Consider the following 96,492-nt stretch of genomic DNA (forward strand, 5'->3'; position numbering starts at 1 on the left):
GTCCTCACAGGGGAGGACACCGGGCCGACGGCTTACGGCTTACGGCTGGGCCGTCAGGCCTTCACCAGCACCCAGGCGCCGATGCCGTGGCAACCGGAGGCCTGGAAGGCCGCCGCCCGGAAGCCGGCCGGGACCGGCGACCCCGGGCAGGTCCACAGACCGGCGCGCGCGGTGTTGTGCCGCCAGGCACCGATGCCACCGCAGCCGGACTGCAGGTGGTCGGTGATGACGTACCCCTGGACGACGGGCGAACCGGAACACGTCCAGATCCCGTCGCGCGCCACGTTGTGCCGCCACGCGCCGATCCCGCCGCAACCGCTCTGCTGGTGGTCGGTGATGACGTACCCCTGGACCACCGGGGAGCCGGAACACGTCCAGATCCCGTCGTGGACGAGGCCGTGCCGCCAGGAACCGATCCCGTTGCAGCCGCGCTGGTCGTGCGCGATGATCACGTAGCCGGGGACGACCGGGGACCCGGAACACGTCCAGATCCCGTCCGAGACCGGCTGCTGGTACCACGAGCCCGCGAAGTTGCAGCCCTTGCTGTCGTAGCCCGTGATGACCCAGCCGGCCGGCACCGGCGCACCGGAACACGACCAACGGCCGTTGCCCCAGCCCCACGCGGGCTTGGCCTCGGCACTGGTCGCGCCGCTCATCGTGCTGCCCACGATGACCGCCGCGACGAGTGCGAACGCCGACAGCACGCGCGTCCATAACCGACGATTCTTCATATCCATACCACTCCGTCCGAGTTGTCCCCCGATGGCCGTCCGCACCGATCGTGCGGAACGGAGGCTCACCCTACGGGCAGGGACCGACAGGCGACAGACGGGAACGCGTCAGCCGGGTGCCGGGGCCCGCGGCGGCAACCGCCCGCGGGCCCCTGAGCTTTGGGGACCGCTCAGAGCCAGGGAATCTCCTCCGGCGCGTACCGGTAGGCTCGGAACACCGCGTTCTGGGCCCCGCGGGAGGACTCCAGGCCGACGCCCGCCCCGAAGGAGCCGAACTCGGGCACGACGAACTCCCACACCACGTCGCCCTCGGGGGTGACTTCGAAGAGCCGGCCGAAGGAGCCCTCCGCAATGAAGGTGTTGCCGTTGGCGAGGCGCTGGGCACTGGACATGTACGGGCTGTAGAAGTTCTGCGGCGGGTTGTCCTCGTACGTCCAGACCGTCCGGCCGGTGACGGGCTCGATTTCGAGCACCCGGGAGTACGGCACCGAGGTGGTGTCGCGGTAGGTGCCGTTGTCGAACACCAGGACGTTGCCGTCGGCGAGTTCGTGCGGGTAGTGCTGCTGGGCGAGCACGTCGGGGCCGATCCGCCAGCGCACGGACCCGTCCGCGCGGTCCACGGCGACGGCGGTGGAGGCGCTGCGGAAGCCCACCAGGACGCCGCCGTCGCGCAGTTCGTTGACGGTGTTGGCCATCGGCCAGTGCTCGCGGGCGAAGTGCGGGTCCAGCGGCGTGGCCTCCGGGTCGAGGTGGTCGATCGCCGCCCATCGCCACACCACCTCGCCGTCCCAGGTGAGTTCGTAGACGACGTCGCCGAAGACGACGCCGCCGGGGGCCTCCGAGCCGGGGATGCCGCCGCGGATGCGCCTCGCGTCGGCCGGGGTGAGCCGCTCGACCGCGAGGATCAGCAGGTTGCCGTTGCGCAGCACGGAGGCGTCGTGGTGGTGGAACGGGTGGCGGACCTCGCGCAGCACCGTGCCGTCGGGGGCGATCTCCTGGAGGATGCCGCCGTGGTAGACGTCCCAGATCGGGAAGAGGCCGGGACCGGAGGTGTCCTTGGCCTGGTGGAAGAGCGTGCCGCCGGGGAGCAGCCGGGCGTGCCGCCCCGGCGGGTGCGGGAGGCGCCAGGTGTGGGCGGTGCGGCCCTCGATGTCGACGAGGTGGACGTCGCCGGGGCCGGCGATCGGGGTGTAGAGGGTGTAGCCGCCGAAGCTGCGGGCGGGATCGTGGGCGCGCAGGCCGACGCCGCGGCGGCGGAGGGTGTTCTGGTCGACGGGGGTGGTCATGGCGGGGCCTCCGTGGTGGTGGGTGAGGGGGGTCAGTGTGCGGTGACCGCGGCCGGGTCGGCCGTGGCGAGCGGTGCGGTGTGCAGCCGGCGCAGCAGGGTGTCGCGGTCGGCGGGTGCGGGCAGGCCCTGGGCGGTGGCGGCCCAGACGGCCTCGTCCCGGAGGTGCTGGAGGAGTTCGGCGGAGAGCGTCGGCCGGTACTCGTAGGCGGGCTGGAAGGCGTCGACGTAGGCGGCGTCGAGCGTGCCGCCGGCCTGGGCGAGCACGGCGCGGCGGGCGCCCGGCGGGTCGGCGGTGAGGTCGGACTGCGCGCGGAGCAGGGCGCGCAGGACGGCGGTGGTGGCCTGGTCGGTGGCGCCGGGGCCGGCGACGAGCAGGGTGTGGGCGGTGTAGTCGGTGAAGCGCAGCTCGGCGTAGCGGTCACCGAGGGCGGTGCGAGCGGCGTCGTAGGAGCTGGGGAAGGTGACCCCGGCGTCGATGTCGCCGTGGGCGAGCGCGGCGGGGATCTGGTTGGGGGCGAGGTTGACCGTCCGGACGTCCGCGGCGGTGTGACCGGCGGGGGCGAGCATCCGGGCGAGCGCGTACTCCGCGTTGGTGCCCTGGGGCACGCCGATCCGGTGGCCGGGCAGCTGGTCGAGGCGGGTGATGCCGCGGTCGGTGCGGGTGAGCAGCCGCCAGTCGGAGAAGCGGGAGAGGTCGGCGACGATCCGCAGGTCGCGGCCGGTGAGCGCGGCGGTCACGGCGGGCAGGTCGCCGACGACGCCGAGCTGCGCCTGGCCGCCGAGGACGGCGTTGAGCGCGTCCCGCCCGGTGGGGAACGACTGCAGGCGCGCCTGGACGTCCTCGCCGGCCCACAGCCGTCGCTCCTGCGCGACGTACACCTGGGCGCCGCCGAGGTAGTCGCTGCCAGCGATGGTGACCGCCGGCGCGCCGTTCGACGCGGTGGGAGCGGAGGAGCAGGCGGTGGCCGTGAGGGCGAGGAGGAGGCCGAGCAGGAGTCCCGCGAGGGCGCGGGGTCTGGGCAGCATGGGAGGGTTCCTTCCGTACGGTTTCAGGCGTGGCCGAGGTGACCGGCGATCAGGTCGTGCAGGTCCGGGTCGTCCTGGGGCACGGTGTGGTCGGCGACGACCCGGCCGGGCCGGCCGCCGAGGACCACGACGCGTTCGGCGACGGCCAGCGCCTCGCCGATGTCGTGGGTGACGAAGAGCATGGTCGTGCCGGTGCGCCGCCACAGCCGGGTGAGGAGCTCCTGCATCCGCGCCCGGGTGAGCGCGTCCAGCGCGCCGAACGGCTCGTCCAGCAGCAGGACTTCGGGCTCGGCGGCGAGCGCCCGTGCGAGTGCGACCCGCTGCTGCATGCCTCCGGACAGCTGCGCCGGGTACGTGGCGGCGCTGTCGGCGAGGCCCACCTCGTCGAGGGCAATGAGCGCCCGGCGCCGGCGTTCGGCGCGCGGGAGTCCGAGGCGCTTGAGCGCGAACTCGACGTTCCCGCGTGCGGTGAGCCACGGGAAGAGCGCGTAGTGCTGGAACACGACACCGCGGTCCGGCCCGGGCCCGGTGACGGGTTCGCCGCCGACGACCACCCGCCCGGCCGTCGGGCGGACGAAGCCCGCGACCGCGCCGAGGACGGTCGACTTCCCGCAGCCGCTCGGGCCGAGCAGCGCGGTGAACGAGCCCGCGGGCAGCCGCAGATCGGTGGCGTCGAGCACCGGCGCGGCGCGGCGGCGCGAGCCGTACGCGACGGTCAGGCCGTCCAGGTGCACGTCCCTGCTCATGACGCGTCCCAGTGGACGAGGCGGCGCCCGAGCACGGCGAGGGCGAGGTCGACCGCGACGCCGAGCAGGCCGAGCACCAGCAGCCCGGCGAACATCCGGTCGGTGCGCAGGAACTGGCCGTCCACCTGCAGCCGGTAGGCCAACCCGCTCTGGGCACCGCCGAGTTCGGCGGCCACCAGGGCCAGCAGCGCCACCGACGCGCCGTAGCGCAGGGCGGCGAGCAGGGCGGGCGCGGCGGCGGGCAGCAGCACGGCGGCGAACCGGCGGTGCAGCGGCGCGCCCAGGGAGCGCGCGGCCCGCAGGTGCGTGGCGGGCACCCGGGACACCCCGTCGTGGACGTAGAGCCAGACGGCGAGCAGCACGGCGTAGGCGATCAGCAGCCGTTTGGCCGTCTCGCCGACGCCGAACCAGGCGGTGGCGAGCGGGACGAGCGCGACGGCGGGGATCGGGCGCAGGAAGGAGACGACCGGGGTGACGGCGGCGGACAGGCGCGGCAGGTAGCCGGTGGCGAAACCGAGCGCGGCGCCGAGGGAGGCGCCGAGCGCGAAGCCCTGTCCGGCCCGGCCGAGGCTGGCGGCGAGGTCGGTGCCCAGGGTGCCGGTGCGGGCGCTCTCGACGAGGGCGCGCCAGGTGGCGGCGGGCGTGGGCAGCAGGCCGGGCGCGACGGCCCCGGAGGCGGCGAGCGCGGACCATCCGGCGAGGACGACGGCGGCCGTCACGAGCGCCGGGGCGAGGGCGGTCAGGGATCTCCGGGGCGGGGATTCGGTGGGGTGCAACGCGCTCGTCTCCTCACCGGCCGCCGGGTGTGCGCCGGGGCCGGGACACGGTCCGATATAAGTGACATCAATAATTGACGACGCTTATAAACGGCATGTTGCAGCCGTGCGAAACCTTCCGGGGAGCGCCCGGGAACCCTTCGGGCGGCCTCGGCCCGCCCGGCACCGATGAGGTACGTTCACGAGCGTGTCCCGCCCCGAACCCTCGCCCGAGGCCCTCGCCGTCGGCCGCCTCGTCCGCAGCCGCCGCAAGGAGCTCGGCGTCCCCATGGCCGAACTCGCCGCCCGCTCCGGCCTCTCCCAGCCCTTCCTGAGCCAGCTCGAACGCGGACTCACCACCCCGAGCCTGACGTCGATCTACCGGATCGCGGACGCCCTGGACGTGCCGCCCGGCACCTTCCTGCGCCCGCCGGCCCGCAGCGGCGCGGTGAGCCATGAGGACGACCCCCAGGTGATCCGGGTGACCGAGTCCGCCGGCCAGATCGCCCGCGTCCTCATCCCGGGTGGCCGCAGCTCCCTGATGGAGGCTTACGAGCACCGCTTCGAGCCCGGCCAGGGCGAACGAGGCTGGTTCGAGCACCCCGGCGAGGACTTCCTCTACGTCCTGGAGGGCGAGGTGGTCCTGGAGATCGAGGGCGAGCCCCCCGTCGTCCTCCGGGCCGGCCAGAGCGCCCACTACCGCGGCGACGTCCCCCACCGCTGCCGCCTCTCCGGCGCCGCCGGGGCACGGACGCTCCTGGTGATCGCGACGCCGTAGCACGTGGGTCCAGAGGGGCCGCCGGCTCCGGCGGTGCCGGCGTGGAGACGACCCCTCGCCCACAGGGGCGAACTGTCCCTGACAAGTACTGTGCCGGGGCCCGGAGACCCGCTAGGAAGGACTGCGGACAGCCCGGGTGGGACGGCTCATCCTTTCCCGGTCTTCACATCTGACGGGAGAGAACCCATGACCAGGCCCAGGAAGCTCATGGTGGGCACGACGGCCTTCGCGCTCGCGACCGGCGGCGCCTTCGCCGTCTTCTCGGCCGACACGCTGTTCGTCCGCACCGCCACTCCCCCGGGCGTCGACGACGACCGTCCGTTCTCCGTGACGATCACCTGCTGATCACCGCCGCACGCGGGGTGGTCGGAGCGTGGCGGCGCTCCGACCACGCCGCGCCTCAGCGGATCAGGGGCACGTCTTCCAGGCGAGGTGGTACACGGTGTTGATGCTCCCGTCGGTCGAGTCCATCGTCATGAAGCTCGTCGTGGTGGTCGGGTCCGAGGAGCCCGCAGCGACCCGGAGTTCGGTGTTGATGTTGAAGTTGCGCTCCTCCCCGCAGGGGGCCCAGACCAGGGCGGCGACGTCGACGGTGTCGGTCGCCTGCCAGTTGTCGTCGCGCGGGCCGTTGAAGCGGTGGGTCCCGTAGGCGGTCTGCGGGTCGCCCTGGAAGTAGTAGCCGGCCCGCTGGACGCCGGTCGCCCCGTTCTCCAGGTGGGCGTAGCCGCGGTAGTCGGTGGAGGCGATCGCGTAGGTGAAGCCCTGCGGGACGTGCACGCGGAGGTCGAGCTGACAGTTCTTCCGGAAGTCGGTGGGCTTCGATCCGACGCCGACCTGGGCGAGGTACTGGCTGTAGGTGACGGTGAAGGCGGTGTTGTCCGGGGAGACGGCGACGGCGGCCGTCCCGGCCGGGCAGCCGGAGCCGTTGACCGTCGCGACGTCGATGACGATCCGGTCGGGCGGTGTCGGGAGCGAGTCGCCACCGGAGGCGGGTGCGCCGAAGAGCGAGGCGACGACACCGGTCGCGGCCAGCACGCGGAGCAGCATGGGGTTCCCCTTTCGATCGTCCACGGGTCCGGGGCGGGCGGGCACGGCCGGCCCGGGCCTGCCCCACCCCGGCTTTGACGCGAACATGTCACCACGGGGTGGCCGTCCGCGTACAGGGGGTGAACACGACGGAGTGGCGACGCGCGGCAGCAGCCGGCAAGTGGATCACGCCAAGGGAGGCCATTGATTCGAGCCAAGTCGACGGACGGGACGGGCCCCTCGTGGCGGACCCCGGCGAGTCCTGACCAGCGGCGGCGCCGACCGGGCAGCCGGAGGGCCGAACACGGATCCCCCAACTGCGCTCCCGGGACGTCGACTTGCTGTCCTACGATGCGCCCCAAGCGAAGACGATCACCTGACCGCTCACTCCGGGGGAAGTCATGCCGTTCACAAGCAGATTGACGAGGCATCAGCGCCGCTGGCCGGTCGCCGCAGCCGCCGCCGCGCTCGCCGCGACCACGATGTTCACCGCCGCCGGTGGCGCCGCCGAGGCCGCCGCCACCCCGCCCGGCGGCCTGCCGGGCTTCAAGGACGGCTACGCCGTCAGCGACGGCCTGCGGATCCACTACGCGATCGCCGGGCACGGCCCCGCGCTCGTGCTGCTGCACGGGTGGCCGGAAACCCTCCGGGCCTGGGACCGGGTCGCGCCCGCGCTCACCCAGGACCACACCGTGATCGCCGTCGACCTGCGCGGACTCGGCCGCTCGCAGCCCGCCCGCGGCGACGAGTACGGCACGTACACCGCCCTCACCCTGGCCTCCGACGTGCGTGCCGTCGTCGAGCAGCTGGGCTTCGGCGACGCCAGGATCGCGGTGGCCGGCCACGACGTGGGCGGCGGGGTGGCGCTCGCCTACGCGGCCCGGTACCGGGACCGGGTGGACCACCTCGCGATCCTGGAGGCGCCGCCGACCACCTGGTACCTGCAGCTCGTCGCCTCGAAGCCGAACCTGCTCTGGTGGGACTCCTTCGTCAACGGCCAGGCGAACGGCGTCGCCGAGCAGCTGGTCGCGGGCCGGGAGAAGGTCTTCTACGGCTCCGTCTACAACCGCGACGGCCGCGCGCCGAGCGCGGGCAACCAGCGCGAGTACGTCGCCGCATACGGCCGCCCGGGCAGCACGCACGCGGGCTTCGAGTTCTTCCGCCAGCAGGACCAGGGCGAGCGCGACGTGCAGGCGCTGCTGGACGACAACCCGCTGACGATGCCGGTGCTGGGTGTCGGCGGTCAGAACAGCATGCGCGAGTCGGTCGGGGGCGATCTCGGGCACGTGGCCTCGCACGTGACCACCGCCGTCGTGCCGAACGCCAATCACTGGGTGCTGGAGGAGGAACCGCAGTTCATCGTCGACCAGTTGCGGCAGCTGCTGGCGCGCTGAGCCACTGACGCGCTGAGCACGGCACCGAGTGTGACGCCCCGTCGGCCCGCCGATTGGCCCACTTCCCTGCCGCCGGATTGGCCTGGGGATCCGGTCCATTCACCTCTTAGCTTGATCGTATGAGAGAGCGGTGATCGAGGGCCTGCACGGAACGGCCCCCGGCGCCGAACGGGAGGGAAAGGGTGGACCCCATGCACGTCTTCCTCGCCGGTGCGACCGGTGCCGTCGGACGGCAGCTCGTGCCGCTCCTGCACCGGGCGGGGCACCGCGTCACGGCCGCCTCCCGGTCCGAGGGCGGCGTCGCGTGGCTGCGCGAGCACGGGGCCGACGCGGTCCGGCTGGACGTCCTCGACCGCGGGGCCACGGCGGAGGCCGTCGCCGCGGCGGCGCCGGACGCGATCGTCCACCAGCTCACGGCCCTCGCGGACGGCAGCCTGGCCGAGAACGCCCGGATCCGCCGCGAGGGCACCCGCAGCCTGGTGGACGCCGCCCGCCGGGCCGGGGTGCCGCGGATCGTCGCCCAGTCGATCTGCTGGGCGTACGGCCCGGGCGAGGAGCCGGCCGACGAGACGGAGGCCCTGGACACCGGCGCGCCCGAACCGCGCGCCACGACCGTCGACGGCGTGCTCGCACTGGAGCTCGCGGCGGCCGAGCTGCCGGAGGCCGTCGTCCTGCGGTACGGCATGCTGCACGGGCCCGGCACCTGGTACGAGCCGGGCGGCCTGATCGAGCAGCGGCTACGGCGGGGCGAGCTCGCCGCGGACGGCGCCGTCACGTCGTTCCTGCACGTCACGGACGCGGCGCGGGCGGCGGTCGCAGCGCTGTACTGGCCGAGCGGCGCGGTCAACGTCGTGGACGACGAGCCGGCCCCGGCGCGAAAGTGGGTCCCCGTCCTCGCCCGCGCGCTCGGCGTGGCCGCACCCGAGCCGAGCACCGACCGGCCCCGCTGGGCACGCGGCGCGGACGGCGGGCTCGCGCGGACCGCGTACGGCTGGCGGCCGGTGGAGGGGTCGTGGCGGACGTCCTTCGAGCGGCTGGGCGGCCCGCAGGCGGGCTCCTAGCGGACCCGCGTGCCGACCTCGCGCGTTTTCCGGCAGGGCCGGAATCGCGGCGGCACGCGTTTCACGCGGCGCCGGGCGGTCGGTCACGGTGTGGAGGCACCCACCCACCGAGCGCCCGGATCAGAGAGGCCTCCCATGATCTTCATCACCGTGAAGTTCCCCGTCCGCCCCGAGTACAGCGAGCAGTGGCTCGACATCGTCCACGACTTCACCGAGGCCACCCGCGCCGAGCCGGGCAACCTGTTCTACGAGTGGTCCCGCAGCGTGGCGGACCCCGACGAGTACGTCCTCGTCGAGGGCTTCCGCGACGGCGAGGCGGGCCGGGCCCACGTCGAGTCCGCGCACTTCCGGGAGGCCATGGAGAAGCTGTCCCACGCGATCGCCGCCCGGCCGAAGATCATCAGCGTCGACCTCCCCGACCGCGACGGCTGGGACCTCATGGGCGAACTCGCGCCCAGCGAGGCCTGAGGCCTCCGGCCGGGACGCCCGAACCAGGGGGCCGGGAGGCCGGGGGGCTTGGACCAGGGGCCGGTGATCGCGCCGATCGGATCACCGGCACACTGGAGTGACCACGGAGGACGAGCAGGAGGAGCAGCACCCCATGGCCGGTCAGACCGGGCCGCGCGCCGCGGACCGCACCCTGGAGGTGCTGGAACTCGTCGCCGGGGCGCCCACGCCCGTCTCCGCCAAGGCCCTCGCCCGCAGCCTCGGCTGCGCCCTCTCGACGGCCTACACGCTCCTCGCGCCGCTCACCGAGCGCGGCTACCTCGTGCGCACCGACGGCGGCTACACCCTCGGCTACCGGGTCTCCGCGCTCCACCGCGCGTTCCAGCGGCAGATGGGCCTGACCGACGGCGGCGACGGGATCGACGGCGTCCTCGCCCGGATGCGTCACGCCACCCGCGCGTCCGCCAACTACGTGGCCTACCAGGGCGACGGCCTGGTCATCGCGGACGTGCGCACCTTCGCGGCCGACGGCGACGAGCAGGCCGACCTCGCCGTCGGCGTCGACCCCCGCTCGCACGCCTACGCGCACGGCAAGATCGCGCTGGCCGCCGCCGGGGCCGCCGCACGCCGCCGCTACGTCGAACAGCCCGGCCTGCGCCGGTTCACCCCCAACACCATCGCCTCCGCCGAGCGCCTCGACGAGGAGCTCCGGCGGATCCGCCGCACCGGCGTCGCCCTGGACGTCGAGGAGGCCCGCACCGGCCTGGCCTGCCTGGCCGCGCCCGTCCTCGGCACGGACGGCGCCGTGATCGGGAGCGTCTCCCTCGCCGTCCGCCACGCGGACCTGCGCACCCGCCGCCACCAGCTGATCGCCGCCGTCAAGCAGGCCGCCCGCGAGGCCTCGCCGGCGCGGTGAGGCCGAGCCCGGCTCACCGCGCGCTCGGCTCACCCGAGCCCGGCTCACCGCGCGCTCGACTCCCCCGGGCTCGACTCCGGAGAGCCGCTGCCCGGGCGCGCGGCCTCGGCCACCGGGCACGCGCGGGCCCCGGAGCGCCGCCGACACGTACGAGTTGCGACGCCGACGAACCGACCCTTCCGCATAATGCAGAAGCCGCGCTCCCCTCGCGGCTCTTGACGCCTGGTCCCGTCCCAGGAAGGCGCTCGACTTGGAAGGTTCCACCCCATCCGCGACGGTACTGGCCGACATCGCGGCCGTCCTGCTGATCGGCCTCCTCCTCACCCCGCTGCGCACCCGGCTGCGCCAGCCCGTCGTCGTCGGCGAGATCGCGGTCGGCGTCATCCTCGGGCCCAGTGTGCTCGGGCTCCTCCCCGGCCACCTGACCGACGCGCTCTTCCCGCCGGACGTGCGCCCGCACCTGGCGGTCGTCGCCCAACTCGGCATCGTCCTCTTCATGTTCGCCGCCGGCTGGGAACTCGACCTGCGGCTGCTGAGCGGCCGGGTCAGGGCGGTGCTCGCCGTCACCGCCGCGTCCGTCCTGATCCCGTTCGCGCTGGCCCTCGTCCTGGCGGCCGTCGTCGCCACCCGCTTCCCGTGGCTGCTCGGCGCCACCGCCTCACCGTGGCTGTTCGCCGCGTTCCTCGGAATCGCCCTCTCCGCGAGCGCCCTGTCGGTCATGGCCCGCATCGTGGGCGAGAACCGGCTCCAGGCCTCCGGCACGGGCGCCATGGCCACCGCGTGCGGGGCGCTCACCGAGATCACGGCGTGGTGCGCCGTCGTCTGCCTGGCCGCCGCGGCCCGCGGTCCCGGGTCCGCCGGGTCGTCCGGGTCCGGTCACGCGCTCCTGAGGCTCGGCCAAGTCGCCTGCTACGCCGTCGCAATGGCGTTCGTCGTCCGCCCGCTGCTGCGCCGGATGCTCCGCCTGCCCGTCGGCGCCGGCGGCCACCCGTTCCTCGCGCTGCTGATCGTCGGCAGCGGGCTCCTGCTCTCCGCCTGGGTCACGTCCCGCCTCGGCGTCCACGCCGTCATCGGCGCCTTCGCATTCGGTCTCGCCATGCCGCGCGACGCCGCCGAGGAGCTGCGGCACACGATCGAGCTCCCGATGCGGCACGCGGGCGCGCTCCTCGTACCGGTCTTCTTCGCGCTCACCGGCCTGTCCGTCGACCTCACCGGCCTCGGCCCGCGCGGCCTGCTCGCCGTCGCCGTCTTCCTCGCCGTCTCGTGGGGCGGCAAGTACGCCGGCGCGCGGCTCGGCGCCCGGCTCACCGGCGTTCCGCGCGGCGAGGCGACGACGCTGGCCGTCCTCGTGAACACCAAGGGGCTCAGCGAGGTCCTCATCCTGACGCTCGGCCGCGACCTCGGCATCATCGGCGACCGGCTCTTCACCGTCCTCCTGCTGACCGCCCTCGCGGCGACGCTCCCCGTCAACCCGCTGGTCCGCCGCCTGACCCGCCTCCCGGGCGGGGCCGCAGGCGTGCCCCGCCGGCCATTGGTGGCCACGACCGCCGAGGAGGCCCAGGGCGCGTAGGGCGGGAGTAGGAAGTCGAGCAGGCCGACTTCCTACGCACCCGCCCATCAACCCCCACCAACTCCCAGGCACAGCCCAACGCACGCCCCACCAACCACCCACGAAACCCAGAACCCGCAAGGCACAAGCAGAAAGTCGAGCGGGCCGACTTCCTGCTCAGCGGCCGCGGGCGAGCCAATCGGTCCAGGTTCGACGGGAGTTGGCGAGCTCGGGGTGCTCAAGCAGGTGGAGGACGTAGCCCGCATGGGTCCGGGCCCACGGGTCGGCGGACCCGGAGGCATGGGCGAGGCGCTCGCGCAGGTCGGGGGAATCGACGGCGCGGGCGATCCGGACGTACTCGCGGTCCTTGCAGCGGTACCGGCGCCGGACGGCGAGTTCGACTAAGTCGGCGAGTTTGGCACGGCCCGGGCCGTCCAGCTCGGCACGGGCCAGCTCCCGGATGACGGACTCCTTCGTGCCCCAGGCCTTCGCGTGGCACGTCCACGCCTGGGGGTGGCGCAGCTCCCACTCCAGGAAGAGCAGGGCGTACGGCAGCCCCGGCCACGTCGCGTACGCGTCGGGCGTGACGCCCTGCCACAGGGCCTCCGGCAGCGAACGGCTTCGGGCCTCCCGCCACCGCGTGAGTGCTTCCCGAACGGCCGGCTCCCGGTACGGCTCCGGCGCACCCGAGCGGTTCGCTTGCGACAGCGCCCCGTTGAACTCCGTGATCGCGGACCCGACCGCCTGCCGGGCCGCGGCGAGGCGGACGAGCGCGGCCACCCGCACGGCCGGGTCCTCGGCGATCAGGCCGTGGGCCCAGCCGAGTCGTTCGTGCCACGCCTCATCGGTCATGCGGACGATCATCGCTGACGGCGGAGCAGCGGGCGGAGGCGGGGTCCGATCATCGGAGAAGGCGTCAGCGCCGCAGCCACTCGTCGAGGAGTGCGGCCTCGGCGCCGCTGAGGTTGGGCAGTTCGGGCAGGAGGGTGCGGAAGGCGGCGACGACGGCCGCCGGGTCGCGGTCGGGGACGGCGGGTTCGTCGGCGAGGATCGCGCGGGCGGCCGCCTCGAAGGCGGCGTCGGCCAGGTGCGGGTCGCGTTGCTCCGGGGGCAGGGTCAGCAGCGTGTGGACGGTGCCGACGCCGGCCGCGCGGATGAGGTTGACGGCGCGTTCCTCGCTGACCCGCAGCCGCCCGGCGGCGGCCACCCGGTGCACGCGTTCGGCGAGAATCCGCACGCCCCGCGCCTGGGCCGGGGTCTCGCGGGCGCGGGCCGGGTCGATCAGCAGGCCGAAGACGTAGGGGTTGGCGAGTCCGAAGCCGACCTGGGTGTCCCAGCCGGCGCGGAGGTCCGCCACCGGGTCGTCCGACCGGGCGGCGGTCTCCTTGCCGGCCACGTGCTCCGCGAAGACGTACTCGGCGGCGGCGTCGAGCAGAGCCTCCTTGTCCTCGAAGAGCCGGTAGAGCGCGGGCGGCTGCAGCCCGGCCTCCTGGGCGACGCGGCGGGTGGTCACCGCGGCGGGCCCGTGCTCGCCCAGGAGGCCGGCCGCGGCCTTCACGATGCGCTCGCGGGTGAGGTCTCGCCGCTCGGTGTTCGGTGCCATGGCAGCGATGGTACCGCTGATACCAGTTCTCTTCGGCTTCCCTTCGGCTTGAAGCGAGCCCTTGCATTCACTGGAAGTATCAGTGTTAACGTTATTTTCGTTCCACTGGAAACAAGGGAGGGAGTCAGCCGTGCTGATCGTCACAGGAGCCACCGGCCGCCTCGGCGCACTGATCGTCGACCGCCTGCTGGAGCGGGTGCCGGCCGACCGGATCGGCGTCAGCGTGCGCGACGCGAGCCGGGCGGCAGGGCTCGCGGAGCGCGGAGTCCGGGTGCGCGAGGGGGACTTCACCGAGCCCGACGGCCTGACGCACGCCTTCGAGGGCGCGGAGCGCGTCCTCGTCGTCTCGGCGGCCATCCGCGGCGGCGGCGCACTCGCCGCCAACACGGCCGCCGTCGACGCGGCCCGGGCGGCGGGCGCCCGACGCGTCCTGTACACGAGTCACCAGGCCGCGTCCCCCACGTCGCTGTTCCCGCCGCAGCCGGTGCACGCGGCCACCGAGGAGCACCTGAAGCGGCAAGGGGTCCCGTACACCGCTCTGCGGAACGGCTTCTACGCCTCCACCCTGAGCCTCTACCTCCGCACGGCGCTGGAGAGCGGCACGCTCGCCCTGCCGCAGGACGGCCCGGTCTCCTGGACGGCACACGAGGACCTGGCGGAGGCTGCCGCCGTCGCACTGACGGAGGACGGCGTACTCGACGGCATCACGCCGCCGCTGACGGCCCGCCGGACGCTGGACTTCGCCGGCGTCGCAGCGATCCTGAGCCGCATCACCGGCCGGACGATCACCCGGGTCGTCCTGGACGACGACGCGTGGGTCTCGGCGGCCGTCGCCGGCAGGATGCCACGGCCGGCCGCAGAGTTCGCGCTGGCGATGTTCGCGGCAGCGCGCAACGGCGAATTCGACGTCACCGGCCCCGCACTGGAGAACGTCATCGGGCGCCGTGCGAAGAGCGTCGAGGAGGTCCTGGAGGAAGCCGTGTCTGACAATTCCTGCCGGGCGCGACGCCAATAGTCAGACATACCCTGCCCCACCTGCTCAGAGCTCCCAGGACCGCGGCCGCTCCAGCGCCTCCCACTCCGGGCGGAGCAGGGAGAGCATCGCGATGTCGTGCCGCCGCCCCCGGTGGAGGCAGGCGGCGCGCCGGACGCCCTCGTGGGTGAAGCCGGCGTGGGCGAGGACGGCGAGCGCCGAGGCGTTGCCGGTATGGGGGAACGCTTCGATGCGGTGCAGCGGGAGTTCGCCGAACGCGAGGTCGGTCAGAGCGTCCAGGGCGGCGCGCCCGTAGCCGCGGCCGCGGTGGTCCGGATCGACGAGGAGACGGACGGTGGCCGTGCCGTCGGACATGTTCTGCTCGGCCAGGGCTGCCGCGCCGACCGGCGTGCCGTCCGGGAGCAGGATGAGGAAGCCGTCGTGGTCGGCGTCGTCGATGTCGCGTTCGATCTGCTCGCGTACCGCCGAGAGCGGGCGCGGCCAGTGGCCCAGTTCGTGCGCGGCCACCGGCTCGGACCGCCATGTGTGCAGGAGCTCGGTATCGTCCACGTCGAGCGGGGCAAGGGCGACCGCCGGGGAGGCGTTCTCGGTGATCATGGGCGGATGCTAGGCCATGACTCGCAATTGATCACGTTTGGGCTGGTCATCGCTCCTCGGCTCGTAGCCATAGGACAGCACCCGGTTCACCGCCTGGCGGTGATCACGCCAGGGACGCCCGGCCCCGTCCCGCTGCGGCAGCAGCAGCTCTATCCGGGCCCACGCAGCATCCGTCATCTCTCCCCGACTCGCCACAAGATCAATTATGAGACACGGGCCTAACGGGCCCTTGCCCGGCGCGTCCGCTCGAAAACGGGGCCGCCCGGCACGTACCAGCCGGCCTTCTTCCGCACCGCCGGGCTCGGGTCCCGTTCGTGCGACGCCCGCAGCGCCTCGGCGGCGCGGGCGTCGTCGTGGACGAACTTGCCGACGAGCTCGGCCGCCATGGCCCGCGCCCGCGGATCCGGGTCGGACGCCAAGTGCCGCAGCCCGGGCTCCAGAACGCGGTCCGCGCCCGGGGCGCAGACGTCCCCCTTGCAGCGGTCGCACGCGAGCGCGTGGAACGCGGCGATCCTGACCGAGGCGTCCGGATCGTCGGCCATGGCGATCAGCTGCCCCATCGACTCGATGTCGACCATGTGGTCCAGGAGGCGGCAACACCCCTCCCGTACCGCCGCGTTGGCGTGCGAGAGCCCCGCCCGTATCGCGTCACGCGCCCCGGCGCCGCGCCGCAGCAGCTCCCGGTAGGCGGGCACGGCGCGCTGCGGATCGCCCAGGCAGGTGACCAGGGCGTCGTTGTCGGTCCGGACGAATCCCAGCATGGCACCACCTTCCGCCCGCACCGCCCGTACGGACAAAGGGTTTTCGCCCGTCGCCCCCGTGCGGTGGGGCTGGTGCGGGTAGGGCGACGGGGGATGACCGACAGCCGAGGAGGAGACACACGTGCAGGAACAGGTGCTCGACGTGATCGTGGTGGGCGCGGGCGTCCTCGGGCGCTCGCTCGCACTGGCGCTGGCCGAGGCCGAACCCGCCCTGCGGGTGGGCCTGTCCGGGCCCGGCGGGCCCGGCTGGCCCGGTGCGTCGCAGGCGGCGGGGGCGTCGCAGGCGGCGGCGTCACCGGCGGCGGGGGCGATGCTCGGCGTGCTCGGCGAGGTGACGGCGGGCGCGCTCCGCACCGCCCACGGGCGCCTGCGGGTCGACCTCGCTGTCGAGGCCGGGCGGCGCTGGCCCGCCTGGCGCCGACGGGTGCGGGCGCTCGCGGGGAGCGCCGCGCCGACGGACGGCTTCGGTCGGGGCACGTTCGTCCTGCTCAACGCCGTCGGCTCGACGCTCGACCAGCAGTCCCTCGGCGCGATCGGCCGCGCCGGCGCCGAACACGGGCTGCCGGTGGAGGAAGTCGACCCGCTGGAGGTGCCCGGCGTCTCCGCACTCGACAACGACCGTCCGCTGCGCGCCCTGCACCTGCCGGACGAGGCCTTCCTCGACGCCCACCGCTGGCTGGAGACCCTGGACGCCGCCCTCGCCGCGCTGCCGAACGTCGTGCCCCTGCCCGCGGGACGGCCGCTCCCCCACCGGGACGGCTACCTCCTGAACACCCCTGAACTCCGGGCCACCGCACGCATCATGGTCCTGGCCACCGGAGCCTGGACGACGCAACTGGTCGAGGAGCTGGACCCGGACCTCACGCTGCTGCCCGTCGTCTGCACGGAGGGCACGGCCGTCACCCTCACCGCCCCCGCCGCCCTCCCCACCGTCCTGCGCACCCCGAACCGGGCCTACGCGTGCGGCCTGCACGCCGTCCCCCAGGCCGACGGCACCTGGTACGTCGGCGCGTCCGCCAACCCGGCCCTCGCCCCCGGCACCCACCCGACCCCGGGCGCCCTGCGGTTCCTCCTCGACGCAGCCCTCGGCCAGCTCCACCACGGCCTGGCCACCGCCCGGTTGCTCCACGTCCACCACGGCAACCGCCCCATCGGCCTCGACGGACACCCCTTGATCGGCCCGACCGGCCGCCCCGGCCTCTGGCTGCTCACCGGAACCCACCGCGACGGCCTGCACGGCTCCCCGCTGATCGCCCGGGAGCTCGCCGCCGAGATCCTCGGCGCCGCGCCGAGCGCGTGGCTCGCACCCTGGCGACCCGACCGCACCCCGATCGCCGACTGGACGGCCGACGAGGCCGTCGCCGAAGCCGCCGCCCACCACCACGCCCTGACCGCCGAGTCCCGCATGCGCCCACCCCTGAGCGGCAGTTGGCCCCGGGCCCTTGCCGACGCGTACCACCAGCAGATCGCCGACGCCTACCGCCGCCTGCCCGACGGCTTCGTCCTGCCACCCGACCTCGCCCCGCTCGCCTACGAGCACGGGCCGGCGCTGGCCAAGCTCCTCGCGAGGACGATCGGGAGCCGACGCATCACTCCCTAAAATTCCCTATCGAGACCTTTAATAGGTATGTTTAAGTACACACCATGACTCACCCAGACATCTACAAGTCCGCCGAGGGCGCTCGCGTCCTCGCGCGGCAGTACACCGCCCTGCTCGACCGATGGCCTGTCCCCGCCCGGTACTTGGACATCCCCACGCGCCAGGGCCGGACCTTCGTCGTGGCGAGCGGGCCGCCCGACGCGCCGCCCCTCGTGCTGCTGCACGGCTCCGGGGCGAACTCCGCCATGTGGGCCGAGGACGTCGCGTGCTGGGCCCCGCACTTCCGGATCCTGGCGGTCGACGTCATCGGCGAACCCGGCCTGAGCGCCTCCGCCCGACCTCCACTGGCCTCGGACGCCCACGCCCTGTGGCTCGACGACGTCCTCGACCGCTTGGGCGTCGACCGCGCCGCCTTCGTCGGCACGTCCCTCGGCGGGTGGCTCGCCCTCGACTACGCCGTCCGGCGCCCGGAGCGGGTCGAGCGGCTCGTCCTGCGCTGCCCCAGCGGCATCGGCCGCCAGAAGACGGCCGTACTCGCGGCCTCGCTGCTGCTCCTGCCACTCGGCCGGTGGGGGCGGCGCACGATGCTGAAACTGGCACTCGGCCCGCTACCGCCCACCACCGCGAGGGAGCACGCCTTCGGCGAGGCCGTCCTCCTGATCCACCGCCACTTCCGCCCCCGGCGCGAACGGATCCCCGTCATCGACGACGCCGCGCTGGCGGCCCTCCCGATGCCCGTCCACGCCACGCTCGGCGCCCGGGACCGCCTCCTCGACTCCCAGCACACCGCCCGCCGACTCCAGCGCTTGGCCCCACACGCCACCGTGTGCTTGCTCCCCGGGCAGGGCCACCTGCTGAGGGGGCTGGCGGAGCCAACCCTGGAGGCGCTGCTGGCGGAGGCGGCCAGGTAGCCAGGCCGAGGCCGGCAGGGTGGAAGTCCTGCCGAAGGTCGGCCGGGGCCTGGCCGCGCAGCGGTGCGGGAGCGTAGACAACGGCTGGATGCCGGCGACGGACTGCGCCCTCAATTGTCGGGACGATCGTCAGCCGAGAGGCGGTGTTGAAGAACGCCCGCGGATTGGCGGCATCGGGAGCCCCGGCGACAAGGTGGGCACAGGTCCCGTTGATCATGGAGTTGCGACGCTCTGTGACCGCTGGGGAACGGAGACGTCGTCGGCGCGGGCGTCGGCGCGGATGTCTCCGGTGGTGGTGGCGAAGACCGCCGTGATGGCCGACGGGAGCTCCTGCCGGGTGTGAGCGAGGGAGATCTCGCCGGCATCGATCACGGCGAGCGGGGTGTCGAACTGCCGATGGCGGCCCTGGGGAGCGGTAGTCGGGAGCGCACCGGCGCGTGCGGTCCGGCCCTGCCGGAGATCCGCGTCTCCCCGCTCCTACGACAACCATGCCGACATAGGATCCGGGCATGAGCGAACGCGTGGTGCCCGAGCCCCAGCGCCGACGGCGTCGGCCCACCAAACAGGGCGTGGTGCTCTCCCAGGAGCTCATCGTCGACACGGCGCTGCGGCTGATCGGGCAGCACGGCGCCGACGCGCTCACCGCCCGCCGGCTCGGCGCCGCTCTCGGCGCCGACCCGAGCGCCGTCTACCGGTACTTCCACAGCACCGACGACCTGCTGCTGGCCATCACCGACGAGCTCATCGGCCGCGCCCAGGCCGGCTGGCAGCCCACCGGCGACTGGCGGGCCGACCTGCGCGCCATCGGCCTGCGCATCCACTCCTCCTACCAGACCCACCCGCAGGCCGCCCTGCTCGCCGCCCACCGCACCACCGGCCGCACCCACGAGATCGCCGCCGTCGAGACCATACTCGGCGTCCTGCGCACCGCGGGCTTCCCCGACCCCGAGGCCGTCCGCCTCTACCACGCCTTCGTCGACCAGAGCCTGGGCTTCGCCGCCCTCGACGCCGCCGCCCTCGCCCTGCCCGCGGTGTCCCAGGCGGCGGACCTGCAGGTCTGGCAGGCCTCCTACGCCCGCGTCGACGCCACCACCCACCCGCACATCGCCGCCACCGCCGACCTCCTCGCCGACGACATGCGCCACAGCGGCTACCCGTACGCGCTCGACCTCCTCCTCGACGCCGCAGAGGCCCGCCTCACGGCGATCCGCTAAACACGGCCGCGCCGCTCCACCCTCGGGCCGGCGGCGCACCGGACCCGCGGCGGGCCACGGACAGGTCGGCGGCGATCGCGGCGGCGGTCTCGGCGTCGGCGCCGCCCGCTTCGGCGCAGAATCGATGCCCGACCTGCCGGCCGGAGCCCGGACTGATCGCACCGCCCTGGAGCCGGAGCGCCGCAGGCCACTTCCGTTCCCGCCCGAGCCGGCCCGGTCGATCACCATGGGCATCGCCCAGTGGGCACTCACGCGTGCCGGCGCCGGCGCCGGGCAGCCCAATCCGTGGCTGCGCACGCCGGATCGCTTCGGCCCGAGCATCGCCGGCTGGCACTTGGGCCCGGCCGGAGCCCGCACCCACCGCAGGCCGCCGTCGCCGAGCGCCCCCCGCCCGGCGACGGCGGCCTGCGCCGCGTTCGGCCGGCCTCGTTCAGCCGGCCCCGTTCGGCCGGCCCCGTTCAGCCCGCCGCGTGGACGAGTTCGCCGCCCACGTAGGTCCGCAGCACCCGGGCGTCGGCGATCTCCCCGGCGGGGCCGGTCAGGATGTCGCGGTCGAGGACGACCAGGTCGGCGAGGTGTCCGACGGCCAGGGTGCCGGCGTCGTCGTGCCCGTTCACGTGGGCGGCTCCGGCCGTGTAGGCGGCGAGGGCGGAGGCCGGGTCGAGGCGCTGCTCGGGCAGGAAGATCCGGCCGTCGGTGGCCTCCGGCGTGATCCGGTTGACCGCCACGTGCAGGCCGGCCAGCGGATCCGGGCTGCTCACCGGCCAGTCGCTGCCCGCCGCCAGCGTGGCGCCCGCGCGCTGGAGCGCGCCGAACGGGTACTGCCAGGCGGCGCGTTCGGCGCCGAGGAAGGGGATGGTCAGCTCGTCCATCTGCGGTTCGTGGGCGGCCCACAGCGGCTGGACGTTGGCGATCGCGCCGAGCCGGGCGAAGCGGGGGATGTCGTCCGGGTGGACCACCTGGAGGTGGGCGAGGTGGTGGCGGGTGCCGCGCCATCCGTTGGCGGTGCGGGCGGCCTCGACGGCGTCCAGGGCCTCGCGGACAGCGCGGTCGCCGAGGGCGTGGAAGTGCACCTGGAAGCCGAGCTCGTCGAGTTCGGTGACGTACCCGCGCAGTGCGGCCGGATCGACGAAGCTGAGGCCCGAGTTGGCGGTGGCGCAGCCGCAGCCGTCCAGGTAGGGGCTGGTCATCGCGGCGGTGAAGTTCTCCGCGATGCCGTCCTGCATGATCTTCACCGAGCCGGCCCGGAACCGGCCGTGGGTCAACTCGCTCCTTCGCGCCACCAGTTCGGGGATCTGTTCGGCGCCCCGGTCGCGGTCCCACCAGAGCGCACCGGTCACCCGGGCGGTCAGGGCGCCGGAGCGGGCGGCGGCCAGGTAGGCGTCGGAGGGGTCCGGCTGGCCGTTGAACTCGCCGAGCAGGGCGTCCTGCCAGCCGGTGATGCCGAGCGAGTGCAGCAGGCGCTGTGCCCGCAGCAGGCCGTCCACCCGCTCGGCGGTGGTGGCGGCCGGCACCAGCCGGGCGACCAGGGCGGTGGCGCCCTCCTGGAGCGTGCCGCTGGGCGTGCCGTCGCCCTCGCGCTCGATCCGGCCGTCGGCCGGGTCGGGGGTGTCCCGGGTGAGGCCGGCCAGTTCGAGGGCCCGGGTGTTGACCCAGGCGCCGTGGTGGTCGCGGTTGGTGAGGAAGACCGGGCGGTCCGGGACGACGGAGTCGAGCAGCTGCCTGGTCGGCCGTCCACCGTCGAAGCTCTCCAGCGACCAGCCGCTGCCGGTGATCCACGCCGGTCCGGGGTTGGCCTCGGCGTAGGCACGGATCCGCTCCAGGCACTCGGCCGCACCGACCGTGCCGGTGAGGTCGCAGGCGGCCAACTCGACGCCGCCGTACACGGCGTGGACATGGGCATCCTGGAAGCCCGGCAGCAGCAGCTTGCCGGTGAGGTCGACGACCTCGGTCTTCGGCCCGATCAATCCGCGGACCTCGTCGTGCCCGACGGCGGTGATCCGCTCGCCGGTCACGGCCAGGCCGGTCGCCCGGGTGCGGGCGGCGTCGCCGGTGTGGACGGGGCCGCGGGTGAAGACCAGATCGGCCTGGGTCATGGGTGGTGCTCCGTTCTCGGGTTGCGTGTTGCGTGTTGCGCGTTGTGCGCTGTGTGCTGTGTGTCGGTCGTGCGGGAATCGCTCAGGGCGTGGGGTGTTGGAAGTACGGCGAGCGGCGCCGCCAGCGGGCCCAAGCCGCCGACGGGAGTCCGGTGACGACCATCAGCACCACGACGGTCAGCTCGAACCAGCCGTTGTCGGCGGAGAGTTCGAAGTGGTCGGCGGAGTCGTAGAAAGTCCAGGCCAGGTAGCCGCCGACGGCGAGCAGCGCCGCCGCGCCGAGCAGCGGACCGACCACGGCGCGCAGCCCCTGCAGCGGGTCGGTGCGCAACAGTTGGCGGAAGCGGACGGCGGCCGCGACGGCGGTGAGCGCGTAGTAGAGCGCGACGATGACGCCGATCGCGTTGACGGCGGCCGAGATCAGGTCGTTGACGGTCGGGATGGCGATCGAGGCGAGGGCCAGCAGGACGGCGACGCCGGTGATCAGCAGGGTACCGACGGCGGGGGTGGCGTGCTTGCGGTGCAGCCGGGTCCAGACCGGGCCGAGCACGCCGTCGCGGCCCATCGCGTACATCCCGCGCGCGGTCGGGATCACCGAGGACTGCAGCGAGGCCACGGCGGAGAACGTCAGCGCGATCAACGGCAGTGCGGCCAGCGGTTGGTGGGCGAGCCGGGTGCCGAAGTAGGTCAGTCCGTGCGCGCCGTTGTCGGCCAACTCGCCGAGCGGGAGGACCCGTTGGAAGGCGGTGCCGGCCAGCAGGAAGAGCAGCATCATCACCACCAGGGCCAGGAAGCCGCCTCGGGAGGCGTCGCGCGGATCGCGCACCTCCTCGCCCACGCTGAACACCGACTCGAAGCCCCAGTAGCAGAACACCGCCAACACCATGCCCTGTGCCACCGCGCCGAAGGAGGGGATGTCGAACGGGTTGTACCACTGGACCGAGAACGGCTGGTCACCCGCGAACAGCCCGTACCCGCAGAAGCCGAGCAGCACCAGGTACTCGAAGACCAGTAGCGCCTTCTGCAGCCGGGCGGCGAGGTCGAGCCCGCGCACCGCGACGAGTGCGGCGCCGATCAGGACGACGAGGCCGAGCAGGGTGCACTGGACGGTGGAGTCGGCGTCCAGGCGCAGGCCGGCGATGCTGCGCAGGTGCGCTTCGTCCAGGAGTTGGATGACCGCCGAGCCGGTGACGGTGGTGGTGTAGGCCATGAAGACCACCGTGCCGACGGTGTTCACCCAGCCGGTGAGGAAGCCCAGCCAGGGACTGAGGGTCCGGCCCACCCAGCGGTAGCTGCTGCCGGCGTCCGGTTCGACCGCGTTCAGCCGCCCGTAGCCACCGGCGATGGCGAGCACGGGCAGGAAGGCCAGCAGCATGATCGCGGGCAGGTGCAGGCCGACGACCCCGGCCATCAGGCCCAGGCCGATGCCGATGCTGCTGGTGGCGGCCGTACTGGACGCGGCGATCACCGCTCCGTCCAGCAGGCCGATGGATTTGTGCATGGCGCCGCGGCTCGCACCCGTTCTCGGACCGCTGCCCGTGTCCTTCACCGTCGGTACCAACGGATCACCGCCTTGCTCGTGGGGGTGGGGGTGAGGAAGTGCGAGTCATGAAACCGGGGGCGCCCTTACACGTCAATGCTGTTGTCATAAGCGCCCAGCGGCCTGCCGGAGGTTCTCCGGCCCGAAGGGCGGGTCGGCGGGTGGCGGGTCTTTCCGGATGGACGGCACCAGCCCGGACTCGTTCCCGCAGGCGTGGGCGACGTAGAGCTCGCCGGAGAAGTCTCCCGGCTGCTTCTACAACCGGCCCATCGCGCTCAGCATGAGACCCACGCTTCGGGCGGCACCCACATCCGCGACGTTCGACATCGCGAGATCATCGCGCTGTCCCACCCCGACGTCTCCAGCCAAGCCCCTCTGCCGACGAGACGGCGGCGAGGATCTCGCGGGTGGCAACGGTGTCGGGGTGGTGCGGGCCCAGAACGCGTTCCTGGTCGACGAGAAGCTCTTCCCACAGGGTGCCAGGGGGTCAGTTCTCCAGGGCGCGGGCGATGGGGAGGGTGTCGGAGGTCTGGCGGAGGTGGGTGATGCGGCCGGCGGCGAGGGTGAAGAAGTGGGCGAAGCGGGAGGTGAACTGATTGCCCTTCGTCGTGGTGCCGACGTAGCGGCCGAGAACGATGACCTGGTCGCCGTCCTCGTAGAAGGCGTCGCCGATGCACCGGAACTCGCTGAAGTCGGCGAGGAAGGGGAAGAAGTCGCCGACGATGCGGTCGAGTCCTTCGTGGACGCCGCCGTTGGGGAAGCCCTCCGTCACGTCCCAGCGGGCGTCCGCGGCGACGACGGAGCGGATGACGTCCAGGTCGCCCCGGGCGTCGTAGAAGCGGCGGACGACGTCGATCTGCGGGGAGTGGGACACCGTGGTTCCTCTCGACGGGCCTGCGACTGCCATGCGGGGTACGCGACGGACGTTACCGGCCCGGAGGCCGGCTGGCGGGCGGTTCACGGCACTTCACCCCTGCTCGGCGGCCTCCGGGAGCAGCGCCAGCAGGCTGCGCCGCGCCACGTCCACATGCTCCGCGGCGAGCCGGTCGAGCACGTCCTCCGCGCCGCCCGCCCGGAGCAGCCCGGCGAGTTCGCGGTGCTCGTCGACGACCAGTGCGCGGTACTGGCCGCGGGCGAGGGTCACCCGTTGCAGCTGGAACAGGAACACCTGCGAGCGCACGGCCTGCCAGGCCTCGGTGAGGCGGCGGTTGCCGGCGGCCTCGTAGATCCGGTCGTGGAAGGCCATGTCGAGGGCCAGCAGGCGCGGCACGCCGGCTCCGGCGGCGAGTTCGGCGGCCATCTCGTCGACGAGCCGGTCGAGGGTGTCGAGCTGCTGCGGCGTCGCGCGCCGCATCGCGGTGACGGCGGCCAGGCGGTCGAGGGCGGCGCGGACGCGGTAGACCTCCTCCACGTCGACGGCGGTCGCCTCGACGACGGTGGTCGGGCGGTGCCAGCCCGTGCGGATCAGCCCCTCGCGCTGGAGCTGCGCGAGGCCTTCGCGGACGGCGCCGCGGCTCACGCCCAGCGACTCGGCGAGTTCGACCTCCCGCAGCGGGGCGCCGGGCGGGAAGCGCCCGTCGAAGATCGCGTCGCGCACCGAGTCCGCGCACTCGTCGGCGAGGCCGCGCCGGGCCGCCTTCCGCAGGGGTTCATTCGTCATGTTCGAATGTTGACATCCGGACATGCTGCGGATCAAGGTGGGGTCATGACCCGTCCTGCGTTTCATCTCGCCATCCCGGTCGACGACCTGGCCCGGGCCCGCGCGTTCTACGGCGGTGTGCTCGGCCTCCCGGAGGGCCGCTCGACCGGCCACTGGGTCGACTGGGACTTCCACGGCCACCAGCTGGTGACGCACCTCGTGTCCGGCCCCCGCCCGGACGCCCCCGGACACGGCACCGTGGACGGCCACGCCGTTCCCATGCCGCACTTCGGGCTGGTGCTGGGCACCGACGCGTTCCACGCGCTCGCCGGGCGGCTGACGGAGGCCGGCACCGCGTTCGTCATCGAGCCGACGCTGCGCTTCGCCGGGCAGCCGGCCGAGCAGTGGACGATGTTCCTGCACGACCCGGCCGGGAACGCGCTGGAGTTCAAGGCGTTCCGCGACGAGTCCCGGATGTTCGCCCGATGAGCCCGGCAGGCCAGACAGGCCAGGCGAGCCCGGCGCGGGGCGTGCTGGTCACCGGCGCCTCCCGGGGCATCGGCCGGGCCGTGGCCCACGCCTTCGCCGCCCGGGGCGACCGCGTCGCCGTCCACTACGGTTCGGACGCCGCCCGGGCCGAGGCGACGCTGGCCGCCCTGCCCGGCGAGGGGCACGTCGTCGTCGGCGGCGACCTCGCCGACCCGGACGCGGCCGAGCGGATCGCCGCGACCGCGGAGCGCGCGCTCGGCGGGGTGGACGTCCTGGTCAACAACGCCGCCGTCGCCACCTCGGCGGCCAACGCCCACCCGGTGGCGGAGGTCTCGTACGAGGACTGGCAGCGGGTCTGGCGCCGGATGGTCGACGTCAACCTGCTGGGCGCGGCGAACCTCGGCTACTGCGTCGCCCGCCGCATGATCGCCCGGGGCGCGCCCGGCCGGATCGTCCAGATCGGCTCGCGCGGCGCCTTCCGCGGCGAGCCGGACCACCCCGCGTACGGCGCGAGCAAGGCCGCCCTGCACGCCCTCGGCCAGTCCCTCGCGGTCGCCCTGGCCCCGCACGGCATCGCGGTCACGTCGGTCGCCCCCGGCTTCACCGCCACCGACCGCGTGGCCGACCGCCTGACCGGGCCGTCCGGCCGGGCCCTGCGCGAGCAGAGCCCGTTCGGCCGGGTCGGCACCCCGGAGGAGGTCGCCGCCGCCGTCCTCTACCTCGCCTCCCCGGAGGCGACGTGGGCCTCCGGCACGGTCCTCGACCTCAACGGGGCTTCGCACCTCCGTCTTTGAGCGGTCCGACGGCCGCTACAGCTCCGGCAGCGCTTCGCCGGGCGCGGGGGACCTGCCCTCCTCCAGCCAGTGGAGGTAGATCCGCAGGTCCCCCGCCAGGCCGCCGTCGATGTACGAGCGGTAGTCCCGGACGGCGTCCGCGATGCCCTGCTCGGCCCAGTCGGCCTCGTTCCAGTCCTGCTCGGACAGGTACTCCGTGATCCGGTCGCGGTCACGCCACCACTCGCGGACCGCGTCCGGCGTCCAGTGCGCGTCCCCGTCGCAGCCGTACCCGAGCAACGGATCGCACTCCGCCGCCTCGACCAGCCGGGCCGCCTCCGCCGCCGTCCGGGGCTGCCGGTAGACGTACTCGGCGAGGTACGTGCCCCCGTAGAGGACGTGGTCGGGCGCGGAGAGGCGTCCCGTCCAGCAGTTGTCGGTCTCGGCGCCGTAGAAGGGCCCGGGGACGTTGAGCCAGAGCCGGTCCTCCCAGCGGCCCCGGAACGCCTCGCGGTCCTCGCCGAGGGCCGCCGTGGGATCGAAGTACAGGGTCACGGCGCGAGCATAGGGCCACCCTCCCGACGTGCTCGCGGGGAGGTCGGCCCGGCGGACCTCGCGGCCATCCGCCGCAGTGCCGAGGCGACCTGCCGTCGGATCAGGTCGTCGGGGTCGTGCTCGACCCGTCGCAGGTCGGGCTCCGTCAGCCACCGCCGCCTGATCCCGATGGCGACCGCGGCGTGGCGCGGGACGGGATCGGGGTCGGCGAGGGCCGCGCGGGCCACGGCCGGGGCGCTGGGCGCGTCGAGGCGGGAGAGGTGGCTGATCGCCGCGGCCCGCACGGACGGCGCGGTGTCGTCTCGCAGCGGCAGGACGTCCTCCTCGGTCAGCACCTGGGACTCCTCCAGGGCCTTGAGGGCCGCCTTTCTCACGTCCGGGTCCTCGTCGCGCAGGAGTCGGCGGGCCCGGGCGTGCCAGGACGTCCCCCGTCCGACCAGGGCGCGGACGGCGGTTTCGCGGACCTCGGCGGCCGGATCGGTCAGGGCCCGCTGGAGTACCGGGAGTTCCTCGTCCGGGAGCGCGACGTTCAGGGCTCTGATCGCGGTCGCCCGGACCCCGGGTTCCGGGTCCGCGGTGGCCGTCGCGCGCAGGACGGCTCTGGTCGCGGGGGCGAGGTGCGGGCGTCGCCGGAGGGTCCTGGCGGCGGCCGCGCGCAGGTCGGGGTCCGGGGAATCGGCGAGGGTGTCCGCGAGCGTCGGCTCGGTGCCGGGGAGGGACAGTTCGAAGCCGTGGGTGTCCAGTCCGTCCGCGGTCTCGTCGAGCCAGCGCTCGTACCAGGCGAGGAAGTCGGTGTCGGGGCTGAAGAAGGACTCGCGCCGGGGGTCGAGGTCGATGTTGAGGATCCGGCCGCGGGCCGGGCCGGTGACCACGAGCACGGTCAGGTAGCCGCACCCCTGGCTGGTGATGGCCATGGTGCCGGCGAACGGCGGCCTCGGGCTCCCCAGCCGCTCCCACCAGCCCCGGCCGACCCGGAGGGTCGTGGGGCGCAGCGGGAACGGCCGGGCCAGGTCGCCGGACTTGCTCAACCCGCCCTGGTTCCAGGCCCGGAGCGGCAGCAGCCCGTAGTGCGGCCCGGCGCCGTCGTGGCCCACCTCGGTCAGGAACCGCCGGTACGCCGCAGGGAGCCGGACGCCGTGCTGCGCTTCGAAGGCGGAGACCCGGTCCTCGGTCAGCGGCGGGCCGAGGCGGAAGCCGTGGCGCTCTTCGCCGAAGGACTTCGCGCGGCCCGGCAGGCGGGGAACCCTCGCCAGTTCGGCGGTGATTCTGCGGAGACGTTCATCCACGTCGCGTTGCTTCTCAGGGGAAGGCACACACCCGTCGGGTGGTGCGGGGCCACCGATCATGCCAGGCGCCGGGGCCGCCGCGCCAGGCCCTACGGTCCGGCGGCGGCGCGAACACCGCCGGCGCTCAGCACGTTTCGCGCGCCGGGAGGGCGGCGAACAGCCCGGCGAGCGGGGCGGGCACGCGCTCCGGCGCGAGGGCCTCGACGAGGACGCGGCCGTAGTGGATCTTGCGCCCCTTCTTCGTGCCGAAGAACCGCCGCAGCTGCTGCTGCGCGGTGCGGCTCCGCTGCGCGGGCTGGCGCAGGAACACGTCCAGGGTGCGCGAGTCGCCCTGCTCCCGCACGACTTCGCGCACCGCGTCCACACCCAGCGCGCGGATCAGCTCGTCCTCCAGGTCCGCCGCGCACACGAAGACGTCGTGCGGATCGGCACCGGCCCGCGCCCAGCCGCGGTCGTAGTAGCCGCGCTCCTGCTCGTCGCACAACCCCGTCAGCCGGAGCCCCAGCCCGGCCGGCCCGAGCAGCGCGGCGAACCGCCCCACGCTCATCGCCCCGCCCATCGCCAGGACGCAGACCCCCTCCCCCGCGAGGTCCCGCCCCCGGCCGGCGGCCAGCGCGTCGACGGCGGCGACATCACTCGGTCCTTCGAGCAGCACGGCCGCCCGGACGGACAACCGCCCGGCCAGCTCCCGGGCCTGTTCCGCACCCGGCCCACCGGCCGCCCACGCGACGACCGCGTCGCGGAACGCCGTCATGCCCGCCGCCACGTCCCCCGCCGAACTCCCATGACCCGCTGCGCTCATGGCCGCATCCAAGCAGAAGAAGCAGGGGACGACCGCGGATTTTCCGGCGCCGGACGCGGCGTCGTGCCGGAGCGAGAGCCCTCCGATCAGCGACGAGGCCGCGGTGCGGGCGGAGCGGAGCAGATGGGCGCCGACCGGCGGAAATGCGTTGGCGCGCCCGTCGGCGCCGTGCTGGAGTGGGCGGATGGATCATGGAGAACTGCTCGCCCTGTTCGACCGCCGGCTGCGACGTGAGGCGAAGCCCGACAGCGCCGGTGCCCGGATCGAACGGGACGGCGGCGTCCTCCGGCAGGTCGGCGCACCGCACGACTGGAACGGCGTGCTCTGGTCGGACCTCGACGAGGCCGGCGCGGACGCGGCGATCGCCGCACAGGTGCGCTACTTCACCGCGCGGGGGCTCGAGTTCGAGTGGAAGGCGTACGCACACGACCGGCCCGACGACCTCGGGCGGCGGTTGCGGGCCGCCGGGTTCACGCCGGAGCCGGAGGAGGCGGTCATGGTCGCCGCCATCGCGGACCTGCCCACCGATGCCGCGCTGCCCGACGGCGTGCACCTGCGCCAGGTGACCGACGCCGCCGGGGTGGACCTCGTCGCCGAGGTCCACGAGCAGGCGTTCGGCACCAGCAGCGCCCGGCTGCGGCAGCGGCTGCTCGACCGGCTCGACCGGAACCCCGGGACGGTCGGCACGGTGGTCGCGATGGCCGGCGAAGTGCCGGTGTGCTCGGCGCGGATGGAGCTGTACCCGGGCACCGAGTTCGCGGGCCTCTGGGGCGGCGGCACGGTCGCCGCCTGGCGGGGCCGGGGCATCTACCGGGCCCTGGTCGCCCACCGCGCCCGGATCGCCGCCGACCTCGGCTACCGCTACCTCCAGGTCGACGCGAGCGACCAGAGCCGGCCCATCCTCCAGCGCCTCGGGTTCGCGGTTCTCAGCACCACGACCCCGTACGTCCACCAGGCCGGGCACGACGGCGGGGCATAGGCGGGCGAACGGGCTCAGGCGCGCTTGAAGAACTCCACCTCCGCCAGGGCGATGGGACGGCCGGGGGCGGTTCCGGCGGCCTCCTGGACGGTGAGCCTCACCTGGGTGACGTCGCTGATCCCGGTCGCCACGGTCTGCGGTCCCGGCTGGTCGTTGAGCGTGACCTGCCGGCGGTGCACGGTGCCGTCCGACGAGGTGACGTCCATGGCCAGGACGAGGGGGCGGGCCTGCTCCTGGAAGTGCTGCGGGTCCGCGGTGCCGCCGGTGTGGACGATCAGGTCGACGAGCCGGTACGGGGTGCGGAAGTCGAAGGTGATGGAGTCCCCGACCGCGGGTGCTCCCCAGTAGGTGTTGGTGAGGCCGTCGTCGGCGGCCGTCGCCGGGTGGCCCTCGACGGCGGCGCTCGCCGTGGTGCGGGAGGGGGCGATCGCGGCGGTGCTGCCGAGCTTGTCCCGCACGTCCTCGAAGGCCCGCCGGCCCGCCGGGTACAGCAGGATCGCCGCGATCACGAGCGCGGCCAGGGCGAGCAGCGCGATGGTGCGGCGCAGCGCGTTGCCCGAGCCGCCGATCCGCGTCCGGCGGCGGAACGGCCAGCGGGTGCGCCACCAGGGCAGCTTCGGTGCGGCCGCGGTCGGGGTCAGCGGTGCGGCGCAGCGGCGGCAGAAGCGGCGGTCGGGCAGGTTGGGCGTGCCGCAGCGGGGGCAGGGCGGGCCGTCGGGGGGCTCGTCGGCTGCGGAGGGGCGGACGACGGGGCGGGCCGGGAGGGGTTTGGCGGGCTCGACGGCGACCGGGTCGGCTTGCGGAGCAGGGGCAGGGGCCGGGGCCGGGGCCGGGACAGCGGGAGCGGGGTCCGACGTCGATGCGCGCTTCGGTTCGACGGTCGGCGACGGTTCGGGGGCGGGGACGGGTTCGGGGACCGGCAGCGGCGCCTCCGCCTGCGGGGCGGGCGGCTGCTCCCTCCTCGCGCGCGTCACCCGTCGCGACACCGCCCGCCAGGTGGATTCGGTGTGGGCCGTCTCGGGCTCAGCGGGCGCAGGCCCGGGTGAAGGCTCGGACTCGGCCTTCGCGGGCCCGGGCCCAGGCGCGGGCCTCGCCGTCGAAGGCGCGGGCTTCGCCGCGGCGCTGCGCGACCAGCCCAGGTACGCACCGCAGTTGCCGCAGAAGTCGTCGCCCTCTCCGTTGGCCGTCCCGCACTCGGGGCACACCGGCATCCGTCAGCCCTCCGCTCGTCCGGGCAGCCCCGGCGGACCGGGCAGGATCTCCACCCGGCAGTTCAGGTGGACCGGGCAGCCGGCCCTGACGACGGCCAGCACCTGCTCCGCGTCCGGTTCCGGTCCGTTCAGGGGCCAGACCCGGACGAGCACCTCACCGCCCCCGCCGGGCGGCAGGGCGGCGCCGGGAGCGGTCGACCAGGAGACGCCGCCGCCGTCCGTGATCTCGGCGCCGGCGCCCAGCACCAGCCGCAGCCGCTCGACGAGCCCGCGCCGGGTGCCGCGCCAGCGGTGGAGCTCCATCGCGCGCCCGACCACCGCGCGGCGCACCTCGTCCGGCCAGGCCGGGTCGACGTCCACCGCGACCCAGGTCGCCAGCCAGTCGAGGAAGTCGGCCGGCGCGAGGCGGGGCCGGAAGTAGGCGGGCAGGTTGTCCAGCGTCGCGAAGACGGGGGCGAGGACGGTGTCCAGGCCGGCCGTGAAGCGCTGGGCGAGGTCGTCGTCGGCGAAGAGGGCGGGCAGCAGTTCGCCGATGGGGTGCGGGCTCGGCAGACCCGGGACGGCGGCACGCGTCATGCGTCCGCCTCGCTCCGCTCGGCAGGGGCCTCGACCCGTGCGCACCTTCTGATGACGAGCTCGCTGCGCTCACTCATGACGCACCGCCGTCGGAGGCCACCGCCGTGACCACCACCTGGTGCTGGTGGGAGAAGACCAGCGCGTCCGCCGGCACCTCGACCCGCTCGGCGGGCGCGCCCCGGCGGCCGGTGATGGGGTCGGCGGGGAAGAGCCGCAGCTCCTCCACGCCCGTGACGGCGGCCACCCGCTGGAGCACGGCGAACACCTCCCCGTACTGCACCGCCCGCCCGAACGGCCAGCCCGTGCCGTCGGCGCCGCCGCGCAGCGGGTTGAGGTACCGGTACAGCGTGGCGAGCACCGCGTCCCGGACGCGGTCGGGATCCGCGGAGCGGGTCGTGAGCCGGGCCACCACCGTGACGCCCTGGTAGGTCGGTGGCTGCACGGCGACCCGGGTGCCGATCAGCCGCCGTTCGTCGAGGGCCGACGCGACGGCGGCCAGGACCTGTTCGTCGGGGATCAGTTGCTCGAAGCGCAGCCGGTCGCCGTCGTCGGCGACCGCGTCGGGCACCACCAGCACGCGGACCGCACCCGCCTCGCCACCGCCGGGCACGCAGGTGATCCGGGCGGCGGACGGCGCGGCCTGGCGGGCGATCAGCTCGTAGTCCCCGGCGGTGACGGCGCGTTCCTGGAGCCGCAGCTGGTGCGGGGCGCGCAGTTTGGCGTTCTCGACGGTCTCGCCGTCCACGCCGCCCCTGGCCGCCTCGCGGTTGTCCACCCGGGCGATGTACGGGACGGAGCTGCGCAGCACGGTGATCGTGCCGCGGGCGACGTTGCCGGCCGTCCCGCCGCCGGTGCGGTAGTGCGGGACCCGGAGGTGGGCGCCCTTGGGCGGCACCGCGCCGAAGGAGCGGAGGGTGCCGTCGGGTTCCCGGACGGCGGGCGGGAAGAGGAACTCGCCGGTGGTCGCGTCGAGCACCACGTGCCGGTCGGCCGGTGCGGAGTCGCCGAAGTGCTCGACGACCGTCCAGCGCTGCCAGCCGTCGCCGGCCGAGGCCTCGACGACGGGCGGTTCGCCGTCGAGCAGGACCGGCGGCCGGGCGAGCCGGAAGTGCTGGCCGGCGACGCCTTCGGAGGTGCCGAGCGACGCGCCGGTGACGGTCTGGGCGTGGACGGCGGTCGCGGTGCCGCCGACGGTGAACACCTCGGCCCGGCGGACGGTCGGCGACTCCGAGTAGAACGGCTGGCCGGGCCGGGGCTCGGTGACGCGGCAGCGCAGCCACGCGGCCCGGCGCCCGGCGACGACCGACGCGGTGTGTCCGGCGGGCACGAACACCACCACCTCGCCGGGCCGGTTGAGGCCGCCGGTGGTGTCGGTGCCGGTCTCGCAGGCGCTCCAGCGCGCGCCGTCCCACACCTCCCAGGCCAGCGGCGGCTGGCGCGGGTCGACGCCGACGCCCTCCACCCGGCTGTCGAGCCGGACGACCAGGATGCAGCGGGGCACGACGGCGGGCAGCGCGAAGAGCATCGCGTCGCCGACCTCGGGGCGCGGCTGGAAGCACGGCACGTCCGTCCCGTCGGCCAGCCGGTCCGTGGCGTCGGACTGTTCCCCGGAGGCGGAGAGGGTGACCAGGCGCTCCAGCGCGCTGGGGACGATCGGGAGGTCCTCGGCGGTGGAGAAGACCACGGCCTCGTCGGTCTCGGTGCGCAGCGTGGAGACCTCGGTGCCGGCCCGCAGGAGCACCGTCTCGGGCTGCGCGGCGGAGAGCCAGAAGTCGACGTCGGCGCGGGCGGCCGCGGGCGGGAAGAGCCGGATGCCGAGCAGGTCGAGGAAGGCGGAGTAGTTCTTCTCGGGCACCCGGTTGAGCCGGTAGAGCAGGTGGTCGACGAGGTAGGCGAAGGTCTCGATGAGGGTGACGCCGGGGTCGGAGACGTTGTGGTCGGTCCACTCGGGGGCGCGCTGCTGGACGTACCGCTTGGCCTCGTCGACGAGTTGCTGGAAGCGGCGGTCGTCCAGGTTCGGGGAGGGCAGGGCCATCAGCGCACGCTCCCGTCGACGGACGTGGGTGACTCCGGGATGGTGTAGAAGGGGAAGACGAGGTTGCGGCGGTCGTTGGTGGCGCGCACGGTGTAGTGGACGTCGATGTAGAGCGTGCCCTCGTCGACGCTGTCGAAGGCGATCGCGACGTCGTCGACCTCGATCCGCGGTTCCCAGCGTTCGAGGGCGATGCGCACCTCGCGGGCGATCCGTCCGGCGGTGGTGCTGTCGCCGGGGGCGAACACGTACTCGTGGATGCCGCAGCCGAATTCCGGGCGCATCGGCCGCTCGCCGGGGGCGGTGCCGAGGATCAGCCGGATCGCCTCGGCGAGCTCCCGGTCGCGGTCGACCATGCCGATGCCGCCGGTGGCGTTCACGCGCAGCGGGAAGGCCCAGCCCCGGCCGATGAAGTTGCCGGTCATGCGACGCCTCCGATCAGGACGTTGAACGCGCCGGCGATGACGGCGGCGCCGCAGGTCGTCTTGTCGCCCATGCGGGCCGCGGGCAGGCCGCCGATGAGGACCACTCCCCTGGTCACCGTGCCGAGTTGGGGCTCGACGACGTTGGCGGGGCCCATCTCCACGTGCGGGACGCAGGCGTGCAGGCTGCCGACCACGGCGGCGGGCCGGCCGCCGATCAGCACGGTCTCCACGGCGATGGCGCCCGGCGGCGGGGTGGCGAGGACGCCGCCGTGATCGGTGGGGTCGCCGGTCCGGGCTGCGGGGGGCATGTGCGGTCTCCAATCCGAGGGTGCCCGACGGGATCCGGCGGGCCTGTTTACTGACCATGACGTTCCGTCAGTTGATGCGCACGAACGCCCCCTTGAGGACCGCTTCGGCCCCGCCGTCCACCGTGACGGCCGTCGTCCCGCGGACGGTCACCGATCCGCCGCGCACGTTCACCTCTCCGGTGCCCGCGTCGAGGGTGATGCCGGAGGAGGAGAGGCGGACCGTGCTTCCCCCCGCGCCGCCCACGCCGTGGACGGTGAGCACGATCTCGCCGTTCTGCTGGTCCAGCTTGACCTCCAGCTTCCCGTCCCCGCTCGCCAGTCGGACCCCGGACGTGCCGCCCGGCACGTCCAGCAGCTCCAGGCGGTGGCCCGAACGGGACACGACGGAGCGGCGGTTGACCGTCCCGGCGGCGGCGTCGACGAGCGGCACGTCGTGCGGCGAGGGCCGGTCCACGCCGTTGTAGAGTCCGCCGAGCACGTAGGGGCTGTCCAGGTCGCCCTGTTCGAAGCCGACCAGCACCTCGTCGTTGACCTCGGGGCTCACCACGCCGCCGCCCCCGTGGCCGCCCCACTGCACGGTGCGCACCCAGTCGGACACGTAACTGTCGTCCAGCCAGGGGAACTTCAGCTTCACCCAGCCGCGCCGCCCGTCGCCCGGCTCGCGGACGTCGGTGACCACCGCGACGGCCAGGCCCGGCATCCGCGGCCCGCGCGGCGGCGCGTTGCCGCCGGTGGCCAGCCCGGCCAGGGAGCGGTCGGGCGACGCGCTGACGACGACGGTGGTCCGGTAGCCGCGGAACGGTTCGACGAGGTGGCGCACCCCGGTGGCGGTGTAGCGGCCGGAGAAGGCGGCGCCGACGTTCCCCAGGGCGACCGCGGTGCCCGCCCGCAGCCGCGGATTGCCCTCGACGACCGCCTCCAGCTCGCCGAAGCCGGCGGCCACCGAGGCGGCCAGCGAGCGCGCCGCGGCCGTCGTCTCCGCCTGGGTGCGGTACGGGGTGTCGGCGACGGTCAGCCGGGCCGGGCCCGCGAAGGCGGACGCGGCCACCGAGGGGCTCAGGCCCGGCTGCACCGTCAGGGAGGTCACCGACGGCTCGGCGGCGACCAGCGCGCTCTTGGTCGTCACGTTCCAGCCGCGCGCCTCGACGGTGTCCGCGCCCGCGCCGCCCGTCAGCACGCCGCGCAGCTCCAGCAGGTTGCGGCCGTACTCCAGGACCAGCGGGCTCTGCGGCGCCGGCGTGGAGGGCGCCGGCGCGCCGGACGCGGGCTCGGGCTTGACGAACTCCAGCCGCCCGTCGTCATCGGCCCGCACCTGCGCGCCGCTCTCCAGCGCCAGGAACTGGAGGAACTCCCAGTCCGGGACGTTCGCCTGGGAGAGCTGCTGGTGGACGACCGGGAAGGAGTCCACCCGCCCGCAGGTCAGGCCCGCGCCCGCGGCGACCTCGCGGACGATGTCGGCGGTCGTCATGTTCCGGAACGCCTTCACCCGGCGCCCGCGCATCAGCCGGTGCGTGACCGCCGACGCCCGCACCACGGTGTACGAGCCGGTGGTGTCCACCTCCAGCTCCAGCGCCGTCACCTCGCCGGTGAACAGCCGCACCTGGGTGTGCCCCTGCACGGTGACCACCGACACCCGCACCTTCGTGCCGATGGTGATCCCGGTCGCGGTGAGGAACATGTGGTCGGCGTCCCGGAAGGTCAGGACGGCGGTGTCGGGCAGGCCGACGCTCTCCTCGATGTCGCAGGACACCAGCTGCGCCGCCCACGCCGGCGGCAGCGGCCCCGGCGCCTCGACGACGGGATCCGCGGCGAACGGGCGGCCGCCCCGGGCCTCGGGGGTCGTCACGCGCGCCCTCCCCGGGTGAGTTCGTCGATCCCCGGCACGATCAGCTCCGCGCCGGGGACGAGGACCAGCGGATCGTCGATGTCGTTGGCCTCCGCGATCGTGCGCCAGGCCGTCGCGTCCCCGTAGGCGCGCCAGGCGAGCAGCGGCAGCGTGTCGCCCGCGATCACCCGGTGGGTGCTGCGCGCCTCCGGCGAGCCCGAGGTCGGGTTCTGGCCGGCCGGGTCGACGCTGGCCTCGTCGATCGTGAGCGAGCAGACCGCGCGCAGCGGATTGCCGTCGACATCGAAGAGCGTGTAGGTGACGGAGAGGCCGGTCAGCACCCCGTTGAACGAGGTCGTCTTCAACGTGCCCCAGTCCAGCCGGATCCACGGGCTGGCCGGCGTCTTGCGCGCCAGGCTCGTCGGGGTGGGCACGCACGCCGTCATCAGCTGCTCCACCGCCCGTTCCACCGAGTTGTCGTGCGTCGCCGTCGAGTCGAGGAACACGTCGAGGGAGAGCGACCGCGGCCCGCTGCCGACGAACTCCGGCAGCGCCGACTGGCCCGCCATCCGGGACGGCGTGCGCCGCCACTCCGTCGTCTTGCGCAGCACCAGGGTCGCCGGGTTGAACTGCAGCGGAAGCCGCGCGATCGCCCCTCCGGGCTGGGCGCCGACCGCGGACGGGGGCTCCATGATGGTCAGTTGGGCCCGGGTGACGCTCGCGGGGACCGCGGGGGACATCCTTGCTGCTCCTCTGGTGGACGGGACGGGTTCGGGCCGCGTGTCAGGACGGGCGCAGGCCCGCGTGGGCGATCTCCAGGGTCTCCATCGCGGCCTGCGAGTTGGAAGGGTCGAAGGACGGGCCCTCCCACCGCACCGGGACGATCCCGAGCACCTGCCAGCCCACGATCCGGCTCAGGTCCGGCCGCAGCGCCACGATCTCGCCGTCCTTCGGCTCGACCCTCCGGACGATCTCCCCCAGCCAGCGCGCGATCTTCGCGGTGTCCGCGGTGACCGCGCGGGTCAGCGTGATGTTCGACCAGGTGATCCGGCCCGGCAGCTGCCACGCGAACCCGTTGTTGCCGCCCTCCGCGTACTGCTCGATCTCCACCTGCGCGCCGAGCCCCGAGCAGGTGGCGAAGTCGCCCAGGTCGTTGCCGCCGATGGTCAGGCTGAAGAACACGCTGCTCGCGAAGATGTTGTCGGTCATCGGTCCGTTCCCTGTTTGCTTCCGGCGATCTGCTTCCTGCTGCCGTACCCGCTCAGCGGCGCATGTCGTACGGCCTCCCGGCGCGCTCCCTGCCCCTGCGCAGCTCGGTGCGCAGCAGGCGGCCCACCGGTTCGACGAGGCGCCGGGCCAGGTCGTCGAGGTCGGCGGTGCCCGAGGTGGTCGTCTCGGGTGGGGCCGCTTGGGACGACGGGGGTGAAGGCGCCTGGGCGGTGGTCGGCTTCCGCGCCGGCACGGCGGTCAGCGGCACCCCGGACAGACCCGCCTGCCCGGCCACCCGTTGGAGCGCTTGCGCCGAGACGGGCGACGGGGGCGCGGCCGACAGGGTGCGCTGCACGACGGGCGGAGGCGGCGCTGCGGGCGGCTGCGCCGGGGACGGCTGCGGGATCCGGGCGATCGAGGGCAACCGCTGGAGCGCCGGGGCCGCGACGGGCGCGGGCCGGACCAGCGGGAGGCGCCGGCCGGTCACCGCGGCGGACGACGGACCGAGGTCGGTGCGGGTCGGTCGCGGTGCGGGGGCGGGTTCGCGGGTGTTCGTGGCGGTGCTCGGCGGGAGCGCCGCAGGTGTGCCTGCGACCGGAGCCACAACGGGAAGCGTCGAACTCCCCGGTGGCGCCAGCCGATCGTCACCGTGCTCCGGCGAGCGCGCGGAGCCCGATCGTTGCACAGCCGTCGAGCCGCCGGGCACGTCCGAACTCCGTTGCGGCAGCGGGCGAACAGTGGCGCTCGACCTCGACGAACCCCGGGAGCGCAGACGTTGAACCGCCGCCACGACCCCGCGCCCACCTGACGGCCGGCCCGGATCGGCCGCGCCATCCGCCGCCCTCCGGCCGCCCGGCATCGCCGTTTCGCCGGGAGCCCCGGCCGAGGCCGAACGCTCCCAGGGCAAAGGGCGACCGACCGGCACGCGTTCCTCTCTGTCCTCCCCCGACGAACCCCGCGACCGCGAGCGCTGCACGGCCTCCGCGTCACCTCGCCTCACCGAACTCGCCTGCGAGGAGGGTCGATTGGTCCCGCCGTCCGCGAAATCCGCCGCCCGGCCCTCGGCCCGCGCCTTGAGCGCATGGGGCCAGGTCGCCGGAACCACCGGCGGGGCGGGCGTTGCCGCGGTAGCGGCGGGAGTGCTGCCGCCAGCCGTCGCCGACGACCCGGCGAGGGCGGTGGTCATGCGGTGAATGCTGAGCAACCCTCGCCTGGGGCTGGCGAGTTCGGCGTACCGCTGCACAGCACGACCGCCGCCGACCGGACGCACCGGAACCACGACGGGAGCCGCATCACCGGGCCGGGGCGCAGAACCCTGCCTCGGCAGCGCGGTCGCCCCGTCCGCCGGCCGGCCGTCGCGGCCTTCCCCTCGTTCGCCAACGCTCCCACCAGGGAGTCCTGTTGCCCCCTGCGCGCCCTCGACGGCGCGCTGAACGGGCATCCCTTCGCCGTTCGCCGACGTGCCCGGTTCCCGTGCCGTCCCCGCACCGGAACCCATGACCCGCCGAACCGGCCGTCGCTCGCCGAGCAGCGGAGCGGTGCCGCCGGGCGGTGTGCCCTGCACGTCCGCTGTCCCGCTCTCCCGCCCGGCAGCCCGTCGCCCAACGGCCCCAGCCGCCGTCGGCGGCAAGGCGTCGAGGGGCGCACCCAGGCCCCCACGCGTACGGACGGAGGTGCCGTCGCGCCACGTCCGTCCTGTCGGCGCCTCGGCCGGCACACGCTGCACGGGCGTGTCACTGGTGGAGTCACGCGGAGTCGGAGACGGCGCCGGGCCGCCCCGATCGGGTGCCTCGGACGGCACACGCTGCACGGGCACCTCACCGACGGACCCACGCCGAGACGAAGACGGCGCCGGGCCGCCCCGATCGGGTGCCTCGGACGGCACACGCTGCACGGGCACCTCACCGACGGACCCACGCCGAGACGGAGACGGCGCCGGATCACCCCGATCCGGCGCCTCGGCGGGCACACGCTGCACAGGCGCGTCACTGGCAGACCCACGCTGCGCACCAGAAGACGCCCGACCGCCCCGGGCAGGCGCATCAGCGGGCCGGGACCGCCCGGCCGGCGCCTCGGACGACGCACGCTGCACGGGCGCAGCACCGACGGACCCACGCTGAGTGCGGGACGGCCCCGGGTTGCCCCGATCAGACGCCTCGGCGGGTGCGCCCGCCACAGGGCCTGCCGTATCGGCGGGGACCACGGGCATGGCCGGCACACCCGATGCAGCCTGCGGAGCGGCAGGGGCCAAAGGTGCGGCACTCGCGGGCAGCGCCGCCATGGGCTCGCCGAGAACCGGGCGGGTAGCCCCACCCTCGCCCGGCGCGACGGCGGCACGCTGGACCGGCCGTTCGGCCTGCCCTTCCGGCGCCGGCGCGGGGCGAGGAGTAGCCTCGCCGTCCACAGCCGCCACGGGTCGCGATCCGCCCACACCCTGGCTTGACGGCTCGACAACGGTTTCCGGCGTCCTGTCCGAATCGCGCACGACCGCAACGGGCCGCACCGACAGGCCACGGGGACGCCGCGCCACCGTCAGCGCTTCACCGACGGGACGCAGCCGCACCGCACCGCCGACATCGTTCCCACGCTCGGGTGCAGCCACCGCACCCGGCACAGGCGTGCCCGCCGTCGGCGCAACCGACTCCGGTGCACCCGGCACCGGCCCGGACGTCGACACGCCATCACCGTCAGCGCCCACCGAGCCGGCCGGCCGCTGCGGCGAACGCGCGCGCTGCACCGCCCGCACGCGAAGCCTCCGCACCGCGACAGCACGCTGAACCGGCCGGACCTCCCCCGGCTGCCCCGGCTCCGCCGCCCCACCCTCGCCCCACACGTCCGGCAGCACGAGCGCGTCCCCGCCCTCGACCGTCGAGGGGGAGCCCGGTACCGCCACCGCTCGCAGGATCCCCACCGGAGCGCCCGGCAGGACGGCGTGCCCGAGCGGCCCGCACAGCGAGGGATCCTGCCAAGCGGCCAGCCTGGAACGGAAGTTCAGCCCGTCACTGACGCCACGCGCCGCGCCGTCCAGGGTCGGGACCAACGGCGCCACCTCGCGCCACCCCCCGTCCCCCGACGCCGGACGCCGCCGCTCGACACCACCACCAGCGGGGACGACGACCTCCGCGCCCCCTTCGGCACCTTCGCCCCGCCGCCGGCCGAGCCAGTCCCGCAGCCCCATCCGCCGCTCACCCACCCTCGCTGATCCGGGTGTTGAGCCGCGCGATCTCGCGCACCCACTGCCGGCGCTCGTGATGGGTCAGGTCGAGGATGTCCTCGCGCTGCCAGTGGAAGTGGTAGGCGATGTACGCGATCTCCTCGTGCAGCCGAGCAGGCGCGTACGTCACGATTCCCCCAGGCGCCCACCGGCGAGGTCGACTTCGAAGGCGCCGTCGCAGTGCGGGCAGGTCACGGCGGCGCGGGTGTGGCCCTCGCTGTTGACGCGCTGGTAGAGGTCCTGGAGGAACGCCACGTCGGTGGCGTACATCCGCTCGACGACGCCGGCGTGCACGTCGGTGATGTCGCCCAGCCGCGTGATGACGTGGCTGAGCAGCACGACGCTCAGGTAGGCCGGGTTCTCCTTGACCCGCAGGTCGATCTGCGGCATCAGTTCGTCGCGGGCGGTGGCCCGGCGCATGGCGCCGTACCGGTGGACGGTGCCCTCGTCGTCGACGTACCCGAGCGGCAGCTCGAACTCGAACTCGGTGTGCGGCGCCCGCGCCCGCGGACCGGCGGGTCCCGGGGCCTGCTGCTGCGGCTCGCTGTTCTGCTGGGCGGCGGGCGCCCGTTCCAGCAGTTCGTCCAGACCGATCTTCCGCCTCACCAAATCTCTCCCTGGATGCTCCCGGTGCCAGCCGGGAGAGCTGGGGGGCCCTCCGCCCGGAGAAATGGGGAAGGTTCATGATTCAGAGCCGCGCAGCGGCGGGTTTCTCTGCGCATCTGTTCTGGCCTGCGCTCTCTTTCATTCATTGTCAGTGGGTGCTGTTAGGTTGCGGATCATGACGACAGCGGCGATGATCGAAGGTCCCGGATACGCCCGGTACACCTACCGGCTTCGCGTGTCGTCCTCCGCGTCCGCCCTGCTGGAAGCGGAGTGGGGCCGGTGCCGTTGGGTCTGGAACGAATGCGTCCACACGTCTCGCAAGATCCACCTACACAACCGGGCCGACTCCGAGAGCAGGCGCACCTGCGGGCCGGCGGACCTGGACAAGCTCCTGACCGAGGCGCGCGTCGCGATGGCGTGGCTGCGTGACGGGGCGTCGGTACCGCAGCAGCAGGTCATCCGGGATTTCGGCAAGTCGAGAGCCAAGGCGATGAAGGACATCAAGGCGATGCTGCCGATGCGTCAGCGCGCCGGGTTGCCGAAGCCGAAACGCAAGCGCGAGGCGCTCGCGTCGCTCAACTACACTCGACGCGGATTCCGGATCAAGGACGGCCGGCTGCACCTGGCCGGCGGCATCGTGCTGACCGTGGTCTGGTCCCGCGAGCTGCCTTCCGACCCATCCAGTGTGCGGATCCACCGTGACGCTGTCGGGCATTGGTGGGCTTCCTTCGTCGTCCTCACCCAGCCCGAGCCGCTGCCCGCCATCGGCCGCGCCATCGGAATCGACTGGGGCGTCAAGGAGATCGCAACCACGACCAGCGATGCCCACGACCTTCCCCATCCTCAGTACGGGGAAAGCGCCGCGCGGAAACTCGCGCACTACCAGCGGCAGATGGCCCGGAGACGGCAGCCGAAGGGGAAGGCACAGACGAAAGGCTACCGAAAGGCCCAACGACAGGCCGCCAAGGTCCACAAGAAGATCGCGAACCAGCGGCAGGACACGGCCCGAAAGTGGGCCAAGTCGGTTGTACACGACCATGACGCGATCGCGGTGGAGGACTTCCGGCCGAAGTTCCTTGCCAAGACCACTATGGCCAACAAGGCGGCCGACGCCGTGATCGGCGCCACGAAGGCGGCGTTGGTCGAGATGGCGCGGAAGCACGGACGGACCGTTCATCCGGTCAACCCTGCGCACACCACGATGGACTGCGCGCACTGCGGTGTGAGAGCCAAACACCGCCTCCCCCTCTCTGAGAGGATCTACTCGTGCACCGCGTGCGGAGTCGTGTCGCCTCGCGACAAGAACTCCGCCCGCGTGATGCTCGTCCGGGCTGGTCTGAACCCGGCTGGTGTTGATCGCGGAAGACCTGAACGTCCGCAGGACGATCGGGCAGCGTGAGCCAGGAATCCCCCCTCCCTCCGTGGGAGGGGGAGCATGTCAATCGACCGAGATCTCCTCGAACACGATGGTCACGGTCTCCGTCGCCGGGCTCGATTCACCCGCGCTGAGCGTGGGGCCCTCCCAGCGGCTGGCCCAGGCGTTGTTGAGGTGGATGCGGCGCAGGGTGGCGCCGGTGGTGTCCTTGACCTCGATGGTGAGGTTCTGGCGCGCGGTGTTGATCGCCCCGTTGTTGAGGGTCTCCTTGATCCACTCGGAGAACGTGCTGCTCTTGTCGAGGCCGCGGGTGATCGTCACCTCGCCGGGCAGCCGCGCACCGGGCTGCTTGCGGACGATGAGTTTGCCCTCCTGGGTCACCTGCTTGTACTCGACGACGTCCTGCTCGACCGTGAGGTTGCTGACCTCCTTGACCGACTCGACGTTGTAGCCGCCGAGTTGGACGCCGAATATGTGTGTGGAGAGCGGATCGCCTTCAGCCATGGCGTGCTGTCACCTTCCCATTCCCGTAGGTGCCGACGGTGCCGGTCACTCGTTGACGAGGCTCGTGCTGTCGGAGAACTGGGCGAGCCGGAACACCACGAACTCCGCGGGCTTCACCGGCGAGACCCCGATCTCGCAGATCACCTGTCCGAGGTCGATCGACTCCGGCGGGTTGTTGTCGCGGTCGCACTTGACGTAGAAGGCCTCGGCCGCGGTCTGGCCGAACAGCGCGCCGCGCCGCCACTCCTCGGTGAGGAACGCGGTGATGTTCCGGCGGATGCTGGACCACAGCCGGTCGTCGTTGGGCTCGAACACCACCCACTGGGTGCCGATCAGGATCGACTCCTCCAGGTAGTTGAAGAGCCGGCGCACGTTCAGGTAGCGCCACGCGGGGTCGGAGGAGAGCGTCCGCGCGCCCCAGATCCGGATGCCGCGCCCGGGGAACGCCCGCACGCAGTTGACGCCGATCGGGTTGAGCAGGTCCTGCTCGCCCTTGCTGAGGCGGATCTCCAGGTCGACCGCGCCCCGGATGACCTCGTTGGCCGGCGCCTTGTGCACGCCGCGCTCGGCGTCGCTGCGCGCCCACACCCCGGCGGCGTGCCCGCTCGGCGGGACCAGCACGTTGCGGCCGGTGGCCGGGTCGAAGACCTTGATCCACGGGTAGTAGAGCGCGGCGTAGCGGGAGTCGAAGCCGGCTTCGTCGTTGCGCCAGGCGCGCATCTGCTGGGCGTTGAGGCCGGGCGGCGGGTCGAGGACGGCGATCCGGTCGCCCATCTGCTCGCAGTGCGACATCACCGCGAGCTGCACCGTCCGCAGGCCCTCGTCGTCGAGGTCGCCGCGCTGGTGGGCGCTCATCAGGTCGGGCACGGCGACCATCGTGATCTCGTCGATCGCCTCCAGGCCCGAGAAGCCGGTCCTGGCCGCAGCGTCGCCGACGTACTCGGCCGGGTCGAGCCGGGCCGGCGGGGCCGCGACCGGTGCGGGCGCCGGAGCGGCGGCCAGGGCGTGGGTCCGGCGCTCGGGGCGGCTCGGCGCCGTGCCGGGCTGCTCGGCGACCGCGACCAGCTTCGACTCCCGCAGCTGGGTGACGACGTAGCCCTTGGTGTTCCGACGGGTCGAGACGTCGTACGTCTCGACGACCTCGGCGCCCTTGCGGACGAGCACGCGGAACCGGTCCTCGGGGACGTTCTCGCCCTCCGCGTCGGCGATCTCGACCGACACGTCGGCGCCCGCGCCGGGCAGGGCCGAGAAGAGGAGGCCGGAGACGGCGACGGGCGGCGGCGCCACCGGTCCGGGCACGACACCGGGGGCCCGCCGCGCCGGGTCGCCGACCCGGACGACGTAGGCCGAGCCGCCGCCGTTGGCGAAGTAGCCGTACACGGCGTGCGCGAGGTAGGTGCCCTCGGTGAAGCCGCCGAACCGCTGGACGTACTGGTCCCAGGTGGTCACCAGCGTGGGCTCGTGGAACGGACCGGCCTCGGCGAAGCCCACGAACGCGGCGACGGCCGTGCCGACGCCCTCGATCGGGCGGGCACCGGACTGGACCTCCTCCACGTACACGCCCGGTGTGAGGTACGACGGCATTCGCGCTCCTTCGGGTGGCCGGTCGGTCGCCCCCGAGTCTGCTGCCGCGCGGCGCCCGGGGACATGTCCCACGGTCCCCGACCGGGGGCAGGGAGGACTGTCCCCGGCGGGCACTCCCAACCGTCGCCTCCGGCACAGCGGGCTCAGCCGTGCCCGGCGTCCCCGAGGACTCCGAGCCACGGCCCGAACTCGCTCTCCAGCACCAGCCGGCCCAGCTTGCGGTACTCGCCGACCACCGCCGCGACCAGTTGCGCCATGCCCAGCGGGGCACCCGTCCCGGCGGCCAGGTAGGCCGCGGAGACCGCGCAGGCCCGGATGGAGCCGCCGGTGAGCTCGAAGCTCCGGGCGCAGAAGTCCAGGTCGAGGTCGTCGCCGCGCGGCAGCCACGGCCCGAGGCAGCGGTCCCACAGCAGGCGCCGCTGCGCCTCGTCCGGCAGCGGGAACTCCGCGATGACGTCCAGCCGCCGGGTGAACGCGTCGTCGAGGTTGGCGCGCAGGTTGGACGTCAGGACGGCGATGCCCTCGAAGGACTCCATGCGCTGGAGCAGGTAGGCCGTCTCCAGGTTGGCGTGGCGGTCGTGGGCGTCCTCGACCTTGGAGCGCTTGCCGAACAGCGCGTCCGCCTCGTCGAACAGCAGGACGCCGTTCACCTGGGCGGCCTCGGTGAAGACGCGTTCCAGGTTCTTCTCGGTCTCGCCGATGTACTTGTCCACGACGGTGGAGAGCTCCACGACGTACAGCTCCATGCCGAGCTCGGCGGCGACCACCTCCGCCGACATCGTCTTGCCGGTGCCCGACTCCCCCGCGAACAGGGCGATCACGCCGTTCCCCCGGCCGCCGCCGGGCCGCATCCGCCACTGCCCGAGCACCTGGTCGCGGTGGCGGGCCCGCAGCACGAGCTCGCGCAGCCGGGCCTCGGTGGGCGGCGGCAGCACCAGGTCGGACCAGCCGACCCCGGGCTCGATCCGCCGGGCGAGGCGGGCCAGACCGGCCGCGTTCTGGGCCCGGACGGCGGCCCGCACGTCGTCGGCGCACACCGGCCGCCGCTCGGCGGCCGCCGTCCTGGCCGCCACGGTGGCGGCCCGCCGCAACTTCTCGCGGTCGAGCCGGTAGGCGGCCACCGCCTCCGCCAACTCCTCGCTCAGCGGCTTCGGTTCGTCCTCCTCCGGCACACCTCCCAGTGCGCGGGCCCACTGCTCGGCCAGCCCGTGCGCCTCCGGCGGGGGGACGGTGACGACCACCGGGCTCTCGTCGGCCCAGGCCGGGTCCCACACCTGCGGGCCGTGCACGATCAGCGGGACGCCGGCGAGCGCGGCGCACAGCTCGCGCAACAGGGCGGCCCGCTCGGGCCGTTCGGGTTCGAGCCGGTCCAGCGGTCCGAGCACCACGCCGCTCCCGCCGAGGCGCGCCTCGCGGGCGAGCACGCGCACGACGGCGCCCGGCGGACGGGCGGCCAGCGCGGCGGCGTCCACGACGAGGGGCGGACGTCCGTCGGCTGCCAGGGCGGCCACCGCCAGGGGGCCGGCGTGGCCGCTCCGGTCCAGGAGGTGCACCAGCCCGCCGTCCGCCGCGAGCGCGCGCAGACGGTCGACGGGCTCCGCGGTGCCGGAAGCGGGCGCTGCGGCGCCAGGGGCGGCCCGACGGGCCAGCCCGGCGAGTACGTCGTCCGGCTCGTCGTCGCCGAGCAGGTGGGCCGCCACGCGGTCCGGTACGCGCAGCGCGCGGGAGAGCAGCGGGCGCTCCGGCTCGGTGATCTCCAGGAGGTCCGCGGCGATCAGCGGGGCCCGCGCGGAGAACCGGAGGCGGCCGGCGCCGGCGGCGGGCAGTCCGCACAGGTCGAGGGCCAGGCCGATGGTCGCCCGGCGCTGGGTCAGGTCGTCGTTGAGGTAGCCGTAGAGCTGCTCGAAGCGGGTGTCGAGGTCGGGGGCGAGGGCCACCAGGAGGAGGTCCAGGTCCACCGGGAGCAGTCCGAAGGCCGCGCAGAGCCGGGCGAGCCGTGAGCCGGGCGGCGGCGGGTCCGTGTTCTCATCGCTGCGGCCCCTTGCGGCGGGGGCCGCCAGGATCCGCTCGACCGCCTCCGGGCCGAGGTACTGGCCGCGGTAGGGGTCGTCCGGGTCGGGGTCGGCGGCGCGGCGCTCGTGGACGGCGGTGCGGACGCGCTGCTCGACCCGGTGCAGCCGTTCCCACAGGTGGTCGGCCGGGGCACCGGCGCGCGACCGGCTCACCGCGTCCCGCCGCGCGGTCGGCGGCCCGGTGGCAGTCCGCGCTCCCGGGGCGCGGCGAAGCCGTCCGGGCCCGGGTCCGCGCCGCCGCGGTAGCGCAGTCGGCGGCCCGGGTGCTCGGCGGGCGCCGGGTGCTCCCGGGTGGTGTCCTCGGCGCGCACGACGAGCCCCTCGGTGACGGGCGGCCCGGCGGGGCTGAGCGCACCGGGCAGCGGGGCGAGCACCCTCAGGTCGATCGAGGGCCGCATCTCCCCGCCGAGCGCGGACCACACGTCGGACACCGACGGCAGGCCCGAGTCGCGCCCGGCGATGTCGAGGCCGACGGTCAGCCCGAGCCGGGCGAGCGTGCCGGTCAGGACCCGGGCGGGCAGCGCGTCCACGGCCGTGAGACACTGCAACACCTCGGCCAGCAGCCGGTGTTCGTCCTGCGGCCGGTTGGTCCAGACGGTGACCAGGTAGGCCAGTTCGAACCAGCGGGGCGCGGCCCGGTGGCCGACCACCACGCCGTCCTCGTCGTACTCGGCGACGGCGCCGGCCTGCCGGCGGGCCGTGTCCTCGCGCATCCCGTAGAGGAACACGTCGACCGTCGGCGCGACCCGCCGGGCCGCCATGTCCCGCGTGGGCGCGTCGAACACCACCTCGACGCCGCGCTCCGGCAGACCGGCCTCGGCGAGCAGCAGGCGCAACGCCTCGTCGACCTCGTGGATCACCGCCGCACCGCCTCCCCCGACCGACCGTTCCGGTCACCCGTCACGTCCTCGCCACCCCTCCCGGCCTCGCCGCCGACCACGCCGGCCACGCCGATCACCGCCGCTCCACCTCCCCCGGCGGGCCGATACTGCCCTCCACGACGAGGAACGGGCAGGTCACCGGCGAGAACCCGGGACCGTCGGCGGTGATGGTCCGCGGACCCGTCTCGTCCTTGGCAAGGATCAGCAGCTGCCCGGCGAACGTCCCGTCCGCCCGCGGGTAGGTGGGCGCCGCCGCGGCGGTGATGCCGGGCTGCCAGGTGAACCGCACCGGCGCGCCGGGCGGGAAGTCCACGCCGCGGACGGACGTGACGAAGCCGGGCTTGCCGATCGGTGGCACCGCGACGATGCGGGGCTGCAGGATGCGCAGCGGGGTGCTCGCCCGGTGCGGTCCCGGTTCGGCGTCGGTGCCGGTGGTGGTGAGTTCGGCGGTGATGGTGGTGTCGAGCGCCGCTACCGGGGACAGCACCACGCGGACCACCTGGCTGCGGCCGGGCCGCAGGTCGGCGAGCGCACACGTCCCGGCCCGGCAGCCCGGGGGCAGGGCCTCGGTGGGCACGCCCGGGGGCAGCCCGAGGGACAGGCGCAGCCCGGTGGCGAGGGCCTGGCCGGCGTTGCGCACGGTGTAGGTGACGGTGACGTGGCCGCCGACGTAGCCGGGGTTGGGCTGGGCCGCGATGGCCACGCCGGGGCCGGCCGCGGGCTGGGGGCCCGGCTGCCCGTGCGGGTCGGTCGAGCCGGGCGGTGGCGCGGGGGCCGGCGACGTGGGCGTCGGGCTCGGCGTTGCCGTGGGCGAAGGCGTCGGCGTGGGCGTGGGCGAAGGAGTCGCCGTGGGCGAAGGCGTCGGCGACGGGCTCGGCGCGTCCTGCACCGGCAGGATCGTCTCGGCGAAGTCGTCCTCCGGGTTCGGGTCGACGACCGTCCCGGTGACGCTCCAGCCGAACGGCTGCGGCCCGCTGCGGGTGCCGATCAGCGTGGCCGTCACCCGGACCTCCGCGCCCGGCGCCAGGGTGCCGAGGTCGCAGCGCAGCGCGCCGGCGTCGCACGTCCCGACCGGGGTCTTCAGCCCGCCGAGCCGGGCGCCGGTCGGCACCGAGACCGTGAGGACGGTGCCGGGCGAGGGCGCGGGGCCCTTGTTGGTGACGGTGACGGGCACGTCCGTGGCGGTGCCGACGGGGACGTCGGGGGTCCGGGCGGGCGCCTTCAGCGCGAGGTCGACGGACTGCTGGACGGACGGCTCCTTCTGGCGTCCCGGCAGCCGGCGGTCGAGCGGGGTGAGCGTGCCGGCGGCGAAGTCGTAGACGCCGAGCCCCTCGGGCGAGTTAGGCGGCAGGGCCCGGCGCGAGGTGAGCACCAGCTGCGCGCCGTTCGCCGTCCAGGCGACGTCGCGGGGCTGGTACGGGCCGGTGGCGGAGGTGTCGGGCAGCGTGCGGGTGCAGGCGCCCTTGTCGTCGCGGAGCCCGGCGGGCAGGACGACCGTGCAGTCGGCGCCGGTGGGCGAGGTGACCAGCACGCCGTCCTGCCGGTTGTTCCCGCCGTCGCCCGCCTTGCGGTTGAAGGCGATGCGGCGGCCGTCGGGCGAGAACACGGGGCTGTCGTCGATGACGTTGCAGGTGCCCGGGCAGATCGCCTTGCTGAGGTCGGCCTGGCGGGTGAGGTCGTCGGCGGGCACGGTCCAGACGTGCAGGTTGCCCGCGTTGCCGTTGACCACGGCCGTCCTGGAGAAGGCGATCAGCTTGCCGTCGGGGGACCAGAAGGGCTCGCCGTCCGAGGCCCCCTGCTGTCCGGCCGGCGGCTCGACGGTGCCCACGACGGCGCCCGTGGACACGTCCGCGATCAGAATCCGGCCCGGCCGCGCGGGCGTCTGGCCACCGCCCGGGGCGCTGCGGCTGAACACGATCAGCTTGCCGTCCGGCGAGAGCGACGGGTCGGTGTCGCGGTCGTCGGGGCGGCGCCCGGCCAGGTTCATCGGGTGCGGATTCGAGCCGTCGGCGTCGGCGAGCCAGATCCGTTCGATCCGGCCGGCCGGGGAGTCCTCGTAGCGGGTCACCACGATCTGGCGGCCGTCGGGCGTGTAGGCCTGCCGCTCGAACCAGGGGTCGTACCCGGGGCGGGGGTGGAAGAGCGGGTCGGCCGCCGGGTCGGTGCTGGTGTTGGTGTCGGCGGCCGGGTCCTCCCTCAGCACGCTGATGCCGAGGTCGCGCGGGTCGGCGCCGTCGGGGAGGACGTCCTGGACGTCGGCGACGTCGGAGGCGGACGCGCTGGTCTGCTCCACCACCGGGCCGCCCTGGGCCTGGGTGCCGAGCCAGGTCGGCGTGGCGATCAACCGGTCGGTGCTGTAGAGCAGTTGGGGCGCGGTGCAGTCGCAGGTCGGCGCGCGGTAGAGGTTCACGACCGGCGGCTGCGGCGGATCCGCCGGGGGTTTGGGGGTGGCCACGTCGGGGCTGAGGAAGAGGACGCCGGTGCCGTCCGCCAGCCAGGAGGCGGAGCCGGTCTTCCAGGTCGAGCCGGTACCGGGGAAGAAGGCCTTCTCCCCGCCGGTGGGCGAGGTGAGGATGAGCGTCCGGCCCTTCTCGCCCTGGTCCCAGGTGTAGACGATCTGGTTGCGGTGCTCGTTGTCGTCGAGCGGGTTCCAGGTCGGGTCGACGGCGTTCCCGCTGGTCACGGTGGTGATCCTGGTCGGGGGCCCGCCGGCGAACGGCCGCAGGTAGATCTGGGTGTGCGCCGGGTCGCCGGTGCACGCGTACGCGACCCACTTGCCGTCCGGCGAGACCGTCGGGTGCGTCTCGTCAGCCGCGCCGTCGGTCAGCCGCCGCAGGCCGCCGCCGTCCCGGTTCACCACCCACAGGACGTGCTGGGACGTGCTGCCCGTCCCGGTGGGCTCCAGCGCCTCGAAGACGACGGCCTTGCCGTCCGGCGCGAGCGCGGGGTGGGCGGTGTCCATGCCGGTGGTCAGCCGGTGCACCGCGCCGGCCGCGTCGCGCAGGTACACCTGCGGCAACGGGCCGTCGCGCAGGCTCGTGAAGACCAGCTCGCCGCCGCGGGCCGAGGGGTCCTGGTCGAAGTGGACCGGGCCCGGACCGAACAGCGGCGTGCTGTCCGCCGTGCCGGTCACCCGGCCGAGGCCGCGGTGGTTCGTGCCGGCGAAGACGATCCGTCCACCGGGCGCGTCGGCCGTCACGGCCGGGGCGGCCCGGCCGCCCGACCCGCCGGGGGCGGAACCCAGGGTCAGCACGGCCGCCGCCAGCGCGAGCAGGACGGCGACGGCGGCCCGGGCCGGCCGCCGGTTGGAGCGGGGAGTGCCGGTGGCGCCGGTCACGCTCGACCTCACAGGTTGCAGGGGCGGTCTCCCCGGCAGTCTCACCGGCCCGCGCGCCCGGGAACAGGGCCCGGGCACCCGATCCGGGGGTAGCGGCCGCTGTCCCCGGAGGGCAGGACGCGGCGGTCCCGGGGCCCGCCCGCCGACGGGGGTTCGAAGGCGGGCCCCGGTGCACCGCCCCTCAGATGAGCCCGCGCCGCATCGCGAACCCGACCGCGTGCGCCCGGTTGCGCAGGCCCAGCCGCGTGATGATCTCGTGCAGCACGTTCTTGACGGTGCGTTCGGAGTAGGAGGTCTTGGCGGCGATCTCGCTCGTGTCGAAGCCCTCCGCCACCAGCCGCAGCATCTCCACCTCCCGGGCCGTCAGTGTCGACAGGGTCAGCCCGCGCCCGTCGAGCATCGTGCGCTGGAGCACCCCGATCCGGTCGAGCAGTTCGCCGAGCAGGTCCCCGGGCATCACGCCCTCACCGTTGGCGAGGGCGGTGATGAGGTGCACCAGCCGGTCCTGGTCCGCCTCCGAGCGCCGCAGCACCGCGGCGACCCCGTACTCGACGATCGTCTGCAGCCCGCCCGCCTCGAAATGGCCCACCACCAGGCCTATTCGGCCCGAGGTGGCGAGCCGCAGCCGGCGCAGCCGCTCGGCCACCACGTCGGTCAGGGCGTCCACCACCAGCAGGGAGACGTCCGCCTTCCCCGCGTCCGCCTCGCTCAGCAGCTCCACTTCCGGTCGCTGGCGCAGTTGCTGGACCACACCGGTCTGCAGGATGAGGTCCTCCGCGTACACGGCCACGCGCACCTGGCCCGGCCTGCCCGGCACCTGGCCCGCCGCGCCGGACGGTCGGCCCGCCGCGCCGCGCACCGGCTGGACGGGGACGCGCCCCGCGTCGGAGGGACGGGCGCTGCCGGACCGTGGCGCCACCGGGGCCCGCCGGGTGGTGACGGCCTCCTCGCGGGACGTATCGGTCGACGTCGACGTCATCGAACACTCCATTCTGCAGTGGACCTGCGATGTGACGGCCGTCCGCCGCGGGGCGGGACCGGCCGTTGGCCTGAGGGGGGCACCCGGCTCGCGCGCTGCTGCGCGGCGGCACCGGACGGGGGTGCGTCGTTCGCCCATGACGAGGGCGGCCTGTCCGCGCGGGGCAAGGGGTGCGGCCCGCGGCTTGCCCGCACGGCCCTCTCCGCGGACGGGCCGGCGGTCCTACCGTCACGCTATGACCACATCCGCCGAACTCGGCCTGCCCACACTGACGGTGGCGCCCGGTGGCGTGGCCACCACGACGCTGACCGTGCGCAACGGTCTCGACATCGTCGAGGCGTACTCGCTGGAGGTCGTCGGCGACTGCGCCGCCTGGACGACGGTCGAGCCGGCCCGCGTCTCCCTCTACCCCGGGACGTCCACGACGGTGACGGTGCGCCTCGCCCCGCCCCGGTCGCCCGCCGCGCGCGCCGGTGAATTCCCGCTCGGGATCCGGGTGTTGCCGACGGAGCGCCCCGAGCTGGTGACGGTCCCGGAGACCACCGTCACGGTGACCCCGTTCCAGGAGCTCCAGGCCGCGATCGCCCCGCGCCGCCGCCGCGGCTGGCTGCGCGGGCGCTACCGGACGTCGGTGCGCAACCTCGGGAACGCCCCCGGCAGCGTGGTGTTCACGCCCGGGCAGGCCGGTGAGGACCTGCGGTTCAAGGTCACCCCGGAGAAGCTGCGCCTCGAACCCGGCGAGTCCGGGGAGGTGCGGCTGCGGGCACGCGCCCGCAAGCTGATCTGGTTCGGCAAGCAGGCGTCCTGGCCGTTCGAGGTCACGGTGGGCCCGGAGGAGGTCAAGCCGCCCGGGAAGGAGTCGGCCGACACCCCCGCCGAGGTTCCGACGGCGGCTCAGCGCCCCGTCCTCGGCGGCGAGTTCCTCCAGCTCCCGATCTTCCCCAAGTGGCTGCTCGCCCTCCTGGCGGCACTGATCGCGCTGCTGCTGGCGTGGTTCGCCCTCGTCCGCCCGGCGGTGCGCAGCTCCGCGAAGCAGGCCGCCGAACAGGCCGTCGCGCAGCAGAGCGCCACCCCCGGCCCGGCCACCGGCGCGGAGCCGGGAGCCCCGGCCCCCGGCGGCACCCCCAACCAGGGGAAGCCCGGCGCCGGCCAGCCGAGTGCGGGGCAGCCGGGAGCCGGGCAGCCGACCAGCGGCAGCCGCGGCGGCCCCGGCCCGGGCCTGGCGGTGCCGGGCACCGGGCAGCAGAGCTCCGCCACGATCGACGTGCAGACCGCGAACGCCACTTCGTCGTCCGGCAGTTACCAGGTGCCGCACGGCAAGGTGTTCGACATCACCGACGTCGTGGCCAGCAACTTCCAGGGGGACCAGGGGCAGTTGACCATCACGGCCGGCAAGCAGACGATCATCACCATCGCGCTGGAGACCTTCCGCAACCAGGACTACCACTGGGTGACTCCCATCCAGGTCCCCGAGGACCAGGCCGTGACGGTGAACGTGACCTGTGAGGCGCCCGGCACCCCGGCCTCCGGCAAGCAGGCGCCGACGTGCCACGAACTCCTCAACGTCAGCGGAACGTTGAGCGACATCAGGCAGGGAAACTGAATCGGCGTGCACCTTTCCGGTCCGGTTCCCCCGGGGAACCGGACCGGAAAGGTGCACCCGGCGCCCCACCCGTGTCAACGGGCCCCTTCCGCCGGAACGGGCCCGCCCACCTCCGCGATCTCCCCCTGCCCCATCCCCTCCCGCGCCCCGTGACCATGTCAACACTCGGTGGACACCCTTGCTCGTTCGGGCACCTACTGCCAACTCCGGCCGACCGGCCCCCGCACACCCACCTGCCCTCCCGGGGAACCCTGTAGGGCCCCGGCGGGCAGCGAGCCCGTCCCGCGCGGACGGCCGGCTGTGCCCCGACGCGCTCCTGACGTTCCGTCGATCCGGAGTTAGCGTTGCGTTGATCCCACACCAAAGACGGCACCAGGGCCGCACGTCCACCAAATCACCACAAGACCGGACCGCTACACGAAGGAAACCCCACTCGACGCACGCGACCCCCTGGCTCGCCGGCCCGCGGAGCCGACAGCCGATCGCGATCGGATCCCGGCGCCCGGCTCCTCACACCCTCCGGTCGTGCGCACGGTTGCGCACGGTTGTGCCCGTTCGGGCAGCCTGTGCCATGATCGTCTGCCGTCATGCCGTCAGGTCGACCTCGGGGGGACACATGAGCCGGATCAACTGCCCGCAATGCGGGACGCTCGACCAGGTGCGGAGCGTTCCCAGCGTCTACGAGTCGCAGACCAGCACGTACTCCGGGACCAGCACCGGCTACTCCTCCGGCGTCGCGTACGCGCGCGGGGTCGGGGTGGTCCCGAGCTTCGGCAGCTCGACCGTCCACAGCTCCGGCTCCACCAGCAGTCTGCTGGCGTCCCACATCGCGCCGCCGCCCCCGCCGCGGCTCGTCCGGCCGAGCGGCGGGTGCGCACTGGCGATCGTCGTGGCCGTCGCGGCGGCCTGGGCGCTCGCCATGCTGCCGTTGTTGACGTCCGGCGACAAGGGCGCCGGGCAGAACTCGGCGATCGCGTTCACCGTCCTGGGCGGCCCGTTCGTCCTCGCGGCGGTGTTGCTGATCATCCAGCGCTCGAGGACCCGCCGGCGCTCGCAGAAGGCCTTCGAGGCACATTCCGTGGTGTACCCGTCCTTCGCGACCGCCTGGAGCGCCGCCTACCTGTGCCTGCGCTGCCACGTCGCGTACGTGCCGGAGGGCGCCCTCGGAATCGGCGCCTCACCGGCCGTCCCGGTCCACCGCTTCCCGGACCTGGTCGCCAGTACGGCGGCCCGGCTGCGCGGCGAGATGTGACGAGCACCTCCCGTCAGGGGACCGGCCGGTGGCCGTGCCGTGCGGGACGCCCCTTTCCAGCCCTGTGTTCTCGGCGCCCATGGGCCGCGTCCCGGTGACCTGATCGGACATCTCGATCCCGCGCCGGCCCGGGGCGACCGACCGCGCGCCTCCCGGCGGAAGAGCTCCGAGCCACGGGCACCGCGCGATTTCTCCGTGGTGACGATCAGGAAGGTCCGGTACTCGCGGGCCATCGCCTCGCACGCGGGACTGCCGCCGAACAGCGACTCCAGGAGTCCGTCCAGGTCGTACCCCAGCACACGGTCCTCGGCCGCCGCGTCGATCCCGTCCCCGTGGAACTCCGCGACGATGCCGATGGCGATGATCCGCACCAGCGCGACGTACCGCTCCCAGCTGGTGAACTCGGGAACCACACAACGGACGTACTCCCAAGCACAGGCCAGGACCTCGGCCCGGGTCCCGGCCGGGAGATCCGGTCCCCTGAGATCGGAGTCGAACTCACTCGGATAGAACCAGGCATCCGAGCTCGCGGGCCTCGTGACCATCGGGCGCTTCAGGGCTTCAGGGGACCTTGTCCGATCGGCTACCCGTTCCGGGCACCGAGCACCCAGCCCGGGCCGCCGGGCCCGTCGAGCCAGACCCGCTGATCGTCCCCGGCGATGGTGAGGCCGTAGCGACCCCGGTCCGGGCGGTCGTGGTCCTCGTACGTGCGGTGGGCGGCTTCGAGCTCGGACCACAGCCGACGCGGCCCGCTCTCGCGCACGCTGCCGTCGGCCCGGAGCTCGGCGATCGATCCGCAGGGCGCCCAGACGCAGGCGCCGACCGGCCGACCGGCATCCGACAGTTCGTAGGTCCAGCCCAGCCGGCCGAGGGCGACGCCGACCAGGAAGCGGAAGTTCTCGTCCACCACCGCATCGGCCCCGACCTCGCTCGCCCGGCCATCACCACCAGGCAGCCTCGGGCGACGGATGATCCCGCTGTCCCCCGCCGCGCGGAGCGGCATGAAGTACGCGCCGGTGGCGAGGAACCGCCCACGGGCCTGCCCGGGGCCCGTCCTCTCGGCACGCACGACACCCGCCCCGAGCGGAGCCACGATCACACCGCCGTCGGCGAGCCCCGACAACCAGGCAGCCGGGATGCGGCCGATCCCACAGGTCGCGATGATCCCGCCGAACGCACCATCGGCGGCCGCAGCACCGTCAGCGGTGACGACTGTCGGCCGGTAGCGCGTCATGCCGAGCCGGCGCCGGGCCTCGGCCGTCACGTCCGGATCGACGTCGACGGTCACGACCCGATCGGAGCCGTAACGGTGGGCGAGCAGGGCGGCGTTGTAACCGGTCCCGGCGCCGATCTCCTTCACCCGGCCGTCGCCGAACTCGCCGAGGGCCTCCAGCATCGCGGCCATGAGGGACGGCTGCGTGGACGACGACGCGGCATTGCCGCCGATCAGGTGCGTGACGAGCGGCCGGTCCTCGTATACGGCCGCCAGCCACCCGGGGTCGTCCCGGCAGACGCGCTCCTGCCGGCCGTCCGGCCCCTGCCGGTAGAAGTACGGCACGAAGACGTGCCGGGGCACATCCCGGAACGCGCGCTCCCACGCGGGGTCGTTCAGGGAGCCGCCCGCGACGAGCGCGTCGACGAGGGCGCCATGGAGGGTGTCGGCGCCCGGCTCGGTGGTGGAGGTCACGCGGTGCCCTTCTGCAACAGATCCGCCAGCGCGGTGGTGACGGCGGCACGGGTGCAGTCGATCCACGCCCACTGTCCGCCTGGGTTGACGTCGACCAGCCAGTGCGTCCCGGCCCGGTCGACGATCAGGTCGACGGCGGCGAAGACGAGTCCGAGCCGCCACAGCATGTCCAGGATGCCCGTCCGGGTCGCGGCCGGCAGGCCGATCGGCGCGTACGTCAGCCGTTTCGAGTCGGTGCGCCAGTCCAGCCGCCCCGGCCCGTCGGGAGCGTCGATCCGCACCGGGAAGACCCTCCCGGCCACGCACGTGACGCGGACCTCGTACGCCTTGTCGGTGATCTCCCGCTGGAACAGGTGCGCGGTCAGGGAGACCCGCGGTTCGTCCCACCGGTCGGGCGGGACTCGGGTGGTGTAGATCTGCCCGCGCTTGCCGTCCTCGGTGTGGACGATGCCGCCGAGGACCTTCGTGACGATCCGTCCACCGCAGCGCTCGGCGAAGTCCCGGACCGCTTCCGGGTCGTTGGTGACCAGGGTCGCGGGCACGTGCAGCCCGGCCTCGGCCGCCGCCGTGAGCTGCGCGGGCTTGGTGCAGTCCGCGTTCCGTTCGGGCCGGTTGACCCACAGGACGTGCGGCAGCGAACCGAGGACGCCGGCCAGGCCACGCTTGGCCTGCCCGGCGGCGAACCGCCGTTCAGGGCCGGACATGGTGGCCGGGAACCGGAAGGCGGTGGGCTTGCGCCACCACACGCAGGCCAGCTCGGAGAGGTCGACCCCGCCCGTCGCCCCCGCCAGTGTGCCGCCCCACGCCCCGTCGGGCCGGAGCTCCGCCGACACGGTCGTGCGCTGCGGGAAGTCAGCCAGGTCGGTCCGCCAGAACGGAACGCCCCGGGCGTTGAGTTCGCGCAGGACGTGGTCGGCGGTGGGGTCCAGGTCGTGGGTGATGACGAGCACGCGCGGCGAGGTGCCCCGCGTGCTCCCGGTGCACGTGCCGGTACCGGTGCGGATGGCCATCGTCAGTCGTCGTTCTGGTCGAAGTCGACGCTGATGACGGTCTGCCCGTCGCTCTCGGTCTGGCAGCCGGACGTTTCCGCGGTCGGCAGATCCAGGGCCGGACGACCGTCGATCAGCGACAGCTGCGTGCGGGGGTCGAGTCCGACCGGAGGCAACGGCACGACGGTCACGGGGTTGGTGACGGCGTCGAGCCCGAACGGGCGGGTGGCGAGCGGGCCGGGCGGCTCGGTGTCGACGTCGAGGTTCAGCGTGGGCAGGCGGTCGGTCAGGACGGACATGATCGGCTCCTTCTCGGGCTCGGAACGCGCCCAGGCGATGGCTGTCGCGAGCAACGTCGGAAAGGGTCTTCGATGACCTGACGTCCATGCCCGATGACCGGCGCGCGTCGCTTCGACGACCAGCTCCGTCCGCTTCGCAGGGGAACGTGTCGGCGCGTGTCGAGTACATCGCCAACCCGGTATCCCGCAAAAGACGTTGCCCGTAGTCCCGGGGTTGTCCCGGCCTCGCGCGCTGTAGGCTTCCCGTCACCGTCGATGATGGAATTGGCCCGTGGACGACCCGATCCGACACCCCCTCGCCTACGCCCGTGAACTGCGCGGGTGGTCACAGAGCGACCTCGTCGTCTCCCTCGACCGGGCCGCCCGCAGGCACGGACTCCGCTCCGGCACGGACAAGACGGCCGTCAGCCGGTGGGAGAACCGGCGCAAGCGGCCGAACCCGGATACGCAACTCCTGCTCGCGGAAGCCTTCGACGTCCCGATCGCCGACATCGAGCTGTACGGCTGGCCCGACTGGCTGCCCGGAAGCGAAGTCCCGCTGCCACTGGGGGCGGCGTACGCCGTCCAAGCACTTCGAGACGCACAGAGAGCCGCCATGGACCGCCGCAGCTTCATGACCTTCAGCGCCGCCGCACTGGCCGGCCTCGCCGCACAGTGGGCGTCGATCGAGCCGGATCGCCTGCCTTCCGCCCTCGCCGGCAGCACAGCCGTGGACCCCGGGCTCGTGGACTGGCTGGAGGAGACCAGCACGAAGCTGACGACCCTGCCCACCGAGCAGCGCCAGCACACGATCAAGCTGATGGACGCCCACCTCGTCACCGTCACCGACCTGATCGACGGCGGCCGCCACACGGAGCCCGTCGCCAAGCGACTGCACCTGCTGGCCGCTTCACTGGCCACCACCTGCGGCTGGTACCGCTTCGACCAGGGCAGGCACTTCGCGGCGGGGAAGCTCTGGGCGGGCGCCCTGCAAGCCGCGAATGCCGCGGGCGACCGCGACTTCGGCGCCGGTGTGCTCTCCGACTTCGCCTACCAGTCGAACTGGACCGGCCGGCCGGACGTCTCGGTCGACCAGCTCGGCCACGCCCTCTCCGGGACGAGGCACCCCACCGCCCGGTCGCTGCTCTTCCTCCGGCGGGCCAGGGCCCACGCGGCGCTCGGCGAACGCTCCGCGTGCTACCGCGACCTGTCCGCCGCCGAGGTGGCCCTGTCGACCCGGGTCGACGATCCCGCACCGGCCTGGTGCGCTTGGATGGGCCCCGCCGATCTCGCCGTCGACTCCGGCCAATGCCTCCTGGACCTCGGCCGGGCCGACGAAGCGTGCCTCCGGATGGCCGAGGGCATGTCCCTCCTGCCCAAGTCGCGGGACAAGACGCGCGGCATCTTCCTGACCTACCAGGCCAAGGGATTCCTGCGGTCCAACGACGTCGACCAGGCACTCGCCGTCACCACCGAATCCCTCGACCTGGCCACCCGGATCGGCGCCGAGCGGTGCGTCGCCCTGGTCCGCGAGCTCGCACCCGCGTTCAGGCCGTACCGCCGGGTCGACGGCGTCGCCGAGTTCGTCGACCGGGTCCGGGCCGCCTAGAGGACGGCGCCGCACCGGCCAGTACGAGCGGAACCCGCCGGCCGCTCGCCGACCACGGAGAGCCCGCCCCACCGGGGAGCGGGCCCTTCGCGTTCACGGCGTTCCCGTCATCCGACGGCTCAGTAGACCAGCGGTCCCGACATGATCAGGCCGGTGCTCAGGTCCTCGACCGCCACGTAGAGCTCGTGCACGCCGTCGTTGTGGTAGAGCGGCCACGTGTTCACTCCGCCGCCCCAGCCGGTGTGCGTGGCGCCGTCGGTCTGGATGTTCACCTGCCACAGGTCGACCTTGCACCCGTTGGCCGGCCCGTCGACGTGGCCGTAGGCGTACATGTCCGAATAGGGCAGGACGTACGCGTGGCAGGGGCCCTGGTAGGCGTCGCTGCCCAGGCCGGAGGCCGAGGCCTCGCCGGCCGGCAGGGCGACGAGGCCGGCGGCGAAGATCCCTGCCGCGGCGAGCTTGATCGTACGTGTCATCCTCACGGTTGCTCCTTCGAAGGAGATGAAAGGTCGGGCGCGGAGCCGGGCCGGATCGGGCCGATGAACGATGCCCGGCCGCCCGTCCTCGACCCTCGTGCACTCCCGGCGCAGACGGCAATTTTCCCGTACAACTCCGTACGGCCCCTTGATCGGACTCACCCTTGCCGCCGACCCGCACCGCCCTGCGAGGGGGCTCCCGGGCCGCGGCCCGGGAGCCCCCCTTCGTCATCGGCGACCGGGCCCGCCCCTGACACGAGCGCAATATGATGATCCATCAGTTGTACTCCACGGGTGGATCAAGGAGAACAGTCATGTCCGAAACAAGAGTTCGCGATCTCACGGGCAAGGTCGCGATCGTGGTGGGCGGCAGCCGGAACCAGGGCGCGGCCTGCGCCGAGGTGCTGGCGGCGCGCGGCGCGACCGTCGTGATCAGCTACGCCAACGACGCGCAGGCCGCCGAGCAGACCGTCGCAGCTCTGCGCAAGCACGACGTCACCGCGGAGGCGGTGCGCTCCGACGCCGCCGTGTCCGCGGACGTCACCGCGCTGTTCGCCGGGGTGGTGGAGCGGCACGGGCGGCTCGACATCGTGGTGCACCTGCCCGGCATGGTCCTCAAGAAGCCGCTGGCCGAGATCACCGACGAGGAGTTCGACCGGGTGATCGACCTGAACACCCGCAGCGCGTTCTACAGCCTGCGGGCGGCGGCGCGCACGCTCGCGGACAACGGCCGGTACGTGGTCCTCTCCACCACGCTGACCTCGGTGATGACCGGACCGTACGGGCTCTACTCGGGCAGCAAGGCCGCCGTCGAGCGCATGGTCCTGGCGGCGGCCAAGGAGTTGGGCGCGCGCGGCATCACGGTCAACGCGGTGGCCCCCGGTCCGGTGGACACGTCCTTCTATCGGGCCGCCGAGACCCCGGAGTCGATGGCGGCCGCCGCCGACCACAGCCCGCGCGGCCGGCTCGGCCGGCCCGACGACATAGCCCCGGTGGTGGGCTGGCTGGTCGGCGACGAGGCGGGCTGGGTGTCCGGCCAGACGGTGCGCGCCAACGGCGCGATGTTCTGAGCCTCAGCGGCCTGGGAGTCCGGCTCCTCGTCCCCCTGTGGGCGCAGGTCCCTCAGTACCAACGGGTCTGCCCGGCGATGCCCTGCCCCGTCCGGGCGGCATGGCGCAGCACGCGCAGCGGGCCGTCGAGGAGGGTGTCGGCGTCGTGGGCGGGATCGTCTCCCAGGCCGTCCAGCCAGGCGTGGATCCGTTCGATGACGTCCCGGCGCCGGGGGCCGGTCAGGGCCAGGGCTTCCTCGGCGCGGGGCAGGCAGGCCCGCACCTGGGCGGAGTCGAGCAGGAAGTCGCCGAACCAGCCGGGGAGTCGGAGCGTCGCCTCGGCGCCGAGTGCGTAGGCGAGGGCCCAGAAGGGGTTGGCCTTCCGGGCCGTGGCCGCGAACAGGCCCTCGCCCTCGTTCGCCGGGAACTGCTCCATGACGGCATCGCGCAGGGCCTCGACGGCGTCGGAGTCGTCCAGGCAGCTGTCGAAGAACCGGTAGAGCCGGAGGGCGTCCTCCGTGGCCGCCCACCCCCCGGCGCCGGCGGTCCGCCGGGTGAACAGGGACTCCCCCGCCAGCCCCCGCCACCACGCCAGCTCGGTCGTCACACCGGCGGGCGCCGACGGCGGGGGTGGCGGCGAGCTCCGGACGGCGGCGAGCAGCAGTTCCCGCACCTGCTCGTCGTCCACCGTGCCGACGACCCACACACCCGTGGCACTCACGGCCTGCCTCCCACTCTCACGATCCGACCGCAGATCATGCCCGACGCCTCCGACGGAGCACCGGCCGGGGCCGTGCCTCCTACCGCTCCGCGGCCCCCGCCCACCACGCCGGGGCACAGGCCACCGCCGCGTCGACCAGGTCCTGCTTGGAGACCGACGCGTCGGCGAGCCACGCCCGGATCGCCCCCGCGAAGCCATGCGCCAGGAACTGCGCCACCACCGGCCGGCTGACGTCCGGGGGAGCGCTGTCGCCCGCGCGCGCCAGGAACGCGAGGGCGTAGTCGGCGAAGTGCCGCACCAGCGCGTCTAGTTTACGAGGGGAGTCGCCATGTCGCCCCACGCCGCGGTCCCGCCCGGGGAGGCCGCCGACCGGCTCGCCATCCGCGAACTGGTCGACGCCTACGCGCGCTGCGCGGACCGCCGGGACGCGAAGGGCCAGCTGGCCCTGTTCACGGAGGACTGCCGCTTCCTGGTCTTCATGGACGCCACCGCGGCCGAGCCGACCCAGGAGCTGCACGGCCGGGAGTCCCTCGCCCCGGTCTTCGACAACCTCAACACCTACCGGGCGACCACCCACTTCAACGGCCAGAGCACCGTGTCCCTCGATGCCGACGGCCGACGCGGTTCCGGCGAGAGCTACTGCCTGGCCCACCACGTTTCGTTCGGGACGGACGCCGAACGCACGATCATGGTCGCGTCGATCCGCTACCTGGACGAGTTCGTCAAGCAGGACGGCACGTGGCTCTTCGCCGAGCGCCGCCTGATGGTGGACTGGACCGAGACCCGCCCCTCCACGCCATGAGCCGGACAACAGCCTGCGCGACGCCGACCCGGCCGCCGACCGTGAACCCGGCGCGGGGACGGGTGGCCAGTCCGGATGAGTCAGGGGCTCTCCGGACCGGCGCCGTCGACGAACGTGTAGAGCTCGACGATCACGCCGTCCTTGCAGTGGGCGATGTCCATCCCGGTCACGACGGGCGGCCGGCCGGCCGGACCGAAGCGGAACCCGAGGTGGCCGAGGTCGTCGTTCACGGAGACGGGACCGTCCGGTTCGAAGACCCAGTCCGGCGTCTCCTCCCGCAGCTCGGCCGCGCGCTGCGCGAGGGCCGCACGCCCGCGGACGACGCGGTCGGGCTCGTGCCAGACCACGTCCTCGGCGTAGGTCCCGGCGATGGCCGCGGCGCGGCGGACGGGGTCCGGCTCGTTGAAGACGGCGAGGAGGTTGCGCCACATGAGGTCGGCGACGGTGCGGGTCATGGTCCGTCCCTAAGAATGTGAGGCGGTCCGGGAGGACCGGGTGTGGCTGATGGTCGGTTGCCGTCCGTGGCTGCGAAGGAATGGCCGCGCGGTCCTTCGGGACGCTCCGACCACTGATTGAGAACTGCGGTCATCGCTGGTCAGGGACCTGTCGGCGGAGTGGTCCACGGACCACGAGGTGCTGGTCACGATGGATACGGAGCGACGGGCTTGAGTGCGTCTCACGATCGGATATGGGTCGGCATCGACGCCAGCAAGGGGCACCACTGGGCGGTGGCGGTCGACGCCGCCGGCAACCGCGGCCCGCAGCACGCGTACCGCCTCGTCGCGGTCGCGGAGCGGGCCGAAGACGTTGTCGCCGGCCAGCTGCATCGCGCCGTATCCGATGCGGTGCACCCGCCGGGGGCCGAGGGCGTACGAGCCGGCGGCCGCGACGGTCGAGGTGTGTTCGGGCATGACGTCTCCCCTGTCCGGACGTGCGGACTCGGCTGTCAGTTTCGGACGGTCCGCATGGCCGTCGCCCAGGACTCCAGCTCTTCGAACAGCTTGGTGGCCGCGGCGTCGTGGTGCGCGCCGGGCTTGAAGAGCGAGAGGTCCTCGAAGTCGGTGAACAGCGAGAAGGCCAGCTGCTGGTTCACATGGGCGAGTTGGACCGCGCTGGCGACGGTGCGCAGGTGCTCGGCGGCCCGGATGCCACCGACGGTGCCGTACGAGACGATGGCGGCCGCCTTGTTGTTCCATTCGGCGTAGGCGAAGTCGATGGCGTTCTTCAGCACGCCTGGGAGGGAGTGGTTGTACTCGGGGGTGACGAAGACGTAGCCGTCGAACTCCGCGACCTTGGCCGCCCACGCCTTGGTGTGCTCGCCCTGGTACCGGCCCATGGCCGGCGGCATCGGCTCGTCCATGAACGGCAGCGGCCAGTCGGCGAGGTCGACGAGCCCGTACTCGGCGCCGGTCCGGGCGCCGGCCCGGTCGACGACCCAGTCGGCGACGGCCTTCCCGTTGCGGCCGGGGCGGGTGCTGCCGAGGATCACGGCGATCTTGAGCGTGGTCATGACGTTCACTCCTTGCGTACGGCTCGGCCGGGCCAGGCCGGGCGAGGCGAGGCTAGGCGGGGCGGGGCGGGGCTAGGCGGGGCTTCCGTCGGTGTGGTTCGCGTCCGTCAGGCGGGCCCGGACGGTCGCGGTCAGCCGGAGGCGGCGCCCGGCCACGCCCTTGAGCCCGGTGACGCCGTGGGCATAGCGGTCGACGGTCGCGGTGGCCTCCACGGCGATCTCGTCGCCGTCGACGTCGGCGCTGGTCACGGTGAAGGTGACGGGCGCGCCGGTGCCGTGCGCGGTCAGCTCGCCCCGCAGGGCCCAGACACCGGTTTGGTCCAGTTCGGCCCCGGTGGCGGTGAAGCGGATGTCCGGGTAGGTGGCGGTGTCCAGCAGGGCCTTGGACAGGACCTGGCGGTCGCGGTTCTTGTTGCCGGTGTCGAAGCTGCCCGCGTCGGCGACGGCGTCCACCCGGCTCGCGGTGAGCGGCTCGGCCAGCGAGACGGTGCCGCCGCGGAGCCGGAAGCTGCCGCGGACCGTGCCCAGTCCGAACAGGTGCTTGGTGGTGAAGGTGATCTCGGAGCGGGGGACGTCGATGGCGTAGCGGCCCGGCGTCGGCGTGGCGGTGGTCATGATGAGCCCTCCTACTTCACTTGAGCCTTCAAGTCAAACCCTGAGCCTGTGAACTTGAAGGCTCAAGTGACAACAAGGACGAACCCGCCTATGTTCCCCCGAACGGGCTCAGCCGAGGCCGAGCTGGCGGGCGATGACGGAGCCCTCCGCGTAGCAGTCGAAGCGCTTGATCCTGCCGTCGACCAGCTCGAACACGTCGCAGCACGGCGCGTCCATCCGCTTGCCGGTGGGCGGAACCGTCCCGGCGGGCGTCTCCAGCGGCCCGAGGTGGGTGCCCTGCAGGCGCAGCTGCACGATCACGATGTCGCCGGTGACGTAGAACCGCTCCAGCTCGCGGTGCATGTCGGGGAAGGCCTTGGCGTACACCTCGACCGTCTTTCCGAGCTCCTCGGCACCGCGGTACGTGAACGGGATGGACATGTCGGTGAAGGTGCCGTCCTCCGTGAAGGCCGCGACCCAGCCGGCGACGTCCTGCTCCTCGGCGACCTGGTAGGCGGCGCGGATGATCTTCTCGTTGTCGTGGGACATCTCGACCCTTCCGATCCCTGCGGTGGCTTGCGGTACACATTCACTTTAACCTTCAAGTCATCGCCGAGCGCAAGAGGCTGGAAGGCGGGAATTTTCAGGACACTTGTTCGCTCTGCGCCCCACAGGCGACTTGAATCGTCAACGAGCAGGCGAGTCGATGCGCTGCAGGATGCGCTCGGCGTCCTGCCCGAGCCGGCGCAGGCGCTCGCCGGAGAGGTTGTCCACGACGAGGCGGCGGACGAAGGCCACGTGCGCGGGTGCGGCCGTTTCGAGCTTGGCCATGCCGGCGGGCAGCAGGATGGCGTTGGTGAAGCGCCCGTCCGCCGGATCCGCCTCCCGGCGGACGTAGCCGCGGCCCTCCAGTCGCTTGACCAGGTGTGAGAGCCGGGACAGCGACGTGCTGGTGTTCTCGGCGAGGACGCTCATGCGCAAGGTCCACTCGGGGGCCTCGGACAGCATCGCCAGCGTCATGTACTCGACCATGCTCAGATCGGCGTCGCGCTGCAGCTGGGCGTCGATGGCCCAGGGCAGCCGCGTCATCAGCCGCACCACCGACAGCCAGGAGTCCAGCTCGGCCGGACTGAGCCAGAGGCCGTCCTGCTCGCCCGCCCGCACTGCGGTCGCCTCGTCGTGGGTGGTCATTCTCGCAGCGTATCAGCCACACTCCGCGGATGACATGGCCTGCCACAGCCGGGCACGATGCGGCCATGTCACATGAACATTCAATGGAGCCCCCCGGCCGGGCCTCACCCGCTCGACGACGGGGCGTACTGCGCCAGCCCGTCGCCGAGCGACCAATCGATGGACGCGTTCTCGGCCAGGGTGACGAACACGTTCCGGGGCTCGGTGCCCGCGTACTGCTCCGCGAGTTCCGCGATCCGCCGGTACAGGGCGCGCTTCTGGTCGGGAGTCCGACCGGCGCGCAGGGTGATCGCGATGTAGACGATGCCCTCGTCACGCCGCACGCCGAGGTAATTCCCGTACCGCAGTGTGCTGTTGATGCCGTCGTGGCCGACCAGGACCTGGAACAGGTCGTCCGGCGGAATGCCGATCGTCTCCATCAGGGCCTCGTGCACCGCGCGGCCGAGCGCGTCCAGTCGGGCACCGTCGGCCCGAAGGGCGTCGATCCGAACGAACGGCATAGCGGGTTCCTCCCCATCGACCGACCGCGCACCATGGGGCCACGGCCGCGGGACCGATCCATCCGCCCACGATTGTACATACCAGTAGGTACAGGCACGTCTGCCAGGTGAGATACCGGTTCCCCGGCGGGCCTCACCGATCTACGCTCACTCACATGCCACAGTCCGTACGCCTCCACGTCCACATCACCACCCTCCCGGGCCGCGGCCAGGAGCAGCTCGACGCCTACGAACGCCTCGCGCCGCTCGTGCGGGCCGAAGAGGGGTGCCTGCAGTACGACCTGCACCGGGTCGTCGGCGATCCGGACCGGTTCGTCCTCACCGAACTCTGGGCATCGCGCGAGGCGTTGGCCGCGCACGACGCCACCCCGCACATGGTGGCCGCGGACGCCGCCGGCCCGGCGTTCCGGGCGGGTCCCGCGCAGGTGATCGAGATCGAGGCCGAGCCGGCGGCGTAGGCTCACCGGCCGGGGACGCCGGCCACCGGCGCCCCCGGCCGGTCAGCCCGGGATGAGGCCCTCGTCGCCGAGCATCTCGCGGACCTCCTCAAGGGAGGCGTCCGGGGGCGGCAGGATCAGCTCGGAGGGCTCCAGAGCGTCGTCGGGCAACGCGGTGCCGAGGCGGCGCACCGCATCCAGGAGCGCCCCCAGGGTCCGCCGGAAGCCCTCCTCGTCGCCGCTCTCCATCTCCGCGAGCAACTCGTCGTCGAGCGCGTTCAGCTCGGCGAAGTGGGAGTCGACCAGCCGCACTTGCCCCTCGCCCATGATGCGCACGATCACCGTGGTCTCCTGTCCCGAAAGCGCCGTCCGGCACCGCGCCGAATCCGCCCGCCAAGGACACCAGCCCGCGCGCGCTCACCGACCCGACATGCCGCCGCGTTCACGCTCAGCGGACGATCGACCACCCCATCGGCTCCGCTGGCCGCCGACGGCAGCACCCTGGCGGGCCCCGGCGTGCACGTCACGCCGGGGCCCGTGGCGACGGCTGGAGGATCCTGGAGGATCACCGCGTGACGCAAGGACGTCCAGGCTCGTCAGAGACCGCCTTCCTTTCCGACGGCGATGATCCGGCGCCCCACCTGGTTGGCGTGTTCACCCGCCGTGGCGGCTTCTTTCAGCGCCGACATCAACAGGTCGCCGTCGTTGTCACGAACGGCGCCGTCGACCCGTCGCTCGACTGGGCCGGGCTGGCCCTGCGCCAGGCGAAGGGCTTCCAGCGGGCCGTCGACGACTACGCCGACCGCTGCGCGGCGGTCGTCGGCCAGGCCTGCCCCGCCGGCACGCCCGACGGCATCCGTGCCCTGATCACCGACCTGTACGAGACGACCGCCCGCGGCTCCGGGCCGGCCACGGGCCCGGGGCGGCGCCTCGACCAGAACACCCTGCACACCGCCATCACCACGTCGATGTACTCGCCGGAGTCCCAGTGGCAGCCGCTGTCCGAGGCCCTCGGCGCCGCCCGGCGCGGCAACGCCGCGAAGCTGATCGCCCTCGCCGAGCCGGACCCCGGCCACCACGACGACGGCCCGGAGACCGGCGGCGAGCAGGCGCCCGACAACTCCGACGCCGCCCTCACCGCCGTCAACTGCCTCGACACCCCCTACCCCGCGGACCCGCAGGCGTACTGGGACCTGCTCGACCGCGCCCACCGGGAGGCGGGCGTGTTCGGCGCCGGCAGCGTCCTCTCCACCCTCACCTGCCACACCTGGCCCGCAGGCCCGCTCAAGCCCCACCGCGCCACCCCCGCCGGACTGCCGCCCGTCCTCGTGGTCGGCACCACCGGCGACCCGGCCACGACGTACGAGGAGGCCCAGGCCCTCGCCGCCCAGCTGCCCAGCTGCCCGGCGGCATGCTCCTGACCTACCGGGGCCCCGGGCACACCGCTTACGGCCGCGGCAACGCCTGCGTCACCGACGCGGTCGACGCCTACGTCGTCGGCCTGGTCCCGGTCCGAGCGGGCGGAAGCTGCTGACGGCCTGGAGCTTCGTCGTGCCCGCCCCCGTCAGCAGGTACGCATGCGGAGCCCCGGAAACCCGATGCGGTACCGCGTGTGCCCCGTCGTGCCCTCGATGACGACGTGCTCCGCCTCGCCTCCGATGCGGAGTCCGGAGGCGGACGCGACGCCGGCCGCACGGGCGGTACGCACGATCACGTCCGCCACGGCACCGTCGACCCCGCCCGGGCCGCCGGCGTCGATCAGCCACGGCGTGCACCCGAACTGCGGGCGCAGCGGGTGGTCGGACGGGAGCGTCTCCTCGATCGGGGTCCACCCGAGGGTGGCGGCCCGCTCCCCTCGGGCGGCCTCGGCGACACCGGCTTCGGTGTACCCGATGAGCAGGCGGCCGGCCCTGCAGTCGATGGCGAAGAGCAGGGGGCCGTCGCCGATCGAGCACCCGTACAGGGGCATGCTCTGCGCCAGGCCGGTGGCCCTGACCTCGGCGGGCAGCATCTGCAGGAATCCGCCGAGGGCCAGTTCGTCCCACTCGCCCGCGTACTCCCGGCGGGGGTGGTCCAGTTCGAGTCCGGCGCCCTGGAGGACCCCGACGTATCCGTCGCCGCCCTGCTGGTACCAGGACTCCCACACGGCGCTCGCCTGCAGGACGAGTTCGGGCCCGGCTTCGCCCGCGCGGAGTTCGAGGCTCGTCGCCCCCCTGCGCCACCGGAGGAACGGCCTGCCCCAGGAGGGGGCGAGCCGATGACCGGTCGGGCTGTTCCGGCCGTTGCCGCCGATGTAGGTCGCGTTCCCGAGCTCCCGGCGGAGTGCATCGGCGACCCGTCGGAACTCCTCGACCTGCGCGTGCACTTCAGCGGCCGGACGGCTGACCGGGACCACCAGCTCCAGGTACTCCTGGGACCGGGCCCACGGGCGCGCCCGCGCGTCGACCGGCACGAGCGCCGCGTCACCGCCCGGCAGCGCGGTCACGAGGCGGACCCGGCCGTCCGACCCGTCCGCCCACTCCCAGCCGAGCCGGCCGGCGAGTTCGCGCAGGCCCTCGCCGCTCCACCGCAGGTCGCTGCCCGCGTCCGCCAGGTTCCGGGCGACGGCCCCGACCTCCGCACTGCTGATCATTCCCCCTTCCTACCATCCCCTACTGACACACCTTCGGGACCGCCGTCAGCCCACCAACCGCCGGAACTCGGCGCGGTCCTCCGGCAGCCCGACCCTGCGGAGCCAGATGATCTTGTTGCCGATGGTGCCCCAGCAGCCGTCGTTGGCGGCGACGGCCCGCAGGAACGCACGCTGGGCGGCGGTCGGTTCGGCGTCGGCGGGGAATCCGTCCGGCAGGGCCTTCACGAGCAGCGGGCCCCAGTCCCGTTCCACCGTGAAGTCGTCGGCGAGCGGGACCAGCGCCAGCGCCGCCGGGAGCAGCTCGGCGAAATCGTCGACCCGGTCGATCGCCGCGGCCAGCAGCGTGAAGCGGAACCAGCCGTCGAACTGCGGCAGCGGCTCGGGGAACCAGCCGTCGGCGGCCTTCGGGTCCTCGAGTGCGGCCAGGAGCACCCGGGTGGCACGGGGGTCGGCGGCCGCCACGGGGGCGAGCGCAGCGCAGGCGCGGACGGCGGGATCGGCGTCGTCGAGCAGCTCGGCGGTGTCCTGGTGCCAGGCGCCGAGCGTCAGGACGGCGGCCGCGCGCTCGCGGCGGTCGGCGCTGTCCGCGAGGATCCGGCGGAGGTGCTGCGCTGCCTCCGGTACGCGGTCGGCGAGTTCGGGGGCGTTCAGGAGGTGCCCGGCGGCGCCGAGGGCGGCCTCACGAACGGCCGGGTCCGGGGCGGTGAGGTGGGGAACGACCGCCGCGTACAGCGTGGGCCGGATCGCACGACAGGCCGCAGTTGCTGCCCGGTCCTCCGCATCTTCTTCGTCTTCTTCGTCTGCTTCATCTGCTTCGTCTGCTTCGTCTGCTTCCGCGTCCGGTTCGTCGTCCTCCGCGAACTCCCCCCAGCCCGCCGACTCCGCGACCTGGCCCAGCCACTCGACGAGCGCGGCGCGCAGCGGGCGGCTGCGCTCGTCCCAGGAGAAGTGGCTCTCGTGCCGGGCCGTCGTGCGGGGATCCGCGAGGATCGCGGCGACGAACAGCGCGGCCGGTGCGGTCGAGCTGTAGAGGGACCCCTGGTGGAGCACCGACATGTCGAGCATCCCCAGGGCCTCGGCCTGGGTCTCGGGCTCCGGGTCGAGGAGCTGCAACAGGCGCGCGGGCGTGTCCCCCGCGGGCCCGTAGGCGTGCTGGAGGGCGGCCCAGTCGGTGTCCCGGATCACCGCGAGCGCATCGGACAGGTCGGGCCGGGCCGGGCGGCCGTGGCGCTGGGCGCCGTCGTTCAGGGTCGTCACGGTGAGAGCATGACGGACGGCACCGACACATCGCGCCTGGTCCACCATCATGTGGAACTCCTGCTCGGCGGACGGCCTGCGATAGGTTGCCCGCCATGACCGATCCTGCCCCCGTCGCCTGGCCGCCCGCCCCGATCAGGACCGAGCGCCTCGTGCTCCGCGCGTCCGAGGCCCGGGACCGCGCGGCGGTCATCGAACTCTTCGCCTCGCCGGAGGTGGGCACCTACGTCGGTGGTGCCCGGCCGCGTGACGAACTGGAGCGTGCGGTGCCCGAGGTGCCGGGGCGGCGCTTGGGCTTCTTCGTGGTCGAGCTCGACGGAGCGATGATCGGCATGATCACGCTCGATCCGCGCGACGCGGACCGCCCGGGCCACGTCCGCCCGGAAGGCGGCGAGGCCGAGCTCGGCTACATGTTCCTGCCGCGGGCGTGGGGACGTGGATACGCCGCCGAGGCGTGCGCGGCCGCACTCGACTGGTTCGCCGACGCGCTCCCCGGGGAGCCGGTGGTGCTCTGCACCCGGACCGCCCACGCCGCCTCGCTGCGCGTCGCCACGAAGCTGGGGTTCAGCGAGGCGGCCCGCTTCGAGGAGTACGGCGCCGAGCAGTGGTTCGGCCTGTGGTCCCCGGCACACCGTCCGGTTGAGCCCGCACTCGACAGCGCCGACGGCGTCGGGCCGTGGGACGTGGAGGAAGCCGGATGACCACATGGCGGCGGTTCGAGCGGCAAGAGGCGGGCGCGCTCGACTACTGGGAGATCCGCCGGGAGGGGATCCGCTGCTTCCTCAGGTGGGGATCCGACCGCACCCCGGGCAAGGCGAGCACGATGACGCTCGACGACGAGGAGCAGGCGCGGCGCCACGCCGCGCGCAAGGTCAACGACCGTCTCCGCAAGGGCTTCGCCGAGGTGGACCCGCCCCACGACCCGGCGGAGGCCGAGGCCGGGACACCGGTGCTGGACGTCCTCGCCAGGGCTGTCGGGCCGTACGCCCCGGAAGTCCGGTACGTACCGGTCGACGGCTTCGACGACGTCTACCGCTGCGAGCGCTCACCCGACCACCCCATGGGCTTCTACGAGTACTACGTCCTGCGCGACCAGGGACGCAGTGCGGTCCGCTTCGCGGTGCGCGCGGCCGGCCACCGGGACGAGACCGTCGCGGCGTTCCTGGAGTTCCTCTCCCCCCGGCGTGACCTCGCCTTCGACGGCCGGTCCCACCACAAGGTGCCGCTGCCGGGCCCGGTCGGGTCGTTCGACACCGCACTGTTCTGCTCGCCGGCACTGGGCCGGGCCTGTGCCGCCACCCCGGGGGCGGCCTCGCGAGTGGCGACCGCCGTCCCCGTCTTCGACTGCGAGATCGGGGACGACGACCCGGAGGTGCTGGTCGACGCCCGCATCCACGGTCACGCCTCACTGCCCTACGCCGACTGGGGACGGTCGCCGTACCCGGCCGTTGACCTGCGCTTCGACATCCATCCGTCGTACTACCGACCGGCGAAGAAGTTCATGGTCTACCGGCCGGCCGACGTGCGGAAGCTCATGGACGTCCTGCCGGGGGCATCGCCGCAGAGCTGGCTGGAGGTGCGCAATTTCCGCGGGGAGACCACGCGCCTCCAGCCCGACACGGCCGTGTCGTTCGCCGAGGTGTCGTCCTTCCTGGCCGGTTGAAGGAACCGAGAGACCTGAAGGACCAGAGAGACCCGAAGGACCCGTCAGCGAACGTGGATCGTCGTGGTCGCCCTCGCGGTGTCGGCGCCGTTGTCCCGGTCCGTGATGGTCACCGTCACGGTGAAGGTCCGGCGGCTGCGGTAGGTGTGGGTGCCGGTCACGGTGAAGGGGCCGCCGGTGCCGCCGGTGACGGTGCCGGTGCCGGTCGTCCCGTCACCCCAGTCGATGGTCGCCGTGTACTCGGCGGCCGTGGCGCCGGCGTCCGGATCGGTGAAGGTGGCGACGCCCGCGGTGAAGGACCTGTGGCGCCGCTCGTTCAGCGTGGTGCCGGTCGCGGTGATCCCCTGGTCGGCGGCCCAGACGACCTGGACGACATTGGAGTAGTCGGTGTGGTTCACCGGGTCCACCACCGCGGCCTGAACGGCGTCCGTGCCGGCCCCGGTCCCGGTGTAGGAGAACGGCGCGTTGCCCGAGGCGTCCGTCACGACCGACGCGGTGACGCCCGCGTTCGGCCCCGAGGTGACCAGGAACGTGACCGTCGTGTTCGGCACCGCCGCGCCGCTCACGGTGACGGTGGCGGTGAGGCCCGCCGACTGGCCCACCACGTGGGACTGGGAGGCCGGGACCAGCGCCACCACCGGCACCGCGGTCCAGCGCACGGTGACGCGGTTGGAGGTGACCAGGTTGTTCGAGGAGCCCGGGACGGTGGCGGTGACGGCGTCCGGGCCCACCGTGTTGCTGGTGTAGGTGAACGTGGCGTGGCCGTTCGCGTCCGTGGTCGTCGAGGGCCCGAAGGGCGAGCCGTTCACCAGGAAGGTGATCGAGCCGTTGGCGACCGGCGCTCCGTTCAGGGTGACGGTCGCGTCGACGGTCGCGGTGCCGCCCACCTCCACCGACTGGGTGATCGGTGCCAGGAACACCACCGGCTCCGGAGCCGGGGCGGTCCACTCGACGCCGACCGGGTTGGAGGTCTGGGTGCGGTTGGCCGGGTCCTGGACGGAGGCCTGGACCGAGTCGTGGCCGGCCGTCGTGCCGGTGTCGCTGTAGGCGAAGGTGGCGCCGCCGTTGATGTCGGTGACGCCCGAGCCGGTCACCGTGCCGCTGACCCCGGTGGCGGTGAACGAGACGGGGACGTTCGACTGGAAGTTCCCGTTGAGGGTGACGGTGGCCTTGACGCTCGCCGTGCCGCCGAGGGTCACGCTCTGGTCGCCCGGGGCGAGCGTGACCACCAGCGTGCTCCACTGCACCGTGGCCGGGTTCGAGGTCTGGGTGTGCCCCACCGGGTCGGTGATCGAGGCCTGCACGGTGTCGGTGCCGGCGACGGCGCCGGTGTAGGTGAACGTGGCCGAACCGGTGGCGTCGGTCGTCGCCTGCATCGAGGCCGGCCCGTTGGGCCCGGCGAGGGAGAAGGTCACGGTCACACCGGACACCGGGTTGCCCTGCAGGCCGACGGTCGCCTTCACCGTGGCCGTCGACCCCACCACCAGGGACTGAGTGCCCGGATTGAGGCCCACCTGCGTCGTGTCCCACTCGATCGAGGCCGGGTTCGAGGTGTCGGTGCCGACGGTGGCCTGCACCCTGTCGGTACCGGCCACGGTGCCGGAGTACATGAAGACGGCGTTGCCGTTGCCGTCGGTCGTCGCGGTACCGGTTCGTCCGCTGTTCGGGCCACCGGTCACCTGGAAGCTCACCGAAACCCCGGTCTGGGGGCTGCCGGCCGCGGTGACGACGGCCGTGACGGTGGCGGTCTGGCCGACCACCACCTGCTGGGCCGCCGGATTGAGCTGGATCGTGTCCGCCTGCCGGTGGACACCGGAGACGGCGGCGACGGGGGCGACGCCCGCGAGTTGCGGCTGGGCGCACAGCGTCAGGAGGCTCGTGAGCAGGGCCAGGAGGACGCCCCAGAGGCGTCTGGAGGGGCGGGTCATGGGGATACGGTCCATTCCGTGGAGGGCGGATCGTATCCGAATTGTCCGACGCCCCGTCAGGCCCCGCCCGTACGGAACACCGCGGGGTCACCCGGCCGGCGGTGCCGGCGGCGGTAGCAGGAGACGGTCACCGCGGCGAGCAGCGGGCCCCGGAGCACCGGTGGAGGCTCAGTACTCGCCCTTGATCACGAAGAAGGAGCCGCGGATCTCGCCGGCCAGCTTCGACTTCTGGCGCGCGAACTTGAACTTCGACGCGAGCTCCTCGGGGACGTCCATGCCCTCCGACAGCTTGAACCCCACCGCGCGCTTCCCGCCGTCCTCGATCCCGTACATCACGTTGATCGACAGGCCGGACTCGTAGAACACGTACATCATCCGGATACCGCTCACCTCGAAGGAGGTCACCTCCAGCGGCCGGGAGCCGATGACGATGTCGCGCTCCTCGGACAGGATGCGGTTCACCAGGCCGAGCACGTCCGGCGCCTCGTCGGCGGGCAGGACGGTGAACTCGTGGTCGTACTTGTTCTTGAAGTACCGCGCCTCGTTGGCCCGCAGCCCGGCGAGCGCCTCCGCCACCGGCGACGACTCCAGGCCGACGGTGGACACGTTCTTGAAGTCGACGGCGTACGACATGGGTCCTCCTGATGACGTTGCCCGGCTGTTGACCACCGGGTGCCGGATCTCCCGGCGACGTGTTCACGCTACGTCGCGGGCCTCCGCGCGGCTTCTCGATTCCAGATCGATCGGTTCCTGATCGACCGGGCCGAGGGCACCGTCGCCCGGCTCACCGGGCCGGGTCCGCTCCGTCCACGCGGCCACCGGCGGTCCCGCCGCGCCCACGGCCGCGAAGAACAGGCCGAGCAGCAGCCATCCCGGGTGTCCGAGCGCGAGGACGGCTCCGGTCAGGACCACGGGGGCGAGCGCCTGGCCCGCGTCGAAGCCGATGCCGAGGAGGCCCTGGTACTGGCCCTGGGCGTGGTCGGGCGCGAGGCCGAAACCGAGCGCGTAGCCGCCCGACGACTCCCACACCTCTCCGATGCTGTGGATGCACACGGCCAGCCCGGCGAGCGCCGGAGCCACCCAGGCGGGGACGTCGGCCGTCAGCGCCATCAGCGGACAGCTCACGAGGAACAGGAGCCCGGCGAGCCGGAAGGCGCGGCCGCCCTGCCGCGGGGTCTCCACCTTCGAGCCGAGCCGGCTCTGGAACAGCACGCAGACGCCGCTGTTGATCGCGTAGACCGCGGCCACCGTCCAGCGCGGTGCGTCGGTGTGGGCGCTGAGCCAGATCGGCAGGAGCAGGGAGACGGTCTGGTACTGCAGGCCCATGGCGCTGTAGATCGCCACGAAGGACACGTACGGGCGGTCGGTCAGGACGGACCACCGGCGGTGTTCCTCGGGCCGCGGCAGGGGCCGGTAGTTCGGGACGCCCAGGAACGCGATCAGTCCGGCGCAGGCGAAGCTGGCGGCGTTGGCGAGGATGAGGCCGGTGTAGGCGGAGCGCGTGTCGACCTGGATCGCGAAGGCCGCACCCAGGGTGCCGACGACGACACCGAGGTTGACGAAGGTCCGGAGTCTGGCCCGGAAGGCGGCCGGACGTTCACCGCCGACCCGCGCGATGAGCGCACCGCCCGCGGCGCCGCCCGCCGTGGCGGCCAGCCGGTCCAGCGTGGCGACGAGCGTGAACGCGAGCCAGCTGTCGATGAAGACGAACGCCGCCATCGTTGCGGCCTGCAGCGCGAGGCTCGTCAGCCAGATCGCGCGCGGCCCGTACCGGTCGGCGAGGTTCCCCGCCGGTATGCCGGCCGCCAGGCCGCAGAGGCCGGCGATCGTCAGGCCGGCCCCCACCTGTGCGGCGGGCAGGTGCACCACGAACGTGAAGTAGAGGACAGCAGCGGTGTTGAAGAGACCGTTGCCCACCCTGTTGACGAAACTCGCGGCGATCAGAGCCCGCTCCGGACCGGAGCCCAACCCGCCCTGCGCCCGCTGCCCGGCCCTCCTCATGATCATGCCGATCAGGCTAACAGGGGCTTCACCGGCCGAGGTGGGCCGCATCGGAGCGACAAGTGGCCCACTGCCGACGCTTCGTCAGCTTCCGCTGCCAGAAGCCCCTTCGGGAGCTGGTATGTTCCAGCCGTGACCCCCGACACCACTGCTCTCGTCTCCCGCCTCGGCCGCCCCCTCCGGCTGATCGTCACGGGGGGCGGGACCGGCGGGCACACCTACCCGGCCCTCACCGCCGTCCGCACCCTGCGTTCGCGGCTCGCCGCGGCCGGCGGCGCCCTGGACGTGCTGTGGATCGGCACCGCCGCCGGTCTCGAAGCCCGTGTCGCCGGGTCCGAGGGCATCCCGTTCAGGACGGTCGCCACCGGGAAGATCCGGCGCAGCTCCAACCCCCTCAAGCTGATCTCGCCGGCCAACGTCAAGGACATGGGCCGCGTCCCCCTCGGTGTCGCCCAGGCCCGCACCGCGGTCGCCGGGTTCGACCCGGACGTGGTGCTCGGCACCGGCGGCTACGTCGCGGTGCCGGTCGGGCTGGCCGCCCGGATGTGCCACCGGCCGCTGGTCGTCCACGAGCAGACCGTCCGGCTCGGCCTGGGCAACCGGGCGCTGGCCCGCATGGCCACCCGCGTCGCGGTCTCCTCCGGGTCCACGCTGCCGTTCCTCCCCGACGCCGCCCGGCCCAACGCCGTGGTCACCGGGAACCCCGTACGCCCCGAGGTGCTGACCGGCCAGGCCGGCAAGGCCGTGCAGGCCCTCGGTCTGTGGGGCTTCGACCGCGAGGCGCCCACCGTGTACGTCACCGGTGGTGCTCAGGGCTCGCAGCAGATCAACCAGTTGGTCAGCGACATCCTGCCGTGGCTGCTCGGCCACGCCAACGTCGTCCACCAGTGCGGGCCCGCCCACGAGGCCGGGCTGCGGGCGCGGGTCGCCGCACTGCCGGAGCACATCCGCGCCCGGTACCTGGTCACCGGCTTCGTCGGCCCGGAGCTCCCGGACGTCCTCGCGCTCGCCGATGTGGTGGTCTCCCGCAGCGGTGCCGGGACGCTCGCCGAGCTGACCGCGCTCGGCAAGGCCGCCGTCTTCATCCCGCTGGCCACCAGCGCCGGGAACGAGCAGGAGCACAACGCGCGGCACCTCGCCGACTCCGGGGCGGCCGTCGCGCTGATCGGCCCCGCCACCTCCGGCGCCCTCCAGGACATGATCGTCCCGCTGCTCACCGACCCGGCCCGCCGCGCCGAGATCGCGCGACGGGCCCGTGAGCACGGCCGCCCGGACGCGGCCGAGCGGCTGGTGGACGTGCTGCTGTCGGTCCTGGACCGTTAGCCGCGGCTCTCAGGTGACGTCGGTCAGCACTCCGATGAGCCCGTCCAGCAGCGACCGGTTGGTGGCCCGGGCCTGCGGGGTGTCGACGTGGATGGTGTTGACGAACAGGCCCTCGTCGGTGCGGTGCAGCCAGTGCAGGAGCCCGTTGCAGCCGGAGACCCACACGTGCATCCGGGCGCGCCGCGCGGTGTGCAGGTCGGCGCCGGGCAGCCGGCGGAAGTCGATGTAGGAGAAGAAGTTCACCGCGTGCGGCCAGTAGTGCAGTCGCGCGTACTCGGCCGGGGCGAGCAGCCGCCACGCCTTCACGAAGTGCACCCCGGCGTTCGCCTGCGCCTGCCCGTAGGCGTCCTGGGCGGCGGCCAGCACCTCGCCGAACTCCGCCCGCTCCCCGACCGGGAACGCGACCGGCAGGGTGTTGATGAACCACCCCATCGACTCCGCGTAGACGCCCCGACCGCGTTCGTTGACCGGCACCAGCCCGCGGTACTCCGCCGGCCCGCCCAGCCGGCGCAGGGCGACCGCGCCGGCCGCGAGCAGGCCCATGGACAGCCGTCCGCCACGGGCCCGGCAGGCGGCGCCGAACTCCTCGGTCTGGCGGGCGGTCAGCAGCCGTTCGGTGCTCGCCACCGGCGCGTACAGGTGGCCGGGCCGGACCCCGAGGTCGAGCGGGAAGCGCGGGAACAGGCCGCCGTTGCGGTCGCGGAACGCCCGCCAGTAGTCCAGCCGCGCGTCGTCGACGTTCATCGCCCGGTTGGCCCGGCGCTGGGTGCGGCTGAACTCCAGGTAGCTGCCGGGAGGTCGGACCGCGCCGGGCGCGGGTTCGACCGCGCCAAGGTCCCGGTAGGCCGTGATGAGGTCGTTGACCGCGATCGCGCTGGAGAGCCCGTCGGTGACGAGGTGGTCGCACGAGAACCAGACGGTGGTCGACTCCGGCCGGACGACCGCGCCCATCGTGATCAGCGGCCAGGCGAGCGTGTCCACCTCCTGGAACGCGCCCTGGAGGTGCCCGGTGACCTCCGCGGGAGTCTCCAACGGGCCTACGTAGACGTGCTTGAGGGCCACCTCGTCGGGCGTGAGGACCTCACAGCCCAGGTCCCCGCCCAGCGGCTGGTAGACCGCCCTGAGCACCTCGTGACGCCGCACCAGGTGGAGAAACGCTCCTTCCAGCGCGTCCGGGTCCACCCGGCCGGGGAGCTCGAAGCTGGCCGCGACGTAGGACCGGATCGGTTCGTCGATGCTCTGGGCGTGCTGCGCCACGGTGAAATGTTTCGCCTGGTTGTAACCGGTCATCCGGCGCGGGGCGGGCCCGCCGTCACCGGTCAGGGACACCAGGTGCCACCGATGGGCCTCACCCGGGTCGATCTCGGAGTCCTCGACTGAGATTTGGAGCATTCCGCCTTCTTCTGCAGCTGTCGTCGCCGGATGGTGTCCAAAGCAGTCGCGCACCGGCCTACCAATCGATGCCATACCAACAGGCCCGCCCGGTCATCGGATACGGCCACCGGCCGATCGAGTGACGGGCGCGGGGGGCTACGCTCTGACGGACCGTCGCCAGGGCGCGGCCGAGACCCTCCGGTCGGTCCCCTCCGTGCCGTGATCCGGGCCCGCCCGTCCGCTGAGCAGGTGAATTGCCCCCGATCACCCTCGCGCCGTCGGAGCAATCGATCAGACGATCGGATGAACTGCTCGGTATGCGTATTCCTTTCCGGACCGGGCGGATCGCCTCCGTCCTGGCCCTGGTGGCGGGCTCGCTGTTCAGCAGCAGCGTGCTGGCGCCACCGGCCCAGGCCGCGATCTCCTTCACCAAGAGCGTGGACAAGGCGACCGCCTCCCCCGGGGAGAACGTCACCTACACCCTGCGCTACACGTGTTCGATCACCGAGTGCACGGGCGGTCGGATCCTCGACACCCTGCCGTCGAACATGCAGTTCGTCGGCTGGACGCCCGACCCGTCCTCGGTGGACGAGGCCGCCTCCACCGTCCCCGCCCCGGGCGCGATGGGCGGCACGATGGACATCACGCTGAAGAACCTGAGTCCGGGCACGACCGCCACCATCACGGTGACGATGAAGTACCCCAACTTCACCACCCCGAACGGCGCCGCCTCCACCAACTCGGCCACCATGAGCGCCACCGGCGAGACCTCGCAGACCGCCACGGCCGACACCAAGGCCGCCGTGCAACCGCAGTACACGGTGACCAAGGGGATCCAGACCTCCAGCAGCGACGGACGCACCGTCACCTACCAGTTCAGCACCTGCGCCACCGACAACGTGCCCAACGTCGACCTGGACGCCGGCCGCCTGCTCGACAGCCTGCCGCCCGGCGCGGTGGTGGACACCGGCCGCTCGCCCGGCTGGTCCCCGGTGCCGCCGGGCCCGAACACGTGGGGCTACGACCTCGGGGCGTTCACCTCCGGCAACGGACGCGGCGGCTGCCGCGTGCCGGGCGTGCTGGTCGTCCACTACCCCGAGGCCGACTTCCCGAACGGGACCACCTCGAACAACACGGTGGACCTGCTCGGCGCCCCGCTGACGGAGAGCGAGCGGAAGCTGGACACCGCTTCCACCACGACGGGCCAGTTCAGGCCGCCGGCCACCGGCGTGGTGGTGACGGCGAGCAAGGTCTGGCGCGACACCACGACCAACGGCGACCTCAACTCCTTCGGCCTCTCGGCCACCAACACCTCGGGCCCGGCGACCAGCCTCACCATCACCGACCCCGGCGCCGGCACCACCGACGGCCTCTACAACTGGATCTTCCCGCAGTCCCTCCAGCTGGAGCCCTGGAACCCGAACAGCATCGAGCTGACCCTGCAGTACCGCCTCAACGGCGACCCCACGTGGCTCACCTTCTCGCCGTCCAGCCCGTTCGACGGCTCCACCAACCGACGGATCACCTTCGTCCGGGGCGCGGGCGACCCCTCCCGCGACGACCTGGGCATCCCGGCCGGACGGTGGCTGGACGGCCTCAGGTTCACCTGGAACGGCCCCATCCCCACCGGCTGGAGCCCCGGCAACTCGGTGCAGCTGGTCACCCAGGTCGCCACCCTCGGCCACGACGGGCGCCCCGCACCCGACCGGCTGACCAACTGCGTGGAAACCACCGCGACAGACGGCACCGACAACGCCTCCGCCAACGCCTGCGCCTCCACCGCCATCACCCAGGCCACCAACCTCGGCGCGGCCAAGACCACCGTCGCCGGTGAGCTCTCCGCCCCCGGCGGCAAGGCCACCTTCCAGGTCATCCCCTACAACCGCAGCGCCCGCGACCTCGGCCGCCCGCTCGTGCTCTACGACGTGCTGCCCGCCGGCGTCGTCTACCTCGACGGCTCGGCCCGCCCCGACCCGAACTACCCGGACGCCAGGGCCCCCGAGTCGATCACGGTGACCCCCGGCCCCGACGGCCGCCAGATCCTCAGGATGCAGTGGCCCGCCGGCGCGCCGGACATGACGTACCTCCACGACGCGCTGGCCTACCGGATGCTCTTCGACGTCCAGGTGGCCGGCAGCATCCGCGCCGGCGAGCTCACCAACGACGTCTACGTGACCGTCGACCGGCCCGACGCCCCCGTCTCGTGCATGTTCTCCGGCTCCGACAGCGGCAGCACCCCGGACCTCCTGGACCTCAACGGCAACGGCGACACCACCGAGCTCCTGTGCCACGCCTCCTCCCGGATCCGCGTGGACGCGCCCTCGGTGCTCCGCTCCTACAAGGAGGTCAAGGGCGACCTCGACGCCGACTACGTCAGCATCGGCACCGCCACCCCCGGCGGCCGGATCTCCTACCGCATGACCGTCCGCAACGACTCCCCCGACCCGGTCACCGACTTCATCGCCTACGACCGCCTCCCCACCCCCGGCGACAACTACGTCCTCACCCAGGGCGCCGCCCGCGGCAGCGCCTGGACCCCGTCCCTCAGCCAGCCGATCACCAGCAGCGACCCGACCGTGGTCATCGAGTACACCACCGACCCCAACCCCTGCATCGAGACCGCGCTCGTCACCCGGAACGGCTGCAACAGCGCGGCCGTGTGGAGCACCACCTTCCCCGCCCCCGGGACGGCCACGTGGTTCCGCGTCCACCGCGCCGGCACCCTCGCCTCCGGCGCGTCATTCGTGCTGACCTGGCCGATGGTCGCGTCCTACGACGCCCCCGCGGGCGACTACGCGTGGAACAGCTTCGCCTTCACCGCCACCGACGCGGCCGGCCGGCAGCTGCTGCCCGCCGAACCCGCCAAGGTCGGCGTCGCCGTCACGCGCGTGGCCCCCTCCGACAACGCGCTCGGCGACTTCGTCTGGCAGGACCTGGACGGCTCCGGCATCCAGAAGCCCGGTGAGCCCGGCATCCCCGGCGTCACGGTGCACCTGCTGGACGGCAACGGCCAGCCCGTGCGCGACAAGGACGGCAAGCCGGTCACCACGGTGACCGACGCCACCGGCCACTACCTGTTCGACAAGCTGCCCGACGGCAGCTACGCCGTCCGGTTCGACCTGACCACCCTGCCGAAGGGCGCGACCGTCACCAGGCGCGGCGCCGGGACGGACCCGGCCAAGGACTCGGACGCCGACCAGACCACCGGCCTCACCCAGACGGTCACCCTCCGGGGCGGCCAGCGCGACCTCGACCTCGACATGGGCGTGATCCTGCCCAACCCGTCTCCGTCGCCTTCGCCTTCACCATCTCCGTCCCCGTCGCCGTCGCCCTCCCCGTCACCATCTCCGTCCCCGTCGCCGTCGCCCTCCCCGTCGCCGTCGCCCTCCCCGTCACCATCTCCGTCCCCGTCGCCTTCCCCGTCGCCGTCGCCCTCCCCGTCGCCGTCGCCCTCCCCGTCGCCGTCGCCCTCCCCGTCACCATCTCCGTCCCCGTCGCCTTCCCCGTCGCCGTCGCCCTCCCCGTCACCCACCGTTTCGCCGAGCCCGACGCCGACGCCCTCGCCCTCTCCCACCACGTCCACGTCCGGCAGCCCGACACCGACGAAGAGCCCGACCCGCACCCCCACCTCGTCGTCGTCGAGCAGCGGCCCGCTTCCTCCCACCGGCGGCTCGTCGTCCAACGCGCTCATCGTGGGCCTCAGCGCCCTCTCCGTCCTCGCCGGCGGCGCCCTGTGCCTGATCGCCTACCGCCGACCGGGCAGGCACAGCTGATCCACCGGTGAACAACCGAACACCACACCAACGCCGGTGGCGCCGTCCCACACAGGACGGCGCCACCGGCGTTCCGCTGACCGCGGCTCACGCCCTTCAGGAGCGATGGGCGGTCTCAGTCGAGAAAGAGCTCCGCGAGTCTCGGGAGACGGCTCCGCGTCTCCTCGTCGTCGTCGAACTTCCATCGCTCGCCCGCCGGGTCCTCGGGGTGGGCCATGTCCTCAAGAGCTCGACCGATCCCCTCGTCGAGGGATTCGGTCTCGCCGGTGATCCTCTGGTAGGCGTCCGCGATCGGGTAGCTCAACGACTCGTAGCCGATCCAGCCCGCCTCGTCCCGGCTCATGCGGGTGATCACGGGAAGGTCGGCGAGCGTGTCGGGGTCCGCCAAGGCCCGGGTGAACGTGTCGCGCCCGAGGAGGACGAGCCCGTCGCGGAAGTCCATGAAGCCGTCGTCGCTGCACCCGCCCTCGATCAGGTCGGCGGCTCCCCACAGCTCCCACCGATAGGCGGATTGCCGTGCCTCGACGTGTCTTACGGCGAACTCGACGATCTCCTCCCGGCTCAGCCGGACGAGCACGTCCGTCAGCGCTTCGGGAAGCGGATCGTCCGGCGGGTCCCGGTCGTCCGCCCGGGAGCCCACCGCGGCGCGGGCCTCCTCGATCAAGGCCCACCAAGTGTCTTCGTCCATCGGCAGTCGGAGGCGCGGCGCCCGTTCGGGCCGCTCCCTCCCTCCCCCCTTTCCATTCGTGCGTGCGGTGATTCCGCACACGGCTTACGGGCGATCAGCTCGCCGGCTTCGTCGAGCTCCCCGACACGGACGGCAACGGTGACGGCGACGGCGAGGCGGGCTTCGGGGCGACCTGGAGGCCGGTGACGTGGCCGTCCGCGGTGAGGAAGTACTGGAGTCCGGCGTAGCCGGGCGTGACCAGGATCCCCTGGGTCATCTTGGGGAGTTGGCTGGAGCGGGCGAGTTCGGCCCCGTCCTGGGCCCTGCGCCACACCACCTGCTCGGTGTCGTACTTCTTGAGCCCCTGGAAGAACTTCACCGGGATGTCCGTCCCGATCAGGACGCGCTGGTCCTTGGGCCCGAGCAGGGTCGTGAAGCTGAGGGTCGTCTGGTCCTGTGTCCACGCGACCGACAGCGTGCCGTTCGAGAGGTCGATCCCGGCCAGCTTGCCCGCCCCCGCGTCCATGGCGTAGACGCGGTTGTTCTCGGGGTCGACCGAGACCATCGACGGGATGAAGCTGTTCTTGCTGCCGCTGTTCGCGAACGGCTGGACGTTCGCCACCTTGGTCGAGTCGCTCTGGGAGACGGCGACGACGCTCATCGGCGTCGGGGTCGGCTTCCCGCCGTTGGTCATCGCGACGACGTAGTCGTTGATGACGGCCATGGCGGACGCGGCGGTCTGCCCGTCCTTGAGGTAGCTCACCGGTCCCCACGTGGGGTCGGGGGTGAAGGCGTTGTTCCGGTACGCGTAGCGGTAGAGCTTGGTCGCGCCCGGCAGGTAGATCTCCTGCGTCCCGTTCAGCGTCGACGTGGTGATGCGCCCGCCCATCATCTCCGGCAGCGTGACCTGGGAGAGCACCTGGAGGCTCTTCGGGTCGATCGCCACCATGATCGAGGGCGGCACGGCCGTCGGGTCGGGGCAGTTGAGGAAGGCGCTGAAGCCCTGTTCGGTGCATCCGGGCTGCCGGTTGACGGTCTTCGCGACGATCGTCCCGTCGGGCAGCGCGTCGTAGCCGTTGTACGCGGTGTCGCGCGGGGCCGAGTCCCCGGTGGGGAGGGTCGTGCGGGCGAGGACCGCGCCGGTCGCCGGGTCGATCCGGGCGATGTGGTAGCCGTAGACGACCACCAGGCTGCCGTCCGACAGGACGTTCAGGACGCCCGGGTAGTCCCACTCGTCGGTGGCGTTGGTGTTGATGAGCACGCGCCGCCAGACCTCGTTGAAGGTGCCCGGCTCGACCCGCGAGACGAACGAGCCGGACGCGGCCGGGTTGTCGCCGTAGCCGCCGCCGTAGACGTAGAGCTCGTCGGGCCCGCGGTCCACGATGTTGTACGGCGTGGCGTAGACCTGCTGCGAACCGTGGGCGTAGACCTGGTTGTTCGACGGGGCGCCCGCGAAGTGCGCGCACGCGTACAGGTGTGTCCGGTTGGAGTCGTGGACCTCGAACGCGGCGATGGTCGGGTACCACGGGGCGTTGCCCTCCGCGGCCGCGCAGGACTGCTCGCCGGGGACGAGGGCGGGGTCGCCGACCAGCGGGCCGCCCGCGGCCACCACGTCGGCGGGCGGGGAGCTCGCGTGCGCATCGGCCTGGCGCGAGACCGGCCCGGAGCTGGAACAGGCGCAGAGCCCGAGGAGCAGGGCCACGACGAGGGCCGTCAGCCGGGGAACGGACAACCGGTGCGGCAAGACGGGGCTCCTCGGGCTCATCGGGTGGGATCGGCGAACCGGGTGGGATCGGCGAGCCGGCGTCCGGATCGTCCGACGCCAGGCCGCCGACCAGGCTCGCAGCGCGGCCACGGCCGCCACGGCCGCCACGCCGGGACGATCACCCGGCCGGGCCTGCCGAGGCCCGGCCCGGCGGGCGAGCAGTGCCGACGGACCCGGCAGCGCCGCGGCCTCTCGCCCTCAGCCGGCCGCTCCGGCCAGACGGCGCATGATGGTCATGAGCTCGTCGGGCGGGGAGATGCTCATCGTCCGGCTCTCGGGTTCGAAGGCGGTGATGCACGTCAGGGTGCCGGCCCGCCACCAGAACACCCGGGGCGAGAGGCGCCCGGGGCCGTCCTCGTAGGCGCCGAACGCGAACTGGGCCAGCGAGTTGACGGCCTCGCCCACGTGCTCGTCGGCGAGCGGGTAGAAGACGAGGTTGTGCCGGTTCGGGACGACGACCAGCACGCCCTCGGCCGGGATCGCCGGGCCGTCGGCGGCGCGTACCGTCTCCTCGAAGACGAGCAGCTTGCTGGCGGCGAACACCGACTCGGGGTGGCCGAGGATGTGGAGGACCGCACCGTCGGGCAGGTCGTACGTGTCGTAGTCGACAGGGGAGTTCAGCAGGTTGGTGCGCGCGGCGGCCTCAAGGACGTGCCGGTCGACGAGGGCCACGTCGCGGTCGTCGAGGACGCGGATGCTCTCCGGGGTGTCCAGGGCGATGCCCACCAGGAGGTCCGTGGCCAGCGGGCGCAGGTAGCCGAACTGCTCCCGTGCCTCGGCCGGGATCGACTCCTCGGCGACCAGCCGCAGGTACACGCTGCCCAGCGGGTTCTCGGACCCGCCGTCGGGCTCGCGCCGGGGCGCCGGCGGCGAAGCCGGCGGATCGGCCGACAGGTAGTCGGACCGCACCTCCAGCGCCCACCCGTGCACCTGGACCGCGAGGGCGGCCAGGGCCAGGGTGCCGAGCGGCAGCAGGGTCCGCGGGGCCGGATCGGCGTCCAGGCCTTCCCGGTACTCGACGAGCCGCGCCGCCAGGGCCTGCTCGAACGCGGGCCGGTCGTCGTCGAGGAGGACGCGCAGCAGGCGCTGGTCCGCCGTCAGGGAAGCGACGGCGTCCAGCCGGTCGGCCGCCGCGGCGAGCTCGTCCGGCTCCGGCTTGCGCAGGGTCACCGCGGGCCAGTCGGCGGGCAGGTGCCCGCTCGCCTCGGCCAGGTAGGGGCACAGCGCGTCCATCGCGGCGAGGTCCGCCGGGTCCGACACCGACGTCAGCCGCGAGTACGGCACGCCGTCCCGGATCGCCGGCGCGTAGTCGCACCGCAGCAGCAGTCCGATGACTCGCTCCCGCTCCCACAGCAGCCCGCTGACCAGGCATGTCTCGAACGCGTCGAGCCACGTCCGGGCCGTGGGGGCCCGCTCGGCAACGGCGCCGAAGGAGACGTCGTCGTTGGTGAACTTCTCGTCGATGAGCGGGAAGAGGATCTCCTGGTCGCCGTCCGGGAAGCAGCCGACGCTCAGCGCCCCCAGGGCCATCTCCGCCGCCGTCCGCAGGACCAGTCCGGAAGGGGCCTCCTCCTGGACCGGGTGCTCGACCGTACGGGCGGCGACGTGGTCGAGGAGCTCGTCGCGCAGCGCCAGCATCCGCTCCGGGGACGGGCCCTCGCGCCACATCTCGTACTGCCGGTGGTTGGTCCGCCTGACGATGCCGTCCAGCGCTTCGGCAACCCGCTGCCCGTCGACCGCGTGACGCGTGATCTCCCGCACCGCTGCCGCCCCTCCTGTTGATCTTCACTGCCGAACGGCACGCTACCAGCGGGGACTGACACCGCCCCCGGGCCGGAGTGCGGGGCCGGCTCGATCGCTCCGGCCCCGCGGACGCCGGTCACGCGCGTTCGTACGTGACCCAGACGGTGGGGTCGTCGCCCTTGCCCAGGACGGTGCTGGTGTAGCTGTCGAGGGAGGTGCCGGGCGGGGTGGTGCGGGTGTTCTGATCCTGGTCGTTCACGGTGACCTTGATGCCCTGACCGGTGCTGACCGCGTAGTTGTTCGCGCTGAACTCCGGGCTGCGGTAGGTGAATCCGCCCTGGCCGGCGCCCGGCAGCGTGTAGCCGGCGGTGCCGTCGATGCCCCCGCTGGTGGTCACCCGCAGCACGGCGGTCCGACCGTTGGGGATCCGCTCCGCCGGTGTCCGGGCCCAGGTGCCGTCGCGGAGGTCGAGCGACGACCGGTTCAGGGCCGTGCCGGTGCGGTTGGTGAAGCGGACGATCTCGGTGCGGGTGTCCTTCTTCCCCGTGAACGCGGCGACGGTGCTCGGGTCGGTGGCGGGCTTGGGGAGGCCGAGTGCGGCCAGGGCGGCCAGGGTCTCCCGGCTCAGCGGCAGGCCCCACCGGTCGGCGAAGTGGTCGCTCAGGTCTGCTCCGGCGATCCGGGAGGCGGTGACGGTGAACCAGCGCATCTGCCGGTCGGTGTCGGCCAGGTCCGGCCGCTCGGCCCGCATCCGCCGGTGCAGCGCCGGGTAGAAGTCCGGGCCGAACGCCTTGTCCAGCTGGGCGAACATGTCGAACTGCGCCTTGTTCGGGGCGGTGGCGAAGTCGCGGGCCGACTGGGCGAGGTAGTCCCGGCCCGGGGCCCAGGTGGTCTCGTCCGCCCATCCGTTGGTGGTGTGCCCGAACTGCCGGTCCGCGGCCATGGAGTAGAGGTTGACCGTGACCTCGCCCATGTTGTTGGTGTCCTGGCCGGCGCCCCAGGTCCACCGCTGCTGGTGCTGGTGCCCGAACTCGTGGAACAGGCCCCAGCTGTTCGCCGCCTCGGTCGCGGAGTAGAGGACGCCGTCGCGGTTGCCGGGCATCGCGATCCGGTAGTAGGTCGCGTTGGGGTTCGTGCCTGACGGGCTCTCGACCGCGAGGAAGCGCAGCGGCGAGCGCGTGTCGCGGGCGGTGGAGCCGTCCAGGCCCGCGAGGTCGTCCTCCGCGCGGAGGATCTGCTCGTAGGTGTCCAGGAGCTCGTCCTGGCTCTCGCCCGCGTAGCGCAGGGCGGACTCCTGCATCCCCGCGATGACGACGTGGTCGCCGACCAGTTCGACCGGACCGGTCGCCGTGGTGGCGCCCAGCATGCGCTGCCACTGGGTGTTGGTGGTGCCCTGCCGGTCGAAGTGCGGGATCGGCTGGACGGCCGTGCCGTCGTCGAGCGTCACCGTGACGGAGGGGGCGTTCGCGGGCGAGTCGGCCGTGTGGCGCACGTAGAGGATCCCGCCCGAGGGGTCGGTGATCCGGTTCTCGCCGGGCTGCAGCCGGTAGGAGCGCGGTGGGGACTGGCTCGCCGTGTAGGTGCCGTATCCGGTGCGGCTGTACGGGTCCACCAGGGCCCAGGTCCCGACCTGCAGCTCCACGGTCGCGTCCGGGGATCCGCCGGTGACCGTCACCTGGACCGGCCGGTTCGCGCGCAGGCAGAACCCGGTGGGCTGCACGTCCGCCAGCGCCTGACGGATCTGCAGCCGGTCCCGTTCGGCGGCGGAGGTCGGCAGGGCGGGGAAGGCCTGCGTACGCGGCTGCGGGAAGAGCCCGGCGTCCTGCACCATCGGGCACGTCAGACCACCCGGGACCGCCTCGGTGACCACGCTCGCCTCCCCGCCGTCGTAGCGCGTGCCGCCCAGGCGGTAGCTCGTGGTGAAGCGGGCGGTGATCCGGGTGCCGACCGCGACGGAGTCCTTGATCCGCACCGTGATGTCCGGCTGCCCGAACGTGCCGCCCTGCCGCACCCCGTAGGCGCACACCACGCCGCGCCGGTCGGCGGTGGCCGCGCACGACCGTCCGTCCACCGACACGAAGTCCACCTCGTCGGGCAGACGGAACGTCAGCGTGGTGTCCTCGGTGCGGACGCCGCTGCCCGTCACCTTGACGCCGTAGGTGATCGACTCCCCGACGGCGGCCTTGGCCGGCCCGCTCGCCGTGACGGTCACGTCGGTCCCCGTCTGCGCCCGCGCCGGGGCGAGCGGAGCCGCGCCGACCACCGCCAGCAGGGCGCCGAGCGCGGCACACGCGCCCCTCCCGCCCCAGCGTCCGACTCCTGCCAGCACGGCGTCCACCTCTCTGTCGTCCGGGTGCGCGATCGCGCGGTCCGGCTCCGCGCAGCACGGCCGGAACTCTCTGCGAGCAGAGAAGCATGATCGGTTACGGTCGGCGACCGATGGCCGGTCATTCGTAGGACGCAGGGGGCCGTACCGGTGATCGGGCGGGCGGTTCGGCGGCCGGCGACGGGCGAGGGTCTAGATCCGGACCTGCACCGGGACGGCGAACCAGAAGTGGACGGCGCCCCCGAGCCGACACCGGATCAGGCCGGGTGTGCCAATCCCCGGAGGAGCAGGTCGACCAGGCGGCGGGGGTCGTAGCGCGGGTCGCCGTCGTGGCCGATGCAGAGGTTCCCGACACCGCGCATCAGCTCGTAGGCCTCCGTGCCGGGCCGGATCTCCCCCGCGGCGGCCGCGGCGTCGAGCAGCTGCGTGCAGACGGGCAGCAGGCGGTCGAGGAAGTACTCGTGCAGCGCCGCGAAGCCGCCGCTGTCCGACTGCAACGCGCCCGCGAGCCCGTGCTTCGTGACCAGGAAGTCGACGAAGAGGTCGATCCACCGGCGCAGCGCCGCGAAGGGCGAGCCGGCCGAGGCCAGCAGGCTCGGGCCGGCCTCGGCGCAGGCCTCCACCTGGTGGCGGTAGACGGCGACGACGAGGTCCGCCCGGGTCGGGAAGTGGCGGTAGACCGTGCCCGTCCCGACGCCCGCCCTGGCCGCGATCTCGCGGATCGGCGCGTCGACGCCGGACGCGACGAACACCTCGGCGGCGGCGTCGAGCAGCGTCTGCCGGTTGCGCAGCGCGTCGGCGCGCCTGCCGCGGGCGGGCGGCTCCCCGGACGGGCTTGCGATGGGTTCCACGTCTTCCTCCCGACGGCCGTTGACAAAACGGAACCACGTTCCGCATCCTGAATCGGAACCGCGTTCCGGTTTCAGTCTAGTGCCAAGGCACCAGTCTGAGCCGAACGCTCCCGACCGCTTCCGCGCCGTCTCGCGCTGTCTCGTGCTGTCTCCTGCTGTCTCGACGGGACCGGCTGCGGGAGGCCATCGAAGGGACCTCATCATGAGTTCACCGTCCACCCCCGCTCTCTCGGCCGCTCCCGGCCTCTCGGCCAGCCCTGTTCTGTCGGTCAGCCCCGTCACGCTGCCGGTTCCCGGCCGCGCCGTCGACCTGGAGGTACGCGTCTCCGCGCCCACCACCGGCACCGACCTCCCGATCATCCTCGTCTCGCACGGCCACGGCCCCTCGAACCACCTCTCCTCCCTGCACGGCTACGCCCCGCTCGCCGACTACTGGGCGGCCCACGGCTTCGCCGTCATCCAGCCGACCCACCTCAGCTCCCGGACCCTCAGCGGCACCCTCGACCCCGACACCCCCGGGGCACCGCTCCACTGGCGATCCCGGGCCGAGGACATGTCGCGCATCCTCGACCGGCTCGACGCGATCGAGGCCGCCGTCCCGCAGCTCGCCGGGCGCCTGGACCACACCAAGATCGCCGTCGCCGGCCACTCCATGGGCGGGCACACCGCGAGTCTGCTGTTGGGCGCCCGGCTCACCGACCCGGACACCGGAGCGGAGGTGAACCTCGCCGACCCCCGGATCACGGCAGGCGTGCTGCTCGCCGCACCCGGCCGCGGCGGCGACGCGATCACCGAGTCCTTCGCCCGCACCGCCCCGTTCTTCCTGACCACCGACTTCTCCACGATGACGACACCCGCGCTCGTCGTCGCCGGCGACAAGGACGCCTCCACCCACCTGACCGTCCGCGGCCCCGAGTGGCACACCGACCCGTACACCCTCTCCCCCGGTCCCAAGTCGCTGCTTACCCTGTTCGACGCGGAACACGGCCTCGGCGGCATCTCGGGCTACGACGTCGCCGAGACCACCGACGAGAACCCCGAGCGGGTCGCCGCCGTCCGGCACCTCACGTGGGCCTACCTCCGCACCGCACTCGACCCCGGCGACACCGCCTGGCCGGACGCCCTCGACGCGCTGGGCGCCGACCCCGCCGCGCTCGGGAGCGTCGAGTCCAAGGAGGCCGTACCGTGCGGGTAGTGCGGATGATCTTCCGTTGAGTACTCTGAATCATCGGATCGTGGACGGCCGTTCGCGCGTGCGACGCGTGCGCGGTCCACGCCGCAGAGGACCTGAAAGTGAGTCACCAGCAGATGCAACCGACGTTCGTACTGGTTCACGGAGCCTTCTCGAACTCCTTCGCCTTCGCCCCGCTCCAGGCCGAACTCGGCCTCCTCGGACACCGTTCGGTCGCCGTCGACCTTCCGGGCCACGGGTTCGCCGCGACGTACCCGCGCGCCTACCAGGCACCGCAGGACCTCGCAGCGCTCGCCACCGAGCCCGGAGCCATCAAAGGCGTGACGCTCGCCGACAACGCCGCACACCTCATCGGGATACTGGAGCGGGCCAAGCGGAACGGGCCCGTCATCCTCGTCTCGCACAGCCGCGGAGGCATGACGGCCACCGTCGCGGCCAACCAGCGGCCCGACCTGATCGACCGCATCGTCTACGTCTCCTCGTGGGCCCCCGTCGACCTCACCGTCGGGGCCTACTACGCCGAGCCCGAGATGGCCACGGTCGACCTCGCGGCGATGGGCGCGGCGATGGTCGCGAACCCGGCCGAACTGGGCCTGCTGCGCTCCAACTTCCGCACCGCCGACCCGGGCGCCCTCGCGGGCTTCAAGGCGGCCTTCCTCGCCGACGGCACGGACGACGAGTTCATGGCCCTCCTCAACACCTTCCAGCCCGACGAGAACCTCGACGCCGGCACCGAGGACGACCGGGCCCGGCGCGACACGTGGGGCCGGATCCCGAGGACGTACGTCCGGCTGACCGAGGACACCAGCCTGCCGCTCGCCGTCCAGGACCGGATGATCCGCGAGGCCGACGCACTCACGCCGGACAACCCGTACGACGTCCGCACGCTCACCAGCAGCCACCTCAAGTGGCTGGTCGACCCGGCCCCGGCGGCCCGCGTCCTGGGCGAGCTCGTCGCACTCCTTCCCGCCGGTTCGTGACGGGGGCAGCGGGTCTCCGAACTCCCCGCTGACGAAACCCGGAGGCCGTCCACCGCGCGAACCCCCGCGCGGACGGGCGGCCTCCGGCGTCTATCGTCTCGTCCATGAGCCGCACCACTCCGCCGCGCCCGGTCGATGTCACAGTGCATTTCCCCGAGCTCACGCCGCTGGCCCGTACGACCGTACGGCTCCACCCCCGCGCGGGCCGGCCGACCGCCGCGGACAGTTCGATCGGCGGCCCGTTGCTGTGGCCCGCGCGAGAGCCGTGGCCGACCTGCCCGGAGCACACCGGCCCCTCGTACGTCGGCTCCTCGCCCGAGGACGTGCGGCTGCGGCGGCGCATCCTCGCCGAGGCGTGGCGCCGCCCCCGGGAGGACGGCGCCGACCTGCTCACCCCGGACGAGCGCGCGACGGTCGACCGCATCGGCGACCGGGAGCGGATTCCCCAGGACGGCCCGGTCCCGATGGTCCCGGTGGCCCAGCTCGACGCGGCGGACGTACCCGGCCTTCCGCGCCCGGAGGGCACCGACCTGCTGCAGGTGCTCTGGTGCCCGTTCGACCACGACGACTACCTGCCCCGCACCGAACTGCGCTGGCGGAGCGCCGCCGACGTGACCGACCCGCTCACCGCGGCCCCGCAGCCGTCCGTGATCGGCAACGACCACTACCTGCCCGAGGCGTGCGTCCTGCACCCCGAGACGGTCACCGAGTACCCGGCACCGCACGAGCTCCCGGACGAGCTGGCGGAGCGGCTCGTCGCCTGGGAGGACCGGCACGGCCTCGTCTACCAGTACGACCTCGGCGTCGCTCCGGGCTGCAAGGTCGGCGGCCACGCACCGTGGAGCTTCTCCGACCCGTTCCCCATGGCCTGCACCGAGTGCGGCTCGGACGTCCGGCCGCTGCTGACCATCGACGGGAGCGAGTGGGACGGCGGCAGCGGAAGCTGGCAGCCGCTGGAGGACGCGGGCTACACCGGCCTGCACTCCCTCGGCCCCGCCAACGCGACGCAGCTCGACATCGGCCGCAGCGGCGCCCTGCAGCTGTACGTGTGCACGGCCTCGTACGACCACCCGCACGTGCAGAACTGCCAGTGACCCGAGCGGCACGACTTCCCCTTCCGGATCTGCACGTCGGGGCACTATGCGAGGTCCCCCGGATCCGGGGGCTCGCCGCCGGCGATCAGCAGGCGGTAGCCGTAGTCGACGCTGTCGCGGGCGAGCAGGTGGCCGTAGCGGCGGGACCAGGCGCCGGAGGCGAGGTCGGCGCGCAGTCTGGCGATCGCCGGTTCGACGACGTCGGCGGGGAGTTGGGCGAAGGTGGAGCTGGCCCGCCGGACGACGGGGTCCAGGAAGCGTTCGGGGCGGCGCCAGTGGGCGATCTGGAAGCCGTCGGTGAAGTCGTGCGGGATCGGGAACGGGAGCACCGTGTGTGCGCCGAGCGTCTCGGCGACCGTCGACAGCGGTGTGAACCGGGCGTGCTCCAGCTCGCGGATCTGCGGCAGGTAGTCGCTGATCATCCACAGTTCCGGGCGGTGCTCCGGGTCCCAGGTGAAGACCACCTGGCGTCGGGACACGCGGCGCAGTTCCCGCAGCCCGCCTTCCAGGTCGGGCCAGTGGTGCACGGTCATGACCGCCATCGCCGCGTCGAACCGCCCGTCGGCGAACGGGAGGCGCTCGGCGGCGGCCCGCACCTTCGTCGCGCCGGGGTGCTGGTCGAGCATGACCCGGGACGGGTCGACCGCCGTGACGTCGGCGTCCGCCGGTTCGTAGGAGCCGGTTCCGGCGCCCACGTTGACCACGGTGCGGGCTCCGGCGAGGGCCCGGCCGATGAGTGCGGCCAGCCTCGGGTCGGGACGGCGGGTGTCGCGGTAGCCGGCCCCGATCGAGTCGTAGAGCGGCGGAGTGGTGCTGGAAGGGTTCTTCATCGGTCCCCCATCGGTGGATGCGTGGATGCTCAGCCGCCGTAGCGCCGCTGCCTGGCGGCGAAGCTGCGGACGGCGCGCAGGAAGTCGACCTCGCGGAAGGCGGGCCAGTAGGCCTCGCAGAAGTACAGCTCCGAGTAAGCGCTCTGCCAGAGCAGGAAGTTGGAGAGCCGCTGTTCGCCGCTGGTCCGGATGACGAGATCGGGGTCCGGCTGTCCGGCGGTGTACAGGTGCGGGGCGATGTCGTCGACCGTCAGCGCGTCGGCGACCTCGGTCAGCGAGGCGCCGCCTTCGGCCCGCGCGTACATGAGGTCGCGCACGGCGTCGACGACCTCCTGGCGGCCGCCGTAGCCGACGGCCAGGGTGACATGGGCGCCGGTGGTGCACGTGCTGGTGGCCTCGACGGCCCCCTTGAGGGCGTGGGCCGTGCTGTCGGGCAGCGCGTCGGTCAGGCCGGCGAGGTGCACCTGCCAGCGGGCGTCCGGTCGGGTGAGGCGGTCGGTGACCACCTGTTCGATCAGCCCCATCAGGTAGGCGACTTCGGCGTCGCCGCGGCGCTGGAGGTTCTCGGTCGAGCACACGAAGACCGTGACGTGGTCGATCCCCAGGGCCTCGCACCAGGCGAGCACCTCCTCGACGTGGTCGGCGCCGGCCTTGTGCCCGAGGCTCGGGTCGGCCATGCCCATCTGCCGGGCCCAGCGGCGGTTGCCGTCCATGATCAGCCCGACGTGCCGGGGCAGTGGGCCCGCCATGACCTCGCGGCGCAGCCGGCGGGTGTAGAGGGAGCGGAGCAGGTCGGGCATGGGCACCGTCCGAGTGGGTTGGAGTGGAGCGCGGTCGAGGCCGGACGCGGCACCGGATCACGACGCCGGTGGCAGGTCCCGCAGATCGCGCAGGGTGCCGGCGCACACCCCCGTCAGGAGCAGCAGGCCCGCGCCGATGCCGACGCCGAGCAGGTGGAGGCCGGTGAGCGAGACGCCGAGGATGGTGGCGCCACCGGTGGCGCTGGCGCCGGCGAGGGTCCACACGCCGGCCCGGAGGCGGCCGGTGCCGGGTGGCACGACGGCGTCCGCGCCGACACCCGTGAAGATCCGCGGGATCTGGACGGCGCCGAGGCCGAGGGCGATCCACCAGGCGGCGAGCACGGCGGTGCGCAGGGTGGGCGGCGAGGCGTCCGCGTCGACACCGCTGTGCACCAGGATGACGACGGCGGTGCCGAGCAGTGTCGGTGCGGCGAGGCGGCGGACCGCCCAGCCCAGCAGCGTGATCGCGGCGCCCGGCGTGGGCCGGGGGCGGGGTGCGACCAGGGCGATGCCGAGCAGCAGCAGCGTGGTGCAGCCCTGCATGACCGCCTCCCGGACGCCGACGGCGGGCAGCGAGTCGGCCTGTTCGGCGGCCAGGTGACCGAGGAACCAGGCGGCGAGGGCGACCGTGATGCCCATCGTGGCCACCCGCCGCTGGCGCTGCGCGGGTGAGTCGGCGGGCCAGACCGCCGGGTGCAGCCACATGTCGGCGATGCCCACGGCAAGGTTGGGCCAGGACTTCCAGCCCGCGCCGCGGGCCTCGTCCTCCACCATCGAACCCCAGCGTTCGCGGAACGCGTCCGGGTAGAGCCTGACCAGGCCTCGGGCGACGACGCTCACGCGGGGTTCACCCCCAGTCGCCGGAGTCCCGCGTCCGCGACCCGGGCCATGGCGCGCAGTTCGCGCTCCAGCACCTCGCGGCCGAGGGCCGTCAACTGCACCGGCCGCTGGCGCCCCTGCCCGTCGAGCGGCTCGACCAGCCGCTTCGACTCCAGCCTGGCCAGCGCCCCGTACAGGCTGCCGGGCCCCAGCCGCTCCCCCGTCAGCTCCTCGATCGCCGCGTTGACGGCGTACCCGTGCAGCGGCCCGTCGGCCAGCGCGCAGAGCACGAGCGTCTGGGCGTCGTTGGCTTGCATGTCGTCGCTCCTTTCGATCCGACGGAGGACCATACTACGCGCTGCGAACTACGCGCCACGTAGTAAGCGATGCGCATCATCGCGTCGCCCGCGGTGATTTGACGATCAGCCAGTGCGGACGACCGCGCCCGAGCGTCGAGGTTCCCGGGCCGCCCCACCCGCCCGTGGGACACGGCCGAGCGGGGGAAGCCCGGTCACACCGTTTCCCGCCGACGGCGCGTATGCGCACCCGCGGCCGGTCGACGGCCCTACCGTGCGGCCATGGCCCCAACGCTCACCGCCGCCGCCTGGCAGGGAGTCCTCGCACCCCTCGGCCACCGCGCCACGACGCCGGAGCGGCCGATGATCGCGCCCGTCCCGATCAGCCGGCCGCTCACGCGCTCCACCATGCCCCTGCCCCTCGCCCTCCCGGACGGCCGCGTGATCGGCACCGTCGAGGAACTGTGGCTCGCCAGCCGCGCCCTCATGGGGCGCGGCCTCGTCCTCGACTCCGGCTGCGCCCGGGGTCTGGCCGACGGCGGCCTGCCGGTCGACGTCGCCTTCGACCACTGCCGCGAGGTCCTGCGCTACGGCCGCCGCCCGTTCTGCTGGGCGCGGGAGTGGCTCGGCATGCGTCCCGCGGGGCGCGACATCGCGGACTGGTCCGTCCACTCCGTCACCGTCGTGGACCGTCCGCTGTTCACCACCGCCCGGATCTACCCCAAGCCGGTCGCCCGAGAGACGTGAGCACAAGGGCCGCGGGGCCGTAGTCGGGGGATCGGGCCC

General features: G+C 73.5%; 93 protein-coding genes and 3 pseudogenes. 31 read left to right on the plus strand and 65 right to left on the minus strand.

All coding sequences use genetic code 11. From position 1 onward, the window contains the following. Positions 1-53 precede the first annotated feature (53 nt). The 5 genes from ACFVU9_RS16275 to ACFVU9_RS16295 all read right to left on the minus strand — a co-directional run bounded on the left by ACFVU9_RS16275 (position 54) and on the right by ACFVU9_RS16295 (position 4,567). On the minus strand, positions 54-731 hold the full coding sequence (locus ACFVU9_RS16275; RefSeq protein WP_380438716.1) for a hypothetical protein: 678 nt from the start codon (positions 729-731) through the stop codon (positions 54-56). Between the two features lie 170 nt (positions 732-901). Further along, on the minus strand, positions 902-2,017 hold the full coding sequence (locus ACFVU9_RS16280) for an aryl-sulfate sulfotransferase (RefSeq protein WP_387593801.1): 1,116 nt from the start codon (positions 2,015-2,017) through the stop codon (positions 902-904). A 32-nt stretch (positions 2,018-2,049) separates the two neighbouring features. Next, complete coding sequence (locus ACFVU9_RS16285; RefSeq protein ID WP_387593803.1) at positions 2,050-3,045, minus strand: ABC transporter substrate-binding protein; 996 nt, start codon at positions 3,043-3,045, stop codon at positions 2,050-2,052. Between the two features lie 23 nt (positions 3,046-3,068). After that, positions 3,069-3,791 (minus strand): ABC transporter ATP-binding protein, encoded by a 723-nt coding sequence (locus ACFVU9_RS16290; RefSeq protein WP_387593805.1) that lies wholly within the window; start codon positions 3,789-3,791, stop codon positions 3,069-3,071. After that, positions 3,788-4,567 carry an ABC transporter permease gene (locus tag ACFVU9_RS16295; RefSeq protein WP_387593807.1) on the minus strand — a complete coding sequence of 260 codons (780 nt, stop codon included), beginning with the start codon at positions 4,565-4,567 and terminating at the stop codon, positions 3,788-3,790. The genes ACFVU9_RS16290 and ACFVU9_RS16295 overlap by 4 nt, the downstream gene beginning before the upstream one ends. 187 nt (positions 4,568-4,754) lie before the next feature. On the opposite strand from ACFVU9_RS16295, the gene ACFVU9_RS16300 reads away from it, so the two are divergent. Continuing rightward, positions 4,755-5,324, plus strand: coding sequence for a helix-turn-helix domain-containing protein (locus tag ACFVU9_RS16300; RefSeq protein WP_387593809.1), 570 nt, complete (start codon positions 4,755-4,757; stop codon positions 5,322-5,324). A 186-nt stretch (positions 5,325-5,510) separates the two neighbouring features. Then, positions 5,511-5,669, plus strand: a complete 159-nt coding sequence (locus tag ACFVU9_RS16305) for a hypothetical protein (RefSeq protein WP_387593811.1) — start codon at positions 5,511-5,513, stop codon at positions 5,667-5,669. A 63-nt stretch (positions 5,670-5,732) separates the two neighbouring features. Here the strand turns inward: ACFVU9_RS16305 and ACFVU9_RS16310 are convergent, their stop codons facing one another. Continuing rightward, the gene (locus ACFVU9_RS16310; RefSeq protein WP_380438792.1) at positions 5,733-6,368 is read right to left on the minus strand and encodes a DUF4360 domain-containing protein; all 636 of its coding nucleotides are present in this window, start codon (positions 6,366-6,368) and stop codon (positions 5,733-5,735) included. Positions 6,369-6,769: 401 nt separating this feature from the next. On the opposite strand from ACFVU9_RS16310, the gene ACFVU9_RS16315 reads away from it, so the two are divergent. The 5 genes from ACFVU9_RS16315 (at position 6,770) to ACFVU9_RS16335 (ending at position 11,738) form a co-directional block, all read left to right on the plus strand. Continuing rightward, positions 6,770-7,744 carry an alpha/beta fold hydrolase gene (locus ACFVU9_RS16315; RefSeq protein ID WP_387593812.1) on the plus strand — a complete coding sequence of 325 codons (975 nt, stop codon included), beginning with the start codon at positions 6,770-6,772 and terminating at the stop codon, positions 7,742-7,744. A gap of 191 nt (positions 7,745-7,935) precedes the next feature. Continuing rightward, complete coding sequence (locus tag ACFVU9_RS16320; protein WP_387593814.1) at positions 7,936-8,805, plus strand: NAD-dependent epimerase/dehydratase family protein; 870 nt, start codon at positions 7,936-7,938, stop codon at positions 8,803-8,805. Positions 8,806-8,940: 135 nt separating this feature from the next. Continuing rightward, positions 8,941-9,273, plus strand: a complete 333-nt coding sequence (locus tag ACFVU9_RS16325) for a putative quinol monooxygenase (protein ID WP_380493228.1) — start codon at positions 8,941-8,943, stop codon at positions 9,271-9,273. A 133-nt stretch (positions 9,274-9,406) separates the two neighbouring features. Then, the gene (locus tag ACFVU9_RS16330) at positions 9,407-10,168 is read left to right on the plus strand and encodes an IclR family transcriptional regulator (protein WP_387593816.1); all 762 of its coding nucleotides are present in this window, start codon (positions 9,407-9,409) and stop codon (positions 10,166-10,168) included. Between the two features lie 250 nt (positions 10,169-10,418). Further along, positions 10,419-11,738: a cation:proton antiporter gene (locus tag ACFVU9_RS16335; RefSeq protein WP_387593818.1), complete on the plus strand. Its 1,320-nt coding sequence runs from the start codon at positions 10,419-10,421 to the stop codon at positions 11,736-11,738. Between the two features lie 156 nt (positions 11,739-11,894). Here the strand turns inward: ACFVU9_RS16335 and ACFVU9_RS16340 are convergent, their stop codons facing one another. Continuing rightward, positions 11,895-12,569 (minus strand): hypothetical protein, encoded by a 675-nt coding sequence (locus ACFVU9_RS16340; RefSeq protein WP_387593819.1) that lies wholly within the window; start codon positions 12,567-12,569, stop codon positions 11,895-11,897. 64 nt (positions 12,570-12,633) lie between these two features. Beyond that, the gene (locus tag ACFVU9_RS16345) at positions 12,634-13,320 is read right to left on the minus strand and encodes a TetR/AcrR family transcriptional regulator (RefSeq protein ID WP_387593821.1); all 687 of its coding nucleotides are present in this window, start codon (positions 13,318-13,320) and stop codon (positions 12,634-12,636) included. Between the two features lie 130 nt (positions 13,321-13,450). On the opposite strand from ACFVU9_RS16345, the gene ACFVU9_RS16350 reads away from it, so the two are divergent. Next, positions 13,451-14,335, plus strand: a complete 885-nt coding sequence (locus tag ACFVU9_RS16350) for an NAD(P)H-binding protein (protein WP_387593823.1) — start codon at positions 13,451-13,453, stop codon at positions 14,333-14,335. 24 nt (positions 14,336-14,359) lie between these two features. Here the strand turns inward: ACFVU9_RS16350 and ACFVU9_RS16355 are convergent, their stop codons facing one another. From ACFVU9_RS16355 to ACFVU9_RS16365, 3 genes and pseudogenes are all read right to left on the minus strand, one after another. Then, complete coding sequence (locus ACFVU9_RS16355; protein WP_387593825.1) at positions 14,360-14,911, minus strand: GNAT family N-acetyltransferase; 552 nt, start codon at positions 14,909-14,911, stop codon at positions 14,360-14,362. 75 nt (positions 14,912-14,986) lie between these two features. Next, positions 14,987-15,106, minus strand: a pseudogene (locus ACFVU9_RS16360) (transposase); the annotation flags it as partial. 23 nt (positions 15,107-15,129) lie between these two features. Then, positions 15,130-15,672 carry a HEAT repeat domain-containing protein gene (locus ACFVU9_RS16365; RefSeq protein ID WP_387593827.1) on the minus strand — a complete coding sequence of 181 codons (543 nt, stop codon included), beginning with the start codon at positions 15,670-15,672 and terminating at the stop codon, positions 15,130-15,132. Between the two features lie 121 nt (positions 15,673-15,793). On the opposite strand from ACFVU9_RS16365, the gene ACFVU9_RS16370 reads away from it, so the two are divergent. Together ACFVU9_RS16370 and ACFVU9_RS16375 are read left to right on the plus strand one after the other, a co-directional pair. Further along, a complete protein-coding gene (locus tag ACFVU9_RS16370) occupies positions 15,794-17,272 on the plus strand; it encodes an NAD(P)/FAD-dependent oxidoreductase (protein WP_387593829.1) in 1,479 nt (492 codons plus the stop codon). Between the two features lie 44 nt (positions 17,273-17,316). Next, positions 17,317-18,183, plus strand: a complete 867-nt coding sequence (locus ACFVU9_RS16375) for an alpha/beta fold hydrolase (protein ID WP_387593831.1) — start codon at positions 17,317-17,319, stop codon at positions 18,181-18,183. 213 nt (positions 18,184-18,396) lie between these two features. Here the strand turns inward: ACFVU9_RS16375 and ACFVU9_RS16380 are convergent, their stop codons facing one another. Then, positions 18,397-18,555, minus strand: a complete 159-nt coding sequence (locus ACFVU9_RS16380; protein WP_387593833.1) for a hypothetical protein — start codon at positions 18,553-18,555, stop codon at positions 18,397-18,399. Between the two features lie 137 nt (positions 18,556-18,692). Between ACFVU9_RS16380 and ACFVU9_RS16385 the strand changes: the two genes are divergently transcribed. Next, positions 18,693-19,397, plus strand: coding sequence for a TetR/AcrR family transcriptional regulator (locus tag ACFVU9_RS16385; RefSeq protein ID WP_387593835.1), 705 nt, complete (start codon positions 18,693-18,695; stop codon positions 19,395-19,397). 458 nt (positions 19,398-19,855) lie between these two features. Here ACFVU9_RS16385 and ACFVU9_RS16390 read toward each other — a convergent pair whose 3' ends face one another. The 4 genes from ACFVU9_RS16390 to ACFVU9_RS16405 all read right to left on the minus strand — a co-directional run bounded on the left by ACFVU9_RS16390 (position 19,856) and on the right by ACFVU9_RS16405 (position 24,693). Next, positions 19,856-21,493, minus strand: a complete 1,638-nt coding sequence (locus tag ACFVU9_RS16390) for an amidohydrolase (RefSeq protein ID WP_387593837.1) — start codon at positions 21,491-21,493, stop codon at positions 19,856-19,858. Positions 21,494-21,575: 82 nt separating this feature from the next. Continuing rightward, positions 21,576-22,994: an APC family permease gene (locus ACFVU9_RS16395; RefSeq protein ID WP_387593838.1), complete on the minus strand. Its 1,419-nt coding sequence runs from the start codon at positions 22,992-22,994 to the stop codon at positions 21,576-21,578. Between the two features lie 526 nt (positions 22,995-23,520). Next, a complete protein-coding gene (locus ACFVU9_RS16400) occupies positions 23,521-23,907 on the minus strand; it encodes a nuclear transport factor 2 family protein (RefSeq protein WP_387593840.1) in 387 nt (128 codons plus the stop codon). 93 nt (positions 23,908-24,000) lie between these two features. Beyond that, a complete protein-coding gene (locus ACFVU9_RS16405; RefSeq protein WP_387593842.1) occupies positions 24,001-24,693 on the minus strand; it encodes a GntR family transcriptional regulator in 693 nt (230 codons plus the stop codon). A gap of 45 nt (positions 24,694-24,738) precedes the next feature. On the opposite strand from ACFVU9_RS16405, the gene ACFVU9_RS16410 reads away from it, so the two are divergent. Both ACFVU9_RS16410 and ACFVU9_RS16415 read left to right on the plus strand, forming a co-directional pair. Beyond that, positions 24,739-25,161, plus strand: coding sequence for a VOC family protein (locus ACFVU9_RS16410; protein WP_387593844.1), 423 nt, complete (start codon positions 24,739-24,741; stop codon positions 25,159-25,161). After that, positions 25,158-25,955: an SDR family NAD(P)-dependent oxidoreductase gene (locus ACFVU9_RS16415; protein ID WP_387593846.1), complete on the plus strand. Its 798-nt coding sequence runs from the start codon at positions 25,158-25,160 to the stop codon at positions 25,953-25,955. The genes ACFVU9_RS16410 and ACFVU9_RS16415 overlap by 4 nt, the downstream gene beginning before the upstream one ends. 15 nt (positions 25,956-25,970) lie before the next feature. On the opposite strand, the gene ACFVU9_RS16420 is transcribed toward ACFVU9_RS16415, so the two are convergent. The 3 genes from ACFVU9_RS16420 to ACFVU9_RS16430 all read right to left on the minus strand — a co-directional run bounded on the left by ACFVU9_RS16420 (position 25,971) and on the right by ACFVU9_RS16430 (position 28,577). Then, entirely contained in the window at positions 25,971-26,489 is a 519-nt protein-coding gene (locus ACFVU9_RS16420) for a ferredoxin (RefSeq protein WP_387593847.1), read from the minus strand. After that, on the minus strand, positions 26,486-27,775 hold the full coding sequence (locus ACFVU9_RS16425; RefSeq protein ID WP_387593849.1) for a HEAT repeat domain-containing protein: 1,290 nt from the start codon (positions 27,773-27,775) through the stop codon (positions 26,486-26,488). Before ACFVU9_RS16425 ends, ACFVU9_RS16420 begins: the two co-directional genes overlap by 4 nt. Before the next feature lie 124 nt (positions 27,776-27,899). After that, positions 27,900-28,577, minus strand: coding sequence for a TOPRIM nucleotidyl transferase/hydrolase domain-containing protein (locus tag ACFVU9_RS16430; RefSeq protein ID WP_387593851.1), 678 nt, complete (start codon positions 28,575-28,577; stop codon positions 27,900-27,902). A gap of 184 nt (positions 28,578-28,761) precedes the next feature. Here ACFVU9_RS16430 and ACFVU9_RS16435 point away from each other — a divergent pair, with 184 nt between their 5' ends. After that, entirely contained in the window at positions 28,762-29,556 is a 795-nt protein-coding gene (locus ACFVU9_RS16435; protein WP_380493275.1) for a GNAT family N-acetyltransferase, read from the plus strand. Positions 29,557-29,570: 14 nt separating this feature from the next. Here ACFVU9_RS16435 and ACFVU9_RS16440 read toward each other — a convergent pair whose 3' ends face one another. From ACFVU9_RS16440 to ACFVU9_RS16490, 11 genes are all read right to left on the minus strand, one after another. Beyond that, the gene (locus ACFVU9_RS16440) at positions 29,571-30,767 is read right to left on the minus strand and encodes an NADase-type glycan-binding domain-containing protein (RefSeq protein WP_387593853.1); all 1,197 of its coding nucleotides are present in this window, start codon (positions 30,765-30,767) and stop codon (positions 29,571-29,573) included. Positions 30,768-30,770: 3 nt separating this feature from the next. Then, entirely contained in the window at positions 30,771-31,343 is a 573-nt protein-coding gene (locus tag ACFVU9_RS16445) for a phage tail protein I (RefSeq protein WP_380438668.1), read from the minus strand. A 73-nt stretch (positions 31,344-31,416) separates the two neighbouring features. Beyond that, positions 31,417-33,378 carry a putative baseplate assembly protein gene (locus tag ACFVU9_RS16450; protein WP_380493278.1) on the minus strand — a complete coding sequence of 654 codons (1,962 nt, stop codon included), beginning with the start codon at positions 33,376-33,378 and terminating at the stop codon, positions 31,417-31,419. Further along, positions 33,378-33,800: a GPW/gp25 family protein gene (locus ACFVU9_RS16455; protein WP_380493280.1), complete on the minus strand. Its 423-nt coding sequence runs from the start codon at positions 33,798-33,800 to the stop codon at positions 33,378-33,380. Before ACFVU9_RS16455 ends, ACFVU9_RS16450 begins: the two co-directional genes overlap by 1 nt. Beyond that, the gene (locus tag ACFVU9_RS16460) at positions 33,797-34,108 is read right to left on the minus strand and encodes a PAAR domain-containing protein (RefSeq protein WP_380438662.1); all 312 of its coding nucleotides are present in this window, start codon (positions 34,106-34,108) and stop codon (positions 33,797-33,799) included. The genes ACFVU9_RS16455 and ACFVU9_RS16460 overlap by 4 nt, the downstream gene beginning before the upstream one ends. Positions 34,109-34,175: 67 nt before the next feature. Continuing rightward, positions 34,176-35,954, minus strand: a complete 1,779-nt coding sequence (locus ACFVU9_RS16465) for a VgrG-related protein (protein ID WP_387593856.1) — start codon at positions 35,952-35,954, stop codon at positions 34,176-34,178. Beyond that, the gene (locus ACFVU9_RS16470; RefSeq protein ID WP_380438658.1) at positions 35,951-36,673 is read right to left on the minus strand and encodes a LysM peptidoglycan-binding domain-containing protein; all 723 of its coding nucleotides are present in this window, start codon (positions 36,671-36,673) and stop codon (positions 35,951-35,953) included. Before ACFVU9_RS16470 ends, ACFVU9_RS16465 begins: the two co-directional genes overlap by 4 nt. Before the next feature lie 43 nt (positions 36,674-36,716). Then, complete coding sequence (locus ACFVU9_RS16475) at positions 36,717-37,142, minus strand: phage tail protein (protein ID WP_380438656.1); 426 nt, start codon at positions 37,140-37,142, stop codon at positions 36,717-36,719. Between the two features lie 52 nt (positions 37,143-37,194). Then, positions 37,195-37,746 (minus strand): hypothetical protein, encoded by a 552-nt coding sequence (locus tag ACFVU9_RS16480; RefSeq protein WP_387593858.1) that lies wholly within the window; start codon positions 37,744-37,746, stop codon positions 37,195-37,197. A gap of 2,581 nt (positions 37,747-40,327) precedes the next feature. Further along, complete coding sequence (locus tag ACFVU9_RS16485; RefSeq protein ID WP_359971796.1) at positions 40,328-40,486, minus strand: DUF6760 family protein; 159 nt, start codon at positions 40,484-40,486, stop codon at positions 40,328-40,330. Beyond that, the gene (locus ACFVU9_RS16490) at positions 40,483-40,962 is read right to left on the minus strand and encodes a hypothetical protein (RefSeq protein WP_387593860.1); all 480 of its coding nucleotides are present in this window, start codon (positions 40,960-40,962) and stop codon (positions 40,483-40,485) included. The genes ACFVU9_RS16485 and ACFVU9_RS16490 overlap by 4 nt, the downstream gene beginning before the upstream one ends. A 175-nt stretch (positions 40,963-41,137) precedes the next feature. Here ACFVU9_RS16490 and ACFVU9_RS16495 point away from each other — a divergent pair, with 175 nt between their 5' ends. After that, positions 41,138-42,361: an RNA-guided endonuclease InsQ/TnpB family protein gene (locus ACFVU9_RS16495; protein ID WP_387593861.1), complete on the plus strand. Its 1,224-nt coding sequence runs from the start codon at positions 41,138-41,140 to the stop codon at positions 42,359-42,361. A gap of 39 nt (positions 42,362-42,400) precedes the next feature. Here the strand turns inward: ACFVU9_RS16495 and ACFVU9_RS16500 are convergent, their stop codons facing one another. From ACFVU9_RS16500 to ACFVU9_RS16525, 6 genes are all read right to left on the minus strand, one after another. Continuing rightward, positions 42,401-42,841: a phage tail protein gene (locus ACFVU9_RS16500; protein ID WP_387593863.1), complete on the minus strand. Its 441-nt coding sequence runs from the start codon at positions 42,839-42,841 to the stop codon at positions 42,401-42,403. Between the two features lie 45 nt (positions 42,842-42,886). Continuing rightward, entirely contained in the window at positions 42,887-44,425 is a 1,539-nt protein-coding gene (locus tag ACFVU9_RS16505) for a phage tail sheath family protein (RefSeq protein ID WP_387593865.1), read from the minus strand. A 143-nt stretch (positions 44,426-44,568) separates the two neighbouring features. Further along, entirely contained in the window at positions 44,569-46,650 is a 2,082-nt protein-coding gene (locus ACFVU9_RS16510) for an ATP-binding protein (protein WP_387593867.1), read from the minus strand. Then, positions 46,647-47,357: a DUF4255 domain-containing protein gene (locus ACFVU9_RS16515; protein ID WP_387593869.1), complete on the minus strand. Its 711-nt coding sequence runs from the start codon at positions 47,355-47,357 to the stop codon at positions 46,647-46,649. Before ACFVU9_RS16515 ends, ACFVU9_RS16510 begins: the two co-directional genes overlap by 4 nt. 94 nt (positions 47,358-47,451) lie before the next feature. Beyond that, a complete protein-coding gene (locus tag ACFVU9_RS16520) occupies positions 47,452-50,715 on the minus strand; it encodes a hypothetical protein (protein ID WP_387593871.1) in 3,264 nt (1,087 codons plus the stop codon). 181 nt (positions 50,716-50,896) lie between these two features. Next, entirely contained in the window at positions 50,897-51,694 is a 798-nt protein-coding gene (locus ACFVU9_RS16525; protein WP_387593872.1) for a response regulator transcription factor, read from the minus strand. Between the two features lie 235 nt (positions 51,695-51,929). On the opposite strand from ACFVU9_RS16525, the gene ACFVU9_RS16530 reads away from it, so the two are divergent. Together ACFVU9_RS16530 and ACFVU9_RS16535 are read left to right on the plus strand one after the other, a co-directional pair. Then, entirely contained in the window at positions 51,930-53,297 is a 1,368-nt protein-coding gene (locus ACFVU9_RS16530; protein ID WP_387593874.1) for a hydrolytic protein, read from the plus strand. Between the two features lie 616 nt (positions 53,298-53,913). Beyond that, entirely contained in the window at positions 53,914-54,549 is a 636-nt protein-coding gene (locus ACFVU9_RS16535) for a hypothetical protein (protein WP_380438632.1), read from the plus strand. A gap of 583 nt (positions 54,550-55,132) precedes the next feature. On the opposite strand, the gene ACFVU9_RS16540 is transcribed toward ACFVU9_RS16535, so the two are convergent. The 3 genes from ACFVU9_RS16540 to tgmA are packed head-to-tail and all read right to left on the minus strand — an operon-like array spanning position 55,133 to position 57,524. Beyond that, positions 55,133-56,236 (minus strand): methyltransferase domain-containing protein, encoded by a 1,104-nt coding sequence (locus ACFVU9_RS16540; protein WP_387593876.1) that lies wholly within the window; start codon positions 56,234-56,236, stop codon positions 55,133-55,135. Further along, positions 56,233-57,246, minus strand: a complete 1,014-nt coding sequence (locus ACFVU9_RS16545; RefSeq protein ID WP_387593878.1) for an MvdC/MvdD family ATP grasp protein — start codon at positions 57,244-57,246, stop codon at positions 56,233-56,235. Before ACFVU9_RS16545 ends, ACFVU9_RS16540 begins: the two co-directional genes overlap by 4 nt. 2 nt (positions 57,247-57,248) lie before the next feature. Next, a complete protein-coding gene (gene tgmA, locus ACFVU9_RS16550; protein ID WP_387593880.1) occupies positions 57,249-57,524 on the minus strand; it encodes a putative ATP-grasp-modified RiPP in 276 nt (91 codons plus the stop codon). A 271-nt stretch (positions 57,525-57,795) separates the two neighbouring features. Here tgmA and ACFVU9_RS16555 point away from each other — a divergent pair, with 271 nt between their 5' ends. Then, complete coding sequence (locus tag ACFVU9_RS16555) at positions 57,796-59,112, plus strand: helix-turn-helix transcriptional regulator (protein WP_387593882.1); 1,317 nt, start codon at positions 57,796-57,798, stop codon at positions 59,110-59,112. 119 nt (positions 59,113-59,231) lie between these two features. Here ACFVU9_RS16555 and ACFVU9_RS16560 read toward each other — a convergent pair whose 3' ends face one another. Further along, positions 59,232-59,588, minus strand: a complete 357-nt coding sequence (locus tag ACFVU9_RS16560; protein ID WP_380493320.1) for a hypothetical protein — start codon at positions 59,586-59,588, stop codon at positions 59,232-59,234. A gap of 314 nt (positions 59,589-59,902) precedes the next feature. Here ACFVU9_RS16560 and ACFVU9_RS16565 point away from each other — a divergent pair, with 314 nt between their 5' ends. Next, entirely contained in the window at positions 59,903-60,658 is a 756-nt protein-coding gene (locus ACFVU9_RS16565; RefSeq protein WP_387593884.1) for an SDR family oxidoreductase, read from the plus strand. A 52-nt stretch (positions 60,659-60,710) separates the two neighbouring features. Here the strand turns inward: ACFVU9_RS16565 and ACFVU9_RS16570 are convergent, their stop codons facing one another. Both ACFVU9_RS16570 and ACFVU9_RS16575 read right to left on the minus strand, forming a co-directional pair. Then, positions 60,711-61,358 carry a hypothetical protein gene (locus ACFVU9_RS16570; protein ID WP_387593885.1) on the minus strand — a complete coding sequence of 216 codons (648 nt, stop codon included), beginning with the start codon at positions 61,356-61,358 and terminating at the stop codon, positions 60,711-60,713. 79 nt (positions 61,359-61,437) lie between these two features. After that, entirely contained in the window at positions 61,438-61,656 is a 219-nt protein-coding gene (locus ACFVU9_RS16575; protein WP_387593887.1) for a hypothetical protein, read from the minus strand. A 30-nt stretch (positions 61,657-61,686) separates the two neighbouring features. On the opposite strand from ACFVU9_RS16575, the gene ACFVU9_RS16580 reads away from it, so the two are divergent. Next, the gene (locus tag ACFVU9_RS16580; RefSeq protein WP_387593889.1) at positions 61,687-62,160 is read left to right on the plus strand and encodes a nuclear transport factor 2 family protein; all 474 of its coding nucleotides are present in this window, start codon (positions 61,687-61,689) and stop codon (positions 62,158-62,160) included. Positions 62,161-62,240: 80 nt separating this feature from the next. On the opposite strand, the gene ACFVU9_RS16585 is transcribed toward ACFVU9_RS16580, so the two are convergent. The 6 genes from ACFVU9_RS16585 to ACFVU9_RS16610 all read right to left on the minus strand — a co-directional run bounded on the left by ACFVU9_RS16585 (position 62,241) and on the right by ACFVU9_RS16610 (position 65,955). Then, the gene (locus tag ACFVU9_RS16585; RefSeq protein WP_387593891.1) at positions 62,241-62,615 is read right to left on the minus strand and encodes a nuclear transport factor 2 family protein; all 375 of its coding nucleotides are present in this window, start codon (positions 62,613-62,615) and stop codon (positions 62,241-62,243) included. Between the two features lie 491 nt (positions 62,616-63,106). Then, positions 63,107-63,670, minus strand: a complete 564-nt coding sequence (locus tag ACFVU9_RS16590) for an NADPH-dependent FMN reductase (protein ID WP_387593893.1) — start codon at positions 63,668-63,670, stop codon at positions 63,107-63,109. A 72-nt stretch (positions 63,671-63,742) separates the two neighbouring features. Continuing rightward, complete coding sequence (locus ACFVU9_RS16595; protein WP_387593895.1) at positions 63,743-64,285, minus strand: YceI family protein; 543 nt, start codon at positions 64,283-64,285, stop codon at positions 63,743-63,745. Positions 64,286-64,393: 108 nt separating this feature from the next. Further along, positions 64,394-64,813, minus strand: coding sequence for a nuclear transport factor 2 family protein (locus tag ACFVU9_RS16600; protein WP_380493336.1), 420 nt, complete (start codon positions 64,811-64,813; stop codon positions 64,394-64,396). 138 nt (positions 64,814-64,951) lie between these two features. Next, positions 64,952-65,455 (minus strand): MarR family winged helix-turn-helix transcriptional regulator, encoded by a 504-nt coding sequence (locus ACFVU9_RS16605; protein WP_380493338.1) that lies wholly within the window; start codon positions 65,453-65,455, stop codon positions 64,952-64,954. Positions 65,456-65,559: 104 nt separating this feature from the next. Then, positions 65,560-65,955, minus strand: a complete 396-nt coding sequence (locus tag ACFVU9_RS16610) for a tautomerase family protein (RefSeq protein ID WP_380493340.1) — start codon at positions 65,953-65,955, stop codon at positions 65,560-65,562. Between the two features lie 155 nt (positions 65,956-66,110). Here ACFVU9_RS16610 and ACFVU9_RS16615 point away from each other — a divergent pair, with 155 nt between their 5' ends. Next, the gene (locus ACFVU9_RS16615) at positions 66,111-66,413 is read left to right on the plus strand and encodes a putative quinol monooxygenase (protein ID WP_380438609.1); all 303 of its coding nucleotides are present in this window, start codon (positions 66,111-66,113) and stop codon (positions 66,411-66,413) included. A 42-nt stretch (positions 66,414-66,455) separates the two neighbouring features. Here the strand turns inward: ACFVU9_RS16615 and ACFVU9_RS16620 are convergent, their stop codons facing one another. Further along, the gene (locus tag ACFVU9_RS16620) at positions 66,456-66,734 is read right to left on the minus strand and encodes a hypothetical protein (RefSeq protein ID WP_387593898.1); all 279 of its coding nucleotides are present in this window, start codon (positions 66,732-66,734) and stop codon (positions 66,456-66,458) included. Positions 66,735-67,042: 308 nt separating this feature from the next. Between ACFVU9_RS16620 and ACFVU9_RS16625 the strand changes: the two genes are divergently transcribed. After that, on the plus strand, positions 67,043-67,813 hold the full coding sequence (locus ACFVU9_RS16625) for an alpha/beta hydrolase (protein ID WP_387593900.1): 771 nt from the start codon (positions 67,043-67,045) through the stop codon (positions 67,811-67,813). Continuing rightward, on the plus strand, positions 67,804-67,926 hold the full coding sequence (locus ACFVU9_RS16630) for an alpha/beta hydrolase (protein WP_387593902.1): 123 nt from the start codon (positions 67,804-67,806) through the stop codon (positions 67,924-67,926). The genes ACFVU9_RS16625 and ACFVU9_RS16630 overlap by 10 nt, the downstream gene beginning before the upstream one ends. A 30-nt stretch (positions 67,927-67,956) precedes the next feature. On the opposite strand, the gene ACFVU9_RS16635 is transcribed toward ACFVU9_RS16630, so the two are convergent. Both ACFVU9_RS16635 and ACFVU9_RS16640 read right to left on the minus strand, forming a co-directional pair. Continuing rightward, positions 67,957-69,024, minus strand: a complete 1,068-nt coding sequence (locus ACFVU9_RS16635) for a hypothetical protein (RefSeq protein ID WP_387593904.1) — start codon at positions 69,022-69,024, stop codon at positions 67,957-67,959. Between the two features lie 45 nt (positions 69,025-69,069). Continuing rightward, positions 69,070-70,281 (minus strand): HEAT repeat domain-containing protein, encoded by a 1,212-nt coding sequence (locus ACFVU9_RS16640; protein ID WP_387593905.1) that lies wholly within the window; start codon positions 70,279-70,281, stop codon positions 69,070-69,072. 95 nt (positions 70,282-70,376) lie between these two features. Between ACFVU9_RS16640 and ACFVU9_RS16645 the strand changes: the two genes are divergently transcribed. Both ACFVU9_RS16645 and ACFVU9_RS16650 read left to right on the plus strand, forming a co-directional pair. Then, on the plus strand, positions 70,377-70,982 hold the full coding sequence (locus ACFVU9_RS16645; RefSeq protein WP_387593907.1) for a GNAT family N-acetyltransferase: 606 nt from the start codon (positions 70,377-70,379) through the stop codon (positions 70,980-70,982). Next, the gene (locus ACFVU9_RS16650; protein WP_387593909.1) at positions 70,979-71,944 is read left to right on the plus strand and encodes a WGR domain-containing protein; all 966 of its coding nucleotides are present in this window, start codon (positions 70,979-70,981) and stop codon (positions 71,942-71,944) included. Before ACFVU9_RS16645 ends, ACFVU9_RS16650 begins: the two co-directional genes overlap by 4 nt. Before the next feature lie 44 nt (positions 71,945-71,988). Here ACFVU9_RS16650 and ACFVU9_RS16655 read toward each other — a convergent pair whose 3' ends face one another. From ACFVU9_RS16655 to ACFVU9_RS16665, 3 genes are all read right to left on the minus strand, one after another. Beyond that, on the minus strand, positions 71,989-73,872 hold the full coding sequence (locus tag ACFVU9_RS16655; RefSeq protein WP_387593911.1) for an Ig-like domain-containing protein: 1,884 nt from the start codon (positions 73,870-73,872) through the stop codon (positions 71,989-71,991). Between the two features lie 168 nt (positions 73,873-74,040). Continuing rightward, entirely contained in the window at positions 74,041-74,505 is a 465-nt protein-coding gene (locus ACFVU9_RS16660) for a phage tail protein (RefSeq protein WP_380493364.1), read from the minus strand. Positions 74,506-74,568: 63 nt separating this feature from the next. Further along, complete coding sequence (locus tag ACFVU9_RS16665; protein ID WP_387593913.1) at positions 74,569-75,879, minus strand: MFS transporter; 1,311 nt, start codon at positions 75,877-75,879, stop codon at positions 74,569-74,571. A 126-nt stretch (positions 75,880-76,005) separates the two neighbouring features. Between ACFVU9_RS16665 and ACFVU9_RS16670 the strand changes: the two genes are divergently transcribed. Further along, positions 76,006-77,196, plus strand: coding sequence for a glycosyltransferase (locus ACFVU9_RS16670; protein WP_387593915.1), 1,191 nt, complete (start codon positions 76,006-76,008; stop codon positions 77,194-77,196). A gap of 9 nt (positions 77,197-77,205) precedes the next feature. On the opposite strand, the gene ACFVU9_RS16675 is transcribed toward ACFVU9_RS16670, so the two are convergent. Beyond that, positions 77,206-78,588, minus strand: a complete 1,383-nt coding sequence (locus ACFVU9_RS16675) for a condensation domain-containing protein (RefSeq protein ID WP_387593917.1) — start codon at positions 78,586-78,588, stop codon at positions 77,206-77,208. 299 nt (positions 78,589-78,887) lie between these two features. On the opposite strand from ACFVU9_RS16675, the pseudogene ACFVU9_RS16680 reads away from it, so the two are divergent. Then, positions 78,888-81,827: pseudogene (locus ACFVU9_RS16680) on the plus strand (SdrD B-like domain-containing protein); the annotation flags it as partial. A gap of 38 nt (positions 81,828-81,865) precedes the next feature. Here the strand turns inward: ACFVU9_RS16680 and ACFVU9_RS16685 are convergent. From ACFVU9_RS16685 to ACFVU9_RS16710, 6 genes and pseudogenes are all read right to left on the minus strand, one after another. Continuing rightward, positions 81,866-82,261: pseudogene (locus ACFVU9_RS16685) on the minus strand (hypothetical protein); the annotation flags it as partial. Between the two features lie 197 nt (positions 82,262-82,458). After that, complete coding sequence (locus tag ACFVU9_RS16690; protein WP_387593919.1) at positions 82,459-83,031, minus strand: DUF4240 domain-containing protein; 573 nt, start codon at positions 83,029-83,031, stop codon at positions 82,459-82,461. 94 nt (positions 83,032-83,125) lie between these two features. Then, positions 83,126-84,754, minus strand: coding sequence for a hypothetical protein (locus ACFVU9_RS16695; RefSeq protein WP_387593921.1), 1,629 nt, complete (start codon positions 84,752-84,754; stop codon positions 83,126-83,128). Positions 84,755-84,973: 219 nt separating this feature from the next. Beyond that, positions 84,974-86,536 carry an immunity 49 family protein gene (locus ACFVU9_RS16700; RefSeq protein ID WP_387593923.1) on the minus strand — a complete coding sequence of 521 codons (1,563 nt, stop codon included), beginning with the start codon at positions 86,534-86,536 and terminating at the stop codon, positions 84,974-84,976. A gap of 118 nt (positions 86,537-86,654) precedes the next feature. Continuing rightward, positions 86,655-88,847 (minus strand): M60 family metallopeptidase, encoded by a 2,193-nt coding sequence (locus tag ACFVU9_RS16705; protein WP_387593925.1) that lies wholly within the window; start codon positions 88,845-88,847, stop codon positions 86,655-86,657. A 254-nt stretch (positions 88,848-89,101) separates the two neighbouring features. Continuing rightward, entirely contained in the window at positions 89,102-89,695 is a 594-nt protein-coding gene (locus ACFVU9_RS16710) for a TetR/AcrR family transcriptional regulator (RefSeq protein ID WP_387593927.1), read from the minus strand. A gap of 202 nt (positions 89,696-89,897) precedes the next feature. On the opposite strand from ACFVU9_RS16710, the gene ACFVU9_RS16715 reads away from it, so the two are divergent. From ACFVU9_RS16715 to ACFVU9_RS16725, 3 genes are all read left to right on the plus strand, one after another. Continuing rightward, positions 89,898-90,890 (plus strand): alpha/beta hydrolase family protein, encoded by a 993-nt coding sequence (locus tag ACFVU9_RS16715; RefSeq protein ID WP_387593929.1) that lies wholly within the window; start codon positions 89,898-89,900, stop codon positions 90,888-90,890. Positions 90,891-91,003: 113 nt separating this feature from the next. Further along, positions 91,004-91,867: an alpha/beta fold hydrolase gene (locus ACFVU9_RS16720; RefSeq protein ID WP_380499514.1), complete on the plus strand. Its 864-nt coding sequence runs from the start codon at positions 91,004-91,006 to the stop codon at positions 91,865-91,867. A gap of 104 nt (positions 91,868-91,971) precedes the next feature. After that, a complete protein-coding gene (locus tag ACFVU9_RS16725; protein WP_387593931.1) occupies positions 91,972-92,961 on the plus strand; it encodes a hypothetical protein in 990 nt (329 codons plus the stop codon). Positions 92,962-93,005: 44 nt separating this feature from the next. Here ACFVU9_RS16725 and ACFVU9_RS16730 read toward each other — a convergent pair whose 3' ends face one another. The 4 genes from ACFVU9_RS16730 to ACFVU9_RS16745 are packed head-to-tail and all read right to left on the minus strand — an operon-like array spanning position 93,006 to position 95,727. Next, the gene (locus ACFVU9_RS16730) at positions 93,006-93,791 is read right to left on the minus strand and encodes a class I SAM-dependent methyltransferase (protein WP_387593933.1); all 786 of its coding nucleotides are present in this window, start codon (positions 93,789-93,791) and stop codon (positions 93,006-93,008) included. Between the two features lie 29 nt (positions 93,792-93,820). After that, the gene (gene uppS, locus ACFVU9_RS16735) at positions 93,821-94,597 is read right to left on the minus strand and encodes a polyprenyl diphosphate synthase (protein WP_387593935.1); all 777 of its coding nucleotides are present in this window, start codon (positions 94,595-94,597) and stop codon (positions 93,821-93,823) included. A 51-nt stretch (positions 94,598-94,648) separates the two neighbouring features. Further along, on the minus strand, positions 94,649-95,431 hold the full coding sequence (locus ACFVU9_RS16740; RefSeq protein WP_387593937.1) for a hypothetical protein: 783 nt from the start codon (positions 95,429-95,431) through the stop codon (positions 94,649-94,651). Then, complete coding sequence (locus ACFVU9_RS16745; RefSeq protein WP_380445247.1) at positions 95,428-95,727, minus strand: PadR family transcriptional regulator; 300 nt, start codon at positions 95,725-95,727, stop codon at positions 95,428-95,430. Before ACFVU9_RS16745 ends, ACFVU9_RS16740 begins: the two co-directional genes overlap by 4 nt. 261 nt (positions 95,728-95,988) lie before the next feature. Here ACFVU9_RS16745 and ACFVU9_RS16750 point away from each other — a divergent pair, with 261 nt between their 5' ends. Then, positions 95,989-96,453, plus strand: coding sequence for a hypothetical protein (locus ACFVU9_RS16750; protein WP_387593939.1), 465 nt, complete (start codon positions 95,989-95,991; stop codon positions 96,451-96,453). Positions 96,454-96,492 lie beyond the last annotated feature (39 nt).

It is taken from the genome of Kitasatospora sp. NPDC057936 (genome assembly GCF_042887525.1).
Lineage (GTDB): Bacteria > Actinomycetota > Actinomycetes > Streptomycetales > Streptomycetaceae > Kitasatospora.

Coding starts and splice junctions, on each gene's coding strand:
- ACFVU9_RS16275 (WP_380438716.1), bottom strand. CDS start 731: ATGAAGAATCGTCGGTTATGGACGCGCGTGCTGTCGGCGTTCGCACTC.
- ACFVU9_RS16280 (WP_387593801.1), bottom strand. CDS start 2,017: ATGACCACCCCCGTCGACCAGAACACCCTCCGCCGCCGCGGCGTCGGC.
- ACFVU9_RS16285 (WP_387593803.1), bottom strand. CDS start 3,045: ATGCTGCCCAGACCCCGCGCCCTCGCGGGACTCCTGCTCGGCCTCCTC.
- ACFVU9_RS16290 (WP_387593805.1), bottom strand. CDS start 3,791: ATGAGCAGGGACGTGCACCTGGACGGCCTGACCGTCGCGTACGGCTCG.
- ACFVU9_RS16305 (WP_387593811.1), top strand. CDS start 5,511: ATGACCAGGCCCAGGAAGCTCATGGTGGGCACGACGGCCTTCGCGCTC.
- ACFVU9_RS16320 (WP_387593814.1), top strand. CDS start 7,936: ATGCACGTCTTCCTCGCCGGTGCGACCGGTGCCGTCGGACGGCAGCTC.
- ACFVU9_RS16325 (WP_380493228.1), top strand. CDS start 8,941: ATGATCTTCATCACCGTGAAGTTCCCCGTCCGCCCCGAGTACAGCGAG.
- ACFVU9_RS16330 (WP_387593816.1), top strand. CDS start 9,407: ATGGCCGGTCAGACCGGGCCGCGCGCCGCGGACCGCACCCTGGAGGTG.
- ACFVU9_RS16340 (WP_387593819.1), bottom strand. CDS start 12,569: ATGACCGATGAGGCGTGGCACGAACGACTCGGCTGGGCCCACGGCCTG.
- ACFVU9_RS16345 (WP_387593821.1), bottom strand. CDS start 13,320: ATGGCACCGAACACCGAGCGGCGAGACCTCACCCGCGAGCGCATCGTG.
- ACFVU9_RS16355 (WP_387593825.1), bottom strand. CDS start 14,911: ATGATCACCGAGAACGCCTCCCCGGCGGTCGCCCTTGCCCCGCTCGAC.
- ACFVU9_RS16365 (WP_387593827.1), bottom strand. CDS start 15,672: ATGCTGGGATTCGTCCGGACCGACAACGACGCCCTGGTCACCTGCCTG.
- ACFVU9_RS16375 (WP_387593831.1), top strand. CDS start 17,317: ATGACTCACCCAGACATCTACAAGTCCGCCGAGGGCGCTCGCGTCCTC.
- ACFVU9_RS16385 (WP_387593835.1), top strand. CDS start 18,693: ATGAGCGAACGCGTGGTGCCCGAGCCCCAGCGCCGACGGCGTCGGCCC.
- ACFVU9_RS16390 (WP_387593837.1), bottom strand. CDS start 21,493: ATGACCCAGGCCGATCTGGTCTTCACCCGCGGCCCCGTCCACACCGGC.
- ACFVU9_RS16395 (WP_387593838.1), bottom strand. CDS start 22,994: ATGCACAAATCCATCGGCCTGCTGGACGGAGCGGTGATCGCCGCGTCC.
- ACFVU9_RS16405 (WP_387593842.1), bottom strand. CDS start 24,693: ATGACGAATGAACCCCTGCGGAAGGCGGCCCGGCGCGGCCTCGCCGAC.
- ACFVU9_RS16410 (WP_387593844.1), top strand. CDS start 24,739: ATGACCCGTCCTGCGTTTCATCTCGCCATCCCGGTCGACGACCTGGCC.
- ACFVU9_RS16415 (WP_387593846.1), top strand. CDS start 25,158: ATGAGCCCGGCAGGCCAGACAGGCCAGGCGAGCCCGGCGCGGGGCGTG.
- ACFVU9_RS16430 (WP_387593851.1), bottom strand. CDS start 28,577: ATGAGCGCAGCGGGTCATGGGAGTTCGGCGGGGGACGTGGCGGCGGGC.
- ACFVU9_RS16435 (WP_380493275.1), top strand. CDS start 28,762: ATGGATCATGGAGAACTGCTCGCCCTGTTCGACCGCCGGCTGCGACGT.
- ACFVU9_RS16440 (WP_387593853.1), bottom strand. CDS start 30,767: ATGCCGGTGTGCCCCGAGTGCGGGACGGCCAACGGAGAGGGCGACGAC.
- ACFVU9_RS16445 (WP_380438668.1), bottom strand. CDS start 31,343: ATGACGCGTGCCGCCGTCCCGGGTCTGCCGAGCCCGCACCCCATCGGC.
- ACFVU9_RS16450 (WP_380493278.1), bottom strand. CDS start 33,378: ATGGCCCTGCCCTCCCCGAACCTGGACGACCGCCGCTTCCAGCAACTC.
- ACFVU9_RS16455 (WP_380493280.1), bottom strand. CDS start 33,800: ATGACCGGCAACTTCATCGGCCGGGGCTGGGCCTTCCCGCTGCGCGTG.
- ACFVU9_RS16460 (WP_380438662.1), bottom strand. CDS start 34,108: ATGCCCCCCGCAGCCCGGACCGGCGACCCCACCGATCACGGCGGCGTC.
- ACFVU9_RS16470 (WP_380438658.1), bottom strand. CDS start 36,673: ATGTCCCCCGCGGTCCCCGCGAGCGTCACCCGGGCCCAACTGACCATC.
- ACFVU9_RS16475 (WP_380438656.1), bottom strand. CDS start 37,142: ATGACCGACAACATCTTCGCGAGCAGCGTGTTCTTCAGCCTGACCATC.
- ACFVU9_RS16495 (WP_387593861.1), top strand. CDS start 41,138: ATGACGACAGCGGCGATGATCGAAGGTCCCGGATACGCCCGGTACACC.
- ACFVU9_RS16500 (WP_387593863.1), bottom strand. CDS start 42,841: ATGGCTGAAGGCGATCCGCTCTCCACACACATATTCGGCGTCCAACTC.
- ACFVU9_RS16505 (WP_387593865.1), bottom strand. CDS start 44,425: ATGCCGTCGTACCTCACACCGGGCGTGTACGTGGAGGAGGTCCAGTCC.
- ACFVU9_RS16525 (WP_387593872.1), bottom strand. CDS start 51,694: ATGACGTCGACGTCGACCGATACGTCCCGCGAGGAGGCCGTCACCACC.
- ACFVU9_RS16530 (WP_387593874.1), top strand. CDS start 51,930: ATGACCACATCCGCCGAACTCGGCCTGCCCACACTGACGGTGGCGCCC.
- ACFVU9_RS16535 (WP_380438632.1), top strand. CDS start 53,914: ATGAGCCGGATCAACTGCCCGCAATGCGGGACGCTCGACCAGGTGCGG.
- ACFVU9_RS16545 (WP_387593878.1), bottom strand. CDS start 57,246: ATGGCCATCCGCACCGGTACCGGCACGTGCACCGGGAGCACGCGGGGC.
- tgmA (WP_387593880.1), bottom strand. CDS start 57,524: ATGTCCGTCCTGACCGACCGCCTGCCCACGCTGAACCTCGACGTCGAC.
- ACFVU9_RS16560 (WP_380493320.1), bottom strand. CDS start 59,588: ATGACACGTACGATCAAGCTCGCCGCGGCAGGGATCTTCGCCGCCGGC.
- ACFVU9_RS16565 (WP_387593884.1), top strand. CDS start 59,903: ATGTCCGAAACAAGAGTTCGCGATCTCACGGGCAAGGTCGCGATCGTG.
- ACFVU9_RS16580 (WP_387593889.1), top strand. CDS start 61,687: ATGTCGCCCCACGCCGCGGTCCCGCCCGGGGAGGCCGCCGACCGGCTC.
- ACFVU9_RS16585 (WP_387593891.1), bottom strand. CDS start 62,615: ATGACCCGCACCGTCGCCGACCTCATGTGGCGCAACCTCCTCGCCGTC.
- ACFVU9_RS16590 (WP_387593893.1), bottom strand. CDS start 63,670: ATGACCACGCTCAAGATCGCCGTGATCCTCGGCAGCACCCGCCCCGGC.
- ACFVU9_RS16595 (WP_387593895.1), bottom strand. CDS start 64,285: ATGACCACCGCCACGCCGACGCCGGGCCGCTACGCCATCGACGTCCCC.
- ACFVU9_RS16600 (WP_380493336.1), bottom strand. CDS start 64,813: ATGTCCCACGACAACGAGAAGATCATCCGCGCCGCCTACCAGGTCGCC.
- ACFVU9_RS16605 (WP_380493338.1), bottom strand. CDS start 65,455: ATGACCACCCACGACGAGGCGACCGCAGTGCGGGCGGGCGAGCAGGAC.
- ACFVU9_RS16610 (WP_380493340.1), bottom strand. CDS start 65,955: ATGCCGTTCGTTCGGATCGACGCCCTTCGGGCCGACGGTGCCCGACTG.
- ACFVU9_RS16615 (WP_380438609.1), top strand. CDS start 66,111: ATGCCACAGTCCGTACGCCTCCACGTCCACATCACCACCCTCCCGGGC.
- ACFVU9_RS16630 (WP_387593902.1), top strand. CDS start 67,804: ATGCTCCTGACCTACCGGGGCCCCGGGCACACCGCTTACGGCCGCGGC.
- ACFVU9_RS16635 (WP_387593904.1), bottom strand. CDS start 69,024: ATGATCAGCAGTGCGGAGGTCGGGGCCGTCGCCCGGAACCTGGCGGAC.
- ACFVU9_RS16645 (WP_387593907.1), top strand. CDS start 70,377: ATGACCGATCCTGCCCCCGTCGCCTGGCCGCCCGCCCCGATCAGGACC.
- ACFVU9_RS16650 (WP_387593909.1), top strand. CDS start 70,979: ATGACCACATGGCGGCGGTTCGAGCGGCAAGAGGCGGGCGCGCTCGAC.
- ACFVU9_RS16655 (WP_387593911.1), bottom strand. CDS start 73,872: ATGACCCGCCCCTCCAGACGCCTCTGGGGCGTCCTCCTGGCCCTGCTC.
- ACFVU9_RS16660 (WP_380493364.1), bottom strand. CDS start 74,505: ATGTCGTACGCCGTCGACTTCAAGAACGTGTCCACCGTCGGCCTGGAG.
- ACFVU9_RS16665 (WP_387593913.1), bottom strand. CDS start 75,879: ATGATCATGAGGAGGGCCGGGCAGCGGGCGCAGGGCGGGTTGGGCTCC.
- ACFVU9_RS16675 (WP_387593917.1), bottom strand. CDS start 78,588: ATGCTCCAAATCTCAGTCGAGGACTCCGAGATCGACCCGGGTGAGGCC.
- ACFVU9_RS16690 (WP_387593919.1), bottom strand. CDS start 83,031: ATGGACGAAGACACTTGGTGGGCCTTGATCGAGGAGGCCCGCGCCGCG.
- ACFVU9_RS16715 (WP_387593929.1), top strand. CDS start 89,898: ATGAGTTCACCGTCCACCCCCGCTCTCTCGGCCGCTCCCGGCCTCTCG.
- ACFVU9_RS16720 (WP_380499514.1), top strand. CDS start 91,004: ATGCAACCGACGTTCGTACTGGTTCACGGAGCCTTCTCGAACTCCTTC.
- ACFVU9_RS16725 (WP_387593931.1), top strand. CDS start 91,972: ATGAGCCGCACCACTCCGCCGCGCCCGGTCGATGTCACAGTGCATTTC.
- ACFVU9_RS16730 (WP_387593933.1), bottom strand. CDS start 93,791: ATGAAGAACCCTTCCAGCACCACTCCGCCGCTCTACGACTCGATCGGG.
- ACFVU9_RS16745 (WP_380445247.1), bottom strand. CDS start 95,727: ATGCAAGCCAACGACGCCCAGACGCTCGTGCTCTGCGCGCTGGCCGAC.
- ACFVU9_RS16750 (WP_387593939.1), top strand. CDS start 95,989: ATGGCCCCAACGCTCACCGCCGCCGCCTGGCAGGGAGTCCTCGCACCC.